Genomic DNA, 115,343 nt, shown 5'->3' on the forward strand with positions numbered 1-115,343 from the left:
ATAAAACGCGCTGTGATCATGGCGGATGGCAAATATGTGACGCGCGAAGATTTAGGTTTGGCTGAGGCAGGAGAACTCTCACTCAACTTGCGCCATGTCCGCCAGGAAGCCGAGCGCGGCGCGATTCTGCGCGCCCTGAGCATGACCGATAACAACATCTCTGCCGCCGCCAAATTGCTGGGAATCACCCGCCCTACTTTCTACGACCTGATTAAGAAATACGACATGAATGTGGTGGCAGCAGTACACCTTGATGACACAGACCCGAGCAGCGAATAGGGTTGCCCCCAGCACCGATATAATCAAAAGATATATAAATTACCGTTATACACAGAACCAATTATCTCAATATGGATCGACCATTTCGCTTTATGAAAAAAAACTCCCCATCAAGGTCATGGCACCCCCGTGATCCTGCTAAATGTGACACCTCGCCGTAAAGCCGCGCGATACAAGCCTTTACCCGCTGCATCCAATCGATGATTCCACTAAGCACACACGCTTTTTCAGGTAGTTAGAATGATTTTTAGCTTCAAGAAATATTGTACTTTTGAGTTTGCTATCACCGGCTTACTAACAATCATCCTAACCGGTTGCGGCGGAGGTGGCTCCGAGGGTAGTAATACACAGGGAAACAGCAATAGCAGCATCCCGACAGCTCTACCCAGCTCTACCCCAGTGGTAGTGGCTTCCTCTGTGCCGATAAGTAGTTCAGCACCCTCAAGCAGTAGTTTGGCGATAAGCGTAACAACCAGCAGCAGCGCACCAAGCAGCACCCCGATACAGGCTACCAAGTCGTCATCACCACAATCGAGCTTTTCAAGTTCATCAATAGATAACAATCAGCCAATTGATGATGAGCCACCCCCACTGCAAGATGATGAGCACTATGAGGACTTACCCCCCAGCGCCCCCAGAGCGCTACGAGCCGATATAATTTCAGCCGACGGTGCAGTTCTCAGCTGGAATAAATCTACAGACGACACAGGGCTCGCTCGCTACGAGATTCGTCGAAACGACGCTTTAATTGGTACCAGCGTCGCCAATAATCTCCGTTTTGAAGATACGGGCCTGAAAGCAAATACCTATTACACTTATACTCTGAGAGCCGTTGATGTAGCTGGAAATAGATCAAGTCTCTCAGAGGCACTGATAGTAAGGACTAACGAAAAAGTTGCCAGCACCAGCTCGAAGTCAATGAACACAAGCTCTTCCAGCACCCAACCAACTAGTTCAAGCTCGGTAAGTAGCAGTTCATCACATCACACGAGCAGCAGTAGCAGTAGCAGTAAAGCTCCAGACTCAAGCTCTGCCAGCTCAAATACGAGCAGTTCCTTTGGTTACTCTAGCAGTGCATTGCAAAGCTCAAGCTATGCAAGTAGTAGCGTAGGTGTACGTGTTAGCTGGGTCACTCCGACCCAAAGGGAGAATGGAGAGTATCTTGAATTTAATGAAATTGGAGGCTACGAAATTCTCTATCGGCCATCAAATAGCAACGCTTACGTAAAAGAAATTATCACAGATACGGATACCACACATTACGAAAGGAGTGATATTGGTGCGGATACTATTTTTCAGATAGCAGTATTCGACAAAAATGGACTTTACAGCAGATATTTGCAATTAATCCCTGAATAAAACACATAAACCTAGTCGAATTGATAATTCATACTTGATAATCAGCGCCCGAAATCTCTCTTAAGGAAGTCACATGAGGTTACAGGCGCTCGATTTACTCCGATTTATTGCCGCACTGGCAGTAGTGCTCTATCACTACACAGCACAACCAAACCCTACATTCCCTCAAATAGCCCAATTCACGCAATTTGGTTATTTGGGTGTGCCACTGTTTTTCATGATAAGCGGCTTTGTAATTGCAGCATCAGCAGAGCGTCGCTCACCCCTGATATTCATGATTTCGCGCGCCGCACGACTGTATCCCGCTTTTTGGATAGGCGTATTATTTACCACGACGATAATGTTCGCGCTGGGAGCATCGACACCAAGTACTACAGATATTCTTCTTAACTTGACCATGCTCAATGATTACGTAGGCGTTAACAATATCGATGGCGTCTATTGGACGCTGCAAGTAGAACTTAAATTCTACGGCTGCATATTTTTATTGATGATATTTAGGTTATTTACCCGCTATTCGTTGTGGTTACCGATTTGGCTGGCTATCACCTTAAGCTATTTGCTATTCGGCCAACCATCCAAAATGGGTTGGGTTATTAACCCAGGTTATTCCTGTTACTTCATCTCGGGTATCTGTCTGTATCTGCTCTGGAATCAGAAGCACACCCCGGTTACCAATGCTACATTGATCATTTCAAGCTTACTCTGCAGCTACCAAAGCTATCATCAAGCAGCGGGGTTCATGCACTCCAGCGAACCTTATGAGTGGGTAATCGCCGCGATTATTGCCGGGATTTTTCATGGTTTTTTTCTATTGATCGCCCTAAGCAAATTTACATTGTCATCACTTAATATCTACACCATTCTGGGCGGGCTAACCTACCCCCTCTACTTACTCCACAATCACGCCGGAAAATTATTAATTGATTGGTTGAAACCTCAACTCAACGAGCCAGTGACAATCCTTGTCACTACCGCAATTATGCTCATTCTGTCGTACCTGATTTATCGATTTATAGAACCCAAGGGCGCCAAGTGGGTTAAAACACGCCTCGAGCAGCTTTTTGCTATTACTCGCGACACCCCATCAAAAGCTCTAGACAGAAATGCCTAACCTGCATCAATCAACCTGCAAACCAGTCGAAAAAATTTACATCCGCTGTCGTCATAAAACGCATATTTATGTATATATGTTTGATTTTATTGAATTTAATAGTGTAGGCACGATTTCTGCTTTAACCGCATGCAGCTTAGGCTACTTTAAAATCACTCATTGGTAACACATTAAAGGATGACCCTCATGAAACTTATTAAATTTGCAGCGGCAGCGCTTTTAGCTCTGAGCTCATTGAGCGCGAGCGCAAGCTTGATTTCAGTTGTTGATAGCGGTAGCAGTGCATATGCTCCTGATATCGATGCATACACCAACAACAACTTCACTACCCCAGGTTATGTCACACCAGATACCTACACTATCGCTGGTAGCCTTAAAGCTAACGCCAAACTGGCAGTGACCTACTACTACTTGGGTCAAGAGTCTAGCTGGAACAATGTTTTCTCTGTTCCTGGAGACGCCGAAGCACCATTGAAGCTGTCTAATAAAGGCACTATTACTACTTATGTAGAAAAAGATGCTCTGTTCGACTTCCTTTTCACCACTTATGTACCACCAACTTCTGTGCTGCCAGCTCATAACTTGAGCGTAAGCAATGCTCAAGGTGCCACTCTCGGTACCAACAACAGAGTGTATTCTTTTGCAGTTGCTCTAAACGCCATGTTTACCGGTCAGGGTCCTAATGCTAAGGCAGCTCATGCTGGCAGCTACGACGCAATTCTGTTCCTTGATGATACAGGTCCTTATGTTGGTGATGACGACAACCACGATGACCTGTTGATTGGTGTTCGCGTCACAGCAGTTCCAGAACCAACTACTCTGCTCTTGATGAGCATGGGCTTGCTTGGTTTGTTTGGTGCGCGTCGCCTGAAAGCTTAATTAGCCTTCAAAGCATAAAAAAACCCAGTGTTAAGCTGGGTTTTTTTATGGGTGCAATCTTTACGACACAACTATTTTCGCAAAAGACCGCCACACACCTAATGAAAAAGGGTTAATACCCAAGGCTATGCGAATAGCTTTATAGGCTTCTTTTTTATCGCTAGCCGCATAATGGCGAGCTTTGCGAGTATAAAATGCGGTCAACCCTGCTTTTTTCTCATATTCGCTAACTGCATCAGGAAAAGCGGCGAGAAAATCCAGAATAATTTTTTCGTTGGTTTCAAACCGTAGCTTTTTGTTGCTGGAGATCTGATTCTCCATAACACGGTAATAAGCCAAAAACTCCGGAATATATTGAAAGCGATAACGCGCAGAAAATTTAAGCCACAAATCATAGTCATCCGCTACACGACGCTTACCGCTCATTCCCCCCATTTCATTGAAGCACCTACGGCGAGTCATGGTGGTATTCATGCTGACAAAGTTATCTTTTAACAAAAGAGCAGCTATGCTCCCGGAATAACGGCGCATATTGTTGCGATGTAACTCATTGCCATGCTCATCGATAGTAATACAATCCCCATAAACAATATCCGCCTCGGGATGTTGCTCAAAGGCTTTGAGTGACTTTTCAAGTTTATCGTGTGGCCAATAATTATCTGAATCCAAAAAACAAATAAAATCGCCTTTAGCAACAGACAGAGCATAATTACGCGCAACACTTTGCCGCTGGTTTTCCTGATATAAATATTTAATCCTGGAATCTTTCTCAGCATAAGATTCAATCAGTTTACGGCTGTTATCTTCTGAACCATCATCAACAATAATAAATTCAAAATTTTTATATGTTTGTGCAAGTACGCTTTCTATTGCAGCAGGGAGGAAGGCTTCGCGATTATAGGTAGGCGTAATAATAGTAACCAGCATAATATCATCCGTAAGCAAGTGTGCCGCCAAAAACGCAGCGATTAAAGTTTTTGTATGGCAGAAGCCAAACTGGAATAGAAATCTTGTTTTAAAATATTTGGCCGCAGCATGGCATTATCTACAATTTTTTGTGTTTCTTCTCCGCTCATTTGCAAGGCCTTATTTACAGCAGCCTCAAGCTCAGCAGGCAGGACAGAAAATCTCGGTGAAAACCATTTCTGCCCTTTATAAAAGGAGCCAACCATCAGCGCACAAGTTGAATTCGCAATTTCATTCATTGGCGGTGCATCAGTTACCAGCACTACGGCACCACTCCCCATCGCCTCGACAATAGAATGCCCGAACCCTTCGGTTTCGGTAGCGTATATGTGAAAAAGCGCCGCACTGGAACAAGCAATATAATCTTCATAATTCAAAAAAATGTCGAGATATTCAACATTGTGAGGAGGATTCAATGGCCGGCATGAGTTATCGATAACAAGTTTTAATAAAGGCCACTCAGGATGAGAACGCCAAAGATTTACCAGCACCTCGGCACCACGAAATCTACTCATCCCCACTCTGGAAAAAAAATAGTCCCTGGTTTTTGCTGATGTAGAAATCGGTTCAACACTTGAACTAAAGCCGATCCTACAAATATTGGGCTTAAATTCAGCAAATATACCTACAGCAAAAGAAGTTTTGGCCCATATGCCATCGACAAAGGATAGCAAGGAAAACTGCTTTGGATTAAACCACTCCTGATTTGGTATCAATACATGATGTCGATGCAAAAATAACTTCCAGTAAAATATTTTTTCCAAGTGAATCGCAACAACTGTAGGCTTTCCTAGAAATATTCGCTGTAGCTTTCTATAAAAAAACAACATGCTGAAAAGCATACATAGCGTTTGTAGCTTCTCATTAAATTTCCCGCCAAAGCCCTCACCGGCTTTAGGAAGCTCCTTCACCACCACGTCATGGCCCAAAAAAGCCAGCGCTTCACTTAAAATCCTGGCATCTTTTGAAAGTCCAAAGCCAGCGCGCGAATAATAGATTTCAAAGTTCACGATGCCCTCCAATAAACTGCCTCAATTTAACAATCAGTTTTCTGAGTCTGGATTTCATAACAAAATATGAAATATGAGCAGCTGCAACTATGCCGGATGAAAAATATTGTCGCGTGAAAAAATCAACCGCAGTTCCGCGATAGTGTCGTTTATAGTCCTCTGCACGACCAAAACCGGCTAAAAAATCAAAATAATTAACATTAGGGCTTCCAAAAGCCGACTCAATTATCCACCCCATGTGCAAAGTGCCTAGCGAGATCTTTTTATCAAACTCTTCCAGATATCCTGACTGAATATTGTAGATAACATCCGCGACTTGAATATTATAGGACGCCGATACTATGCGGTTATTCACTGTCAGATAAGAAAGCAAGCCTTTGATATTTTTCGAAGATAATAATTGCTTGTGAAACTCGACAGCACGCGGAGAAAAGCAAGGCTTACCCCAGCGTAAAAGATGAAAAGAATTTAAGTTAGTAAAAAATTCTTCTAATTGTTTGGCCGATTGATCCAACGCAACAAACTCTACCGCAGAGTAATGCTCCAAAAGATAGGCGCGCCGATTGAACGCTTTTAGCCGTGTCATTCGCCCAAGTGAGTCCACATAATTATTAAAACTACCAGTAACATCGACTTTGTAACCGGCATCAATACGATGCTGCCAGAATTTGACACCCGCTATAGGATTACCTGTGGTATCTGGAAACAGAAACGTGGAATTTGGTGCGCGCGTTAGAATAAAACAGGCCAAACTTTTATAAAGTAATGCCGCCTTTTGTCGATCAAAGATTGGCGTTATATATTCTGATCGCACCGTAGGGGCAAGCGCCCAAGCATTACCAATAAACTGATACTGCATCATAAGATTTTTTTTAACACGGTATAACGGAAGTATTCCAACTAAAGAATCCTTATCAAAAATCAGGATCAGATTCAGCTCTAACTTCAAGTGGCACCCCCATTGACTCCACCAAGCCATCATCCACTGCCAGCCCATAAACAAAGGGTTTGCATCAGATTTATTAACGAGTAGTGTCCACGTTGGTTCCAGGCTTTGAAACTCCTGCTCGGAAAGCTGCCGATAAATAAATCCTTCCGGACAAGAATAAACAGGCCTGCCAACTAGATTAATCGCCAGAATTGCGGTTGAGCCCGGCTGCTGTAAACCAGCCACAGAAGAGTTAGATGTGAACGCCTCTTTAGCGACACGCAGAAAATCACCATCGGAGTCACCCGCCACCAAACCCCATTGCTGTTGGGTATAAGGTGACAAAGTAGCAAAACGAGAGCCGTAGCTTTTTTTTACAAATCCGTTGGCGATCAACCCTGAGCGTAAAGATGCAATAGATGTATTCCAATGCACAGCCGAAATAACAGGATAATTTTTCAGCAAATAGCTACACACCGCTGATACCGAAGAGGTATTTTTGACCCCGATAAAATCAATTATTTCAAGCGAGTTACCGGGTGTAATGCGAAACACAACCAGCGCCAAGGCACCTTGGACTGCAGAACCAATGTGTAAAAAGCGATACACATTAAACGGACACTCAGTATATCGCCATTTTAAATATGCATAATCCCGCCGTATCTCGACATCAATAGATTGAGCACGATGCAGCTTCCACAAATGTTCAACAACGGTTTGCTGTGGTAAAAACCCAAGCTCATTAACAATATATTTTTGCTTGGATAGTTTCGTTGTAGCTGAGAGATAAAGCCGGCAGACTTTTGCCCAAAAAAATAAAACAAATTGTTTTAGAGTTTTAGGCTGGATAATCAGATCCCAAACATCAAGCTTTGCGGGTGAATGCCATCCTTTTTTTAGCAATAATGGAAAGGCACTATCGCTAATGCCAAGTGACATGATCGGCATGGAAAATGATCGAGCCATTTCATCCTTGATTGCTTGACCAACGCCTTGGCCACGATAATCCGGCGCGACAATAAAATCACAGCTCCATATTGCATCGAGACTTTTCCCTGAGCCATCCATGAGGGAGATTGGCATAGTTGCATTAAAGCCAACTACTCTTTCACCATCTCTTGCCACTATACATTGTGAGTCACGACCAAAGCGCGAACAAAACTGCCATTTCCACAGAGCTTGCTTGTACTTTTCTGCAGCATACAAATCCGCTATTTCAGCAAGTAGCTGATCAGTAATAACTTCTGTGGAAACCTGAATAGCCATAGTTACATATACTTCCTGTACCAGCTCTGGAACATAAGTACCGACCACAGGTGAAATGAATAATCGTGACTGGCATTCAGATGAGCCAACCATTTCTCACGAATCAATGGGCTATTAAAAATACCACTTTGATTCAATGCGTTTTCCGATAACAAGTCTTCCGCCCACTCACGCAATTCATTTTTAAGCCAATGACCAACAGGCACGGCAAAACCTTGTTTTGGCCGATCAACCAATTCGCGCGGAACATACTGATACAAAATATTACGTAAGGGTTGTTTGGTAACTCCGTTGACTACATTAATCGCTGTTGGCACAGTTAAAGAGAGTTCTACCAATCGATGATCCAATAAAGGCACACGAGTTTCCAAACTGTTCGCCATAGCAGCACGGTCTACTTTTACAAGAATGTCATCCGGCAGATAAGAATTAATATCGCACCATTGGAAAGTTGAAGTTGAGTCTTCACGCAGTGGCATATCATCCAATGCATAGTGTAGACGTTCAGCAGATTTCAATTCTGTTTCGGGGTTGAGCCAATAACCAACCTGATTCTGATAATAATGACGGGCATCAACTGCATTAAAACCCAGGTTATAACGCTGCACTTTTTCCAACACCAGTGCTGGCAATAACTCCCGTTGATTGGACTTAAGTAAACGGGTTAATCGAGCAATGACAGGAGCGGGCAAACCATTCATTATTCTATTTGCCAGGCCCTCTTTTCGGGAGGCAAAATTGCGCGCATAACTCGCATAGCGACTATAACCAGCAAAGAGCTCATCGCCACCATCTCCCGATAAGGCGACAGTCACTTGTCGGCGTGTCATCTGGCTTACGATATAAGTAGGAATTTGTGACGAATCAGCAAAAGGTTCATCATAAATATCCGGCAACAGGCTAATAATATTAAGTGCATCCTTAGGCTCAACATAAAACTCGTTATGTTCAGTGCCTAAATGCCTGGCTACTGCTTTTGCATGTTCGGCTTCATTAAAACCGGGGACATTGAAACCAACCGAGAAGGTTTTTACTGGTCTTGACGACTGCCTTTGCATTAAGGACACAATCGTCGACGAATCTATACCTCCCGATAAAAATGCTCCCAAGGGAGCGTCAGAAATCATTTGATCTGCAATTATCTCGCTCAATAACGGCTCAAGTTGTTGATGCAGTGCTTGCGCATCGAGGCTTTTATTCCACTCAAGCGAAGGTGCCCAGTATCTTACTTTTACAGGTGCCGCACTTATATCCGCTAAATTAAAACGTAAATAATGTGCTGGCTCCAATTTGAACGTCTTTTTAAAAATACTCCAGGGTGCAGGAATATAATTGTGTCGCATCAACAAACCCACTGCACCCGGTTCAATTTCTTTTTTAAAGAAAGGGCATAACATTAAGGGTTTAAGCTCGGATGCAAAAAGTAGATTACCGTCTGCATGGTAGTAATACAGGGGCTTTTCACCCATCCGATCACGGATTAGCCATAATTCTTTTTGGTGATGATCAACCAAGGCTATTGAAAACATCCCAACAAAATCATTGAGGGCAGGTTCAATTCCCCAAGCCTCAAATGCTGCCAGAATAACTTCAGTATCCGACCCACCTTTAAACTGGAATCCCGCCGCAATTAAACGCGTTTTGAGTTGTTTAAAATTGTATATTTCACCATTAAAAGCAATCGTAAAGCGGCCTGATACCGAATGCATGGGTTGTGCACCCAGTGGCGATAAATCCTGTATGGCAAGACGCTGATGCACCAGGCCCACACCGATTTTTTCATCCAGCCAAATTCCTTGATCATCAGGCCCACGCAATCGAATACTATTTCCCATAGCCTGGAGCAACTCTGGCGCCAGCAAGTTTATCGATGCTGAATTTAAAACCATTCCGGCGTAACCGCACATATTTCCTTACCCTTAATTTTTTTTGCGCTTCACAATAGCCATTAATTGGGAACGCTCATGCTGATTCAATGCAAATAATGCTCCTACCACGATGAATACCATAGAGGCCACACTTGCTATCGCCAGTAAAATTCCGTAGTTAGTTATAACAAAAAATTGCTTGGCAGCCACCAAGGTCGCAGCCATGGCGACACAAGGTATTAGCCAGGGCAATAATGCGAAGCGAAGATACACAAAAGGCGAAAACCCCAGATGCTTACAACACACACCAAGCACTATTGGCTGAAAAACCAAAGCGGGTATTAACGAGCCTAGTGCGACACCTAAAATACCCAAGGGATAAATTAGCAACAGGCTCAAACCGAGATTGGATAAAGCAACTATTGGTTGCCACTTGGCAAAAAAGCCGTGTTTATCGATAGCGGTGAGATAACGGCTAGCCATAGGGTTAACCAGTGGGAGTACCAAAAAGGCAATCAGTACACCCAGGAATTCTTGGGCAGAGCGTGCAATTTCATCACCAACCCAAAGTGATAAAAATTCTGGTCCTAATGTATAAGCACCAATCGCCAAAATTAAACAGGGTGCGACAGTGAATTTACTTCCCGTTAGATAAACTTCCTGAATTTTTTGTTGATCATTCAATGCCCCGAGGGAACTAAAATAAGGCATAAACACATGAGTAAAATTATAGGAAATAAGGCGAATGTAGCTAACGAGGTTAGCCGGAATACTGTAGAGCGGAACAGCAGCTGGCCCCATCACAAAACCGATTACCAAACTGTCCGTGGCATTTTCCATTTTAGTCGCCACACCTTGCACCAAGGTTTTCACACTAAAGCGCAACAGTTCTTTTAATTTAAGCAACGAAAAATAAGCTCGACGCAAACTCAGGAATGGTCGGCGGTACTGCATAAGCCATACTAAAAAAAGATACTTTGAGCAGATTCCTATTGCGTTGGTTGCTGCAAGTAGTACCAGAGCATTTTCAGGAGTGATAAATATAAATAAGATGGTGCTGCCCAGTATTGAATTAACAATAGTGACATTGTTTTTTAAATAATATTCCTGATAAGCCTCCAAATAACTCTCTGCAGTATAGGAGGGAAAGGTAATCAATAATTGCGCCGCCAATATCAGCAGAAACCAGGTATAACGAACATTGTCTGTGCTTTCTTCGGGGGCAACTAGCTCAGCAAAAAACATCCCTCCAAGGCCGAGAATAAGCGCAATCAGCAACCCGACACCGAGCAAGAAATACCATGCTGTTGCATACAGCGTGGTTAAAGCTGATTCATCTTTTTGAGCAATAAAGCGGGCAGCAAAACGGCTTACCGCCGGACGAATCCCCATATCCAACATGCCCATATAGCCAATAACAGCACCCACCATTTCCCACAGGCCATAATCATAGTTACCCATATTTTTAATCAGGATAGGCGTCATCACAAAAGTGATACCCAACTTGAGAAACAGGGTTCCGAGATTGGAGGCGGTATTAAAGGCAAGACGCTTATACATTGGCCGGGATTCCGGATATATCACAATATAGATTGTGCAATTCCTGCGCGTGTTTGTCAGCGGAGAATCTCTTGAGTGCCGCTGGCTGATATTCAATAAATTGCGCATTACCTTCTTGTAACTGCGCTGTTATAGCAGCGGCTAATTGTCCAGCATCGCCGACAGCAATAACTTTGGCAGGCGTACCCGCGAGCACCTCACGCAAACCGACACAATCTGTTCCAATAATAGGCACACCACAACTTAATACTTCCATAGGAAGCAATGGGCAAGCCTCCCAGCGCGAAGGCATTACCACTAGATCAACACCACGAATTGCCGCCGGCATATCATTTGTGCCGGGCAGCTGCATGAAATAATCTTTTAAACCCTTGGATTCAATTAAAGCGAAGTCCTCCCGAATAAAACCACCCCAACCGAAAGTCAGCACCAAGGGCTGCTCAGCCGCAGGCGACCGCTTCACTAAAATTTCAATTGCTTGAACAATTTGGCGAAACCCCTTCTGCGCCATGAACCGACCAAAAAAACCAATAATTGGCCGATCTCCTATCTCTAGCTCTGCGCGCAAGTTACGTGCGACTCCTTTAGAGAAAAAATCTGTATCTATGCCATTGGTAATATTCTTCACTTGTTGTGCAGGCAAATGGGGAAAATACTCAAAAATATTATTCCGTGCATCTTCCGATACTGATAGCACTTTGGAAACCGACCCCAGCAACCAACGCATGGCCAGTTTTTTTAAGAAACCACTAAAACCTGTAAACGTATTAGGCAAAAAAACATCATGGGCAGTCATTAAATGAGGGGTTTTCTTAAACCACATAACTTGTTGTACAAAAAAAGACGCTGAAAAACCATGCGAGTGCACCAGATCATAATTACCCTTGGCCAATTCTGTTTTTAATCTGGCTTTAATTGAGGCTCCATCGCCTGCTACCGGCAGCAAAGTTATGCGCCCTTGTGGAAGTTGCGTATTAAGGAAATCAGCCAAGCCGTCTTCGGGTGCAATCAAAGAAATTTCAGCGTTTTTAAACACCTCACAACCATAGATGTAACGAAAGTAGGTTTTTATTCCGCCTACTGGCCAGCGCGCCACCAATAATATTTTCACGCGTTTAATTCCTTGATTTTATTCATATTCATCAATATGGACGCCGCTATTACGATGCCGGCCAGGTTGTACCAGTAATATTGGCTTAACCCCCAGTAGTTAATGCTGTAAACCACAAACATCCAAAAGACCACATTACAAATTTTAAATAACGTCTTGTAAAAATCACTGCAGGTTTCTGCACTCACTATGCCCTCTTTTAATTGCCGCCGAATCGCAATAATAAAACGCATAAAAAAGTACATACCAACAATTCCAACCTCAATTAATAGCTCGCCATACATGGTATGACTTGCTTGTCTGCGGCCAAAAGTATTGAATTTTGCCTCCGCAGTAGTGCCCAAACCAAAACCAAAAATCGGCCGCTTTAAACCAAGTTCAAACTCTTTGATTATGCCGTTTATGCGCCCTTCCGCACTTGCAGATTGTTTAGTATCGGAAGAAAAGAGGGATAAATATCGTTCGCGCTGGGTATCGTTCATTACACTCAGTGCCGCCATAACACCGACAACTCCAAAACAAATCAGCAGTATCTTCCGCTTACTTTCCTTAAATACAAACCAGCCAACAACAATCAGCGCCAGAAACGCACCGCGAGACATGGTTAGGATCAGGGCATAGAGCAATAACGCCAGTAAGCCAAAATAAAACAACTTGCTAATCCAGCCGCGCGGCAGTAAAAAATAATGTAAAAAAGGAATGGCTGTAACAATTACAAACCCCAATTCATTGGGGTTAATGACATCCGCTGGCGCGCCGGATAATCGATTGGCAAATTCGCCACCGCTCATATAAGTAGAGCTTCCCCAATAACCAGTAGTGATATTTAAAAAGAGCGGCTCCAGTACACGAAAGACCTGGCAGGCAACAAAAATAAAAAGCGATATTTTTAAGCGTTGTTCTGTGTCCAAAATCAGCGCACAGAAGTAGAGGAAGACAATCGCTTTAATAAATATTTGCAGATTGGTTCTGAGTACACTACCGGGGTAAGTCACAAATGGTAAGGTAACAACTAACACAATCAAAAAAGCACTAAACGCCTTGAAGATTGGTTGATTAAATTTATGAGCTATCTTATCGCGCTGAGCAAGCAGCAATACAGCAAGGATAAGAAACAACAATACAGTTGGTCGGACTATACCTAGACCCGGAATTCTTGACGGTATATTTAAAAAAAAGAACAACTGATAAATAATAAAAAGAAAAAAAGTAAACCCAGACACTATTACTATTTTTTTGCTTGCGCTAGCCCCACCATGAACACCTACAAAATGATTCATAAAATAGCCTATATAGTGTCAGCTTTTTTGGTCAGCCAATCTACAGAAAGTAGCGGGTACTCCTCCAGGTTAGCTAAATAACCACCTTCCGTGTTGATACTTTGAAAGCCAACATCTTCATAAAAGGACATGGCAGGTGAATTTCTATCTGTGGGAATAAATTGACCCGTCAGTGTTTTAACGCCTTTCGCTTTGAGAAACTTGATAATTTCATACATAAAGGCTTTCTCAAGAGCAAAGCCCATTGCTCTGCAACTCATCACAAAAGTATCGACGTAGGCAGTTTCCTGCCCTTCATACATAATAATGCAAACAGCAACCAACCCGAGACTACCGAACTTGTCACCAAGAGACGCCGATAAAACAAGATATTTTGGATCATTCAGAAATTTTGCCACTTCTGCTTTTGGGTAGCGCTTTGTAGTGAGGTTAAATTGATTAGTTCTGTTAACCAGCTCCAGGATGCGATCTAAATCGGATACGTTTGCGGAGCTGAAGCCATACCACAACTCCAAAAGTTTTAAGTTTTCTAATGTTGCCCCCGCATCTCCTAATGCATTAGCGCGCGCTGATTGCTCTTGATACAGAGCGGTTCGCCTTTTCGCTTCGTCAGTAGCTTGTGTATTGGGATAATCTTTTAACCTCGCAAGAGACTCCCAAGTTTGGGGTAACTCTGCATCAAGAATCGTTACCTCAGGGTGGACAGCTGCAACTAACGCTCGCTCGTGCCGATTATCATCAATGAAAACAAAACTATCTTTTCCTAAATTTAATACTTTTTTTACATTATTAATTGAATCAGCTTTAGGATTCCAATTTATCTGCAAGAACGCGAAATCTTCTTTCTTTAAAGCCATTTCATTCCAGCGAATATTTTCTTCGGAATTTTTACTAACAGCTACAAGAATTATGCCTTGATCTTTTAAACTCTTTAATAGTTCCTGTCTTTCGACATAATGACGCACTTCGCCATCGGCCATCACACCTGACCAAAGCGTATTATCAAAGTCTAGCAACAACACTTTACATTTTTTTAGCGTCAGAAAAGTTTCACATTCTTTTATATAAACATCTGCAAGATACTTACCGAAATAAGATGTGTGGAATAAGCCTTTATATATTCGCTGCGGAGCAATCTGCTTAGCACAATGCTTTATTCCAAAATTGTCTACTATAGCCTGCTCATCGATCAGGATCACATTCTCCACGTTCACAACAAGATCTTTCAGTTTTTTATTGAGATAATCGACTGCTAATTTCTTTTTTGGCGGCAATGCTGGCAGCAATGGAAGCCACTTTTCCCAACGACCTAAAGGCAAGCCTGATACTGAGTGTATGAGGCATGTTTTATCCGTTTGCTTTCTTAACGCAAAAATAAAATCGGTGACCTTGCTAATCATGCCATCGCAAAAATTTATTATTTGGGCTGATGACATTCTTTCAGAATGCGATACGATTCTTGAATACTCTGGCATTACTTCAAAGCTGAAAAAACTAAAAGCAATAATATCTATAGAATTATCGTTTACGTAATTAATTATATTGGAGGTATCTAATTCGCCGCCCGACCCAGCACTTAAATATATACACCGAAAATCTATAGAAAAATCTTTACCCTGTTCCACAGGATCTGAAAAGACTCTAATTTCATTCATAAGGCAATCACCGACTGCCAAAACTTTTATCACCTTTTCATTTACATTTAAAAGAGATTTATGCAAAGAAAACCAATACTCTTTTGATAGGGAGTTGCCTCCAACTATCTTCTCAAGCATTTCATGATCTTTGGCAATTACGTACTGATGGTAACTCAGCTGAACATCCAACCCAGATAAATGTGGGCTGTACCGCTTTCGCTCATCCAAATAGATAGATAGAAACTCCTTCTTTCCAGTATTTAGAAATGCACACAACAGCTTCAACAAAGGAACTAAAAAACTAACACGCAACTCCTCCTTGGATTCAACTTTCTTTACTCCAAAATTTTGGAATACATAATCTGAAAAATGATTTTTCATTAACAGAAATGATATCTCATCAATATTTTTTAATAATTTTTTTGCCAGCTTAGTATTCATTAGATGACTTACGCCTCCATTTGACATCAATTTATATTGACGCTCTCTCGTATTTTCTTAACAAGTTCCCAATATGTTCAACTCCAAACAAAGATTTGGAAAATTGAAAGTTATCATCGGACCCAGTGAATCGGCGCCAACTATTATCTAAATTAATATTATGTCTATCCGAGAAGGCAGTAACTGCAGCAAGGTATCCTGCACGCTTTACACTCTCTTTAACCTCAAGCGTGTAATCCTGCGGCTGCCCGTTTGGATAACAAAATGTTCTTGGCTCCTCCCCAAGAGCTTGGTCTAAATGCAACTTGGATTTTTCTATTTCCTGAATTGCCTCATCCAAACGAGTCATTCCTAACGATGGGTGCGTAACTGTATGGCCGCCTATTTCTATCCCATTAAGCTGCATTTCTTTTAGCTGTTGCCAATTAACTGCCTTGTAATCATCTGGTGCAATCTTGGGGATCTCGAGATTACAAGCTGTCGCTAATTGTGCAATTCCATTCAAACGGTCAGTATTATCAATATTTAGAAAATGATTTACGATTAAAGACCATATTTTTTCTTTATCACCACTCAGATCTACGCTCAAACCTGATAAAAAAATTTCTTTATAATTGTCAGTCTTGTTTTCTAGCAACCACTTAACTTGGTCATACCACAACCAGAGATCACCATTTACAAACCCGGTAGTCACAAAAAAAGTGGCAGGCACTTGATAGCGCTTTAATAGCGGATAGGCCACTTCGTAAAAATCCCTATAGCCATCATCCACCGTGATCACCACTGCATTTGCAGGTGCAGTACCATTTTTTTGAATAGCAAGCGCCAGATTTACAAGGGTCATGGGTTGAAAATATTTTTTTATCAAGCGCAGTTGTTGCTCGAAAGTAGCAGCGGTAACTTCATGGCCTTTTTTTTCTGCTGAAAAACGGTGATACATCAAAATTTTTGGTTGCTTGCGCGTGAGCAAACGCGCCAACTGATAGCCGCCTAATTTGCCCGCCAATTCAATTACGGCAGATTTCATTGCACTGCTCCTGTTAGTTCACGATAAAGCGCAAGATGCTGATTCAACATGGCGCTGATGGTATAACGCGACTCAGCTTGTTGTTTGGCTGCAGCTCCCATAGCGGCGGCGCGCTCTGGTTCCTGTAATACACTGGCCATTGCTGCACTTAATGCAGGCACATCACCCACTTCATACAACCACCCTGTTTCGCCATGGCTGACAGCCTCCGGGTTGCCACCAGTGCGACTGCAAATGACGGGTAACCCGGCAAACTGGTATTCGACAATCGCATTGGAAAAACCTTCGGATTCGGAACACAAAAGTCCTGCGCATAGGTACTGCAAACACTCAGGAATATCACTGCGTGAACCTAAAAAATGCACTCGCTCAACTACACCCAGTTGGCTGGCAAGCGACGTCAACTCAGTGGCATCACCAGCACCAATTATCACCAGGTGTGGATTGTGATTAAGGTCCAACCGGGCCAATGCACTAATCGCGTCTTGCATACGCTTTATAGGGCGAATATTGGCAACCAGACCAAAAATCTGTGCACCTGTCGCCCGCAAGGACTCCAATTCAGGAATGCTGGCTGATGAATTAAAACTTCTGTTAAAACCGTTATAAATGACTCTGAGTTTTGCTGCGGGAATACGCTCTACAGCGCCGGTAACTTCAGCAACAGCACGGCTGTTACTCAGCGCACAAGCAACGTATTTGCCAGTCAAGGGGAGCAGCTTGCGATACATGGGTGTATACCAAAAACCCATATCACGACGGGAAATAATGGATTTGATGCCTGCCAAAGCAAACATAGGCGGGCATATCACCGAAGCGTCGTTAAAGAAAATATGCGCCAGATCGAAACCATCTGCCTTTGCCTGACGCGCCACCCGATAGATTCGCCACCAGGTTTTTAAGGATTTCACCGAAGATGAGCCAACAATACTTGTTGCGCATGGCAAAGGATTGGCGCGCAGCCATTCGCTGTCAGCCAATATCAAAACCCGTAGCTCACACCCTGCCTGTTGCAACAATTTGATTAACAGTAAAAATTGACCTTCGGTTCCGGCATGGGGATTGGTAAGCCTGTCTATGACTAACAAAATCTTCATCTGACTTTTTCCTTCCGTGTAACAACAGCAATTGCTCGCGCTGGATCCAACAAGCCCGCGTACAAAAAGCGCCACCCGGCTTCCCAATAGGATTTTTTGCTCTGCAACAGCGCTTGCGCCAAACGGAAATTGATAACTGCGCGACGCTTACGAATAGTGCTCTTACTGTAGGGATAACGATTTATTGCTTTGTTCAGAATAATCAGCGCGTTGCGCCAGCGGCGCTCCAACCCCTGGTGGCTAATGGATTCTCCATGACGGCGATAGCAGTAAACTCGCACCGGCAAAAAACCAAAGCGGGTCACTTCTGCCATGCGCACTTGCATGTCGTGATCCTGACCAGCACGAAGTGACTCATCAAACCCACCCACCTGATCGTAAACAGACTTGCGCACCAGGGAGCCAACGGGCAAGTGAAAATAGCAATCTAACAGTATGCGATTCGGGTCGTTAGTTTCGGTGTGTTTTTCAGAGAGAATGTTGTAAATCTGTTTGCCCGCCGCATCAACACCAAACCCCATGCCATAGACCAATCCCACATCAGGGTTGGCCTGCAGGAAGCCAACCTGGTCTTTTAATTTGTTAGGGAGAAATATGTCATCACTATCAAGCACAGCGATGTACTCACCACGCGCTTTGGACAGTGCCACATTGAGTGAAATGGATTGGCCGCGATTAGCCCCGCCAGCATGACGAAACAATTGCACTCGCCCTGTGTCGAAAAAGGCTTCTACCAACTTATCACCACCGTCAGTAGAACCATCATCCACCACGATGATTTCAAGGTTGTCATATTCCTGCGACAACGCAGAATTAATCGCTTCCTGAATATATTTGGCGCGATTAAAAAGAGGAATTAATACCGATACCAGACCGGGAGTGTAACTCATGCTGCCTAATCCTTTCCGAACTCGAGAATAGGCGCGCATCTTAGCAAAATAGGTGGTTGCTTACATTACATAGAAGGGAAATGGGGCTTGGTACAGACAATAAAAAAGCCCCCGGATCAGGGGGCTTTTTTTATTAATCCATTTTTGGAGGGCTTTCAAAGGCAATACCCTCAGAGTTGGGTACGTCGTCCTCTGAAAAAATGTATATGTATGCGGGAAGCTTTCTATCCAATGATCCGTAGTAGGGCGAAAACTTGATTTCGGTATCCGTCCAACTGGTAAAAAATTGGACTTCTTCATGGGTTACATCCGCATACTTAGGTGCATTGCCCAGCACGACTCGCTTAAATGAACCATCCACATAGATATCATCCATCCAAATTTCCTGATGCATTTCAGTTTGAGTTATATCCTGACCGATTAAGCCAATTGTTGGTGAATGGCCTGCAATATCAGAGGCAAGAGTATAATAGCCCTCAGCATCAACAACACCGTTCACTTTAGTTTTAATGTATTTTTTACTTTGATCAGCAAAGTATTCCATATGATTCCATTCACGAGGGAGAACATTGGAACGCTGAACGCTGCGGAAATCAGCCTGATAGACTTCAGTATTGGTCCAAGACGACCTGAAGGTACCATCAGTACCATCACTCTCCCAAACACGTATGTATTTGTTAGAGCCCGGCCCACGCGTATTTACCGCCAAGGTTGCAGACTTGTTACTCGTATTTAGCGTTAAACGATTCCCTGTTAACCGATTAGTGTTGTACTGCCCGTAATAGTTAGCATGAAGAATTTTGGTGGCAGGATAATAGGCAATAACACGTCCATAGATGGTAGTCACACCAGACCAGTGTTCTCCGGCATCAACTGTAAATTCATCACCTTCTTTAGGGTTGAATTCAACATCAATATTACTCAGCTCAAACTGGAAATAATTGCGGGTTTCATTTTGTTGACGGAACCACCAACTTATGTAGACTTTTTTTGACTCTTGCGGAGTACCTGCACGGGGATGCACACGAGGATTCTGAAGATTAACTTTAACTCCTAAGCCATTGTAATACTTACCGGTCGCTGGCCCTCGTACTATTGCAGGGTCATTACGAATATATAGTGAGCCATAGGAGTTGCTCCAAGGAGAACTGGCATTTCCCATAGTGTCTTGCTGTGTAATCATGCGGTCAGGCAAAAAACTATTGAAATAAGAGTTCGGAATGCCTTTTTCATAAGCAGTACCGGCCTGATCATAGAAAATTGGAACAGATTTAGCACCGAAACCACTCCCTTTGATATAAACATTAGTTATCTGGCCACTATCTGACTTATCTACAGACACCTGGCTAACCGCCTGAGCCAGACTCAAACATGGAACCAACAGCAGAACCAACAATAGGGCTCTCATTTTTTGCTTCCCCTCATTAACAAATATTTTGAAGCGAAATAAACCTTCTTAAGCATAGTATCTATTTTCGGCGAATACATACCGATTTATTTTTAATAGTGCTGCTTCTTATCAGAAAACACCTTAAGTTCTACCAGCAAACTTTTGAGCAATCCCGCAGATCTGCCCACAAGATAACAAAAATCTAAAAAATAGATTTTTAAATAACTATCAAATCTAAGAGATCGATAGCGGGAAGAGATAATTCTTTTAAGTGAAAGAATCATCGGAAGAATCAAAAGGAGAACTAGGGAAATCAGACCCAGCATAGGAAATATGAAAAAGAACAAGGGAGTAACAAGAGCGGAAGCTAAAAAAAGCGCTACGATGTAAAACACTATGTCTAGTGTATTTTTTTTTCGACTTTTTAAATAAGAAGAAGCCTGCCAGTACTGACGAGTGATAAAAGTTTTTAAATCTTGTGGATACCCCAGATGAATAACAGCGCATGATTTCGCGAAATGAACTACTTTTCCATTCTCAATCAAATCTGAAGCCAATAATGTATCTTCCCCGGCATTAATAACTTCGTTAAAGCCACCCACTTCAAGAAAAGCACATTTCTTCATAATTATCGCCGCGCCAGCCAAAATCCTTGAAGGCTTATCAAGAGGCACTTGATTTAAAATCCAGCTACTTTCAATCCATGATGGATCATCTCTAACAAGACCAAGTCCGCCCACCGCATCACAACCATTGTCCCTCATGTATACCAAAGTATCCTTAATCCAATTTTTGGGCGGGATACAATCTGAGTCCAAAAAAGCAACTATATCACCCTTTGATTTTCGTACACCATAATTTCTTACAGCACCAACGCGAACATTAGGGACAACATAGACATGCTCTGTATATTTTCTTGCTATCGAGACAGTAGCATCCTTCGAACCATTATCAACAACAATTATTTCATACCTATCTTTTGGGTAATCTAATTCTAGTACGGCCTCCAAAGCCTCTGATATATACTTTTCTTCATTAAAAGCTGGCATTACTATTGAAACGAACTGATAGTCATCATTGATAGACATTAGTAAACCTCACTTCTCAAGAAAAACTTCTCTTTATTACACGCAACTTTCCAGATGCCTCTCGTGCAATAGAAGGAACCTGATTAAAAATAAGCTCAATAGAGCTATCAAAATTTTCAAGAATTCGACGCATCAAAAAATTTTGAATTTGTAGATAAATAGAATCATCAACCACTAGATTGATAATCATTTTATTGTAGGAAATCTGCTCTATTTGATAACCACGCACAGGCATATTTTCTTTTTTTGCATCCTCAATCATGTAAAGAAAGAACTCTCCATGAAATTTTTCTCCCTTAGAGTTTATTAAAATGTCATATTCGCGACCATGCACTTCCTTTAAAACAGGCAATCCTCTCCCACATCTACAAGCCTCAGGATCTATAACACCGAAATCGCGCATTTTGTATCGAATCAACGGCATCGAATAATTTGTCAGATCTGTTACCACTATCTCACCCGGAACTCCTGGTGGAACAACGCTGCCATTAGCATCAACTATTTCAACGATCATATTCTCGGCAGTTATGTGCATTTTTCCATATTCACACTCATGCGCAATGGTACCTATCTCGCCACAACCATATTCATTAAAAACCTTACATTTAAACACATACTCAAAATACTCCCTGTCCGAGCCAGATAAAACCTCTGAGGTGGTAATTACAGCCTTCAAGTTGAAATTGAGTGAAATATTGTTTTTATCCAAATAATCAGCAAACTGCTTAATCATTGAAACATAGCCGTAAAAATAAATCGGTTTTTTCTTATTAAGTAGTGCCACATAATTCGCGATGTCTGAATCAGAAAATGAGAACGCTGATAGCCTTATTCTATTAGTAACCCAATCTATTAATTGTGCACGTAAACGGCTTTTTTTATCAAAAGGAACACCCCAAAAGCGAGCTTGTAAATCTCCTATTTCAATTCCAGCCCAAGAGTAACCTCGCCAAGTTGCAGCAAGCTCTTCTGCCATAGCACAGTTATTTTTATAAATAGTTACAGCTGCGCCAGTAGAACCACCTGTAGTTTTTGAACGTATACTGCCTTTAGGGTTTATAGATAGCAGATCCTTTGGTCTCGCTCGTAATATATCTTTCTCAAGAAATGTGAATTTACTCAAATCATCCAGATCTGAAATATCTCCTGAAAACATTTGCTTATAATAGGGCACACTAGTTTTGGCATAAGAATGCAATTCAATTAATTTTTTTAATTGAATTGCTTCAATATTCGACTTTGAATAAAACTGACTTTTCATAAGTCGCTTATAATGTGGATATATCCACTCCCCCCTGATAATGACAACAGGGTAATAGACAAAATATTTGAAGAATATCTTTTTTAAATTAAACATTTATTCCCTGACATCAACACTTAATGTTTTTATATAATGAAAAATAATTTTCGGCCATTTTTTCAGCAGAAAATCCTTCGGTGAAACGGCGATAATTATCATCGACAAGCTGTTGCTTGTGTGTCTCCTCTTTAGAAAACCAGACGCGAACTTTATTCACAACCTCGCTAACACTTGCTGGCTTGATTAGAAATTCGCTGTTGGCACCCAGCACCTCAGGAATGCCACCTACCGCCGATGCAATAATCGGTGTTCTATTTCTCATGGCTTCCAATAAAGTGACTGGAATACCTTCGGTTAATGACGGCATTACAATCAACTGGTATTTGTGAAAATATTGTTGCGCGTCTGCAACGAAACCGGCGAGTGTTATGTTGTTTTGCTGTCCAAGTTCATTAACCAATACACTCAAAGAATCGCGCAGCATTCCGTCACCAAAAATAGTGAGCTGGCACACAACTGCATTCTTATTCAGCTCAGCAATGGCGCGAATCAGATAATCAAACCCCTTTTCCGGTGACAACCTGCCGATGGCCAGTAATTGATAGGGATCAGCCTCTAGTGAGGAGTCAAGCAAAGGAGCATTTGCGCTAATGCCATTTTTTATCACGTATATTTTTTTACCGTTGCGAAATGCGGATATGTCCTGCATTTTTTCACTGACCAGTACAATGGCATCAAACCGCTTGAGAAAAATCCGATCCAGCAATTCATAAACCCACATCTTTTTAGGAAATTTGGCTTTCACATAGCCGTGCACGGTGGACACTAAAGGCAAGCCAATTTCTTTTTTTCCGAGAATACCGAGCAGGATATTGAATTTATAACCATGCGAATGAAGCAAAACTACATTTTGACTTTTTAACTGCGCGATCAAGTCCCTAGTACTGCGTAGATTTATACCTGCAGGCATTCGCCAAACAAACAAATCAATACCCTGTTTGCGCGCAGCCTCCTCGATAGGCTTTTGAACTTCGCCCGGTAAGCCACAGCTTACAATAAGAGGATGCAAGCCTTGTTTCTGCTGCTCCTTGCACAACATTAATAAAACTTGCTCAGCACCATACAGGCCGCCGCTGTCGATAAGATGGGCTACTTTCATCATCCTACCCGCGGCTTCCACATGACAATTTTTTCGCGTTTTATGAATTTGATGAATGCCATGGCTGCTGCAATGTTGATGAGGCAAAAATAATTAACCAGCGCGAGCCAACGGTTTTTAGTGCCATCGTTGAGCGATACGAATGCCGCAACAGAATAAAAAATAATTTGCGCGAGGAATGTCAGCTGATATAACCAGCCCTCACCGGTAATAAGGCCATTACTAACCAACGCAAGGAACAATGGAATAAAAGCGAGGTAGCGGAGTAATTTATGCGAGGTAATTTGCAAGGAAAACAAACCGTACTTAAACGGATTAAATAAGTGTTTCATATCCCACATCGCCCAATACGCTCTTAGTGAAACACGTACCCGCATGCGAAATTCCGATTGTGAACTGCTAAGTGACTCTTCATTTAATAACGCCTTTTCACAATAGATAACACGCTTGCCTTGGGTAATCACTTTTAATGGCAAAACAAAATCGGGCAATTGATCAGCATTCATTGGTTGATACAACGATTTACGAATCGCGTCTATACCACCATCCACACCAACTACGGAAGACACATTGGCCTCTAGGCTGCGCAGATGATTTTCATATTTCATGTAGGCACTGCAACCATCGCCAATTACGTTACCTTCTTCATTTACGTAAACCATTTTTCCAGTTACGTAACCTACTTCCGGGTCGTTAAAACAGTTGACCAATTGACGCACGGCATCGGACTGATAGTGGCTATTGGCGTCGGAAAAAATAACTATCTCACCGTTTGCGTGAGGCATTGCCAAATTTAAACCGGAGGTTTTTCCTTGACGCGGCACTTGTCTAACCAGGCGAACACGTGAATCTTGTGCGGCGATTTCTTTCACTATGTCGTCGGTGGCGTCTTCGGATTCATCGGAGATTACAATAATCTCCAAACGATCGCTGGGGTAATCCTGGCTTAACTTATTTTGAATAGTCTGACCAATTACGGCGGCTTCGTTAAACGCCGGAATCAGTAGTGTCACAGTAGGAAGCTCATTTAACCCTGCCGATTGCACAGGTGGACGCTTGGGTAAATACCGCAATAAAATCGGATAGCCGATGTAGATATAAACTATCAACAATGCTGACAACCAAAAAAGCAGTTCCATAAATTACCTTTCTATTGAATTGATTCGCTAAAATGCAGCAGGGATTGGAGGGTTTTATCACAATCAAGTTGCATGCATTCTGCTTGTAACGTAAATACCGAAAAATATTGCTTTCCACTCAGTACAGCCGGAATTTGGAGCAGCTTGGCCTGCGCCACTGTTGCTGTTGTATATCCACCCACATCAAACCACTGTGCCTGTATAACCCGCTTTAATCCGGACTTTTGTCGCAGCTGTTCAACGCGAACTTTTTTACCACCAACGACAATAACCTTTACGCTTTCCTGTAACCAAAATTGGCTGTCATATTGGCGCGCGATATAGGGCACCAAACGATCCCGTGGCGTTTGAGGAATATATTGATTAATTTGTAGATAAATATTATTCGGAGCAATAAATTTTCGTGTAAGCCTTGCTGCAGGCAGCGAAGGAGGCAAAGGTAAACTCGATGTATGTGATACAAACCCTATATCGCCCAAACTGTAAGTGGGCGCTGTAGTGTCATTAGTAGCAGCGACCAATTTCCCCATTAAAAAACCGGGCATTAATAACAAAGTTAATAGCAAAACTCTTTTGAACCCAAGAGACTCACCTGCAACGCCTGTGGTTGCTTGCACTCTCTTTATAACGGGGGCGAAATAAATTGCGGGAAAACAAATCAGCGCAAAGACAATCCAACCAAAGGTTTCATGATCTTCCATTAACGAGCTTTGCATTTCGGTGTAGTAGCCCACCAGAATCAGGACAAATATTCTTATCCAGTTTGCCAACAACCCCAATGCACCCGCAATTAACAGAGAAAGCATCAGGCCTTTTTCACGATAACCATTGAGGTAACTAATAGTGTAACCCAGCGCCAGCGATATAATTAAATACCGCAGCCCGGAGCAACCATCGGCAATCATAATGTGACCGGAAGGAATAAAAATACTACTGCCATCGATCAATGCCGGGATGCGAATCATGCGCACCATTTCACCTACAACAGCACTGGCAAGTTCAACCAAAGCATTGTTTAGGTAATCCCAAATAGGAAGAGCGAACACAGGCATTAATAACAGGAATCGTAATTGCCATAATGTTTTAACGCCAAAAGCGAAAGCTAAAGCCAGAAAGAGTAGCGGCAAAAGAATTAACTGTTCCAGAATTTTTATCTGGATGGTGTTAAACAAAAACCAACAAATAGATACGACGACTAATCCAATCGCCAACAATAAATCTATCCATAAATTCTGCCGTGCATGACATAGAGGCCCAACCTTATACAGCAACACCAAAAACCAAAGTAATAACGGATAGGCATGCGAAAGCGACTCATCCCATTGAGTCCATTGTGCTGAAAGACCGACGAATGTTGGCAAGTAAATAGCAACTATAATAGCAATAACCATAAACGGTGCTACGCGCTGCCATACGTCCTGCTTCTGCAATTTAACCTCCATCACATTTATCCTTCAATGTCCATAATGTAATACCTATATCTGTTCGGAGAGCGGAAATTTGATTTTTGTTATAAACAAAACTGGGCCAAAACTGGCCCAGTGTTTTATACAACTTAATATAAAAATACCTACTGGTTTTTAAGCCTTTCACGCGCTTGTGTAAGATGCTCTTGGATCTCGGCATTATCTGCAGCGAGATTGGCAGCGCGCTCCAAATAACTAATTCCTTCACTTACCTTGCCATTCTCTACCAAAATCCATCCGTAGGTATCTAATACCGCTGCGGAATTTGGAGCCAGCTCATAAGCCTTTTTTGCCGTTTCTTCTGCGCGCGAATCCTTTTCAAGGTAATAACTCCACGCGAGGTTATTTAATATAACGGGGGAATTGGGTGCTTTTTGTAAGGCACTCTCATAGCCTTCAATAGCGGCGGGAACGTCATTATTTTCCTGGGCATCCAAAGCTTTCAATAAACTGGCCCGGTAACTTTGTGGGAACTTTTCCAACCATTCCCCAACAAATTTTTCGGCCTGCTCTTTTTGATCCTGTGCCAGATAGTGTTTATAAATAGAATCAGCCGCTAATTCAGTTGGCTTGGATTGCCAGGACTGCTGATAAAATGTAAAGGCTTCATCTGCTTTACCTTCTGCACTACGGATCATCCCTTGTAAATAAAACAATCCTGACTCTGTTTGTTTATTTTTTTCAAATTGATCGAGCAGTTTTTGTGCCTCTGCATAATTACCCGCTGCAATTTCTGTCTCGACTAATCCGGCAAGATAGGTGATGTTGTCGGGAAATAATGCACTTGCCTTGAGCAGATAATTTCTCGCTTCCCCAACATTATCAGCCGCAAGCAATTCACCAGCATAGGTGGTGTACAGATTGGCTGCTATTTGCTGCACATTTTGTGCGTTATTACTTTTTTCCAGAGCACGCTCCAAATGAACCAGCGCCGCTTTATTTTGTTTCTGCGAGGATAACAACTGAGCCAGCACAGCGGACGGTTGCCAGTCGCTGCTGTTTTGTTCCAGGTTTTCCAGGAAGCTGACCGCCTCTTTAATACGATCCAAACGCACCATTTGAACTAACCACAAACGGTATGAATTTAAGTTTTTAGGATCTAACTCAACGATAGATTGCCAGGCAACAACTGCTTTGTGCGGCAATTTTTGCTCATTGTAAACTTGGGCAAGACCAGCAAAGGACAACTGCTTTTCGTTATTCCCTTTAATAGATAACGCCTGCTCAAAGAATTTTTCTGCTTCTTTGTAATCTTTTTTATACAGAGAAAACCAGCCCTGCAAAAATGCACCGCGCGGGCTACCCGGGTTTTGACGCTGAAACTCCTTTAAAACTTCTTCTGCGCGATCATCAAAGCCATTTGCGAGCAGAGTTTTAAAATAGGTTTGTTGCACCATCAAATCCATTGGTTGCTCTTCAAAGGCTTTTTGCAGTTGTGCAATTGCCTGTTCGGGCTGCTCTATCGCCATATATCGCTTAGCTAGGGCAATGCGAATGCGCTGCTGTTTTGGCTCCAATGCGAGGCTCTTTTCCAGCGCGATAGCGCCATCAGCACTGGCAGGGTCGCGATCCAACAGCGCTAAGCCATAGGTTGCTAAAATAGTAGGGTTGTTTGGTTGACGCTCGGCCGCATTTTTTAATAGGGTAATCGCCTCATCCATTTGATTACTGCGGAATTTTGCCAATGCGGCGGCCTGGATAACTGACGGCGCTGCAGTTTCTGGGTCAATAAACTGATCAAACAAATCTATCGCGTTTTGATCTGCGCCCTGTTGAAATTCAACCATTCCCAACAGCGTCGCTGTATTTCTGTCATCTGGATAGTCTTTACGTAATTCTTTCAACAGTTTTTCAGCATCGCTGAATTTTCCCTGCTGATACAATTCCATTGCATCGTTAAATTTTTGCTGGGCAACATTACGCTCAGGGTTGGCGTCCGCTAACAGTTTTTGATAGGTGTAAGCTTCGCTGGTGCGACCCTGCTGGATAAGCACTTCTGTTAATTGCGTTAATACTTTTGCGCGATCGACTGTGATGACGTCGGTGTTTGGAACCAGCGCCAACGCTTTTGTTAAGTATTCTTCTGCAGCGGTTAATTTATTTTCATAAAGCGATAGATTACCCAGCAAAACCAGCGCTTCAAAATGTGTTTCATCTTGCGCTACAACTTCTTGCAATAATAGAAGTGCAGCTTCGGATTGACCTTGTGCGAGCAGAATACTGGCTTCCAGATATTTTGCATCCTGCGCGCTATTCGGCAGCGACTTGAATGACTCCAGTGCTTTGGCGTAAGCATCCTTCTCACCCAGGGCAATATTAGCTTTGACAGTTAAATAAGATTGTTGATAGTGAAGTGCAGCATCGCTGACTGCGGCCGGATGCGTTTGCATTACATCAAGCGCTGTACGATACTTTTTCATCTCAATATGGGCGCTGGCAAGCTCTGCTGAAACGCCCGGCAACTCTGCCACCACATTGTCGAGCATGGTTACAACGGATGAATAAGCGCCTGTGGCATTGAGTATGCGCGCGAGTGAAATGTACGCATCCGCCGAATCTGGAGCCAACTGGATCGCGTTACGCGCTTCAAGCATCGCCGCACGCAACTGCCCTTGCTGTTGATAGACTTTGGCAGAATTTTGATGGCGCAATGCCGTTTCTGCATTTTCGCTTTTGTCTTCACCACATCCTATCAATGCAACACTCAGTGTAATGGCTGCAATCTGTGCAATTTTTTTCATGGAATTTACCATTCCTATTGTTAATGAAGGTTGGTGAAGCGATTAAAACCTGTAGCCAATTGTGGCTCCAGCTCTTAACTCCTGATATTCGTTGCTGGCATCTACAGAGCTACGCTCGTATTCGGCGGCAAATAACCGCAGGTTAAAGCCACCCGCAAATGCATAGTTGTAGTACACCGTTATTTGATCAAGAGTGAACTCGCTGTCGTTCACCGTGGCTGCAAATTTGTTCTCGACCCTACTGGCATTAAACCCCAGTGTTGCGCTGCGCGATAATTGGTATCCCAAACCCAAGGCACCACCTAAACGCTCTTCATCGCGCTCCAGGGATTGGAATTGGTGCTCATCGCGATACACGCTGAGGTAAAAATCGCAGCGTCCACACAGCACCGAAGTAGACCAACGCAACTCTGCATGGCGCAACAACACCTGATCCAATTGATCAGCAGTTACATCGCTGCCACCGGGGATTTCACCCGGCGCCGCATTGGCATCAAAACCACGCGATGAATCAGTAATTTGTTGATTAAACGCTAGCCCGAGCTGATGATGACCGGCGTCATAATTCATCTGCACGGCGTAATAGGGATCATCACTTTTACCGAGACGAGATGAGTCTGTACGACTCTGCCCTAACTCAATCCGATAATTTATTTTGCGCAGACGCGTTTCCAAAGCCACGACAGCCATGGTTTGGCTGTAATCAACATCAGGGTTAAATTCAAATTCAACATCGCTTTGGGTGAGATATACCGAGAGCGAATCGACCGCCGAGAATGCGTGAATTACACCAGTGCTAACGCCTGTACGCGATGAGTTTTTTTGCTCTTCAAAACGGTATTCAACTTCGGTGGCATTGGCGTTAATAAAAAAATTATCGGCGCCAGTAATACGTGTACGAAAGCCCGGCTGAACACTTAATATTTGTTTTTCATCTGTATTGGATTCCAGCTCAAGTGCGGCGGATGACTTGGGCAGCTTTTGCAAACTGTGTGAAATTTTTAGATCAAACGGATTGTGTGGTTTACCCAAAACAAAATCGGTTTTACCAATAGTTGTGGTTCGCTCTTCCTGACTGTCTTTTTCATAGCGCATTTGACTTACGGCGTAGTCCGAGTTGAGCGCAATATACTCGTTGTTATAGAGCGCAAACGCACTTGCCATCAGCTGGTTTTGTTGCTCTGACAGCTCATCAGTTTGGGTTTTGAGCGCGTTATCCGTTTGCTGCGCACTCAGGGATATAGTTGCACCAAAATCACTGCCCGCAACCTCAGTTGGTGCCGCAAGTGCAGATGCACTGGCATAGGCGGCAACCAGAAAAGCAATTGGCGATTTGTTCATTTGAGCATCCCTCACACAATTACTGCATTAGTTATTGAACACCAGCCCTGCAAAACGTTCTTTCCCTACTGCATCTACTGCAGCGAGAACCTCATCCGTCACAGCAGAACCGTAAGGCACTACCAGAAGCGCATGATCACAGTATTTGGCGAGAATTCGCGCCTCTGTAGATTGCTGTACCGAAGGAGCATCCAGCACGATGAAACGATCGGGATAGCGCGATTTAATTTCTGCCACAAATACTTCCATGCGTTTTGAGTTAAAAAACTCAGCGGCTGATTCACTGGAACCCCCGGAAGGAATTACCCGCAACCGCTCAATACCACTGGGATAAATAATGTTTTTTAACGGCACAGTGTAATCAGTGAGATATTGGGTTAAGCCCTCATTTACTTCTTGAGTGACATATTTGTCTGCCGCCGATGAGTAGGGATTGCAATCGACATAAAGCGCGGTCTTGTGTTGATCCAGTGCGAAAGTAGCAGCGAGATTAAAACCAACAAAACTTGAACCGCCATGGGTAGACACAGAGCTGACCAGCACCACCATGTTGTCGCTTTTGCTGCGCTCCAACAAACGAATGCGGACTTCACGAAATGCATTTAACAGTTCGCGTTGGCGCATACCGGTGAAGATAACTTTCTTTTCATAAAGCTCGTCTTGCGTCCATAAACAAGGCAGCTCCATGTTTTTAATTTTTTCACGCTTGCGATGTTCAAGTACGGCGGTTTTGACTAATTGATCACTCGTCTCCACCAACGCGTCGACGCCTGCCATCAACTGTTTAAGACTGCGCTCTTTTGCCTGTTCCATGTTACCTACCCGGTATTAACCTGTGGTTATTTGCCAATAGACAGCGATTGCAACATACAAGGTCATTGCGAGTACGCTGGCGGCCAATATCAACAACATATCCTTCTTCAACAAACGATCACCCAGTGGTGAACGATAATGGGGAATAACACCAATCAACTGGATATCGTCCGGCAATTGTTTTTGCAAGGTGCGCGCCGAACGTAAATGCGGATCAAACATAACGTAGGCAACCAACAAACCTATAGGCAATAACAATCCAAGCAGCGGGCCGAGAAGTGCGAAGTGAATAAAATGTAATCCTGAAGGTTTGAGCGGAAAAGTGGCCGGTTCCTGAATACGATAGCTAACGCCCTGCCCTTCTATATCGAGCGTCATAGACAGACGTGCAGCTTCTTTTTTCTGCAACATATCGTCATAGGTTTTGCGAATAACATCGTAGTCGCGCGTTAATTCAGAAAGTTGTGCCTGATTGGCGGCTACGCGCTGTTGACGAGCGAACTCTTGCTCTTGCAACGCCATCAGCGATTGCATTCGGCGTTTTTGCGAGCGCAACTCCACATCGGCGTTGGCGAGCTGTTTGCGCAATTCTTCATACAGCGGATTTTCGGCTTTTTGCGTGTCGGCATACATATCGCCAGAACCTTGCAGGCGAGCGATAGTTGTATCCAACTCAGCGATCTGAGTGCGGATGGAAATAATATCCGGATAACCTTCTTCGTAGCTGAGCAGTAGCTGCTCCAACTGAAGTGCGAGGGTTTGGCGGCGCTGACGCAAATCATCTACCTGACCCTTGGCCTGTAAATATTGCCCTTCTGAACCCAATTGCTGCTGGATAGTCTTGTAACGCGCCTGGGATTCTTCAATGGTGATATTTAACATTTCAATTTCTTGTCGCAGCCCCGCAATACGCGACGCAACCTCAGCCTCGGTACCATCGGTATTTTGCGAATTGAAATCTTTCAGGCGCGATTCCGCTTGCTCCAACTGCTTTTTATAGGACTGCACCTGGGCATCGATAAAGTTATAGGCACCCAAACTTTCTGCCCGCTTTTTCTTCACCGTATCTTCCATAAACACATTAACGACGGTATTCAGGACTTCAAAGGAACGATCCGGATCATTGGCAATGTAGCTGATTCTGAAATAGGAGCGATTGCCTTCCGCTTTCACGCTGAGGCCACTGCGAATCCGGCGAATTGCCTGTTCTTCCTGCTCCTGGGTTGCATTTTTATCGACCATCCCGACTTCTCTGGCCACTGCCAGCATAATGCCGCGCGTCCAGATAATTTCACGCGCCTGTTCAGAGCGATCAATTTTGGTCATTTCAGCAGAGCCCTTCAGCAGCGGCTCAATAATGGTTGTCTGGTCGGCAAACAACACCGCTGAAGTGGTGAACTTTTTAGGCCAGGTAATCCCCAGCAGTAACACCAGAGCACTGACAGCGATAAACAGCACCACGCAGATGTAGCGAAACCTGACCAACTCCGCCCGCAGTGAATTCAATAAGTCTTTGAGATAGGCTTTATCCATGAAACATCTCTTGATATGCAAGCACCGGAGCGCTCACCAATTTAGTTATCTGACTCACACAGTAGAAAACCAGGAAAATTAAAAGGCGCGCTCCGGGATGCTAACAATATCCGAGGGCTGCAAATCGTAATTTGTTGCCACCTCGCCATCGGCCATCAGGTCATCCAGACGAATGCGGTAAACCTTTACCTCACCGTTGATACGGCGGTAGAGCTTGGCATTGTTGGCCGACGCAAACTCGTTCGGGCCGCCCGCCATAAGTACCAGATCCAGCACCGTCATACCCTCGCGATAGGGGATAGACTGGGGCGCCCGGACCGCACCGGTAATACGCACGCGACGCTGGAAATCAGAACTGCTGGGATTGGCCACAATCACCGTCACTTGCGGATTGCGTACATAAGAAGACAAACCCGTGGTAATCGCTGCCGAAAGTTCGGTGGCGGTTTGGTTGGCTGCCAAAATATCACCAATTAGTGGCATAGAGACCTTGCCATCCGGGCGCACCGGAACTGCCAGCGATAACTCGGGGTTGCGCCAGACGTTAATCTGAATGGAATCGCCTACACCAATGCGGTACTCGCTAAGTAAACCCGTCTCCGAGAGGGGTGGCATATCTGAAGGCTTGCTGCTACTGCAGCCCGCAAGAACTACCAGACTTATTAACTGAACAAACCAGACGATTTTTCTCACGAGACATCTCCTTCGCAGTGGTTGCGATAATAATGGCGGTGCAGATCGATCAATGCACACCCTTGCCTAACAAAACTATTTCCACCGTCTGGATCATGATCAACATATCCATGAGAAAACTGTGGTTTTTGGTGTAGTAGAGATCGTACTGAAGCTTGTTCTTGGCATCTTCGACGGAGGCGCCATAGGGATACTTAAGCTGCGCCCACCCCATTAACCCAGGCTTCACTTTGTGACGAGTTTCATAGAAAGGGATCTGCTTTGCAAGATCTACCACAAACTCAGGGCGCTCAGGGCGCGGGCCTACGAAAGACATCTCCCCCACCAACACATTATAAAGCTGGGGCAACTCATCCAAACGGGTATTGCGGATAAAAGCACCGACGCGGGTAACACGCGCATCGTTTTTCTTCGCCCATACCGCCCCGTTCTTTTCAGCGTCCTGGCGCATACTGCGAAACTTGTAAATGCGAAAGCTTTTCCCGTTAAGCCCGACGCGGGTCTGGAAATAGAGCACTGAGCCCGGGCTTTCCAAACGCACGGCAATAGCGGTAAGCAACATGAAAGGCCACAGCACCAGAAAAAATAATGACGCCAGCGTCAGGTCAAAAATCCGCTTGGCAATCGAGCGTCGCTTGGAGTATTTGAAACCGTCGGAGAACAGCATCCAACTGGGCTGCAACAGCGTGATATCAATCTTACCCAGCTCACGCTCACAAAAACTCAGCGCATCGCTGGAAGGTACGCCAGCCAATTTGCAATCGAGAAATTCACTCAGCGGGAATGCATTACCACCGCTGCGGCGACGCTCATCAGGAGCGATAACAATTTCGGAAATCTGTGCGGCTTTTACATAGGCCAACCAATCAGAGGGCTCGGCGATAATCAATTCAGAGTTCACTGCCAGCACTTCACTGGCACTAGGCACACAGCCCACAATTTTCACGCCTAAGGCATTGACCTCTGGCGCCAGGTCTTCGAGCAACTTTTGCGCGCGGGCGCCTGCACCGTAAATGATAACCCGACGCTTGAGTTGGTTAGCATCAACCATTTTTACAAAGATAAAGCGGGTGACTATGACAACCGCGGTTGAAATCAATACCCCCCAAAAAATCAATGCCTGCGGGATCAATCCCCCCAATAGCGCACTGATAACAAATAAACCCAAACTACCCAAAAGGAAAAAACTAACCAGTGTGCGCAATACCATGCTCGAGAATCCCTCTCGCACCAATGCGGTATAGACCCCCATCGATAAAGTACAACAGCTCAACAGCGCTGCGAAAATCACCAGCGCCAAGGGCGAATATTCCAACTCACGAGCCGGATCGGCAGACGCTATTAATTGGCTTGCCGCCCAAAAGGACAAACCCAATAAAATAGCTTCAGCAATACCGAGGAAGAGATAAGGCAGATGAATATAATGTTTATTAAGTCTGATGTAAGACAAATGCGATTCCTTCAGGCGAATTGTGTGGGTAAATCTTTTGAAGCCGCGCATTATAGCGACATTGTGTTACAAAAGCTCGACCAATAGTGACGGCATTTTGTCACATCAATCAAACACCTCACGGCAAATGCAACAAGTGTCAGGATACATGTAGAGTGATGCAAAAATTCACCTCAAATGTGGTAACTTAGCGCACCTCTGGATTCACCCTTCGCTAAGGAATTTTCCCATGCTCGCAAGCAACCCTTCGCTTTGCATTATTGGTTTAGGTTATGTCGGTCTGCCGCTCGCCGTAGAGTTTGGCAAAAAAATTAACACTGTCGGCTTTGATATTAACCCTGCGCGGGTAGATGCCCTGCTTCAAGGTGTGGATAGCACCCTGGAACTGACCGCCGCCGAACTGGCCGAAGCAGCACACATCAGTTACACCACCCGTGAAGAAGATATTAGAGGGCGTGACGTATATATAGTCACAGTCCCCACCCCCATCAACGACAGCAAACAACCAGACCTGACCCCACTGGAAAAAGCTTCCGCACTGCTGGGTCGAGTCATCAGCAAAAATGCCGTGGTGGTGTTTGAATCCACCGTTTACCCCGGATGCACCGAAGAAATTTGCGTACCGATCATTGAGAAAGTATCCGGACTAAAATTCAATGTGGATTTTTTTGCCGGCTACAGCCCCGAACGCATCAACCCGGGCGACAAACAACACCGCGTACACAACATCACCAAAATCACCTCGGGCTCAACGCCGGAAGTAGCAGAGTTCGTCGATCAGCTATACCGCAAAATTGTAGTAGTCGGCACCCACAAAGCCAGCAGCATTAAGGTTGCCGAAGCCGCCAAGGTGATCGAAAACACCCAGCGCGACATTAATATTGCCCTGATTAACGAGCTGTCGCTGATTTTCAAGCGTCTCGATATCGACACTATTGAAGTGCTGGAAGCCGCAGGGACCAAATGGAACTTTCTACCCTTTCGTCCCGGCTTGGTCGGCGGCCACTGTATCAGTGTTGACCCTTATTATCTGACCCACAAAGCACAACAAGTGGGCTATAACCCCGAAGTGATCCTCGCTGGCCGCCGTATTAACGATGGCATGGGCACCTTTGTGGCTGAGTCAGTCGTGAAAATGATGACCCAACGCAAATGCCACGTGGTGGACTCCAACATCCTGATCATGGGTCTGACCTTTAAAGAAAACTGCCCCGACCTGCGCAACACTCGCGTAATCGACATTATTAATGAGCTCAAAAACTACAACGCCAATGTCCATGTATTCGACCCTTGGGCCGACGCTGCCGAAGCGCAACATGAATATGGCCTGGACTTGATTGAGTCACCCAAAGCCAACAGCTATGACGCCATTATTTTGTGTGTTGGCCACGACAAATTCCGCGCGATGGGCGCCGCTGAAATACGCGCTCTCGGCAAAGACAATCATGTGCTGTTTGATGTAAAACATATTCTCCCCAAAGACGCGGTAGATGCCCGTCTCTAAGCTCAAGGAAAACTCATGAAAGTATTGGTCACAGGCACCGCCGGTTTTATCGGCTCCACGCTTGCCAAACGTTTACTCGCTCGCGGCGACGAGGTTATCGGAATCGATAACCTCAACAACTACTATGATGTACAAATCAAAAAAGACCGCTTGGCGCACCTGACCGGCAATAGCGCATTTACCGATATTCGTTGCAATCTGGAAGATAAAGCCGCTATCGATAACGTGTTTAAAACCCACAAGCCGGATCGCGTAGTTAACCTCGCCGCTCAAGCAGGTGTGCGCTACTCACTGGAAAACCCCCAAGCCTATATTGATGCCAACATCACCGGCTTTTTGAATATTCTGGAAGGTTGCCGCCATTTTGGCACTGACAACCTGGTCTATGCCTCCAGCAGCTCGGTCTACGGCATGAATACCTCCATGCCATTTGATGTGCACAACAACGTCGACCACCCCGTTAGCCTCTACGCGACCAGTAAAAAAGCCAATGAGCTGATGGCCCATACCTACAGCCATCTGTTTAAGATCCCCACCACCGGCCTACGCTTCTTTACCGTTTACGGCCCTTGGGGCCGCCCGGACATGGCACTGTTTATCTTTACCAAAAAGATTCTTGCCGGTGAACCGATTGATGTATTCAACTACGGCAATCATCGCCGCGACTTCACTTACATTGATGACATAGTGGAAGGCGTAGTGCGCACCCTGGATAACGTTGCCACACCCAACAGCAACTGGAGCGGCAACCAACCCGACCCCGCCACCTCCAGCGCGCCGTACCGTATTTACAACATCGGCTCTAACAACCCGGTTGAATTGTTGCGCTACATTGAAGTGCTGGAAAATTGCCTGGGCAAAAAAGCGATCAAGAACTTGCTGCCACTGCAAGCGGGCGATGTGCCGGACACCTACGCCAATGTGGATGCACTGATTGAAGATGTGGGCTACAAACCAACTACGCCGGTAGAAGTGGGCATTGAAAACTTTGTGAAGTGGTATAGAGATTATTACAAGGTCTAAATAAAGAGCCACAAGGTTTAAATGAAGAACTACGAGGCTTAAAAAATCAAAACGGCATCGCAAGATGCCGTTTTGCTGACCGGATACCACTGCAACCCAAGAGCAGCCAACGATGAACAAAAACACCATCACCCATGCAATGACCGTTGATGTAGAGGATTACTATCACGTCGCCGCGTTTGCCAAGGTGATAAAGCCCAGTGACTGGGATAACTGGCCATCCCGGGTTGAACAGAACACTGAGCGGTTATTGCAGCTTTTTGCAAATCACAATATAAAAATTACATTTTTTATTCTTGGCTGGGTGGCGGAAAAATACCCACAGCTGGTAAAAACCATCAAACAACAGGGTCATGAAATAGCATCCCACGGTTTCAGCCATCAACTTATCTATAACCAATCACCGGAAGTGTTTCGCGCTGAAACCGCAAAATCCAAACAAATTCTGGAAGACTTGGCGCAAACCCCAATTACCGGTTATCGCGCTGCCAGCTACTCCATCACACGCAAATCACTATGGGCATTGGATATATTGGCCGAGCTGGGGTTCACCTGGGACTCCAGCATTTTCCCAACGCGTCATGACAACTACGGCATTCCCGGGAGCCCCGAAGAGCCCTACCGGATTATCACCACCAACGGCGCCAGCATGCTTGAATTCCCACTTACTACCGCCAAAGTAATGGGCCAAGCCATTCCAGCTGCAGGTGGCGGTTATTTTCGTCAGTACCCTTACGCACTATCCAAATGGTTATTTGAGCGCGCCAGTTTGAATCAGACCAAACCACAAATTTTTTATCTGCACCCCTGGGAAATAGACCCGGAACAACCACGCGTGCCTAACGCCAGCTGGTTCAGCAACTTTCGCCACTACACCAACCTTAAACGCTGCCTGCCACGCTTGGAACAAATGATTAGCGATTTCCAATTTGGCACTATGAGCGAGAGCTTGGGCACTGCCAAAGTGCACAAAATACTTACTATTCATGAGCTCGCCGCCAACACCGGTAATAAACAATCGCCAGCGTCGACCTAGACGACGTTGATCAACAACAGTAGAATCGCGCCCCTCATGGTAGGGTTGGACGATTATTTGCAGGTAATATCGCGCAGAGGTCGTCGCTAACAGGTCGAAAACTGCAAGAAAAGAGTTATTTCATTAAGCATCCGTAGCTCAGCTGGATAGAGTAGCGGCTTCCGAAGCCGTTGGTCACAGGTTCGAATCCTGTCGGGTGCACCACTTTTTATTCTTCGTTTACACTCTAGGCACCGTTCGGCTTTGTCTGCTCAAACACAACACGTATTAGGGCACACACAACCCCCCAAGGAGGCAGTGATGATATTACCCGTAATAATGGCTGGTGGTTCAGGGAGTCGCCTATGGCCACTATCCCGCGATTTAATGCCCAAGCAATTTTTAAATTTGGATGGCAAATCCACTATGTTACAGGCAACAGTTAAACGCCTGACTGGCTTGGATACCCTCCCCCCTCTGGTAATTTGCAACGAAGAGCACCGATTTATCGCTGCCGAGCAATTGCGCCAAATTAACCAACTCAACAACAATATTATCCTTGAACCCGCCGGTAGAAATACCGCCCCTGCCATCGCCCTGGCGGCTATGGCTGCGCTGAAAAAAGGCTTGGATCCACTGCTGCTGGTTCTGGCTGCCGATCATATTATTGTGGATGAGCAGGAGTTCAGGCGTATTGTTTCAGCCGCCATTCCCTGCGCACAGCAAAACAAACTGGTTACCTTTGGCATAGTGCCGACCGCCCCCGAAACCGGTTATGGCTACATCCAAGCGTCAAGCTCCATGGCAATTGCCGGTGAAGAGACCGCTTATGCGGTTAAACAATTTGTCGAAAAACCTAACTTGCAGACCGCCGAGCAATACCTTGCCAGTGGCGATTACTACTGGAATAGTGGCATGTTTTTATTTAAAGCCAGCGTGTATCTGGACAACCTCAAACAATACCGTCCGGATATTTTTACGGCGTGCGACCTGGCGATGGCCGATGTCGATCCGGATTTGGACTTTATCCGCGTTAACAAAGAAGCATTCTTACAGTGCCCCGCTGACTCCATCGACTACGCGGTGATGGAAAAAACCGACAGCGCAGTTGTTATCCCCCTGAATGCAGGTTGGAGTGATGTCGGTTCCTGGTCTTCGTTGTGGGAGGTATCGGAAAAAAATACCGACGGCAATTCACACAAGGGCGATGTACTGTCGTTTGAGAGCCACAACAATTATGTATTTGCCGAGACAGGGCTGGTCGCTACGGTCGGCCTTGAAAATACCATTGTGGTGCAAACCAAAGATGCAGTACTGGTGGCCTCAAAAGACCACGTCCAGGATGTAAAAGCCATCGTAAATAGCCTGAAAAAAAGTAGTCGCCCAGAGCATCGAGTGCATCGTGAAGTTTATCGTCGCTGGGGCAAGCAGGACTCTATCGATACCGGCTATCGCTATCAGGTAAAACGCATCACCGTGATGCCGGAACAAAAAGTTTCCATGCAAATGCACCATCATCGCTCCGAGCATTGGATTGTGGTATCCGGCACCGCCAAGGTGAGCATTGATGGACAAGAGGCGTTGCTGTCTGAAAATCAGTCGGTGTACATCCCCTTGGGTACTGCGCATGCACTGGAAAATCCCGGCAAGATTCCCCTTGAACTGATTGAAGTTCAATCCGGCGCCTATTTAGGCGAAGACGACATTGTGCGTTTCTCTGAACGTTGAGGCGGGCTTGATTATGAAAAAATCACTAGAACAGATTATTGGCGAGAGCGGCATCAGCTTTGGCACTTCCGGTGCACGCGGTCTGGTGAGCGACTTTAGCGACGATGTTGTCGCAAGCTTTGCACAAAGTTTCCTGAGAGTCATGCAGGGCGAATTTCACGTTAGCCGTGTCGCGATTGGTATTGATAATCGCCCCAGCAGTCCGGCCATGGCCGCCGCCTGCGCGGGTGCTGCCCAGGCATTAGGTATCGCCGTGGATTACTACGGTATTCTGCCCACGCCAGCACTGGCCTATCAGGCAATGCAAGACAGTGTGCCGGCAATTATGGTAACCGGCAGCCATATCCCTTTTGATCGCAACGGCCTGAAGTTTTATCGACCCACCGGTGAAATTACCAAGGCCGATGAGCTGGCAATTGTTAGCACTGATAGCGAATTGACGAGCTATACAGCCGCATTACCCGCAATCAACCCGCTGGCTGCCGCGAACTATATCCAGCGTTACCGCGATGTTTTTGCCCCCGGCATTATGCAGGGTTTGCATATCGGCCTCTATGAACACTCAAGCGCCGGGCGCGATCTCTACGCCGACCTGTTCCGCAGCTTGGGCGCGCAAGTCACCAGCCTGGAGCGCACCGATACTTTTGTGCCCATCGACACCGAAGCTGTAGCCGAGGCCGATGTACAAAAAGGCCGCCGCTGGTCAAAGGAATATCGGTTTGATGCGCTTTTTTCCACCGATGGTGACGGCGATAGACCACTGATCGCCGATGAAAATGGCCAGTGGCTGCGCGGGGACATTGTCGGATTGCTCTGCGCGCGCCAACTGGGGATCAGCGCCCTGGCGGTTCCCGTTAGCTGCAATACCGCCATCGAGAAATGTGGCGCCTTTGCCAAGGTGACTCGCACCAAAATTGGCTCGCCCTATGTGATTGCAGCGCTGGAAGAACTCGCGCCGCACTTCTCAGCCATTGCCGGCTTTGAAGCGAACGGCGGCTTTTTATTAGGCTCGGATGTGCAACTCAATGGCAAACTACTGAAAGCCCTGCCCACCCGCGATGCCCTGTTGCCGGGCATCGCCTTGATTGCGGCAGCGGCCAACACCAAACTCTCAGCTCAAGTTGCCACCCTGCCAGCGCGCTTCACCGCCAGCGATAGAATCCAAAACATCCCCACCAGCAATAGCAAAGCTTTTCTGGCTGAAGCCAGTGAGGATCAGTCAGCCCTGTTAAACCTGCTGGAGATGAGCAGTAAAACTGTCGATTCCATCAATACTACCGACGGCCTGCGCATCAGCTTTCACGAAGGTGAGATTATCCACCTGCGCCCATCGGGTAACGCCCCGGAGCTGCGTTGTTATGCCGAAGCGGACAACCAAAAAACCGCTGCCACATTGGTGAAAAACGTACTTGATAAACTTCAGGTTAGATTGACCCAAACATCGACCTGAATATGAACCGTTTTTTCTTTTTGTCTTATAAAGCATCTTATTTACAAGGAATAAACTCACCATGAAAGTTACCGTATTTGGAATTGGTTATGTTGGCTTGGTACAAGCCGCAATTCTCGCCGAAGTAGGCCACGATGTTGTCTGCGTCGATGTGGATGCTGACAAAGTGGAAGCCTTGAAGAAAGGCCAGATCCCTATTTACGAGCCAGGCCTGGAACCCTTGGTAAAAGAAAACTTCGCCGCAGGCCGACTGAGCTTCACTATCGACGCCGCGTTGGGTGTTAAACACGGTGAAGTACAATTTATCGCTGTTGGTACACCGCCCGATGAAGACGGCTCCGCCGATTTGAAATATGTACTCGCGGTTGCCAGCACCATTGCCGAGCACATGGAGTCGCACAAGATTGTGGTGGATAAATCCACCGTTCCGGTAGGTACTGGTGACAGAGTCAAAGCCAAAATAGCCGAGGTGCTTGAAAGCAAGGGCAAATCGCAACTGACCTTTGATGTGATTTCCAACCCGGAATTCCTGAAAGAAGGTTCGGCAGTTGCCGACTGCATGAAGCCAGATCGCATCGTTATCGGCACTGACAACAAAGATGCCGAAGATGTGATGCGTGAACTCTATGCCCCCTTCAACCGCAACCACGAAAAAATTATCGTGATGGATGTGCGCAGCGCCGAGTTGACCAAATACGCCGCCAACTGCATGCTGGCCACCAAAATCAGCTTTATGAATGAAATGGCCAACCTCGCCGAAATTCTGGGTGCCGATATTGAAGCAGTACGTCACGGCATAGGCAGTGACCCCCGCATCGGCTACCACTTTATTTACCCCGGTGTTGGCTACGGTGGCTCCTGTTTCCCCAAAGATGTTCAGGCGCTGATCCAGACTGCCGATCAAATCAAGTTCGATGCCAAAGTCTTAAAAGCGGTTGAAGCACGTAACAACGAACAAAAAACCACCTTGTTTGCCAAAATTAACAAGCACTTTAATGGTGACCTCAAAGGCAAAACCTTTGCATTGTGGGGCTTGAGCTTCAAACCCAATACTGACGACATGCGCGAAGCACCCGCACGCGTACTGATGGAAGCGCTCTGGGAAGCTGGCGCCAAAGTGCAGGCATTCGACCCGGAAGCCATGAACGAAACCCAACGTATCTACGGCAATCGCGATGATCTGTTGCTCTGCGGCACTAAAGAAAGCGCCCTGAAACATGCCGATAGCCTGATAATTGTCACCGAATGGCAGGCCTTCCGCGCCCCGGATTTTGACCTAATCAAAAACATGCTCAGCCAAGCAACCATTTTTGATGGTCGCAATATGTACGACCCCAAACGCTTGGCAAAACGTGGTTTTACCTACTACTCTGTCGGCCGACAGTAATTGCACTTCCTATAGGATTTTATTATGAAAATTTTGGTTACCGGCGGCGCCGGATTTATCGGCTCTGCCGTCGTACGCCATATCATCAATAACACCCAGTCCCGGGTAGTTAACTTGGATAAACTCACCTATGCTGGCAACTTGGAATCCTTGACCAGTATTGCTAGCAGTGAGCGGTACGCGTTTGAACAAGTTGATATTTGCGACCGCGCTGAACTGGATAGAGTGTTTGCCCAACACCAACCAGATGCAGTAATGCACTTGGCCGCCGAAAGCCATGTAGACCGCTCTATTGATGGCCCCGCCGACTTTATTGAAACGAATATTGTTGGCACTTATCAGCTGCTGGAAGCTAGCCGTAGCTATTGGAAAGACTTGCCAGAGGCACGCAAAGCCGCGTTTCGCTTCCACCATATTTCAACCGATGAAGTCTATGGCGATTTGGAAGGGCCGGAGGATCTATTCACCGAAACCACCCCCTATGCACCCAGCTCACCCTACTCTGCCAGCAAGGCCAGCTCGGATCATTTGGTGCGCGCTTGGCGCCGCACCTACGGCTTACCTACCGTTGTTACCAATTGCTCCAATAACTATGGCCCATATCACTTCCCCGAGAAACTAATCCCATTGGTTATTCTCAATGCGCTGGAAGGAAAACCTCTACCGGTTTATGGCAAAGGCAATCAAATCCGCGATTGGCTATTTGTAGAGGATCACGCTCGTGCACTGTACAAAGTTGTTACAGAAGGCAAAATTGGCGAGACTTATAATATTGGCGGCCACAATGAGAAACAAAATATTGAGGTCGTGCATACTATCTGTGCACTGCTAGACGAATTGCGTCCGCTCAGCCAAACCGCATTAGGCATCAAAGCACACAAGGATTTAATTACTTTTGTACAAGATCGCCCCGGTCATGACATTCGCTATGCAATAGATGCAAGCAAAATCCAGCGCGAACTCGGCTGGTCACCCGAGGAAACCTTTGAATCAGGTATCCGCAAAACGGTAATCTGGTATCTTGAAAACCTCAACTGGGCACAACGTGTCCAGGACGGCAGCTATCAACGCGAGCGTCTCGGCACCCAATAATCGATAATTACTCATCGGTAAATCTACCTACCGATGAGCCATTTACAGAGCTTCAGGATTTTCTATGAAAGGTATTATTCTTGCGGGGGGCAGCGGCACCCGCTTGCACCCTATTACCAAAGGTGTGTCAAAGCAGCTATTACCCATTTACGATAAGCCCATGATTTATTACCCGCTCTCAGTGCTGATGTTGGCGGGTATTCAGGACATACTCATCATTACTACCCCGGAAGATTCCGCTAGTTTTATGCGCCTATTGGGCGATGGATCCCAATACGGTATTCGCCTCAACTACGCGGTGCAACCGAGCCCGGATGGCCTTGCCCAAGCCTTTATTATTGGCGAAGGGTTTATCGGTCAAGACAATGTCTGCCTGGTGCTGGGCGACAATATTTATTACGGCCACGGGCTCACCCAAAGCCTGCAAAGTGCAGTAGCACGCAAAACTGGTGCCACCGTATTCGGCTATCACGTGAACGATCCCGAGCGTTTTGGTGTAGTTGAGTTTGACCAGCAGATGCGCGCAATCTCCATCGAAGAAAAACCCAAACAACCTAAATCCAACTATGCCGTGACCGGTTTGTATTTTTACGACAACGACGTGATTGAAATCGCCAAAACCATCAAACCCTCCCATCGCGGTGAACTGGAAATCACCAGTGTGAATAATGCGTATTTGGAGCGCGGCGATTTAAACGTTGAACTACTGGGCCGCGGTTATGCCTGGTTGGACACTGGCACCCACGACAGCTTGCTCGAAGCGGGTCATTTTGTGCAAACCATCGAACATCGCCAAGGCTTAAAAGTGGCATGTCTGGAAGAGATAGGCTTTGTAAATAAGTGGATCAGCAAAGAGCAATTAATCGCCGAAGGCAAAGCACTTTCAAAAACAGGATACGGCCAATATCTGCTGAAAATTGCGGAGCAGTCCAAAGTATGAAAATTTTAGTGACTGGTGCCAATGGTCAAGTGGGGCATTGTTTACAACAGCAATTGCACAAAAATGGTTGGGATTTTGTCGCACTCACACGCGCCGAACTGGATATTAGCAATGCCCCAGCCGTTGATGCCGCCATCGCCCACATTCAGCCTGATGTGATCATCAATGCCGCCGCTTACACCGCGGTAGATAAAGCTGAGCAAGAACAAGAGCTCGCTTATGCAATTAATCGCGATGGTCCCGCCAACCTCGCCCGCGCGGCAAAAAATAGCGGCGCCGCAATATTGCATATTTCAACCGACTACGTGTTTGCAGGTGATGCAGCAGACACCTACAGCGAAGACGATGCCACCTCCCCACAAGGGGTGTACGGCAAAAGTAAATTGGAAGGCGAGCAGGCGGTTGCTGCAGCCAACGATAAACATATTATTTTGCGCACCGCCTGGGTATTTGGCGAACATGGCAACAACTTTGTTAAAACCATGATTCGCTTGGGCAGTAGCCGAGATACGCTCGGTATAGTAGCCGATCAAGAAGGTGGCCCCACCTATGCGGGCGACATTGCCGGTGCGCTGTTAAGTATCGTTAAACATTACGTAGCAGGCAACCCAACCTCGTGGGGCATTTATCATTACTCAGGCGCACCGCACATCAGCTGGTTTGGTTTTGCGCAGCAGATTTTTACCGAGGTAGCACAGGCGGAGCTTTATAATAAAGCCGTTCCGCAACTCAACGCCATCACCACTGCAGACTACCCCACTCCCGCAAAACGCCCAGCCAATTCCAAACTCAATTGCGACAAAATCGCGCAAGCATTCGGTATAAGCCCGAGCGATTGGCAATCCGCATTAAAAAACATTGGCGCCTATTCCGCCTAAGGTCAGAGCATGAACTTTATTAAAACTGATATTCCCGACGTTATTATTTTTGAACCTAAAGTATTTGGCGATGAACGCGGGTTTTTTCTGGAAAGCTTCAATCAAAAAAAATTTGAAGAAGCCACTGGTTTAAAACGCGAATTCGTACAAGACAATCATTCCAAATCCAGCAAAGGTGTACTGCGCGGTCTGCATTATCAATTACCGCCTATGGCACAAGGCAAATTAGTACGTGTGGTGCAAGGTGAAGTGTTTGATGTAGCAGTGGATATTCGTAAATCCTCCCCCACTTTTGGGCAATGGGTTGGTGTAATTCTCTCAGCAGAAAACAAACGTCAGCTATGGGTTCCTGAAGGTTTTGCGCATGGCTTTTTGACCTTAAGTGAAAGCGCCGAATTCTTATACAAGACAACCAATTACTACTCCCCACAACATGAAGCCTGCTTGCTATGGAATGATCCACAATTAAACATTTCATGGCCCACTACTCTGCCACCTATTCTTGCCGCAAAAGATGCGCAAGGAAAACTTTTCGATGAAGGAACTTTATTTGCATGAACCCAAATATGGAAAGCCCTACATCGATTAAATCCTTAATCGGCTCCTTAATATCAAACCGGGGATTAGTTTCACAAATTGTTAGACAGCAAATTGTGGGGAAATACCGCGGCTCCTATATTGGGATTTTATGGCCGCTGCTAAATCCAATATTCATGTTGGTTGTCTACACATTTGTATTTTCGATTGTCCTCAAAGTTCGCTGGAGTGGTGACATATCAGAAAGCAAACTGCAATTTGCATTCATCCTATTTACAGGAATGCTTATCCACGGCTTGTTTGCAGAAGTTATTAACAAGGCTCCTTCGCTTATACTGCTCAACGCGAATTACGTTAAAAAAGTCATTTTTCCTCTAGAGATACTCGCGCTCACTAACTTCCTAGAGGGTCTATTTAATTTTTCGGTAGGGATGCTCGTCCTACTCATTGGCATGATTGTTTTTCACGATCAAATTACTTGGACAATTATCTTCTTACCCATCATTTTAATTCCATATTTCATGCTGTTACTGGGCTTGATCTGGTTCATCGCCTCGCTCGGGGTATTTGTTCGCGATATTGCACAGGGAATCAATGTATTAACAACTGTTTTGCTTTTCCTCAGCCCAATCTTTTACTCAAAAAATGCTTTGCCGCCTGAATTTCAATGGTTAATGAATATCAATCCCTTAACATTTATCATTGAACAATCACGCGATGTGCTCATTTGGGGGAAATTACCAAACTGGCAAGGGCTAGGTGTCTATTCACTTCTGTCAGGATTAACCATGTGGATTGGATATTACTGGTTTCAGAAAACCAGAAAAGGATTTGCTGATGTCATCTAATACCCATTCCATTACCGTCTCTAATCTCAGTAAATGTTATCTTATATACGAGACCCCCACGGACAGGTTGAAACAGTTTTTATTACCGCGCTACGATTCTCTTGTAAAAAAGAACGCGCGTAAATTCTATAAAGAATTTTGGGCATTAAAAAACGTCTCTTTCAATATTAGAAAAGGAGAAACCGTAGGTATTATAGGTAAAAATGGATCAGGGAAATCCACCTTGCTGCAAATGATCTGCGGAACATTATCTCCAACCGCCGGGCAAATAGAAATCCAGGGTAGAATTGCTGCACTACTCGAATTAGGTTCGGGTTTTAATCCTGAGTTTACCGGCAGGGAAAACATTTACATGAATGCCGCTATTCTGGGCATAGGCAAAGATGAGATTGAAGCGAAATTTGAACAAATAGTGGCATTTGCTGATATCGGCGACTTTATCGAGAGGCCAGTCAAAACTTATTCCAGCGGCATGTATGTGCGACTGGCATTTTCCGTCGCCGTCCATGTTGAGCCTGACATTTTGGTCATTGACGAAGCTTTGTCAGTAGGTGACGAGCTTTTTCAACGGAAATGCTTTTCCAAAATTGAAAGCATACGTGCATCGGGAGCAACTATATTATTTGTCTCCCACTCAGCATCATCAATAGTTGAATTATGCGATAGAGCTATTCTAATCGACAATGGAGATTTTTTAATAGATGGTGCACCAAAGGATGTTGTAAATCGATACCAAAAACTTCTTTATGCCCCTGCACACGAAAAGACAGCAATAATTAGTGAGATCAAACAACAAGCTCAGATTCAAGCCCTTGAACCACATTCTGAAATTCGCGAAAGTGCCCATGAAGAACTGGTCGAAACATATGATCCAAGCCTGATTCCTGCCAGTGCATTTGAATATGTAGCTCGCGGTGCATTAATACAATCACCATGTATTACGACGCTCGACGGAATTCAGGTTAATGGTTTAGTGACGGGTAGGAAATATCGGTATAGCTATAAAGTTGTGTTCGACGAAGCAGCATTTGATGTGCGGTTTGGTATGTTGATAAAAAGCACATCTGGTTTGGAACTTGGGGGAAGTATTAGCGCCTCCACACGCGATCAATCTATTCGCTTTATCGAAGCGGGAGCAACCCTCGCGGTAGAGTTTACGTTCGACTGTCATTTGAACCCGGGCGTATATTTCCTAAATGCTGGTGTACTGGGCTCTATCGATCAGGAAGAAACATTTCTGCACAGAAAAATAGATGTTATCGCGTTCAGGGTTCTGCCACAAAAGCTGTCCACCTCTACAGAATTTATTGATTTCAATTGTTGTCCCTCGGTAAGAATAGATGACTAATTTATTTAATGATTTACTTATTTCCGCCCCCAATCATAATGGCGGCCTTTTTTTTATATCAGAGCGTAAATTCGTCAGAATAGATACGTTAGGTACCTGCGGTATTCTTTTTGAAAAAGGAAAACTTGTACGAGGCGTGCAACCTGACAAAGCGGTTATTTATGCAACTCAACAGGACGAACAGAACAAAGAAATAAGTGACTTACAAGATATTCATGACATTTTTTATTTAAGTGGAAGTTACTATATTGTTTGCACGATGACCAATGAAATAATTCAGGCCGACAGCAACCTGAATGAAGTTAGACGCTGGCGCTTCCCGGGAGAAGCAGACTCAATGCATATCAATTGCGTTGGCACATGGAATGAAAGAATTATTTTTTCCGCTTTTGGTGATTTTCACCTTCATCGCGGTTACAAAGAAGATTCCACCAGAAAAGGATTTGTTCGTGACCTGCTTACCGGTGAGACGTTAATTTCGGGACTATCACAACCACATAGCCTGGCACAGCATGGCAACAATTTAATTCTGGCTAATTCCCAACAACATGAAATTGCAGAATATCTTCCCAACGGCGAGTTATTGCGAATGAAGAAAATGCCCGGATATACCCGTGGCTTGACTATCATCGATAACATTTTGTACGTTGGCCTTAGCAAAAGCCGTAATAGCCAAGAGAATACCCAATCAACTGCCAGCTTGGTAGCAGTTGACCTTGCTAATTTCGAAATTCTAGAATCTATTGAGGCTCCATGTGACGAAATTTATTCCATAATTTTATTAGAAAAAAATACTCTAAGAGACAATATAGAAGGCCTATTTACCTATGCACTGGAAAAAGCAACGGAAAAAGTATCAATTACACTGAAAAATGCTGAAGCAGTTGTATTAGCAGATCAAAAAAATGAATTTGATATAGAAATCCGCGAAATTACAAAAAAATGGGAAATGGCCCAAGAACAGTGGAACGCCCACCGCACTCAATTGGAAATAGCCATCCATAGCATCAGGAACGAGCGAGATGCATCAATTGCAAAAAGCCTAGAGAATGCTCAGACAGAATTCGAAAAGCAAAAGCAATTTATTATAGAAGCCCATGACAAACAGATGGCCTGTACCATGGAATACAATAAGAAAATACTGGACGAAGCGAAAGAAGAGAAAGAGCAACTACTTATCGATTACCAAAAGCTGATTGCGCACGCACATGCGATTCAACTTGAAAAAGATCGAGAAACAATAGACTTAAACAAAAAACTGGTCGAACAAGAAATCATTGCAACAGAAAAGCTTTCAGCCAATCAAAAATACTACGACACCAAAATTAGTAACGCAGAAGCTCTGATCGCAGAAAAAAACGAAACGATAAAATTGCTACAGGAACAATTACAAGAAAGTAAGAACTACAATCAGGAAATATACGCCGCTAATTTTTTACAGTCAGAGCAATTTACGGACGCTTTAGCGCAGACCGAAGTCGAGATAGCTCAGCTTCGGATTAAACTCCAAGAAAATGAAACAGCCATCCAAGAAAGATATCAAAATACTTTTTTACAATCCGAAAAAGATAATATGACAATTGATGATTTGAAAACAAAAAATGAATGCTTACAAGCAGAGAACAATAAGTTATCTGTCGAAATATCCCAACACTCAAGCAAAGAACACGCACAGCGCTGCCATATCACAGAGCTGGAAAATACAATTGATCAAAGAGCCTATGCTTGGCAACGTGAGCTACAAGCAATAAAAGCTCAACACCAATCCGAGCTAGACTCCATATTGAAATCACGCTCATGGAAAATAACTGCACCTTTGCGACTAGGTCGCACCGCGATTGGAGCGACAAAAAACAACATTAAAAACTCTATAGCCAATACTTATCGCAAACTTCCACTATCGATTTCTCGTCGAAAAAAAATTAAGGACTTTTTATTCACTAGTGTTCCATGGCTCTTTAAAGACTTAGCCACCTATAAAAACTGGAAGGCGTATAAAGATTTACAAGCTATGAGCGTGGAAGCAGTTATTGAGGACAACGCCACAAATACTACCGATGTGCAAATCGTGGCAAATACTCAAAATTTGGTTTACGTCGCGTCAAGCCATTTGGCAGCAGCAGATGGACATTGGGAATGGGCAAATTATGCCAGCACAAAAGCAACCATTAAAAAGCTACAACAAAAACAGCGAATGATTGATCCTGGTGATGTAGATATTATTGATTTACATAACAAGCCCTTTGACGAAGTTGTTAAATCGATAGCGTTACCGACACTAACTGATCATCCATTGGTTTCAATCATATTACCGGTCTACAATAATATAAAACTCACGCTTGAGTGCATTTTATCAATTCAAAAATACACTGATTCAAGCACGTCTTATGAAATTATTGTTACTGATGACGCTTCAACCGATGAAACAAATCATCTGTTGGAAAAACTGGCCAATATAAAATATATCCGAAATGAAAATAATCTGGGTTTTTTACGCAATTGCAACAAGGCACTAGAGCATGCCCAAGGCGAATATATTGTCTATCTCAATAACGATATTCAAGTCAGTAAAGACTGGCTGAAGAATTTGCATGCCACTTTTAATGTACATCCAAGAGTCGGCGCTGTAGGCCCAAAATTTATATACCCTTCAGGCCACCTTCAAGAAGCCGGTGCTTCATTTAACTTTGATGGCACCTCAACCATGATTGGCCTTAATGAAAATCCTGATCAAGATAGGTTTTCCTATACTCGCCGGGTTGACTACGTTTCTGGTGCATGCTTGATGCTTCGCACTGATCTCGCCAAAAAGCTAGGCGGATTTTCGGAAGAATTTTTACCATGTTACTGCGAAGACAGTGATTTGTGCCTGCGCATTGAACGAGAAGGTTATTTTATCTATTTCAATCCATCCGCAGTTCTAATTCATCATTTGTCAAAGACAACAGCAGCTGTTGATAACAGCTTTAAAATGAAATGTATTAATAATAATGTTCAGAAAATTAATGAGCTTTGGAAGGATAGATTACAAAAAAATATTAACCCTCGAATAATTACGTTCTATTTGCCACAATTTCATCCATTTCCTGAAAATGACAAATGGTGGGGCTCAGGCTTTACAGAATGGACAAACGTTACCAAAGCCAAGCCCAATTTCATAAATCACTACCAACCTCGATTCCCTGCTGATTTGGGATATTACGACTTACGCCTTCCGGAGGTTATGGCCGCCCAAGCAGAATTAGCAAAAAAATATGGTGTCGGCGCCTTTTGCTTTTACTATTACTGGTTTGATGGAAAACGCTTACTAGAAAGACCGATTGAACAGCTCCTTCAAAATAAAGATATCGAGATGCCATTCTGTGTATGCTGGGCCAATGAAAATTGGACTCGCCGCTGGGATGGGCAAGACCATGAAGTATTGATGGCTCAGGCTCACTCACCATCTGATGACAGAGCAGTTATTCTCGATTTGATTCGTTATTTTAAAGATCATAGATACATAACTATTGATGGGCGGCCTTTAATTGTTATTTACAGGGTAACTCTCTTTCCCGACTTTAAAGCAACCGCTGCGCTCTGGCGTGAAGTTTGTCGTGAAGAAGGTATTGGTGAAATCTATATTGCAATGGTTGAATCTTTTGATTTGGTTCATGCCAAAACAAATCCCAAACAATTCGGCTGTGATGCAGCGGTTGAATTCCCACCTCAGGGACTTGCCGAACAAAAGCCGCCATCAGGAGAAATTATTAATCCAGATTTTGCCGGTCATGTAGCAGACTACCGAGAGCTAGCCATTCGCTACGCGACTCGCGAACAGCCCCCTTACACGCGATTTATGAGCGCAATGCCAGGCTGGGACAATAGTGCCAGACGTCAAAACAATAGCTTTTGTTTTGAAAATGCTACGCCAGGTGTTTTTCAAGCATGGCTTGAATCTATTTTGGAACAGACTAGATTGCAATATTCCGGCGATGAAAGAATTGTGTTCGTTAACGCATGGAACGAGTGGGCAGAAGGCGCTTATTTAGAGCCAGACAAGCGCTTTGGGCATACCTATTTGGAAGCGGTGAGAAATGCCGTGGATGCATATAAATTTTTACGAAACGATTCGGAATCTTGAGGTCGCCAATGCAAAATTACAACATACGATTGGTAGGTCATCCCTTTGCCCCTATTGGCATGGGTGAGCATTTAAGAAGCACATTTAGATCTCTGCGGGCAGCTAGTCTAATGCCCTCTATTACAGATATTTATAAACTAAACACACCAACACACGAAGAACAAAATGAGCTTTTCCCAGCCTGCTCGGATACTCCAGCTTCTATAAATATTTATTGTATTAATGGCAATGAAGTAGAACAGGCAGTAAAACATCTTTCCTATCAGGAAACATGGAGTGGCTATAACATCATTTATCCAGCTTGGGAGTTATCTCGTTACCCTGAAACATGGGCAGCCCAATTAGATAAATTTGATGAAATTTGGGCATCATCAACTTTCACTTATGAAGCACTACGTAATGCCTGTAAAAAAGAAGTTGTGAAGTTACCGCTCGCATGCGGAGTATCTCTTAGCTCTTTTCTTGGCCGGCGCTACTTTCAAATTCCAGAATCAAGCTATGCATTTCTATTCTTCTTTGATCTGAAATCCTATACGAGCAGAAAAAATCCCTATGCTGTAATAAATGCATTTAAACAATTACTCAAGTTGCGCCCCTATTCAAAAGCGCACTTGGTAATTAAAATTAATGGGGCTGAAAGCAACCCAGAAGAATTTAAAAAAGTCACTGAAGCGCTTGGCATACTTGGTGATAATGCCACCTGCATAAGCCATACGATGACAAGCAATGAAGTTAAAAATTTGCAACGTAACTGCGACTGTTTTATTTCTTTGCACCGTTCAGAAGGCTTTGGCTTTGGCATTGCAGAAGCAATGGCATTTGGAAAACCTGTTATCGCTACCGCTTATTCAGGCAACCTAGAGTTTATGGATGCCAACGTTTCATATGGTGTGAACTATCAGCTTATTCCATTAGGTGAGAGTGACTATCCATTCGCTGATGGACAAGTTTGGGCTGATGCGGATTCGAATGAAGCAGCTCAGCATATGGCTTACCTTATCGACTCTCCTCAAACCGGCAGAGAAAAAGGTAAACAAGCACAAGCGCATATGGAAAAGAAATTTAGTCACCGGGCAATCGGGCTAAATTATTTGAACCGAATAGAGCGCATCCAAAACACCTATAAGTAACAACCCAGGTGCTTAACTCTCACTCTATTCCTGCTCAGGTATGCAATTGTGACAACTCCAGTAACTACAAACACCCAGCAAGGTGTTAGCACAATATTTTGGGTTTTACTTTTTGGGATATTCTTTGCTTATCTTCTACTCGGGATAGCCCTTGGATACCCCATACTTGCGTCTGATGAGTACTTATATTATATCAGCGGAAAGTATCTGAATGACTTAACCAGCATTCAAATGCTGGATCCCTATCTACAAAAAACCGCAAACCTATTCTACTTTAAAATGGTGAATGCGGCTTTTTACATTTTTCACGATCAATCTATTTTGGGATTACGATTGATACATGTTCTGGAATATTTTTTATGCATGATAATTCTTTATAAGACATTTGAAAAACATATTCCAAAAGCAGCTCTACTAAAGGGATGCATAGCTTTTTCCATCTTGCCATCGTCGCTTTATCTTTTTACTTCAATGCCTGAAATAGAACTAATGCTTCTGGGCTGTTGCCTTATGTATTCAGTATTAGCGGTGCTTCCTTCTTCACCAATTCGAGGATCTTTATTAGCTGGTGTAACCATGGGGTTGGCAATTTTGGTAAAGCCCCATGCTGTCGCCATGATAGCCTGCGCCATACTGGTAATCAGCATGCAGCCTTTTATTACTCAACAACCAAGTAAAAAAAGCATAATGCAAGCCAGTATCAATCTAGTAGTGTTTTTGATTTCGACCTATATTTCTTTTTTACTGATCTGGCGACTTTGTTCATCTGAGTGGCTGATTGACCCCAGAGCTCCTTTAGGCCTGAATTTTTATGGGCGCTATCTAAATACTGAAACTGTTAGTACCGCTGAAAAATTGCTTGGCATATCGCAATACATAGGTATTCACTTGCTTGTGCTATATGTCGTCTTCTCTCCCGTGATGGTTTATTTATGCCGCACAATCATTGAATTTCTAAAAAGAGACACCAAGCAAACAACTAGCTTCGAAATATTACTTTCACTATTTACCTTATCTTTCATTTTTATCCATGTTGTCATGGTTGCGTACTTTACATTCAATGCAGGGCAATTAAATGAAGGAGAAAATCTACGAATTCACGGGCGCTATTTAGGTGCCGCAATAGGGCTCCTTGCTTTTATCTATTTCTTCTCTGTAGAAAAAATTCACAAAACTAAAGCGACCTTGTTTTGGGTGATGCACCTTTTTAGCTTTTTTGTTTTTATCTTATGGATTAAAAACTTCAAAATTTTCCCATGGGATTACCCATTACTTTTTGCATTTTTTACTGAAAAAAACTCCTACAGCTGGAGTTTTTCCCAACAAAAAATTGAAATAAAAACAATTTTGTTATTGTTTATTTTAATGGCAGGAATTCTCGCACTCGTTAAAGAAAAATGGCGTAAGCCAATTCTTAACCTGCAGTTGTTTATCATTATCTTTGCTGGATCTACCCAAACTTACAATTGGTTATATCATCATCTAGCTGCTAACAAAAATAATGCCGCCATTGGACAGATGGTTGCAAAAACCTTTTCTAGCGAAACACCAGGAAAGGGTTTAATTGTTACCAGTGAACGATATGGCAAGGCGTCTTATATTCTATTTAATATGGCCGATGCGCCTAGAGTGCTTGTCAAGCCAGCAGGAGAGAAGATTTCCGAAAGTGATGCCGCGGGTGCCGATTGGATTATCACAACCGACCCTTATATCGCCGATTTCAGCTATCAAAATAAGCTTGAGATAAAAGGAATAGATTTCTACAACATAAGCTCTTCAGTCACAATCTCAAAACCTCAGCTGCACTCACTAAAAATAGGAGATCTATTGCAACTAAGGCTTGGTACCGCAGGTGAATCAAGAGCAACCACCTCTGGATTTAATGATCCAGAGGAATGGGGAAGCTGGTCATCAGAGGAAAACGCGGAAATTCACCTGCCAGCGACCATTGATGGAAAAATTAGCATCGAAATATTTGGCTGGATGCTTGCCGAAACAGCGAACAAAATAGTTCACGTACAAATTGGAAACGAAATGCATCAGCTTAATTTTTCCGAAAAACCGGAACTGCACAGTTTTGAAGTTAAAATAGCAACTCCAATTGATACGCTGCGCCTACATTCAGCGACAATAACACCAAACAACTCTCATCGTGCGATGGGAATTGCAATCAGCTACATCAATATTAAAAAAATCGACTCAGTTACACCCTCGGAGAAATGATGCAAAACACAATTGAAACAGCATCTGTTATAGCGGTTGTACTTCCATGCTTTCGCGTAAAAAAACATATTCTGGACGTAATTTCCTCTATCGGGACAGAGGTACATTATATCTATGTGGTAGATGATAAATGCCCGGAACAGTCGGGGCAGTTTGTTGCAGAAAATTGCACAGATACTCGTGTAAAAATCATATACCACGAAGTGAATCAAGGAGTAGGCGGAGCCGTCATGAGCGGTTACGCATCCGCAATCAAGGACGGTGCAGATGTAATTGTAAAAATTGATGGTGACGGACAAATGGATCCCAACCTATTAATTGATTTTGTCGCGCCAATATTGTCGGGTGAGGCTGATTACACCAAAGGAAATCGATTCTACGATCTAGAAGAAATTAGCTCCATGCCCAAGATTCGGATCTTTGGTAATGCAATGCTATCGTTGATGTGTAAATTCTCATCGGGGTACTGGGATTTATTTGATCCTACAAATGGCTACACAGCGATTCATAGGGATGTTGCAAAACTTCTACCATATAGCAAAATCAGCAAGCGTTATTTTTTTGAAACCGACATACTATTTAGACTCAATACGTTACGAGCAGTTGTTATAGATATTCCCATGATTGCCAAATATGGCGATGAAGTTAGCGGCTTAAAAGTATCGAAGATCGTCGGCGAATTCTTTTTAAAACATCTCCGTAATACTGCAAAACGTATTTTTTATAACTACTATCTACGCGATATGACCGTTGCATCCATAGAGCTACCGTTAGGATTATTGCTTTTAACATTTGGTTTACTTTTCGGCATTTACCACTGGATTGAAGCCACCACTCAAGAGTTACTTACTCCCATAGGTACGGTTATGATCTCATCACTCTCTATCCTTGTGGGCATACAGTTTATATTGGCGTTTATCTCTTTTGACGTGTTCAGTGTACCTAGACGACCAATTCAGATTCGTAATAGAATAAGAAACATGTATGTGTTTTCAACCGAAAAGCAGCAATGATATCTGCTTTCACAAATTTGAATATGGAGCAGCCAATGTCGTTGTGGATTGATGATCAAAATGCACTAGAAAAAATCAGTAAATTAGATGCTGAAGACTATATTAAGCAGGCGTTGCTTGACCTACATAATGATGGAATTGCAGTTTTGAGAGGTATTCACTCTGCTGACGAGTGCACGGCAGTAGTAGATGATTACTTAAAGTGGTCAGCTCAAAAGGCCGATTATGTATCTCAGAATCTTGATGAGCTAGGACGCCCCAAGCGTCTGGTGAATTTTCAAATGGTCTCTGCTAATGCAATGAAAATTGGCGCGTCAGAAAAGATACACAAAATATTAGATATTTTATTTGATAAGAAATCATCTTTTTACACATCCCTTACATTCAAATATGGAACTCAACAGCCAGTACATAGAGACACTCCTCATTTCGCGACCTGGCCAGGCTCTCAATTTGTTGGCGTTTGGACTGCATTAGAAGACGTTGATAAGAACGCTGGCCCACTCTTTTATCACAAAGGCGGACATAGGTTAGTTATAGACTCAGAAAAGAAATTTTTGTCTGAAGCTATCGCTAGAGAACCTAATGCAACGCAAAAAGATCAATTAAGGTTAGCGTTAGACTTGTACAACGGAGAAGTAATCAGAAAAGCGACAGCTTTTGTAGAACCTACAACCTTGATGCTCAATAAGGGCGATGTCGTGATATGGCATCCTCAAATGCCTCACGGTGGAACGGTAGCGGGAGATCCTATGCGGAGTCGCTGGAGTATAGTTTGCCACTGCGCGCCGGAGTCCGTCCAAGTATTTCAGCATGATATGTTTTTCTTACACGAGGGCCCTAATCCCCCAGCAAATCGCTATGGATTTATAAACCATGAGAATAGGAAAGTTGCCCTATCAGGTGATGTAAGCTTCATGTGATCTATTTTCTACATACGGCGGCCGACACCCGCCATATGTAGTTACGAATGAAAGCAAACATCAACAATCGAAAATTTCAACATTGCTTAACCCTCTTCAGCTTACGGAATCTTCAGACCTGATTTATTGGCCGGAGTAAGCGATCATATATTCAGCTTTTCCGAGCACCAGAATTACTTGATGTTCCACTTACGAAAAAAATCACTACTTATATCAAGCACACACAGCAAGCGATTAGGCGCATCTGCGTCATATAGTAGTACAAAAATGCTATTACTCCTCATTAGAGATCATATGCCACTACAAATCCGACCATCCTATGAATGACATCCGCTCTCACTTAAAGTACAGACCAGACATTGATGGTCTCCGCGCAATTGCCATTTTGGCTGTTGTGATATTTCATGCCTTCCCCAGCTTGATCCCTGGCGGTTTTATTGGGGTTGATGTTTTTTTTGTTATTTCAGGGTTTTTAATATCAAGTATTATTTTTTCTAACTTTAAGAATGATAAATTTTCGTTTCTTGATTTTTACAAAAAGCGTATCAAGCGCATTTTTCCAGCATTATTATTAGTTCTTCTAACATCCTTTACAATTGGATACTTTGTCTTACTGCCTGATGAATTTAAGCAATTAGGAAAACATATAGCAGCTGGTGCATTTTTTTCTCAAAATTTTATTTTGTGGCAAGAAGCGGGTTATTTTGATACAGCTTCAGAAACTAAACCCTTGATGCATTTATGGTCACTGGCGATAGAGGAGCAATACTATTTGCTTTACCCAGTACTGATTGCGTTTTTATGGAAAGCCAAAAAAAATATACCGCTCACCTTAGTCGTACTCTCTATAGCTTCGTTTATATCATGCGTGTTCTTCACATATAAGAACTCATCTATGGCATTCTTTATTCCTATAACACGCATATGGGAACTTTTAGCCGGCTCTCTTTTAGCCTACGGTAATATTTTTTATTCAAACAAAGCAAATGATTGGCCATATAAAAACACCTACTATAAAAATGCAGTTTCTATAGCAGGTCTTGTTCTGATAATTATTGCTGCCTTCACAATAGACAAAAGTTTGCCTTTCCCAGGTTGGCTATCACTTTTACCAGTGCTTGGTGCAGTTCTCTTGATCCACGCAGGAAATGATGCGGTTATTAACAGAGCAGTATTATCTAATCGGCTAATGATTTTTATCGGGCTAATTAGCTACCCACTTTATTTATGGCATTGGCCGTTATTATCATTCCTTCAAATTGTAAAGTCCGGAAATGAGCCTGTATCTTATCGAGTGATTGCAGTTTTGGTTTCTGTTTTTTTAGCTTGGGGGACTTATCGTATATTTGAGAACCCAATCAGGTTTAGATTCAAATCCAAGTTGGTAGCTCCTTATCTTGCAATTTCCTTAACAGCTATCGCCGGAGCGGGGCTATATATATTCATGCAAAATGGACTTCAATCAAGAGAAGCTGTCAAAGCAAACACCATTATTACCACAGGCCAAATAAGTGGCGATCTCGGATTTTTAACAAAAGGCTGTGGTGTGGCTCCTGAGGATGAGGGCAAATTTGGGGACTGCATGAGAGATAGCAGAAGCACTCCTAGTTTTTTGTTGTTAGGAGATAGTAAAGCCTCCGCTCTATCAGCCGGAATATTCCTAAAATCATCAAAAGAAAAATCGTGGAAATTTATAGGAGGTAATGGACCAAATGGCGCCCCTATAATGGTTTTAAGTAACAATCAATTATACGAGCAATATCAAACACTATCGAAAATAGCACTTGAAGTTGTTACAAATGATAATGATATTAAAGTTGTCGTACTTACTGTCGCAACACGCGCCTTATTTCAGCTTAAAACTGATTATACGATTGAAGATCTACCGGAAAATCCAAATTTTGATGTTGCATACGCAGGACTAAAGAATGCAATAAGTAAAATGATTGACGCAGGAAAGAAAGTTGTACTCGTGGTTGACAACCCTAGCTTAAAAGATCCTAAACAATGCATAACTCGAAAAACAGCTTTCATATTGCTTGATAATTTTCTATCGCTGGATAACACATATCAATGCCACATATCATATGAAAGCCACTTGAAAACCTCTGAAAAATACAGAAAATTGCTTGAAAGTATCAGAGAGCTTAATCCAGAAATGATCTATATTTATGATCCTCTTCATTTACTCTGTGACATTCAACAAAATAAATGTACAACGGTACTGAATGGAAAACTGCTATATGGCTACTCTGATCATATATCTCCGTACACGAGCATGCTTATTGCCGAAGAGTTAGTTCCATTTGTTGAAAAAATAGCTAAATAGCTGCCGAAAAAACAAGAAAAATTATTTTTCCACCAAAAGAAAGGATTTCGATTGGTGGAAAAAATAACATTTATAGACTTGACCTTAGGCAACAATATCTTTCGTCTCGCCTTAATTTTGATGTGAAAGCAGAATTTAGTATTGAATATGCGTTGTTATATCTGAATGTAATTTTTCGCCAAGATACAATCTAACCAGCTCACGAAGATAACGCTTAAGATATTGATATTCCATATTCAACCTCAAGAATTTATAGGCTACAGTGTCTAATAAAAGTTTGGAAAACCTCTGTCTAAAAACATGTGTAAAAAATCCTATTTCAGGTAAATAAGCTCAATCTCTTTTTAGTATTACGAAAATATTTATTACTCTTCAATAATCATACTAATAGATTGGTTAAGACTTAGATTATTTGTATCTATGACAAAATCAGGACTGAGAGGGACCTCGTAAGGAGATGATACGCCTGTAAAGTGTGGGAGTTGTCCAGAGCGTGCCTTCTGATAAAGACCTTTTGGATCCCTACTTTCGCAAACCGCCAGCGAGGTACTCAAGTATATTTCACAGTAATTACTCTCTCCAATTATCTGTTTAGCCATATGGCGATCAGCATTAAAGGGGGTAATAAATGCGGTGATGACAATTAGTCCTGCATCATTCATTAATCGACTAACTTCTGCAATACGACGTATATTTTCAGACCGATCTTCAGATGAAAAACCTAAGTTTTTATTTAATCCATAACGAATGTTATCGCCGTCAAGCACGTAACAAAGCTTACCTTGATTAAACAAGGTTTCTTCCAAGCCATAAGCTAATGTGCTCTTCCCTGAACCGCTTAATCCTGTTATCCAATATGTGATCGCTTTTTGCTTGAGCAGACCTTCCCTTAGTTCCTTATCAATAGAACCTGATGTTTTCGTTAGATTTGATATAGTATTCATAACAGGTCATTTTTTAATATTAATTGACGATAAAAGCTTAATTGATGAAACTCTTCTTTCGCTTTGAATTTTTTTGCGTTGCTTTAATATTTCACCTAGTTTGCTTAAAGCATCAAACTTCGCTTTAAGGATTATCTTCCCCCGTCCTTTTAATAAAAAAAATAATATGGCGAAAAAATTTGCCGCCAAATGGAGTGGAAGAGAAAGCAAAAGCAATAAAAAAGGCATATTGCGTAGGTAAACCCAGATTAGATTTCGATGCCCATGGTAAATCGCAAAGTCACTATCTTGCCCACCCGAGGTCATAGAGCCTATATGACTCACTCTAGCCGAGGGTGCATACCAGCTTGTATAGCCCCGTGCTCTGAGACGAAAACCGAGATCAACATCCTCACAATAACAAAAGAATGACTCTTCGAATCCACCCACTTCAACCAATGCATCAAGTCGATACAGTGCTGCAGCAGCACAAGGAGAGAAAATTTCTCTCTCGAGTAGATCGTTATCAGTAATCAATTCACCATGCTTTTTTCGCCACATATAGCCACTGATGTGATAACAATCACCTATACCATCCACTATGCCGGGGAAACCGTGCATCAACTGTAGAGAACCGATTGATGCCGCGCTAGGATGTGAGGTCATCGCTGCCAATAAACTTTCGAGCCATTGTGGCTCGGGAAAAGCATCTGGATTTAACAACGCAACATAAGGAGTAGTAATTTTTTTTAACGCGATGTTATTCCCTCTCGCAAAACCCTCATTTTTATTTAATGCAATTATCTCTATGCGATCCATACCTATTACGGAGGCCAAACTATTATCCGTGCTTGCATTATCTACTACATAGATAACCTCCGGCGTTAAGGTTTGCTTTAGAAGGTGCTGAACACATTTTTTCAGTACCGTTCCTGCGTTCCAGTTAACGATTATCACGCTAATTGGTATTGTCGTATTTTGCATTTTTAACCTTATAGCGGCGGACTTATTTGACTTGAAGATATATCAAAAATGGGATTTACATTTATATTTAAAAAATGAACCGGAAAAATACTTTATATGTTTTATCCCCTTTTTAAATGCGCCACCACCAAAATGAACGATACGCAATTCAGGGTGGTGTACTACCCGACTGATTGTCGCTATACGACGGCTTAGATTAAAATCCTCAAAGTACATAAAAAAATCGGGATCAAAGCCGCCAATTTGTTGCGCAATAGATGTTCGCAGGAACATGTAGCAACCACTGGCCAACTCTATTTCAACAGGTACTTGCGTGGGAATAATGTCACGATATTCGTAGCGATAAAGTTTTTGTGCCATGAGTTTGCGCATAAATTCCAAGGAAAAAGCGCGCGCCAATAACACCAATAGTGAGGGTTTGCGCTTGGCAAGGTACTGCCGCTCACCGAACTCATCTACCGCATCCGGTGCCAGCAAACCCACCTGCGGATGTTGATTCATATAATCCAGTGCAAGGCTGATATTATTTTCAGCCAAGAGCACATCCGGATTAAGTACTAAATGATAGTGACTGGTGGTTTGCAGCAATGCGAGGTTGTTGCCGCTGCCATAACCAAGGTTTCCATGCCCCGTTAACAACGTGATTTTTTCAAAGTGAGCATAAAATGCAGACTGAATAGCACAGAGCGCGCGATAGTTTTTTTCATCGGGCCCGTTGTCTATTAAGTACAAATGGCTGACAGCCAAACGGCCTTGTGCCCTTGCATAGGCGCAAGCACAGGCAAGTGATTCTATTGTTGCGTTAAATGTACTGTTGTGAAGATTGTAGGTCACGCAAGAAATACTGAGTGATGCGGGCTCAGTTGCAGTGGAATCAGAAAGCGCCACAATTTACTCCGAAATGGCTTTTTTGTCGGCCAACCCAGAAATTAGCAATAGCTTTGCATTTTCTTTGCGGGTTCTATGCATAAAATCGCTAATTTCATAGAGCGGATCAAAATCAGCTTCAGAGTCCACGATCAAACTGAACAATTCCTGATAGCGATAATTTTCACAAAACCCTTTGGCTTGGTTAACTAAAGCTTCCAAGTCAGCGGCTGCCATTTTCTTTTCCTGGGCACGCATGATCCTCGGGTGAATAGTGCCTTCACAGTTGTCGCCACAAAGCAATTCTTCATACAACTTTTCCCCAGCGCGCAGACCAGTGAATTGGATTTCAATATCACCATTGGGGTTGTTTTCATCTCTGATGCTATAACCAGAGAGCAATGCCATTTCACGGGCGAGATCCAGAATTTTTACCGGTTCGCCCATATCCAACACAAATACATCGCCACCCTGTGCGATGGAGGCTGATTGAATAACCAACTGCGCTGCTTCACTGATAGTCATGAAGTAGCGCACTATGTCTTTATGGGTAACGGTGATGGGGCCACCCTTATTGATTTGCTCGCGAAAACGCGGCACTACGGAGCCGGAAGAGTCCAGTACATTGCCAAAGCGCACCATACTGAAAATAGTTTTGGACGGCCGAGAGGCGAGATCCTGCAGCACCAATTCAGCAAGACGCTTTGAGGCCCCCATGATGTTGGTGGGGCGTACCGCTTTATCGGTAGAGATTAATACGAAATTTTTAACATTGTTGCGCAGAGCGGCTTCGGCGGTGTTTTTTGTACCAAACAGGTTATTTTTAACACCTTCAATAATATTCTGCTCAACCATGGGGACATGTTTATAAGCAGCGGCGTGGTAAACACTGTGCACGTCAAATTGACGCATCACCATATCCAGCAGCGGAAAGTTTTGCACGGATCCCAATAAAGAAACCAGTTCCACTTGCGGTAATACACCGGCCTGCAGTGCGTTCAATTCTTTTTCAATGCGGTAGAGGTTGAACTCATTTTGTTCAAACAACACAATTTTGAGTGGCTTGAGTTTGATCAGTTGTCTACAGAGTTCGGAGCCAATCGAACCACCGGCACCAGTCACCATCACCGTTTTACCCGTGGTATTTTTGCTCATCAATACAGGGTTTGGTTCAACTGGGTCACGACCCAGCAGATCTTCAATCTGAATATTGCGCAACTCATTAATGCGCGCCACACCTTTGACTATGTCTGTCACCGGCGGAATAGTCTGCACCTGCACCAACAGCGGTTCGAGGTAGCGAATGATTCGTACTCGCTCCTGACGGTTGATATTACCCAAGGCCAGCAAAATACGGGTTACCGAGTACTGCTCAATCAGGGCAGCCAACTTGTGCGGGGGGTATACCGCCAACCCGCTGAGCACACTGCCATGTAGCCTTTTTTCATCATCTACAAATGCAACCGGATTAAACTCACCACTCAAGCGCAATTGGTTGGCCAGGTTATTGCCCGTTTCACCGGCACCGTAAATAACCACATTGATATTACCTCTCGGGGTAACCATTTTAACCACATTGCGAAATACCAACCGCGGTAATCCAATCAAAATCAGCGTGGTAAATACATAAATGATGGGAACAGAGCGCGGCAAAAATGCCTGGAAAAAGAAGGCACTGAGCGTCATTGCAAGGCTTGAAATAAGAATTCCGGTAAAAATGGTCACCATAGCGTGCTGGGTCATGTAGCGCAGAATGGCGCGGTACAACCCCATGCGAACAAAGGTGAAAATAGAAATAGCCAAAGTGAAAGCAAGACACAACAAAAGTGGTTGGTCGATGTTAATCCCTAAACTACCCAAGCGCAGGGCATAGGCAAGATAAAACGATCCAATTATAGCCAGCGCGTCATAAGCGATTGAAATTAATCGTTTTATTGGGCGGGGTGCACTAAGAAATTTGAGAATCAGCGAAGTTTTCATTAGTTCCTTCAGGCCTAAATCTATCCGGCTTGGATGGTATCAAGTGCATGCGCGCTTTAACAGTTTTAACCAGTAACAATTTGTTAGCGCTTCAGCAGTTTTTAACCCATTTTCAGGGTTTTGGTCGCCAGCCAAGTCGAGCGCACGTAGGTTGAATGTCCACTTCCAGATCGCCCGATAATTTATCCAGCTTTGCCCCTAGGCCAGGGCAGAGTGCGAGTACCGCAAGCAGCCACCTTGGGCAGTGAATCAATCTGGGCCGCGACTCCAGGCCAGAGGTGATCAGGCGGATAATATCGGCAGTACTGCGTGCCTGACCATCGCTCACCAACAAGGTCTGCCCTGCAGCCTCAGGATGAACAAGCGCGAGCGCAATAAGGCTGCACAAATTATCCAGTGACACCAGATCGCGGCGATTATTCAATCCGGCAAACGGCAGAGGCACCCCCATAGTCACCAAGCGCTGCAATAAAGCGAGATTACCCTTCATGACCCCACCCCATATAAGTGGCGGCCGGATGATTACGAGTTCAGTTGTGGTGCCATCCAACAGTTGATGTAATGCCTGCTCTGCCGCCCACTTGGAGCGACCGTAGATATCTTGTGGCGCAGCTGGGGAGTCAAAGCGATAAGGCGTGCCAAACGTAGCCTCACCGTTAACCTTGATACTGCTGATATAGATAAACCGTCGCACCCCGCGTGCTAAAGCAAGAGTGGCAAGTCTTCGCGTCTGCTCAAAGTTCACGGTCATATAAAGCGCTTCGGTTGCCGCATCGCTACGACCAGCTTGATGGGCCAGCGCCGCCAAATGGATTATGCCCTCCTGCCCCTGCAAACATGCGCGCACTTGCTCCTCCTGCTGCCAGTGTAGTATCTGATTAGAGGTGCCCTCCAGTTCAAACGGTGCGCGAGTCAACGTGGTAACTGCATGACCTTGGGCCACTAACAAAGGGCATAGAGCACGCCCCAGATAACCATTAGCGCCAGTCACAACCAACCGCATAGAAAAACATCCACAAATGTTTACAAGATTGAGAATTAAAGACGCACTAATAACGACCAACCGCGCCAATACTGCTAACCTTAGAGCGGCGATAAAAACAAAAGCAGCGCCAATAGGCAAGGTAATTCTCTACTCTAAATGATTATGCCAATCCATGAATGACAAGCGTTTCAATTCCATATTGCTGCTCGCCATAGCCGCCACGCTTATCGCGCTGTTATTACAGCAATATCTACCGCAAAAGCGCCTGACCCTTTTACCTAGCAACACCCCCAGTTATTTTTTTCATGCAGGCCCAGGTGAGGATGGATCCCCAGCGGCATTTTGGGTGGATGAACGCAAGCTTCACTGGCGCTGTACGCCTCCCCGCGATAACACCACTCCCTATTTCCCTTGCAGCTTCAACTTACTGCTGACCAATGACGGGCTGCGGGGAACCGATTTATCAGGCTATTCATACCTGAATGTCAAACTGAGGGTGATCGGCAAATCGCGCAAAATTCGCTTTGCAATGCGCAATTTCAACCCCGCCTATTCCACACCGGAGGATGCCAACAGTGGCAAGTTTATCTCCGTCAATATCCCTGTCGGCGACCTGCAAGGTGAGACGCGTATTGAGCTGAGTGAGTTCAAGGTGGCCGACTGGTGGTTGGATCAACTCAACATTCCCCGCATCCATGCACAACCCGAGCGCAGCAATATTACTACCCTGGGTATTGATTACGCCGAGGGTATGGAACCGGGTAACTACGACATGATCATGGAGAAAATTGAATTTGTGGGTGAGTGGGTGAGTGCGGAGACCTGGTATTTAGCGATTCTCACCGCCTGGCTGCTGGGTATTTTTAGCTACGCCATCATCCATTTAATCCGCCTGCGCGAACAGTCACGCCATGACGTACAGGTGATCAATACCCTTAACCAATACACTACTGAACTGCGCCGCGAAACCGACAAGTTCCGCCGTTTGTCTACCGTCGACCCACTGACCCAAGCCTACAACCGCTTTGGTATTGACCAGATTGTCAGCACTATGATCGCGCTGAATGAACGCGAAAGCGGTGCCGGCACGAATCCGGATTTTGCCTTGATCCTGATCGATATAGATCACTTCAAGCGCATCAATGATCGGCGCGGCCACGACACTGGCGACCGGGTTTTACAAGCGGTGGCCACCATTATCGCCAAGGCCATCGGCCGCAAGGATTATCTTGGGCGCTGGGGCGGTGAAGAATTTATTGTGCTGCTACCCAATAAACGCAAGGAATTTGCTATCGCCATGGCGGAGAAAATCCGCCTGTCAATTGATGGAACCCTATTTGAACCGGACAACCCACTCGCGGTAACTGCCAGTTTTGGGGTGAGCGACCGCTTGCCGGGAGAAGAGTTTAATGACACTTTCAAACGCGCCGATATAGCGCTCTATCAAGCCAAAGCCCAAGGGCGCAACTGTTCAGTGATGGCGAGCGATCGCCTTGATGACCACTGAGTTTGCAGTACCCGCCCATTAAAAAACCCGCCGTAGCGGGTTTTAATGCTTGCCAATACCATTTGTCCTAGAGCTTGTCGAAGGAGTCGGTAATCAGGCAATCGAAACGGCGCGCATCATAATCCACCACTCGCGCCACATCTTGCGGTTGAATGATGTTTTTAGCAGCCGCATCTTTGGCAAGCTCTTCGATAGAAGAGCCACTGATCTTGCCGGTATTTTTCGCCTTGAGGAATGACTGCCACACAGGACCAAGTGACAAAAGCATTTGATAGGTACCCTCCACGCGACCAAACGCATCCTCCGGGTCGTGGCTGACATAGAGGTACTGGCCGAGCATAGTGCGCACCGGATTCTCCTCCATGATTAAATCTCCCAGTTCGCGAATCAGATGATCATTGGGTTTCTTCACAATACTGCCAAACGGCATAGCAACAAAACTGATCACTTTGGCGAGGAATTTCACCGGGAAATTATCGGCAAAGTCACGCAGCGCCTCCTGTGCAATATAAAGTGCCCGGGTTAAGGCGTACTCTGCGTGCGCATCTTCTGCGCGGGTGCGTGCATGAGCAGAGTGGAATTTCAAAATCGCACAGGCGATAAACAACTGGCTGTGCACATCACCCAAGCGCGCTGACAGCAACTCGCGGCGCTTGAGATTGCCACCCAAAACCCCGAGGGCAATATCCGACATGGACGCTAAGGCCGCACTCAGCAGATTAATGCGCTGATACCAGCGCTTGCTGAAATCATCGGCATTGGCAGGCAGGCTGCTGAACCGACCACCCACTATGCCCAGCAATTTGGTGCGCAGCATGTTGTTGGCGATATGGCCAAGGTGCGAAGTAAACAACTTATCGAACTTTTTCAGGCCCTCGCTGCCGTTTTCCAACTGCATGGCCTGCATCTCTTCAAATAGGAAAGGATGGCAACGCATAGCGCCCTGCCCAAAGATCATCAGCGAGCGAGTAAGAATATTGGCACCCTCAACGGTAATCGCCACCGGTACCGAGTGGTAAGAAGCGACTAAAAAGTTGCGCGGGCCTTTTTGAATGGCGCGACCACCCACCACATCCATCGAGTGCTCAACCGATTTACGCATCAGTTCAGTGGCGTGATATTTAGCCATAGCGGTCATTACCGACGGTGCGCCGGTTTCCAAGCCCTTGGTAACGAACTGACGCATCGCCTCCAGGGTATAACCGGTCGCCGCGATTTCGGCAGTAGCTTCTTGCACCCCTTCAAACTTGCCGACTTCGGTATTGAACTGGCGACGAATACGCGCATAGGCGCCAACCATGCGGTAGTTCATTTCACCGCTGGCGGTAGACAGTGCCGGTAGCGAAACCCCGCGACCTGCACCGAGACATTCAATCAGCATGCGCCAACCCTTACCGGCCATGGCGGCGCCGCCGATGATCCAATCCACGGGGATAAATACATCCGTCCCATAAATAGGGCCATTCATAAAGGGTGAGCCGGGGTTGTGGCGCTTGCCAATCTCTACACCGGGGTGGTTGGCGGGGATCAATGCACAGGTAATACCGTAGTCAGTTTTGCTGGCATCCCCCAACAAACCTTCAGGGTCGTACACTTTAAAGGCCAAACCCACTACCGTTGCCACCGGGGCGAGGGTGATCCAGCGCTTGCTAAAGGTGAGCTTCAGGCCGATGACTTCCTGCCCTTCAAACATACCTTTGCAGACAATACCGGTATCGGGAATTGAACCCGCATCGGAGCCCGCTTCGGGGCCAGTCAGGCCAAAACAGGGAATCTCGGTACCGTTCGCCAAACCGGGCAACCAGCGCTGGCGCTGCTCTTCGGTGCCGTATTTGACCAGCAGCTCACCTGGGCCGAGGGAGTTGGGAACCATCGCCGTAACCGCCGCCGTGCCGGAACGGCTGGCGATTTTGCTCATAATGCGGCTTTGTGCGTAGGGGCTAAAATCGCGCCCGCCGTACTCTTTGGGGATAATCAACCCAAAGAAATTTTTGTCTTTGAGGAACTGCCATGCCTCTGGCGGCAGGTCTTTAAGGTCATTCTGGATCTTCCATTCGTCCAACAAAGCACAGAGTTCACTGACTTCGTTATCAATAAAGGACTGCTCTTCGGCGGTGAGTTGCGGCAGGCTGATTTCGGCAAACTCATTCCAATCGGGACGGCCGCTAAACAGCTGCTTTTCCCACCAGGTAGTACCGGCTTCCAGAGCATCGCGCTCAGTGGCGCTAATGGGCGGCATGGATTTTTTGAGCATGGCAAACACCGGTTTGGTGAGCAATGCGCGGCGCACGGAACCTACATTGAGCACAACCAGAATCAATGCCAAGGGCACCACTAACCAAGGGGAGAGCATAGCCGGGGTGATAGCACCGAGCACCAGCCAGGCGATAATCACAATCGATGACGCAGCAGCCAAAGCCACCTGACGGTAAGTCAGCACGGCGACCAATATCCATATCGCGAGTAAAGAAAGCAGTAACATCATTTTATTGACCTCTGATCCGTCTATCTGTGTTGGTTTTTATTGCTGATTTATTCTAATCATGGTTTTGCGGCGCAAACCCTACCACTAACCTTAGCCCAATACCGTTAAGTCGGTGATATTTCCATTGCAACACCCAAAACCTTGCCTTGCTTGCGGGCTGGCACAATTTACAACCGGCGTGCACCCAACAGCTGTTGCTCCAACTCATCTACCGCGAGCAATCGATCATCTATTAACTCAATACGACTATCGAGCAGATCCAGCTCAGCGTCTGCGTCCAGTGGTTTCACACTCAGCACACCCTGCTCGGCATTAAACATGTAGACACCCTGATCAGTATTCATCACCGCTTTGGCGCGCACCAGCGCCAACCCGGTCATCCAGCCGAAGAGTTGATTGAAGTCAAACACGATTGCGGGTTGGAACATCCAGCCACAGGAGTAAAACCCCTGCCCGCTATTTTCGCGGCGCAGATACTCCTTACCCTCCGGCAACTTAATTGCCGCATTGTAAAGCTCGCGCTGGGGACTGAGGCGGTTGGGTTTGGCGGCCGCGTGCAGGCCAGGGTGAACGAGTGTGTGAGCCTGGCGCGGATAATCCAGCCAGGGCAATTGTAGAGCCCCCTGCTCCACCGCAAACGACGCTTGTTTAGGCGGTGTAAAACTGGCGACAAGATCGTCGAAATTGGCGCGATCCAGCGGCGAACACTGGTCGATCTTGTTGGCAACCAGCACATCGGCCACGGCGAGTTGATCGTTAAATGTCGCATTGCCTATATAGCGCTCGTCACTCAGTTTGCGCGGATCAACGAGAGTCAGGGTCGCGCGCAAATCCAGCACTGTGTCGTAATATTCGCCGGTCAGGGTATTGATGATTTCTTCCGGGTGACCAAGGCCGGTGGGCTCAATCAAAATGCGGTCGGGTTTGGTGCGGGCGATAAGCATGTTCAGCGCCATTTTCATCGGTAGCCCCGCCACACAGCAAATGCAACCGCCCGGCACCTCACGCACATGGGCGTTACTCTCTTTGAGCAGCGCGCCATCGATACCAATTTCACCAAACTCATTCACCAGCACCGACCAAACCTCGCCCGCCGGTTTAGTCGCAAGCAAGTGTTTAATCGCCGTGGTTTTACCCACTCCTAAAAAGCCGGTGATGATATTGGTTGGAATCATGAAACATCCTTAACACGTTAAATGCCAAACAGGGCTGATGCAGGCAAGCTGCGCGGCCGCCAGTCTAGTGATAATCCACCCCCACTGAAACAGAGCGCGATAAATACTCCCCCCAAGACCATGACTATTTTTTATCAATACTGTGTAAAAATGTAACTAAATGTAATCGGTTGCAAATTTTTGTATGGATGACATAGGTCATAGTTTTAACTATTAAGCCCAAAGCCGCCCTCAAATAAAACTAACAAGTTGTTATTTTTCATATAGATAAATAAAAAACGTTAGAAGCCAATATTTTTATCTATCAAAAGACCCGCTTTTTTATAATTTTTTTTACGCACAAATCATTTGAAAATGTAAACGATTACAAATAGGATTCCGCCTTCTCGAGCATGGGACGGCAATTCATATTCAAGCCTCACCCGACCGAGCGCCTGGTCTTGAGCAACCTCACGGGCAATAGACGACATAACAAATCAAAAACTAGAGGACGTACGCATGAAGAGTTCTGCAAGTTTTAACCGGAAATTACTTTCCACCCTGATCGCCGCCAGTCTTGCCACGGGTGCCTACGCACAAGACCAAGGCTTGGAGGAAGTAGTAGTCACCGGTATTCGCGCGTCACTGACCAACTCTGTCAGTGTTAAACGCAATTCTGCCTCGGTAGTGGACGCCATCAGCGCTGAAGACATTGGCAAGCTGCCGGATACCACCATCGCCGACTCGCTGCAGCGTGTACCCGGCATTCAAATTCGCCGCAACGCCGGTGAAGGTTCAACCGTGAACGTGCGCGGTATGCCGCAGGTGAGCACCCTGTTGAATGGTGAACAATTCCTGAGCGCGGGCTCTATCACCACCGCCCAACCCGAATTTACCGATATTCCCGCCGAACTGCTGTCGCGCGTGGATGTCATTAAATCTGCTCAGGCCTCAACCCTGGCGGCCGGTGTTGCAGGTACTATCGACCTGAAAACCCGTCGCCCCTTTGACCTGGATTCAGGCTGGACTTTTGCGGGTTCTGCCGAAGCCTCACAAGGCCAGTACACCGATGACGATACCGGCCATAAAGTGAATGGTTTTGCCGGTTTTAATAACGGTGACAACTTTGGCGCTCTGGTCAGTGTTTCCAATTCCGAAGCCACACTGGCCAACTACCGCTACGGTATGTACAGCGACTGGTGGTTCCGCGGTTATAACGAAAATGGCGATTGGCCAGGCCGTGGCACACCTGCTGACCTGACTGGTGATGGCGATACCAACGACCAGGTTTTTGGCACCATCGACTACGGCGTTACCAACCGTATGGCGGAGCGCGAGCGTACCGGTGTCTCGGCAACGACCCAATTCCAGGTGAATGATCGCGTTGAATTATTGGCCGATGTTTTTTACACCAAGATGGACCAAGGCGATTACGTGAACGGCTTGATCGCCGATAACTCCTGGGCCCAGTACGACTGGGTTAGACCTGATGCTTCCACTCTGATCAATCGCGGCCCGGCGGTCGGTGGCAACGGTAAGGATTTTTACACCTCGTCCATTACCAACCTGGATGCCTTGCGGGTTATCGCCAAAGGCGAAACCCAAATAGATGAGCGCGAATCGCTGAACTTTAACCTGCAGGCCAATGTAGAGCTGACCGACAAGCTGAGCGGCTCGGTGCGCTACGCTCACGGCAATGCGACCAACGATCACACCGGCAGTTTTGCCGACGCACTACTGACCAGCGGCATGCAATCCGGCCTGCAAACCAGTTACGGCGGTGTAAAGGCGCCGGTTAACCCGGGTGGTTACGGCCCCAATGGCGAGCGCGTACCAGTGGTGGCCGACTTCTCCGGCAAACACCCCAGCATTCAATACCCCGCCGGTTTTGGTCAGGATATTAATAGCTACGGCTTGGTCTCCTCTTTCGCGCATCAAAACCGCGAAGAAGAATCGACGCTGGACGTGTTCCGCGTTGACGGTACTTACGACTTCCAGGACGGGGTAAAACTGGACTTCGGCTATCGCTTTGCCGACCGCGAAATCGAACGCTACCAATATGATCTGATCGCTCCCTTTACCGTGAAAGATGCCAATGGCGCGGATGTCACTGTCTACTCCAAATGGAAAGACTCAGGTATCGCCGGTGTGAAAGATGGCGACACCATTGCCCGCACCTTCAAGTTCACCGAGCTGCAAGAGCTGGGCTATATCCATCAGGTGAGCGATTTTGGCCCGGTTAGCGATGGCAATAGCTACTACTTCATCAACCCCAAAGCGATGAAAAATACGGCGGCGTTCCACGAGGCGCTCTACCCCGGCAACGTGCGACAAAAAGATGGCTCACAAAGTTTTGTAGTGGGCGACCAAACCCAAACCTTCTACATTCAAGGTTCATTTGAAGGTGAAGCTGGCCTGCCATATCAAGCCAACTTCGGTATGCAGTACGTAGAAACCAGCCTCGACATCACCCAATTTATCCCTTCGGTCGATACGACCAAGGTGACAGTGGATGGCGTGGTGTATCCGGCACTGGATGGTGTTGCACCGACTATCGCCGGTACCGAGGTAGTTGAACGCAAATTCAATGACTTCCTGCCACGTTTCAATATCGCCTTTGATACCAGCGAAGACACCAAGTTGCGCTTGGCCTACTCCAAAACCATGACCCAGTTGGATGCCAACGATCTGGGCTTGGGCCGCACCTATACCACCAATAACAACCCCGAATTGGGTGTGTTCCAGGTGGTTAGCGCGTCGCAAAACGGCAACCCCTACATGGAGCCATGGCGCGCCGATAACCTGGATTTGAGCTACGAGTGGTATTTCACCGAGAGCGGCATCCTGAGCCTGGGCATGTTCCGTGTGGATGTAGAAACCTCTATCGCCACTACCACGGTTCGAATTCCAACTGTCGCCGACTCGGACGGCGTCAACCGCAGACCGGGTGAAACCATGGATTTGACTACCCGTGGCAATACCGACGGCGGCGTGGTGAAGGGAATGGAATTGGGCTATCAGCAAGCGTTTGATTTCTTGCCTGGCGCCTGGGGTGGTTTGGGTGCAACGGTAAACTATACCTTTACTGATGGCACCGGCGGCGAAAAAGACTTCTATGGCGCAACTATGCCGATGGCCGATAACTCGGAAGATCAAGTCAACGCCGTGCTCTGGTACGAATACGACCGGTGGCAAGCGCGTGTTGCCTACAACTACCGCAGCGAGCGTTTTATTGGTCGCGCCTGGAACGACGGCAGCCCGGCCGCTTGGTGGCAAGCGCCGACCTCATACGTGGATGTTTCGGTTAGTTATGACATCAACGACAACCTGACGGTCTATGCGCAAGGCACCAATGTCACCGAAGAGTATGAAGAGACTTACATGCAATGGAGCGACGTAGTCGTTAACCAAAATGTGTATGAAGCTCGTTATACCCTGGGTGTCCGCGCCAAGTTCTAGGTAGAACGGGAGCCAGCCTCCCGTTCAAATAATCCGGAAGCCCATAAAAAAACTCTGCCTGGTGCAGAGTTTTTTTATGGGTATAAGAATCAGGCCGAAAAGCACCTCAACCCGATAATTGCCAGCGCATCAACAGCGCGCGATGGTCGTTAAAGTTCAAACTGCAGCGACGCAAAAATTCATCGACAGCAGCGATGTCGAAACACGCCTCCTCCGCAGTTGCCCTACGCAGCTGTTCACCTTTGGGCACAATTCCCATGCCGGTAAAAATGCTGTACCAGGAAGGTGCCGGATAATAATTGCCCAGCTGGAGCCGATTAATTTCCGCCGCTAAATCCTTACCGGCATACCAGCTGCGGTACAACTCCAACATAACTGGCGATACATCCTGCTGATTGGCAGTGTTAGCGCACCAATAGTCAGTGTCGCGCCGCGAACTGGTTTTGTAGTGGGTAACAATATAATCGCGCACGCCATCAAAATGATTATTCATACGTTGATTAAATTCAGCCTGTAGCCGATTGGTAAATTCCCCACGCGCAAAATATTCCGCAAAAATCGCGACCGTCTGCTGCACCAAAAATAACGCGGTCGCTTCCAACGGTTCGATAAAACCCTGCGCTAATCCCACCGCCAAACAATTGTGCGCCCAGTGCTGCTCCACCCGCCCAATTTTCATTTTCAAATGACGTACCGGTACGTCAGCATCCAATAACCCCAAGTGCGCACGCAATTCTGTTTCGGCTTGATCTGCCGAGCAAAAATCAGCGCTATACACATAACCATTGCCATAGCGATTGGTGAGTGGAATTTGCCAGGCCCAACCGCACGACATTGCAGTCGCAAGTGTTTGCGATGGAATTTTTTCACCAATAGTGGAAGGCATAGCCACAGCCGCATTGTTCAACAAATTATTGGCGTAACTTATAAAGGGAACCTGCAAGGTTTGTTGCAGCAACAAGCTGGAAAAACCGGTGCAGTCGACAAAAAAATCAGCAGCGATAATGCGCTGGTCCGCCGACTGCACGCTGGCAATATCACCATTTTCCCGTTGCTGTACCGCAACGACATGCGCAGACTCATGAATAACCCCCAGAGCCAGCGCTTTTTTCCGCAAAAATTGCCCGAGCAATGTGGAGTCAAAGTGATAGCCGTAATGCACGTCAAACGGAAAATGCTCCGGCGCTACAGGTGCAAGGCATTGTTGTGCCAGACGCGCAGCAATAAAAAAGCGATCGGGTTGAGCGTAAACATCCGCACCACGCAAACGCATTTGCGCGTTGTGCATAAACATCGGCAAGGTCTGGCGATCCAAGGCCGCCGAAAAAGGATGGAAATAGGATTCAAAACCAGCGTGGGTTGACCAGCCATCAAAGCGAATACCGCACTTGTAGGTGGCGTTGCATGCGGGCATCCACTCACTTTCCGCGATATTCAAACGATCAAAAAATAATTTAAGTGCAGGTGTTGAACCTTCCCCCACGCCAATAATGCCAATGTCGGGAGATTCAATTACACGGATACTGACCCCCTGCTGAATCCACTCGCGCGCCATAACCAACGCACTCATCCAGCCAGCGGTACCACCACCGACAATCACGATATTTTTCATAATAATTCTTTAGCAAACTTGCGAAGGATTCATCTTAACCTTACCGATGCAAGATGTAACCGTTATCATAAATTTTTGCACAGGAATTTTTCGCAAAGCGTCGTATAGTTAAGCCATGCTCGTTTAAATTCTGTGGTGCAACACTATGGCTTCTGTTCAAGTACAGGTGACCCGTTTTCTAAGGCTAATGGGCATAGTTGCGCTCTTTTCTGCCGCCTCCGCCACTGGTGATGTATTGCAGGTTAAATACATAGGCAATAACCATCAGGTCAGCGAACAATATTATCTTGCGCTGATTGCCGCTGCGCTTGAAACCACGCGCGCCAGCCATGGCCCTTATCACATCAATTTTTCTGAACAGACACTCACGTCCGAACGCAAACACGAGTTGTTGATTGCGGGTGACGCGTTGAATATTGATCGCCTGGTTGGCTTTCCGGTTGCGCAGGGGCCGCGGTTGAAATTACTCCGCATTGACCAACCTATATTGCAAGGCGCCATGGGCTACCGGGTGCTGTTGATTCACAAGGATAACCAGGCGCTATTTGACAAAATTTATGCACTCAACGAACTGCGCCAATTATCGATGGGTTTTGGACGCGGCTGGGAGGGGCATGTCTACACCCACAATCAATTTGCGGTAACTGAATCGCTGAACATGACCAGCCTGTTAAAAATGTTAGCGGCGCAGCGCTATATGTTTGTGCCCTTGAGCATTATTGAAATAGAAGATAATTATCTGCTGGACGGCGAGCGGGCCAAGAATCTGGCCATTGAAAAAAACCTGCTGCTCTATATGCCGCTGCCGGTTTATTTTTATGTGAGCCCCAATGCCCCCGAACTGGCAGAGCGACTGCAAAGTGGGTTACAGACCTTGAGCAAATCGGGTGCAATGGATGATTTATTTCGACAACACTTTGGCAGCCGATTGCAACGGCTCAACCTGTCCAAGCGCCGCTTGATCAAGTTGCAAAACCCCGACCAAAGTAGCGACTACCCCGAACAACATCATCAATGGTTAGGTAATTATTAACCGCTAGTGGTAGACAACATCTTTATAAGTCGGCGCCAATTTTGCGAGCAACCGGTTTTGCGTTGCAACCGGCACACCACATTGTTCCATGGCCAAAATCAAATCATCCACAATCGCATTAAATTCGGTGTTGGTGTAGTTATACCCGGCGTGAATGGTTTTCATGGAGTCCCCCTGATATTCGCAAGGGCCTTGCACCAGGGCGCAGACATAATTGGTAAACCCGATTTTAAATTTCTGCATATTCACGCCTTTGAAGCGATGTTTTACCCGCTCGTCTTGTGCGAAATTTAAAATCATCTGATGGGTAATATTGGCAATTCCCTCGCGTTGACCCAGCGCATCGTAAAGCGAGGGCTCTCTGGGTGAACTTGTGCAGGCGGATAGCAACAAAAAAATACTCATCATTAACATCGGGCGCAGTAACATTATTAAAAACTCCCCTGCAGCGATAAATACCAACCGGTTTGATCTTTAAAGGTGGCCACTTCACCCAAGTCCACATAAGCAGCAACCAGCGCTACGCGTTTATTAGGAAACCAGCCAACAAATACTGTCTGCCAGTCATCCTCTTTAATAAAGGATAAGTTGTTGGGCTTTTGGCGATATTCGGTGCCCAGAAGCCAATGGCGATTCACTAAGACACCCGCGGATATCTCTGGCAGCAATTCATAGTCATCATTTTTATCGCCGCCAAAACCCACCAATCCGGTTTGATTGGCCTTGGTATAACGCAAGTTCGCATTGAGTAATAAATTGCGGTGCAACAATCCACCCAGAATTAATTTGGTGGCAGTGAAATTGATATCGGTGCCCGAATCGTCCTTTGCACCAACCGCTGCAGGCACCAAAAAATCCAGATTCTTTTTATGCTGAACGCCAATACTCAGCTGCGGTAGCCGTGTATAAATTAAATCGCCGGCCACACGCACCTTGGCAGAAATAATTCGCTGGCTAATGGAATCGCTCGGCAGGGACAAGGCGGCGGTTAAAGAATCGTGAGTCAGTTTTTGCTGCGCGATGGATAGCTCCACGCGATTGCGCCAACTCCAGCTGCCGCCAATCGCTTCCAATTGATAATCGCCGGTATCCACATAACTTGCAAAGGCGGTAGCGCTCTGCTCTTCCTGCGCGCCGTAACCGGAAATAACCGCCATAGGCACTATGCCACCACCGGCACTGCCTTCAATGGTTGTTGCGCCGCCGGTTGCCAATAAGCGGCTGCGCTTGATGGGTTGGTCGGCCGCCAAATCAGTATCGGTAACCGCGTGCACAAACAATGTTGGCAGCAATAACACAATACTCAATAACATTTTGGGGACAGTCATTTTTTTGATAGCCATTATTTTCATGCGCGCAACTCCGCCAGATACCGATTCACCCACTGGATAAAATCTTCCGCTGGTAGCGGCTTGCTATACAAGTAGCCTTGAGCGGTATCGCAGCCGTAATCTTTTAATAAGGTTTTAATCGCCTCGGATTCAACACCTTCCGCCGTAATGCTCAAGCCGAGGGTATGCCCTAAATCAATCGTGGAGCGCACAATCAATTGATCATCAGCGCTGGTGTCCAAATTTAAAATAAAAGATTTATCAATTTTTAATTCCGAAACCGGCAATTTTTTTAATTGCGAGAGCGACGAATAACCAGTGCCAAAATCATCAATCGACAAGGTCAAACCCAGGTCGCGCAAACGGCGCAAATTATTCAGGCATTTATCGGCCTCGCGCATGATGGCGCTCTCGGTAATTTCCAATACCAAATGCTCGGCAGGTACACGTTGTGACTGCAACAACTCCGCGACATAGGCCGGCAGGTCATCCACTAGCAAATCAAGCGCCGAGAGGTTCACCGAGCAGGTGATATTAATCTGCAGATCCAACAAACGACGCAAATGGGTTACTGCCGTTTTTAACGCCCAGCGCGTGAGCAAGGTAATTTGCCCGGAACTTTCTATGACACTGATAAATTCATCCGGGCTAACAAAACCCATCTCCGGATGGTGCCAGCGCACCAGCGCTTCCGAACCCAGGTTATCGGGCTGATCCAAATTTATTTTCGGCTGGTAGTACAAACTGATATGGCCGGCATTTAACGAGGGTTCAAATTCGCGAAACAAATGCAAACGGCGCAAATGTTTTTCATCCCAACCCGGTTGATACCAACAGCTGCGCTGTTCGCTCGCGCGCCCCTCATTTAAGGCGAGATTAGCGCGGCGCAACAACGAATCCGCCGAATCGGCATCCGCCGGATAGGTCGCCAAACCGATATTCATTTCCACACTGACTTGAATACCGCTGACCTGTAGTGGCGTTTTAAACCCGGCATGGATCAATTCAACCAGCTCATTCACCGTCTCTTTATCGGGCGCCATTAAAATAGCTAAAAACTCATCGCTACCAAACCGCAATACTTCACCGTGCGTTAACAACCGGTGAATTTTTTGGCCGACTTCGCGCAACACCGCATCGCCAATTTCCTGGCTGAGTTCATCGTTGATCTGGGTAAAATTTTTAATATCTATCACTAACAAAAATACGGCTTGTTTCAGCGGTCGCGAGCGCGAAATCGCCTCTTCCAAACGCGGAAAAATTACCAGCCGATTAGGCAGGCCGGTCAGCGGATCATGCTCTGATTGATACAACACTTGCTGTTCACGCTCACCAATCGCTTTTTGCATGCTGATAAAAGCGCGTGCCAAATCGCCCAACTCATCATTGGATTTCACCGCAATCGGGGTGGAATAAAAACCACCGGCAATGCGCCGCGCAATTGTGGCTAACAAGGTCACCGGGCGCGTGACGCTGCGCGCTAAAAATAATGCCGCTATACCGGCAAGCACAGAAAACACCAACGCCAGCACAAACAACTGCACATTTAAATGCGAAAAGTGCGCGAGGGATTGGCTTAAAGATACCTGTAATACGGCAATCAACTGCTGGTTTTGACGCGCCGCCGGCACCGCCAGGGAAATAAAATCGTCATAGATAAATACATCGCCCAACTTCTCGCGCTGTGTTAATTGGCGAATTAAATTCTGTGGTTGCTCATGGCTAAGCGTGCCGTTGAGATAATGAAAGCCATCGTCTAACTGACTGACAAACGACACTTCCAGACCGGTCAGTTTGCGCAGTTCTGCGCTGAAATCCTGTTTTATTTCAAAACCCATTCCCGCAAGGCCAATTACCACTGGCGCCTTGACCGTAAACATTACAAATTGGTAGGCGCGACCATCCACAAAAATAATGTCATACGCCTGACCGCGGCGCTGGGCCTGATCTTGCAAGTTGGCAAATTCATCGCCCACCTGCAATGCAAAACTTTCACTGCTGGCCACTAATTTGCCATCGCGACCAATCATCACACCGATATCCGCTTTCACCCGCGCCGAGTGATTCATTAATGCCGAGGCAATGGTTTTTTCATCGTTAGTGGCTACCGCATCCTTAAAGCCAAAATCTTCCGTAAGCACTTTTACCGAGAGCGCCAACTGCTCAACATTTTTTTGCATGATGCGCGTAAACAACTCGCCACCAGCGAGTAATTCAACACGCGCATTTTGTGTCACCGCTTTATTAATGATGACACGTGTCGCGAGGTAGGAAATCGTTTCCAGCACAATCACTAACCCGATTAAAAAAGTTAGCAATTTGAGCAGATAACTAAACTTTGGCATTCCGGGTTCCGGTTAAAACAAGTTGGAGTAATCGTCTGCTGGCGCAGCGTTATCGGGAGGGTTCAGCTTCTCCAGGCGAATAGTCTGCGCTGCTGCACTCTCATTTAACTGCACCGCACTTGCCGGGTAGTCGCCGGGCAAACGGGGATGATAGACCTGTAATTGATAGCTGCCTGCAGGTGCGCTGATGCTCACCTTGCCGGTGTTATCGGTCACTGCAAAATACTCGCTGTCCACCACATAAATATAGGCCACCATGGAATCGTGAATATTACAGCCCAGCACTACAGTGCCTGGTTTATCAAACACTACTGGCTCCGCGGTCATACCGTGATAGAGACGCAACTCAAATTTTTTCGCTGGCGAAAAGGAATAGACGTGGTGGCGAACATCGTCGCCATTGGGAAAACGCACCTGGGTATTGGTGCGAATGGCGAGCACCTTGGGCACAAACATATTCTGCCGCTGGTCCATCAGTGCGGTAGGTACATCGGTGTAATTGGGTTGCTGCGCGGGAATCAGGGCGATAACCCCATCTGCCAGCGGTGCACCGTCGGCGTCTACCAAGGTCGCCGTAAATTGCGCCGCAGCGACATTCATGGAGATAAGAAAAAAGCTGCACCACAAGGGGACTTTGCTAACCCAAAAAAAATATTTCATTGTGCAATATCTCTTATTAATTCGCAGCGATTGCGACCATTGGCTTTGGCGCGGTACAGCGCTTTGTCGGCGCGTTCAAATGCACTGGCTAAATCATCGCCCGCTTTAAATTCGGTTAATCCAATAGAGATGCTGATGGACATAGGTTGGTTTTTGTAATTAAACGCCGCCTTGGCAATTGCCTCACGCAATTTTTCCAACACCACGAGCGCAGATTCGGCATCGGTTTCCGGCATAAATGCCACAAACTCTTCGCCGCCATAGCGACAGAAAAAATCCACTTCACGCAGGCGTTTGGCAATCGAGCGCCCAATTACTTTAATCACTCGGTCGCCCGCCTGATGACCAAAGTTATCGTTTATCTTTTTAAAATAATCGATATCAAAAATCGCAATCGTCAATGGCCGTTGGTAGCGCTGCCAGCGCTGCACTTCTGCTACGGCGCGTTCGTTGTAGGCCTCGCGGTTAGGCAGCTCAGTGAGCGGGTCATGCAATGCTTTGTGCCGATGTTTTTCCAGACTGGAGCGATTTTGCTCCGCCTCACTTTCCATCAGTTTTATTTTTTCGCCCAGCGTCGCTAACTGCTGCGCCAATTGATGTTGGTTGATATCGCTGCTCTGGTACTGATCAATTGCCTGGCGAATATTGCCAATCTGGGATTTCACCCGGTCTTTGAGTTGATTGATGTCGGTGGCACTATTGGCACTGGTTTCCAAATCACTCATCTCGCGCATTACGTCGTCTTGTAACTTGCGCGATGCCGCGAGTTCCTGTTGGTTATTTTTAACCGCGCCGCCCAACAACCCATAAATTTCGGCCAATTCCTGATTGACGTTTTTTAAATAATTGGCAAACGCCTGATTCGCCGCGAGGTAGGCCTCCATCACCAGATCGCGCACAGCCTCCAGTGTTGGGATTAGCGCTGTTTGTGCCAACCCATTCGCCACCTGGCGGCGGATAGCATCAACCTTGTCCTTTATCGCCGCTTCATTTTCAAGGCTGAGTAAAAACTGGTTCAGCACCCGTGCAATTTCCTCAGCATATTCCGGTGCCAGTTCAGGCACCTGACTTTTGGCGCGCGGGGCAATGTTCAGGGAAACGCGCGCCTCCTCGCGATGCTGTTCCAGCGCCGCTTGCGATTCTTCCTGTGCCAATGCATCAGGGTTATCCATATCTGCCAAGAGATCGGCGGCAGTCGTTTGAGGCTCCGCTTTGGCTCCCAGTAAGCGTTCAAAAAAACCGGTCTTTGGCTGTTCGATTTCCTCCAGCGCCAACTGTTGGATTTTGGCCAGCTGCTGCAACAGCGCCGGATAGAGGCGCACTTTCTTACTACGCTGGGGCAGCTGGGAAAGATAATCGCCCAACTCTTTTTTTACACTGCGCGACAATTTGAATTGCTGCAACGGTTTGGTCACGTCCATCAACGCCTGGCGCACATCCTGCGAGCCCTGTTCGCGCTGCTGCTCAAAGCTCAACGCCGCACGCTCCAACTGTTGGAGAATGTCGGACATATCCACCGTGCTCATATCGCCACGCAGCTTTTCACGCAGGCTGGCGAGAATCCGATCCAGTACTTCATCCTGTCCATCGGCGGCAATGCTCACGCGCACCAACGCGCTGCGCAAAATGGCCTGCTGCTCGGCAAACTTTTTTTCCAGCTGATCCTGTTCATCAAGCGCATTCAAATACTTTTCGCGCCAGTTATTTTTATCGCTGTTATTTGCTGTCATACAACCTGTGGGGACCTGCTTAATCGGGGCGTTGAAAAGGGAGTCTGTTGAGTATAGCCAGTGCTGCTTAAATCACATTTTTAGCGTCACAGAAAAACAAAACCCGCGCAGCGTAACGCGGCGCGGGTTTCAGGCAACAGCCTGGAAAAAGTTATTGCGCGGGCGCTGTGGTACCGCGTTCAGCGCGAATCTTGGCAACCAGAAAATCCACCACTTTCAGCATCTCGGCATGACCACCCGCCAAACGCGAGCTGATGCGGTATTTGCCATCAACCACCATTTCCGGTGTGCCGGTGATTTTGTAGCTGCGCGCACGGGCTTCAGCTTGTTTGATCTGGCTGGTAACACCAAAGGAGTTATAGGTGCTCAGTGCCTTGGCCTTGTCAACGCCGTAGGTAGCGAAAAAGTCAGCCCACTGTTCAGCACTATTGATTTGTTTGCGCTCCAAATGCAGGGCGTTAAAAACGGCCATGTGGGTTTTTTCTTTCAGCTTAAGCGCTACAGAGGTGTAGTAACCACGCACCAGCGGCTCCATCTGCGGATTCCACATAGCATGGGTTTGACTCAGGTAAACATCTGACTCCTGCTTTTTTTCCCAGGCTTGCAGCATGGGTTCAAAATCAAAGCAATGCGGGCAGGAATAGGCGAATACTTCCGCTACTTCAATTTTGCTGGGGTCACTGGTGCGTACCGGCTGCTCCAGTACCACGTAGTGTTGACCTTCTTTATAAGTATCAGCTGATTCCTGGGCACAGGCACTCAGCGAAAACACCAGCCCTAACAGGGCAACCAAAATACGCATAAACCGCTCCTCAATACTTATATTGTTGATGTAATAGTTGTGCAAAAACCTGTGGGTTTAGTCCTGCAATAGACTGACTAGTTCCCAACTTGGGCCGGATTCTGCGACCCAAGGTCATATCTGTAAGTTGATGTAATAGTTGTGCAAAAACCTGTGGGTTTAGTCCTGCAATAGACTGACTAGTTCCCAACTTGGGCCGGATTCTGCGACCCAAGGTCATATCTGTAAAGAGCAGATACAAAAAAGGCGACCGGAGTCGCCTTTTTTAACACTTGTTAACTCTCGCAGCGATCAGTGCAAACCGGCGATGTAGTTAGCCAAAGCAACTATCTCGGCATCACTCAATGGGGCAGCAATCGAACGCATGGTCATTTGGTCGCCATCGTTAGTGCGATCGCCCGCGCGGAAAGCGCGCAATTGTTTTTCGATATATTCCGGATGTTGCCCGCTCAAGCGTGGGAAACCAGCAGCAACGTTGCCCTTGGCATCCGGTGCGTGACAACCGGTACAAGCAGGGACACCCGTACTGATATTACCTGCACGAAAGGTGCGTGCACCCAAGGCCAAGGCATCCACTTTCAAACCGGAGTTGACCTGCACTTGCAATGGTTTGGAACCAGACAGTTGCATAGTTTGAGCCGCGTAGTGAGCGGCTATGTCTGCCAGATCCTGCTCATTCAAGTTGGCCAACAAACCCACCATTTCCGGCACTTTACGGCCGGTAGTTTCTTTTTTGGCGGCGTCCTGCTCCAGGTCCCAGGCTTGAATATCCTGCAACTGTTTAACAAGGTATTTCTCGCCCAAACCAGCCAATTTCGGGAAGGTTCCAACCAGGCTATTGCCGTCGGCGCCGTGACAGGCACCACATACGGCTGCCTTGGCAGCACCCGCTGTAGCATCGCCAGCCGCCATAGCGCCCTGGGCAACCGCTACCAGACCCAGTGATAAAAGTGCATTTCGTACGATATGTTTCATTGGCTAATCCGATTTGATCGATGAATCTGATTGTTATGCGTGCGTCTTTGGTGGCAAGTATATACGCAAGAAATTCGGGTTAGGTTCGCTTAATGACAAGTCAACAAGCTACAATCTCACCCCTATTCCGCATGAATCCCGCTTTTGGCGCGCACGGCGGCCCGAAAAGCGCCGGCATTATATTACCAACGCGCTAATAACACACTATTTTGAAGGGTTATTATCTTGACCGAGATCGTATTTACCAAGGCTTATTTCACCAAGAGCGCACCCAGTATCCGCGAGTGTCCTCCAGAGACTGGCTATGAAGTCGCCTTTGCGGGTCGCTCCAACGCCGGTAAATCCAGTGCGATTAATGCGTTGACCAACCAAAAGCTGGCACGCACCAGTAAAACCCCCGGTCGCACCCAGTTAATCAACTTTTTTAACCTGAGCGATACCCAGCGCCTGGTGGACTTGCCCGGTTACGGCTACGCCAAGGTTTCGCGCGATCAAAAAGAAAAATGGCAGCGCGACTTGTCGGAATACCTGCAAAAACGCCAGTGCTTGCAAGGTTTGATCCTGCTGATGGATATTCGTCACCCACTGCAGGACTTTGACACCACCATGCTCAACTGGGCGATCAAGGGCAATATGCCGGTGCACATCCTGCTCACCAAAGCCGACAAACTCAGTCGTATGCAGGCTAACAATTCCCTATTCGCGGTGCAAAAGCAGCTCAAACAAGCGAAACTCGATCAATTGGTCAGTATCCAGTGTTTTTCAGCGTTGAAATATGCTGGCCTCGATGAACTCAAAGCGAAATTGCAATCCTGGCTCGCACCGGAATCGGCACAATTGGATACAGCTGGCACAGCGCCAAGCGCGACATCGCAGCAATAGAACCCCCCAATAAAAAAATCCGATGATTTGTGAAAATCATCGGATAAAAAACTGGCACCCTTGGGGTGGCGCCAGATGGGCTAGAGTAAAACAACCAAAGACGGGAGGAAAATACACACGTTAAATCAATAAGTTGGCTTAACTGGTTACTCTGACCTAAGGGCTGGCAATAAAGTTCAGTGAAATTTTTCAAATACGCTCGGTGCAACATTTTTTGCACAATTTAGTGATCGAGGTCACCTCTCGCGGCATCAAAACCATCCAATCGTCACCTTATCCCCCCTGAATACCGCGCCTGTGATTGCCAAATAACAGGCAAAAAAAACCCCGATAAAATCGGGGTTGGCTTAGCTTAATTGACTTCATGCTCAGCTGGCTTAAACGCCATTAGGGGAGGAGTTAGCTCATGATCGTAAAACACACATAACTGAGACCCACCCCTTTCAAATTAAGTTCAACAAATTTGTAAATAAATTTGCACAATCTTTGGTTAATTCAGTAAACATTAATAAAAACAACGCCTTAGCTTGTTAAAAAAATTTACATAGCGCTTAATGTGCCTCATCCCAGTTATCGCCCACACCCGCTTCCACCAGTAACGGCACCTTCAGCGACGCTGCCGCCGACATGCGTTCAATTAACCCTGCACGTACGCTATCGAGTTGTGACTCAGCGACTTCCAGTACCAATTCATCGTGTACTTGCATGATGATTTTGGCATCCAATCCCGTTTCATCCAGCCAGGCCTGCACCTTAATCATCGCGGTTTTGATGATATCGGCAGCCGTACCCTGCATGGGGGCATTAATAGCGGTGCGCTCGGCGCCCATTTGCAGGTTTTTGTTTTTGGCGTTGATCTCCGGCAGATATAGGCGACGACCAAACAAGGTCTCCACATAACCCTGCTCATGGGCAAGCGCGCGGATATTGTTCATATAGCGCTGCACACCCGGGTAGCGCTCAAAGTAGCGGTCGATATATTGCTGTGCTTCGTTGCGCCCGAGATGTAGTTGTTTGGCGAGACCAAAGGCCGACATGCCGTAGATCAAACCAAAGTTGATCGCCTTGGCACTGCGACGCATTTCCGGGCTGACCGCATCCAACGCCACGCCAAATACTTCGGCGGCGGTGGCACGGTGTACATCCAGCCCTTTTTCAAAGGCGCTGAGCAGGCCGGCGTCATCCGACAAGTGCGCCATAATGCGCAGTTCAATTTGCGAGTAGTCCGCCGCTACCAATTTATAACCTTGGGGGGCGATAAACGCCTGGCGAATACGGCGCCCCTCTTCCGTTTTAATCGGAATATTTTGCAGGTTGGGATCTTGCGAGGATAAACGCCCGGTTGCCGCTACCGCTTGATGATAGCTGGTATGTATGCGGCCAGTGCGCGGGTTAATCACCAGCGGCAATTTATCGGTGTAGGTCGATTTTAATTTTGCGAGGCCGCGATACTCCATCAACACTTTGGGCAGCGGATAATCCAGTGCCAACTCTTGCAACACCTCCTCTGCAGTTGAAGGCGTACCTGTCGGTGTTTTTTTAATAACGGGCAACTTCTGTTGTTCAAATAAAATCGCGCCTAATTGTTTGGGCGAACTTAAATTAAATTCTTGCCCGGCAATCTCAAAGGCTTTGCGCTCAAGTTGTGTTAATCGCTCACCTAATTCAATACTGTGTTTGCCGAGCAACTTGGCATCCACCAACGCGCCGTTGCGCTCAATAAGCGACAACACTGGCACCAGCGGCATTTCAATATTTTCAAATACATTTTTTAGCGATTCAATTTTTTCTAACTGCGGCCAAAAAAATTGATGCAAGCGCAGAGTGATATCGGCGTCTTCCGCCGCGTAGTGTCCGGCGTCCTCAATTTTTAATTGGTTAAAGCTGAGCTGTTTTACACCTTTGCCCGCCAGCTCTTCAAAGGTGACGGTTTTGTAATCCAAATAATTTTGTGCAAGGTCATCCATATTGTGGCGACTGCCTATGGAGTTCCATACATAGGATTCCAGCATGGTATCGAATTTAATACCGCGCAATTCGATGTTGTAATTGAGCAGCACACTGCGATCGTATTTTAAATTCTGGCCAATTTTTATTTTATTGGCATCTTCCAAAATGGGTTTTAATTGTTCCAGCACCCACTCCAGCGGCAGTTGCTCGGGTGCGCCCATGTAGTCGTGACCACAGGGCACATAGGCGGCGATACCGGCTTCAATCGCAAAATTCACCCCGACAATTTTGGCATCCATAATTTCCAGCGCGGTGGTTTCAGTATCAAACGAAAAAGCGCTGGCGTTTTGCAGGCGCAGCAACCACTCGGCAAATAAATTTTTATCAGTAATGATGTCGTAGCGAATTTCCTGCGGAGCAACAGCACTAACGGATTCAATTTTTTCTTCATCATTATTACTGAGAGTAAGATTATTCGCGGCGCCAGGTTGGTCTGTGGCATGTTGCGCGATGGCGCTTTCACCTAAATCTTTTACCCAACTTTTAAATTCCAACTCTTCAAATAATTCGCGCAAGCGCTGATTATCGGGTGCTGAAAGATGAATAGATTCCGGGCTCAGCGGCAATTCCACATCCACTTTAATCGTGGCCAAGCGATAAGACAGATAAGCCATATCGCGATGCTCAAGCAATTTTTCCGGCATGGTTTTGGCGCCGCGAAAGGACAGGCTGCGCACTTTTTCCAAGTCAGCATAAATCGCATCCAAGCCGCCCATACCCTGAATTAACCCCTGCGCGGTTTTTTCACCCACCCCGGGCACACCGGGAATATTGTCAACCTTGTCGCCCATGAGCGCGAGGTAATCAATCATCAACTCCGGACCAAAACCGTACTTGGCATTAACGCCGGGAATATCCAATACCGTTTCAGTCATGGTATTGACCAAAGTGACATGCTCATTCACCAGCTGCGCCATGTCTTTATCGCCGGTGGAAATCACTACATCGCGTTTTTGTTCGGTGGCTTGGCGCGCGAGGGTGCCAATCACATCGTCGGCCTCTACTCCCTCTATTACTAATAGCGGCAACCCCATGGCTTGCACTATGTCGTGAATGGGTTGTACCTGCGGGCGCAAATCGTCGGGCATAGGCGGGCGATTGGCTTTGTATTCGGCAAACATGTCGTCGCGGAAGGTTTTGCCTTTGGCATCAAAGACTACGGCAATAGGACTGCGCGGGTAGTCCTTCACCAACCGACGCATCATATTTACCACCCCTTTGACCGCACCCGTGGGCTGGCCTTTGGAATTGGTGAGTGGTGGCAGGGCGTGATAGGCGCGATAGAGGTAGGAAGAACCATCAACAAGCACCAGAGGCGGCTGATTTTGGAGAGTCTCGGTCATAGAAATATCTGCACTAAAGGGGCTGTAAATAGGCCGCAGGATACACCAAAGGCCCAGCGATCGAGCCAGAGCCATAACGCAATCCCCCCAAAGGTAACAATCAGGGAAGCGATGATTACAAAAGTGTTACCACTACAAAAATGTGTTACCAGACGACAAAGCTCGTGCGATTTATAGGATAACCAGCTAAGTTTCGGTATTTATTCACATTTTATAGATTTCAATAACAAAAAGATTTAACGAAGCACTAGCCAATCAAATTTAATGTGTTACCATGAGTAACATAAGGTAACAAAAGAGCTTAACCCGCTTCTGATGTTACCCAAACGCTAGACCTAAACACTTTACCCAAGACAAATAGGTTGCTCACAAGGCAACTGGAATTGAATGATCCATCGGAGGAACCCACGATGAAAAAGACCACACTGATATTTGCAACTTTGTTACTGACCGCAACCGGCGCTTATGCCGATGATGCCAAGAATCAAGAATTGACCCTGGCCGCTGCCGATTTAGGCGTAAAGGCGACTTGGGTTGAAACTCAGGAAGACGCGGAAGCGCGTATTGCTGATGAATTGACTGCTAAAGAAGATGCCCTGAACGACAAGGCACACGCCAAACTCGAAGAGCAGTTGGAAGCCAAACTGGCCAAGCAGTTCGAACTCTGATTGAAACACTGAAACACCGGTTGTAGCCGGACTGGTCAACTGCTAATCCGGCAAGTATTTTCTCGTTATTGTTTTGTTTGACCCTTTATTTTCTCCTCGTGTATTAGCCCTGCAAAGACTTGATAAGTGTTATCGAGCCGCTGCGGGGCTCTTTTTTTGTACAGAATCACAAATTTGTCATTTGCTTTTTAGGTTGGCGTCAAAACAAACATCAGTAACTGGCAGCTGACCTAGACTGATCAGGAACGCTGCTTTTATAAGCCGTTTTTTGCGTGCAGATGTATCAGCCACAGCAATAAACCATCGCGATGTTTATTCTTTCTGTCGGGTATTAACACCCCTATTTGCACAGGACTGTTTATGGATACTTTAATCTTCTCGCAAACGGCGATTTTTCGCCTGCAACAATTAGCCAGCTGCATTTATCACAAAACAGGAATTCGCCATCGCATGGCGACACAAGAAGGAATGCTGGAACTGCTGCGCGATGGCAGCGCGTCACGCGATGCGGAGGTGCGCGAGTATTACGATTCATTTGTGCTGGAGTTAAACAAACGCCAGCTGGACATGCTGGAAGCGCGCAATGTAAAACTGCGCAAACCCTTTCACAGCTCAGTGATTGGCGGCGCCACTGTCAGCACTATCCGCAAGACAGCGTAAAAAACTCTGCCCTAATTGCTCCATCAACATGCGATAGCTGGATACTTGCTCATTACCCACAGGGTCCAGCATACCGATATTCAAGCCCAACGAATGCGCCATTTCCTCTAGCGAACTGCTGTTATGGTAGGGCTCCAAAAAGACACAACGCCCCTCTTTTGCTAGTACATCGCGCAATTCCTGCAAATGTTTCGCGCCCGGGCGACGCTCCGGCGTAAAGGTTACATAGGCCAATTGATGCAGGCCGTAATGGCTAACAAAGTGGCTGTAGCCCTCGTGATACACCGCAAAACCCAAGGGCTTTACCGGCGCCAACTGCTTGAGCAACTGCGCATCCAACTCCACTAACGACTGACTAAAACGCTCGGCATTGAGGGTAAATTGTGCACCCGACTCAGGCGCAATTTGAGTCAGGCGCTCGGCCAGTGCACGGGCGATAACCGCCGCATTGCGCGGATCCAGCCAGATATGTGGATCGCCGCTGGTGTGCTGATGCTGATTGTCGCGACTGGTATGGGCATGATCGTGATTATCGAGTTCAGGCCAAAATAAATCGCTCAAGCCATAGGTTGTCAGCACTTGTTGCGCCGGCAAACTGGCGAGTGGGCGCGCCAGAAAACTCTCCAATTCCGCTCCCACCCACAGCACCAAATCCGCATCGCGCAGGCGACGGTGATCGGACATTTTGAGCGGATAATCATGGGCTGAGGCTGTTACAGGCAGCAGAGTATCGATATCCGCATGACTGCCAGCCACCTCCTGGGCGATAAGCGCCAGTGGTTTAATGCTGGCCAACACCTTGGGTTTGGCCGCCGCCGTGCTCGCCAATGAACATAGCAACAACGCCATCAAGGTGCGACAAATAAAAGCCAGGGGGAAAACAAAACCCAAGCGGGGTAAACCCATGATTGTGAATCCTGTAACACCGCGCAACGGCGGCAGTGAAATAAATGCCCGAACAAAGGTTATATAGTAACATAGCCAACTCATTCCTCGCCTGCCCCACACAGAGATGGGCGCGCGCCAACCGACAGTGACAACGCTATGGAACACACACCGCTCGCCTGCAGCCATCACGATCACGGCCATTGTATTAGCGATGCATTAGAAGCCGCGCGCCAACTGTGCCTGAGCCGCGGTGTGCGCCTGACCGATTTGCGCTTGCAGGTGCTGGAGCTGATCTGGCAAAACCACAAACCGCTCGGCGCCTATACCCTGATGGAGATGTTGGCCAAAGCCAATACCCGCCGTGTGGCGCCGCCAACGGTATATCGCGCGCTGGATTTCCTGCTGGAGCAGGGGCTGATCCATCGTATTAATGTACTCAATGCCTTTATCGGCTGCCCGTCGCCCGGCACCAAACACCAGAGTCATTTTTTGATCTGCCGCGCCTGTGGCATTGCGGTGGAACTGGATCAACCGCAGTTGAGCGAACAAATTCTGGCGGTCGCGCAAGACGCAGGTTTTACCGTGGAAACCCAGGCGCTGGAAGTATCTGGACTCTGCGCCAACTGTGCCAACCACACACCTGAGCGAGCGACGGCATGAGTGAGTTATTGATTAAAGCCCGCGGCTTGGGTGTGCTGCGCAATGGACGGCAGATTCTGCAAAACGCCGATCTGGATCTCGCGGCAGGCAAAATCGTTACCCTGATTGGCCCCAATGGCGCAGGCAAAACCACGTTGGTGCGTGCCGTACTTGGGCTGATTAAGATCGATCAGGGCAGCATCGAAAAAGCAGCGGATTTACGCATTGGCTATATGCCGCAAAAGCTCCATTTGGATGCCAGCTTGCCGCTCACTGTGGCGCGCTTTCTGGCGCTGGGTGGCAAAGCGCGTGTGGATTTGGGTGAGATACTGCAACTGACCGGTATCGATAAACTGATCAATATGCCGATCCAATCCCTCTCGGGTGGCGAAACCCAGCGGGTATTGCTCGCGCGTGCGCTATTGCGCGACCCCCAACTTCTGGTACTGGACGAACCGGTGCAAGGTGTGGATGTGGGCGGCCAATCGGCGCTCTACGCATTGATTAACGAGATTCGCAACCAGCGCCACTGCGGCGTGTTATTAGTCTCCCACGACCTGCATTTGGTGATGGCAACCACCGACACCGTGATCTGCCTCAACCAGCATGTATGCTGCCACGGCCACCCGGAACAAGTCACCAATCACCCGGCCTACCTTGCGCTCTTTGGCGATGCGCTGGGCGGGGCGGTGGTGACGCCGCAAGTCGCCATTTACACCCATCACCACGATCACCAACACGATGCCCACGGTAACGTCATTAACGCCAAACCCGGCGACCATGTGCATACCAGCAGCTGCGGACACGACCACCATGCCTGATTTTTTACTGCTCGCCCTGCTCGCCGGTATTGCCGTGGCCCTGGTTGCTGGCCCACTGGGTGCCTTTGCCGTCTGGCGGCGCATGGCTTATTTTGGCGATACCCTCGCCCATTCGGCACTGCTGGGTGTGACCTTTGGTTTGCTGCTGGACATCAACCTCAACCTCGCCATAGCGCTGGGGTGCCTGTTATTGGCACTGATTTTGGTCGCCCTGCAAAACAATCGCTTTCTCGCCACCGATACGCTGCTGGGCATTCTCTCCCACTCCACTCTCGCCCTCGGTTTGGTATGTGTCAGTGTGTTTAGCGAGAGCCGCATCGACCTGCTCGCCTATTTATTTGGTGATATTTTGTCAGTCAGCCAAGGCGATGTGATCAGTATCTGGGTGATTTCGCTCGCGGTACTGGCGGCGCTGATCTGGCTCTGGCGACCACTATTGGCGATTACCGTACACGAGGAATTGGCGCAGGTAGAAGGTGTACCGGTGACGCGGGTGCGCACCGCACTGATGTTATTGATGGCACTGGTGATTGCGATTGCGATGAAAGTGGTCGGTGTATTGCTGATTACCGCGCTGCTGATTATCCCCGCCGCCGCCAGCCGCCGCCTGAGCCGCACCCCGGAACAGATGGCCATTATCGCCAGCCTGTTGGGCATGCTGGCCGTAGTTGCCGGTTTGGGCGCGTCCTATTTATGGGACAGCCCCGCCGGGCCCGCGATAGTGCTGTCAGCCACCGTTATGTTCAGCCTGACCCTGCTCAAAAAGCAGCAGAATTGAATCGGCGATGATCGGTTTGTAAGCCAAAGCGCACAAACAATAGCGAAATTTGCGACTGTTTTCACATTGTCGCCTGGTAGATACTGCGATCTGTCGTGCCGTACCCAATGACTGGAGTGGCGGCTAAATCAGCAAGGACAGAACCGATGACTACCCTCAATATTGGCAATCAGGCATACAACAGTCAGGATGTTGCGCACAAAGTGCAAAGCGACATCCAGTTTTTGGAGTCACGTATCGCCCTGCTGCGCGAGCAAACTAACCCCAACCCGCAAGTGCTGCAAATCTATGCACAAATGCTGGAGAGCCGTCAGGCCGTACTCGGCTGGCTCAACCAGAGTGAAATGCAAAAAGCCTTGGATAAATTGGGCTAGCTGTCACCCAAACTTCATCAAAATGTTGCGTTTCCGTCATGTTTTCGCCGCAATATGCTGCGAAACAGCTCAGGAAACGCACTATGAATACTTCTGCCAATCACCTCGCTGCTGCTCTAGCCCTACCTGTTGTCGCTGTGGACAACACCCCCAAACCCACCGCCAGTTTGATTAATGCGCGCACCGTGTGGATCTCCGATATCCACCTGGGTTTTCGCGATTGCAAGGCCGATTACCTGCTCGATTTTCTCAACCGGATTCACTGCGACACGCTTTATCTGGTGGGTGATATTGTCGATTTATGGTCGCTCAAACGCCGCTTCTGCTGGCCCGCCAAACACTATCAAGTAATGCTCAAATTCTACGAACTGGCCGCTAAGGGTATGCGTGTAGTCTATGTGCCAGGCAATCACGACGACCCCATGCGCCACTTCAGCGGCGAACTCTTTGGACCAATCGAAATCGCCCACGAACATGAATATGTCACCGCCGATGGCAAGCGTTTACTGATCATGCACGGTGATGCGATGGACGCCTACATCAATCACAGCTGGTTAAAACGCGTGATTGGCGATCACGGTTACGAGTTATTGCTGTTTATCAACCGCTGGTCAGACCGGCTGCGCAAGCTGGTGGGACGACCTTATTTTTCGCTCGCGGGTCTGATTAAAAGCAATATCAAAGGCGCCAAAGCGGCGATAGCAACTTACGAGAAAGAAGCCTTAGCGGAGGCAAAACGGCGCGGCTACGACGGTGTGGTGTGCGGACACATTCACTACCCGGCGCTGCGTGAAGAAGGGGGTTTGCGCTACGCCAATTGCGGCGATTGGATCGAAAGCTGCACGGCACTGGTGGAGGATCACCAGGGTGTGATGCGCCTGTTGCATCACAGCGACACCATTCAATGGCAGGAGCTGGAGCAGCTGCGCCAGGCTTAAGGCACAAGCTATACAACAAAAGGCGCCGCCACTGGCGCCTTACTCATCGAATTGTCATATTCATCCACTAAGCTGGCGCGCTAGTCCATCGCGAGAGTTGCCGCCATGCTTGACCCTCATCGGCCCGCCTCAGAGTCAGCGCCACTGGATGAACGTCTGACGTCTGCCACTGGGCCACTTAAACGTTATATCCAGCGAATTGCGCCAAACAGCAGCGATGCAGCGGATATCTACCAAGAATCTATCCTGCGGGTGATAGAGCAAGCCCGCACCCAACCACTGCGCAACCCGCTGGCCTATGCGGTGCGTATCGCGCGCAATTTGTTACTGAGTGGCAAACGCCAAACCCTGTCGCTGGAAACCCTGGATGACCTCAGCAGCCCGCTCCCCTGCCCGGAAGAACGCACCAGTCAACGCCAACGTGCCGAACTGCTTACCGGTTTTTTGGCGACCATGCCCGTCCAGCGGCGTGAAGTATTAATTCGTCGTCGCCTGCAGGGCGAATCACGCGAGCAGATAGCGGCGGCAATGGGCCTGAGCGAAGCGGCCGTTAAAAAACACATGACCCGCGCGCTCGCCGATTTGCAGCGTTTTTTAGACAACCATCGCCACTTTTAAGCCTTTTGATTGCAATGAATACGATTCCTGTGAATAGCGACAATGATGATTACCAGACGGCGGCCGAATGGCTGGAACAGCTGAGTGAACAACCGCTGGATGAACTTTCCAAACGCCGCCTGCTACTGTGGCTGGATAGCAATAACGAACGCCGCGCGCTGTTTGAACGCATGCTTAGCACTTGGGCTGACCCGGCGCTAACCCAAGCCGCGCATAGCCTGCTGGCTAGTCAGCAAACGCGCACAGCGGCTAGTGCCAGCGCAGGTTTCAGACGGGGCGCCGCCTGGGCCTTGTGCCTTACGCTCTGCGTTGCACTGCTGGTAAGCAATCGCTTTTTGGGCGAGGCACCTGCGGCCAAAACCCTGCCCTTTGCCACTGCCAACGGTATTCGCCACGACCTGCAACTAAGCGACGGTTCGCTGCTGGAGATCAGCCCGGCCAGCCGTTTGGCCATCACCCTTAGTGCACAGCAGCGCAACATCGAGCTGCAAGCAGGCGCCACCTATTTCCGCGTTGCCAAGGATAAAACCCGCCCCTTTGCAGTGACTATTGGTACTGCCAGTGTGGTGGCGGTGGGCACTGAATTTAATATCGACAAACGCCTGCATGAAACTGAAGTCACCGTTTATGAAGGCGCAATTGAAGTCCGCGCCAACCCCGCCGCCCAACCGCTACTGCTGCGGGCCGGTGAACGCGCGCTCATTAGCGCCAAAGGCGTAGAGACAGTGGCTGTCAATCTGGCCGAACTGGTGGATTGGCGCTCGGGCTGGCTGGAATTGCAAAACGGCAGTTTGGGGCTGGTGGTGGAGCAACTCAACCGCTACAGCCCTACGCCCATTCAATTGGCAGACCCCGCGCTCGCCAAGATTGCTGTCGCAGGCCGCTTTCGCCTCAAAGAGGTAGATACAACCCTGCAATTGATGGCCGAATTACATCAGCTCGAGCAGCGCCAGATCACCCAACAAGGCAAAGCCGTCATCCAACTGTTTGCCCGGCAGTGAAACCTTAACACCACACCATGAAATCCTCCGGCAGATACAGGCATTTACCGGGATTGATCGTCGCGGGTCTGCTGCTGACAAGCATGGGTACTACTCATGCACAGGCGGATGCCAAACTCCCGGCGGCCGCCACTGCACTCAACCTACCCGCGCAACCCCTGAGCGACGCCCTTACCCACGCGGCGCGCCAACTGCAGGTGAGTATTGTGTTCGACCCACGCGCACTGGCAGGTGCCACAGCACCGGCGCTACAAGGATATTTCAGCCCGGAGCAAGCACTGCAGGAATTGCTGGCAAACACCGATTTTATCGCCCTGCAGCGCCCCTCCGGCTGGTTGATTCAAACGCGTCCACCGCTCATCACCCCTGTGCCACCGGCAGTACCAACCAGCACAACGCAAACTGTGGAGCAGCTGTTGGTGCTAGGCAGTTACAGCAAAAACCAGCAGACAGCCATCGATCAGAAACGCCGCAATAATCGCTTCATGGAGAGCATTTTCGCCGAGGATATCGCCAAATTCCCCGCCCACAATATTGCCGAGGCGATTCAGCGCAGCCCCGGTATTTCGGTGGTGCGCGACCGCGGCGAGGCGCTGTTTTTAAGCATTCGCGGCCTACCCACCCAATTCAATCGCGTCAGCCTGAATGGCCACCCGCTCACGGTGAACGAAAATGTACGCAACTCCGAGCAGTACGGGCGCCGCTTCCACTACGACACCTTCCCCGCCGAGTTGGTGGCCGGGGTTGATGTGCGCAAAAGCACAGCGGCGGGCGATGAAGAAGGTGCAATTGGCGGCAGTGTGGATATCCGCTCCTTTGCGCCGCTGAGGATTGGAGAGCCGCGCCTGAGCCTGAGTGCAAGCGCCAACAGCGCCGAGCTAGTGGGCGATTGGCGCCCCAAGTTGGCGGCGCTGGGCAACTGGGTCAACGGCGACCGAACGCTAGGTTTTACTCTCGCAGGCGCTTACAACCAACGCCATTTGCGACAGGATCGCGCACTCAACTTCCGCTGGCAGCACCTATCTGTAAACCAATTGCCAACAGGGGGCGACCGCGACATGTTAGTCACCCCCGCCGGGGTGCGCCCCACCCTGGAACTGGAACGGCGTGAACGCTTGGGGTTGAGCAGCAGCTTGCAGTGGCACCCCAACGAATCCTGGCAGTTGGATGTGCACTGGCTGCAGCTGCACCAGCAGATCGATTATCAGGAATACAGCTACAGCGCCGACTATGACAGCGAGGGATTGCTGAACGATACCCTGCAAACCCGCGGCAATGCCTTGGTCGCGGGCAGCACCGACACCGGCTCAGTGCAAATCGGCCACGAATCTGCCGGCTTGGAAGATAACAATCGCATGCTGGATATCGCCCTCGGCTGGCAGGGCGACGACTGGCAACTCAGCACCAGTTGGGTGAACAGCCGCGCCAGCAGCGGCAACCCAGAGGCGGTGAAACGCACCCGCCTGCGCCGCACCCGGGATGTCAGTTTCAGTTTTGATTACACCGCCACCAACGCACTACCGCAGATTGATTACCAGAATATAAACCTGCTCGACCCCGGCAATTTCCCCGGCCGCCGCCTGGAATGGCGCAGCACCCGCAGCACAGACAGCGACAATGCGCTCAAGCTGGATAGCACCCGCACACTCGATCACCCGCTCTGGCACAGCCTGGACCTAGGCCTGCACTGGCGCCGCCACAGCCGCGACTACTGGCGCAAGGATCGCCTCGTGAGCGAAGGCATAACCGGCGTTTATTTCCCCAGCGACTATTTTGTCGCCCTGCCGGTCGCTGACTTTTTGGGCAATACCCGCCGCCTGCCCCACAACTGGTTGGTGCCCAAGGCGGAAAAATTTTGGCAAGGTGTTGATGAACAAGCGTTTTATCAATCCTCCTTAAGCAACGAGGACTTACAAAATAGCTACCGCATTAGAGAGGACAGCCACGCGCTTTATCTCCAGCTGAATTTGGATGCCAGCCAAGGCCGCTGGCCGCTACGCGGCGATATAGGATTGCGCTTGGTGGCAACCGACCAACAGGCACAGAGCGGCGTACAAACCGCGACCAACGAGCAGCGCTATCAGCAGACCTATAGGCAACTGCTGCCAGCTGCAAATCTGGTGGTAGAGTTGGATGAACAATTACTCTGGCGCTCCGCACTGGCAAAGGTGATGGCGCGCCCCGAGTTTCAGGATCTGGCGCCAAGGCTCACCCTCAACTCCGGCGACATAGCCACCGCCACCGGCGGCAACCCGGAATTAAAACCCGTCACCGGCTGGCAATGGGACAGCGCACTGGAATACTACCCTGCCGAAAAAATGCTGTTATCGGCAGGGATATTTGCCAAAAACCTGGATAATTTCTTCCAAACCAGCACCCGCACACAAGTGATTAACGGCACTGCCTACGAACTCACCCGCCCCGACAATGGCGCCCGCGCCGACATCGCCGGCATCGAACTCGCGTGGCAACAAACCCTGCCCGAACCACTGCAACACTGGGGTGTAAACGCCAATTACACCCACACCTGGACGCGCGCCAGCTATCGCACCGCTACAGGCACTAGCGACAACTCAAGCACTAACATCACCCGCGACCGGCTCGCCGATGTGGCGCGCAACAGCGTTAACCTGGGAATTTACCGCGAAACCGACCACTGGCATTGGCGCGCCCACTACAGCTGGCGCGATCAAGTACTCAATCAGGTCGCCAGCAGTAACCTCGCGGCACAAAACATAGAAGCTTTCGGCACCCTGGACATGCACCTGAGCTGGCAGCTGAATTCCAATCTCAGCCTCAGCATGGACGCCACCAACCTCACCAACGCCGCCCAGTGGGAAAGTGTGTTGGATGGCGAATTCGCTGGTTACACCCATTACGGGCGCAGTTTTTGGGTGGGTGTTAGCTTTAAACTCTGAACCTGATATCAAAGGGAATTAGCCCAACTTATCAATCCCCTTGGCGCGGCTGCGCAGGTTGCCCCAGGGGCCGGTGATGGCGAGGGTGAAGCCGGGGCGTTGGATGTTGACGAACAGCGTAGTGCCGTCGGGGGAGAAACAGGCGCCACAGAATTCACCTTTGTCGGGGTGGGCGTTCATCGCGAGGGTGTAGATGCGCCCGTCCGGAGTGAGGCCGCGCAGGTAGTTCACCGTATCCGGGTTTTCCGAGTAGCTGTCTTCGCAGATGATCAGGTCGCCCCAGGGTGCCACGGCGATGTTGTCGCAGGATTCCAAAATGGCACGGTTGTGGGTTTCATAGACTAATTCCATCACCCCCGGCTGCTCTGTTTCGCGCGCCGTGCCTTCAAACGCGCTGGGCTGATAGCGCCACACCTGGCCGATTTTGAGCGGGCCGCCACCAGTCGCCGCAAAGAGTACTTCGCGGGTTTTGTCGTCGCGCAGGGCAAAAGCCAGACCTTCGCCGCGTGCAAAAATCGCCGCGCCTTTGGCTTCACCGCGAGTATTCAAATCACCCTCGGGGGAGGTGACATTCTCCAGGTCGATCCACTCGCATTCAAAGCGCTGGCGCATAGCAACGGGTTGCGCATTCTTGTCCTGCGCGTCTTCCGGCCAGTTGCGGGTATTGGCACTCGGCCAGCCGCGAATGACCAAGGCTTGCAGCTGTCCGCCCTCCGCCAGTTTGCCCGGGGTTTTGGGGATAAAGCGGTAAAACAGGCTGCGATCCGTATCTTCCGAGAGGTACACAATGCCGTTGGTGCTATCGACCGCCGCCGCTTCGTGTACAAAACGCCCCATATCCTTGAGCGGCACCGGGTCGACCAAGCCCTTGCCGAGTGACGGCACTTCAAAGATATAGCCGTGTTCGCGGCCGTAGCCCTGGGCTTTGCCGACCAGCGTCTCCTCACAGCTGAGCCAACTGCCCCAAGGCGTGGCGCCACCGGCACAGTTGCGTGCGGTGCCCACCAAACTCAGGTGACTGCGCTCCACCCGCTGGCTGCGATGGCTGTAAACCAGGGTGCTGGTGCCGCCATTGACGGGCAGACCGCCGAAGCTGTCGTAACCTTTGCGGCCGACATGTTTGCGCGCCAAATCCTTATCGCCGCCGAAGGCATCAATTTCCTCGCCCACGGAATCCAGTTCGTGGTTGCGCACCAGAATGCATTTGCTCAGATCACCCGGCAGCGGGAAGGCGGCCATACCGTCCATCGCGCTGGGGGTAATCAACCCATCGCTCATGCGGTCGCCGGTGCGGGCGATAATTTTGTAACTGAAATCGCGCGGCAAATTGAGAATGCCCGCCGGGTCGGCCAGCAGCTGGCCGACTTTATCGATCCCGTAAACCGGGTCTTGGGCGTAGACCTGTGCCTGCAGTTGCAAACTGCGCAGGCCGCCCAGTGCGATGGCGGTAGCGCTGGCATTTTTAAGAAAGTGACGACGGGTTAAACGCATAAAAAAACATCCACAAAAGTAAATAACAGACATTGGAAAACCAGCGCTGTTTTTGACGCAAAAATATGACTATTAGATGACAACCAAGCACAGCACCAAAAAAAGGCCGAGCTGAAATGACTGCCAAGCCTGAAATTGGGAAATGCAAACTTCGTCATACCCGCGAACGCGGGTATCCATAAAATGCCTCTGGACTCCTGCGTTCGCAGGAGTGACGAATGGCTTAGAAACTGGCGCGCACCCCCAAGGAATAGGTGCTGCCGTAGTCGGTATAACTGCGGAATTCATCGCCCTGCACAAAATCCTGCTGGGCTTGGTCGGTGATGTTGATACCTTCCACAAATACCGTGACATTGTCCGACAGGTCATAAGACGCGCTTAAATCCAGGGTGCCGAACTCCGCTTTGTTTTCCGAGGCGAGGCTGTTGGTGCCAATCTGGTTCAACACACCATCGCGCCAGCTGTAGCTCAGGCGCAGACCGAAGCCGTCCTTTTCATAAAAGGCGGTGATGTTGTAGCTGTTTTTGGCGACATCTTCCAACTCGCCTTTGACCGATTTGTCGTTGTCCACATAGACGGCGCTAGAGTCGGTCCAGGTGTAGTTGGCCTGCAGACCCAAGCCGTCAAACGGCGCGGGCAGTTGGTCAAATACCTGTTGATAAGCCACTTCCATCCCGGTCACTTCGGCGTTGGAGCCGTTGACCTTGGAGCTGAGTTCATAGACCACGCCGTTGAACAGCAAATCCGACTTTTGGGTTTGGATAAAGGTGTCAATATCCTTGTAGAAAATACCGGCCGAGAGCGCGGTTACCTTGTCCAGATACCATTCCAGCGTCAGGTCGTACTGCCAGGCTTCAAAGGGGTTGAGCAGCGGGTTGCCGCCACTGGCGGTGTTGACGTCACCGGAGTTAAAGGTCAGGCGCGGCGCCATGTCTTGCAGATCCGGGCGGGTAATTACCTTGGCCACGGCAGCGCGGGTGAGCAAATCGTCCGTCCAGTTGAGGGTGAAGTTGGCCGAGGGCAGCACATCGGTATAGTCCTCGTCAAAGCTCACCGGCGTAGTCACACCGCCTACAGACGCATGACCGGAAGAGGTCTGTTCAGTTTGGGCGACGCGCACACCGACATTACCCTTGAGCGGCAAACCGCCCAGCTGGTGCTCCATATCCACCATCCCATAGGCCGAGGTGATGGTCTCTTCGATGCGGTAGGAGTTGCGCAAATCGCCCGAGGACAGGGGCGCTGCCAAGTCGGTCGCGCTGGGGTAGTTGCTCCAGAATTTACTTTCGTCCGGCACCAGCCACAGGGTGGGGAATTCGCCTTTGGCATCGCCGAGGAAAACGCTCACCGGGAAGGGTTCAAAGTAGCTCTCGTCAAACACTTCACCTTCAATGCCATTGATCAACACCAAGTCGCGGCGGTCATAGTTGCGCGAACGCTCACGCAGTTTGATGCCAGTGGTGAATTTGGTGAGGCCGGCGACATTCAGCTCGCGCTCGGCATCAAACTTAAGCGCCTGCTCTTCGTCTTCCGCGCGAATTGTGCGCCATTCCAAACGGCGCCCCAACCACTGCTCGGGGTCGGTCAAGTCGGCGTTTTGATAGGTGATGCTGGGTACCGAGTCGCCATCCACTTTGGGGAAGTAGAAATCAAAGGCCACGCCGCTGGTGCGACGGAAACGGGTGCGGATAATCGGGTCGGCGTCTTCACTGTCGGCGGTGGAGTGGAACAGGTCGCCGGAGAGTTTCCAGTTGCCCAGATAGAGCGCGCCGTTTAAGCCCAACGCCAGATTTTCATCGTTGATGCCCGAACTTTCGCGGCCGATTTGCACTGCGCCATCGGTGGTGGAGCCGCCAATCAAGGCGCCATTGCGGATCACCGCCGAACCGGGGGTAAGTTTGTTGAGGTTGTAATCCGCGCTGTAGGTGAACTCGTCGTAGTTCACTGTTTGGTCAACGTAGAAAATATCGAAGTTAACTTCGGCTATGTCACTCGGGCGCCATTGCAAGGCGGAGGCTATACCCACGCGCTCGCGGTCTTCCAATTCCAGGGTGGGGCGAATGCCGCCGGGGGTGATGATGGGGCCGGAATCCACTGTGCCATCGCCGTCAGTATCTATGCCAGCGGATTGGGTCCAGCCAAAGTTGAGCGAGCGATCCTGACGCACACTGCGCTCGGCGTAAGCGGCGGAAACCAGCGCGCCAAAGGTGCTGTCGCTGTTGCTCCAACTCGCCAAACCGGACAGACGCGGGTCAGTTTTATCGGCTAATTCAGAGTGGCTGGCTTGCAGCGAGCCGGTGTATTTGCTGCCGTCCAAATCCAGCGGCTTGAAGGTTTTGATATTGACCGTGCCGCCGATGGCGCCTTCATCCAAATCGGCGGTGGGGCTTTTGATCACTTCCACGCTGGAGACCAGCTCGGCAGGTAAAGTGTCAAAACGGAACTGGCGACCGAACTGCCCGGAGGTGCGCACGTTTTCGTTGACCGCCATGGCGCGACTATTGAGGCTGGTCACTTGGAAGTTGGAACCCAGACCACGCACCCGCACATACACACCTTCGCCACGGTCGCGCACCACTGCCACACCGGTCACGCGCTGCAAAGCTTCCGCGATATTTTGTGCGGGGAATTTGCCTATATCTTCCGAGGCGATGGCATCCACCACGCCGGTTGCATTGCGTTTGGTGTCCAACGCCGATTGCAAACTTCTGCTGTAACTACCCTGCACGACCACTTCTTCGAGCAGATCATTTTGTACGGCGCTAGTTTGGGCAACAGTGTTTTGGGAAAAAACAGAAAGGCTGGTCAAGGCAATACTGCCGATGGCAGCGGCCAATAAATTGCTAGGAAAAAATGGGGTTTTCATGAGTCTCTCTCTGGTTGGTTGTATTGGCCGCAAGGCCTCTGGCAACTACCAAGAGAGAGCTGGAACGAAAAAGGGGACACATTTTTTTATATTTTTAACGGCGCGTTCAATTCACCGTTTTTGTCATGCAACTGCAACTTGCCACTGGTTGAATAGCGCGTTTTTTACGCCTCCAGCGCTTGTAACGCCACTGCCACCACAAAGCCCAGCGCCGCAATCAACCCCGACATCTCATGGGTTTCGGCAAAGGCTTCAGGGATCATGGTTTCCACCACCATCGCAAAAATACCGCCAGCGGCCACACAGGTGATCAGCGCTTTTACCTGCAGCGGAGCAGCGCCAAAAAACACCGCGCCCAGAATCGCAAATACACCCGAGCAAAACGCGATGCCGCCCCACAGACGCAACATAAACCAGCCGCTGCGCCCGGCACGACGCATACCGGCAGTGCTGGATAGCGCCTCGGGAATATTGGAGATAAAAATCGCGGCGATGGTGGCCAAACTGAGTTTGCCTCCGCTCGCCACTAGCAACCCTATGGCGATGGATTCCGGGATGCCGTCCAGCAGGGTGCCAGCGGCTATGGCAACACCGGTATTTTCCGCCGCCGGTTGCTGGGTGTGGGAGCGTTTGCGGTGTTTTACACCGGGGCTATTCAACCGATGATTCACCAGCGAGAACACCAGTGCGCCACCCATAAAACCACCGGCAATCCACAGCACACTGGCCTGCGCCAGCGCCTCGCCCACCAATTCAAAACTGAGCGCTGCAACCAGAATACCGCTGCCAAACGCCATGACATAGGCGACAGCTTTGGGCGGGAAGCGGATAAACCACCCCAAAAGCGCGCCGATCAACAGCGCACTGGAGGCGACAAAGCCCCAAAATCCCGCCTCCAGCCATGCCGGTATCACTGGGGGTCAAACCAGCAGCGCACATTGTCCGGCAGAGGCACGGATTTTCCGTCCACTGCACTCACCCACACCACTTTGGAATAGCCTTCAGCGGCGGGTGTATCCGGGTGGGACTGGGTGTAAACCAGGTACTTGACCATAAAGCTGGAGCGCCCCGGCTCACTCAAAAACACATCGATACGCAGCAGTTCCGGGTGGAAAATCGGACGCAAAAAAGTGCAGCCAATAGTGACCACCACCGGATGGGTGTCACTTTTGAGTGGCAGGCCTTTTTCCAGCATCCACTGGAAACGCGCCTCTTCAAAATAGCGAAAATAGAGGGTGTTATTCACATGGCCGTAAGCGTCCATATCGCCCCAGCGCACGGGAATCTGGCAGGAATAAAAGGGTTTAACAGCGGTTTCGTTACTCATAATGGCTCCTTAGTTTGCCTTCCTTGGGGTAAAACTGACTTCCATACTGCCCAGACCAGCATAGTCGATCTTGATCGCACTATTCACCGGTACTTCAATCACGCCGGCATAGGAACCGGTAATCACCGCCTGCCCGGCCACTATGCCCTCGCCGCGGCTGCGCAGAAATTCCGCCAGCCAGTAGAGCGGCGCACGCGGATGGGTATTGGGGTGCTGGCCCTGGCGCTCAATTATTTCGCCGTTAGCGCAGGTCATGGTCACGGTAAAACTGCTGGCGCTACGCGCGTTGCGGGAATCCACTTCCGGGCCGATAAACAGGCCCTGATTCACCAAACCGTCGGCGAGCATTTCGGGGAATTCACAGCTGGACGGGTCGGTGTAGCGGCTGTTGATCAGCTCCAGCGCCATGTGGGTGCGGGCGATGGCGGCATCCACCTCCTCCGGGGTATAGGGTTCAGGGCGCGGGGGCAGATCCCGCCCAAAGAAAAACGCCAGTTCCGGTTCGATGCGCGCACGCTCGCCCTCTGCTGTCGTTTTAGTCCACAGGCTCACCGGCGGAACCGAATCGATAGTGCGGGTATAAATAGGGCCGACGATCAGTTTGTCCTCCGGCGGCAACAGGCATTTCCAACCGCCAATGCTGTCGTCCATTTGCTCGCACCACTGCTCGCTCACGGCAGCCTGGATCGCCAGCGCCTGTTCAATGTTTTGCGGGCGACAGGAGGGCGCCAAACGCTCCCCCTGGGTTCCGGCAATACGCCGTACAACTAGTACTTTTGCTGCCTCGGCGGCAGGGAATAATTCGGTCATGGGCTCTCTCGCTGGTTGATGGGGTGTGGCTCTTATCGCCGGCCACTAAAAACAGTTTCACTATAAACAAAAAACCCCTCGCAAAAGGGGTTTTGATCACGCAGTTTTAGACTGGCGCCGCACTAGTGGTGGGGCGCCAGTTCGTTCGCGATGTGCTTTAAATCGTCGCTGCTCTCAATAATATTGGCCACCGTGGTGTAGGCCTTTTCCGGATCCAAATGCAGGTCTTCAAACACTTGTGGTGGAATCGCTAACTTGGGGCCACGGCCGATGTTGTGTTGGTGCAACAATCGCTGGGCGACAAAAATCAACTTGGCGTATGCAGCATATTCACCCTGGTAATGCGGGTTGGCCTGATAGCGCAACCCAACCACGACTTCCTCCGGCATTGACCAGAGCGACATCAGTGAAGCCGCCAATTGCTCGCGGGTAATACCCAGTAAATGGCGTTCAATAACCTGATGCTCAACATGGGGGTTGGCATCGGCCAATTCACAGTAGTTGTGGAAGTAAGGCGGAAACACTTCCGCCAGAATCAGATAACCGAAGTTGTGCAACAGGCCACAAAGGTAGGCCATGCCAAAACTGGGGCGGTGATCACGCGGGATTGCCGTCACCAAACCTTCAATAGTGGCCGCCATGTATACCGCTTGTTGCCAGTAAGGCAGTGCACCATGCGGGCCTTCTTTGGGGATGGTCATGGCCTTGCCAAGGGACAAACCCAGTGCGAGGTTGAGTACCATGTCAAACCCCAGCACACGCACTATGGCATCGTGGATGGATTTGATTTTTCCCGGCGCAGAATAATAGGGAGATGCCGCCCAGCTGACGACCTGCGCTGCGAGGCTCGGGTCAGTCTCCACGATTTGCGCCAAATCGCTGATATCCGCATTGGGGTTTACTCGCAATTTGATGATGCGCTGGGCGGTATCGGATAAGGGCGGTAATTCCAGGGTTTCTTCCAACCGCTGTTTGATACGCAATTGGGTGAAGTTGCGCACCGCACCCAGAATCTGGTCGCTATCGCTACTGCGGGTATCGTCAATTTCCAGCGGCTCCAGCGGTACGGCGAAATCGCAAATAGTCGCGTCATCCATAATCTGTTGGAATTCTTCGCGGCTGAAACGCAGTAATTGCTGCTCATCGCCCGAGTCGGCCAACAGCTCACTGCGCTCGACCAGGCTGCGGTCAATCAGGGTCAACAGCCCCGCCAACTTGGGCAGCGCGGGTATGGATTGTAAATTGTGGGACAGGCAAAACTTGTGAATATCCTCCGGCTTGGCGGCGTGAAGTTCGCGCCCCAGCTGCCGGTTCACGGCCTTGAGATCCAACAGGCGGTCGGCGGCAAAAATCACCTGCACACGGCCTTTGGTGTCTTGCAGTATTACGGATTTGGCTGCGCTCATAGTGCGTAGATGCTGGTCATGCCAGAGCGCTCGTTCATTCTCATCGAACGGCACCTCAGACACCTGATAATGCACATTCTGTTTGCTGAGCAATGATTGAACACTGGAAGGGACTGGCACGGCCTACTCCTCTTATTGACGATAACTGATTGATATACATAGGGTTAGGCGACTCCTGAGCTAGTCGTGAACGGGAGTGTAATGCAGTAAAAACATTTCTCATATAGCGCACGAAAAGAATTGTTAGCACCCGCTGGCCCTTGCACACGTGTTTTCAAGCATAGCCGAGATTTTGGAGGCAAGAATGACAAACAAGGGGCAATGGCGAATAAATGCGCCAAAAATACGACAATCATTCCTGCTTATGCAGAAAAATACGCCAAACCGTCAAAAGCAATCAATACCCCTGTGTTAAAACCAGCCCTATTAAGCAAACCCTAGACCTGAAGATAGCGCTGGTTTTGCCCCAACCAACGCAATACTAATTGTTCGCAAAGTTGCGGGTAATCGCTCATTAGTAACAGCGCGGCATCTTTTACTACCGGCAGTAAATGGCCATCGCGCTGCAGGTCGGCGATTTTGAATTGCATCTCACCCGTCTGGCGCGTACCCAGCACCTCGCCGGGGCCGCGCAACTGTAGATCCTGTTCGGCGATATAAAAACCGTCGCTGCTTTCGCGCATCACCCGCAAGCGCTCGCGCCCGTTGTGCGATAGCGGCGAGCCGTATAAAAGTACACAGTGGCTGGCCGCCGAACCGCGCCCCACTCGCCCGCGCAGCTGGTGCAACTGGGCAAGGCCGAGGCGCTCGGGGTTTTCGATAATCATCAAACTGGCATTGGGTACATCCACCCCTACTTCAATCACCGTCGTCGCCACCAGTAAATCCAATTCATTGGCTTTAAAGGCCGCCATCACCGCCTCTTTTTCCGCGGGTTTCAAGCGCCCGTGGATTAGCCCAATACGCAGCTGTGGCAGGGATTCCGTGAGGTTCGCCGCAGTGGCCTCCGCCGCTTGCGCCTCCAGTGCCTCGGACTCTTCGATCAGCGTACACACCCAATAGGCCTGCCGCCCCTGTTCACAGCCCAGGCGCACCCGCTCGATCACCTCCTCGCGGCGGTTGTCGCTAATCACCACCGTAGTAACCGGCGTGCGACCGGGCGGTAGCTCATCGATCACCGAGCAGTCCAAATCCGCATAGGCGCTCATCGCCAAGGTACGCGGAATGGGGGTAGCAGTCATAATTAGCTGATGGGGGCGCAGCAACCCGGAGCGGTGCTGTTCGTCGCTGTTAGTACCTTTTTCGGAGAGTGTTAGCCGCTGATGCACGCCAAATCGATGCTGTTCATCAATCACAATCAAACCCAAGTTGGCAAAACTCACCGCCTCCTGAAACAGCGCATGGGTGCCAACCACCACCTGTGCTGCGCCGCTGGCAATCGCCGCCAATTGGCGGCGGCGCTCCGCCACTTTGAGTTTGCCAGTGAGCCAGCCGAGCTGGATACCCAGCGGCTCCAGCCATTTGCCAAAGTTGAGGCGATGTTGTTCGGCAAGGATTTCGGTGGGCGCCATAATCGCCGCCTGCTTGCCCGCCGATACCGCTGCCAGCGCTGCCAGTGCCGCCACCACCGTTTTACCCGAGCCCACATCGCCCTGCACCAAGCGCAACATGGGAATCGGTTTAGCCAAGTCAGCGGCGATTTCAGCCACCACCCGGCGCTGGGCGCGGGTCAGGTCAAACCCCAAACCGGCAACAAACCGCTGCTGCAAGGCGGCATCCAGCTTCAAACGGGCGGCGCCATCAGCCTGGGTTTCGCGGCGCAGCAATAACAAACTCAGGTGATGAGCAAGCAGTTCCTCAAACGCCAACCGCTCTTGGTAAGGGTGTTCGCCATCCATTAACTGCTGGATATTGGCGCTGGTGGGCGGCTGATGTAAGTAGCGCAGCGCCTCGGCCAGCGGCACCTGATTGAGCTGGCGGCGCACCACCTCGGGCAGCAATTCTTTCAGCGCGTGTTTGTCCAGCCAGGTCAATGCCTGCACTGCCAGCGAGCGCAGGCGCGGTTGGGTCAAGCCTTCGGTGGCGGGGTAAATCGGGGTGAGCGACTGTTCCAGCGGCAGCGGCGCGGCGCTATCCAGCTCGTCGTATTCGGGGTGGTACATCTCCAAACCCGCGGCGCCGCGGCGTGTCTCACCAAAAATACGCAGGCGTGTGCCCTGCACCAACCGCTGTTTTTGCGCATTGTTGAAGTGATAAAAACGCAGGGTAATAGTGCCAGTGCCGTCCTGCACCTTGCATACCAGACTGCGGCGCTTGCCAAATACCACGTCGCAGGCGCGCACCTCCGCCTCCAACACCGCATTGATATTGGGCTGTAGCGCGCCAATCGGCGTAATACGGGTGCGATCCATATAGCGCAGGGGCAGATGGAGCAGAATGTCTTGCACGCTAAACAGGCCGATCTTTGCCAATTTAGCCGCTAAAATGGCACCAACCCCCTTAATCGCGGTGACCGGGATCTGGTCGAGAGTTTTACTGGTATTGATGGCTATGCTCACATTGGACATCAAAGATCATGCCTAATGGCGACAGGCCTTGATCGCCGTGCGCAGCGCGTCAATCGCTTTGTGACGGGGGAAACTCGCGCGCCAGGCCAGAGCCACAGTGCGGCTGGGTGAAGGTTCGGTAAAGGGGCGAGTGACCAGTACTTCGGCGCTGTAGAGTGAACTTTCAGCGGCAGACGCGGGCAGAATGGTCAGGCCGAGACCCGAGGCCACCATGTGGCGCAGGGTTTCAAGGGAACTGCCCTCGGCGGCGGTGCGCACGTTGCTGCTATTGGCGCTGGCTTCGGCGCTGTGTTGCAGGCTAGGGCAGGTGGTGAGCACCTGATCGCGGAAGCAATGGCCTTCGCCGAGCAATAACAGCTGCTCACTATTGAGATCGAGCGGGTCGATGGCGGTTTTGGCGGCGAGAGGGTGATCCTTGGGCATCAATACCACAAAGGGTTCGTCGTACAGCGCCTGGGTGACTACGTCCGGTTCCACAAATGGCAGGGCGACAATAATCACATCCAGCTCGCCGTTGCGCAGTTTTTTGCGCAGGTTGTGGGTATAACCCTCTTCCACATAGAGCGGCATTTTGCTCGCCAACTGTTGCAGGTGGGGAATAAACTTGGGCAACAAGTAAGGCCCAATGGTGAAAATCGCGCCCACCGACAGCGGGCTGCTGAGCTGGTCTTTACCGGCGTCGGCCAGGTCTTTAATCGCCGCGGTCTGCTCCAACACTAAATTGGCCTGGGCGACAATTTGTTCGCCGAGTGGCGTGGGCTGCACCCGCGACTTGGTGCGTTCAAACAGGGCTACCCCCAGCTCGTCCTCCAGCTTTTTCACCGCAATACTCAAGGTGGGCTGGCTAACGTAACAGCGGTCGGCGGCACGGCCAAAATGTTGTTCCTGGGCAAGGGTGACTATGTAGCGCAGTTCGGTCAGGGTCATAATACAGCTCCGCAGGATGGGCTTTTTTAAAAAGCGAGGGCGTTTCTTGGAATAGCCTAAAACTATCAGATAAGCAACATTTATCAAATACTAATTAACGCAACTTCACACCATCGCACCATCACACTATCACCCAAATGAAACCGAACCTATGAATGAACCTGTGTTGAGTGAAAAGTTATTAATTATCGGCTGCGGCGATATAGGCCAGCGCCTCGCACAGCAACTGGCGCCGCGCGGCTATGACATAACCGGCCTGCGCCGCCGCGCTTGCAGCGACCTGCCCTACCTCCGCTATCGCCAGTGTGATGTCACCCAGGCCGGGCAACTGGCGCCGATCCTGGCTGAGGGTTTTGACGTGATTGTGATCAGCATGACGCCCGCCGAGCGCAGCGATGCGGGCTATCAACAAGCCTATGTGCAGAGCTGCCAGCAGTTGGTTGTAGGGCTAAAACAACAGACACACACACCGCGCCTGATCCTCTTTGTGTCCAGCACGGCGGTTTACGGCCAAAACGATGGCAGCTGGGTGGATGAAACATCGCCCACCCAGCCCGAGGGCTTTAGCGGTCAACGATTACTGGAAGCGGAGCAAACCCTGCTTAATAGCGGATATAACAGCAGTATCCTGCGTTTTAGCGGCATTTACGGTCCCGGCAGGAATCGCTTGATTGAGCAGGTGATCAACCACCGCGCCTCCGCCAGCCCTCATTACACCAATCGCATCCACGTTGAGGATTGCGCCGGGGTGCTCGCCCACCTGATCGAATTGGCCAAAGTTCAAGCGCTGGAGCCAGTTTATCTGGCCACGGATTCCAGCCCCACCCCCATGCGGGAGGTGGTGAGTTGGATTGCGCAGCAACTGGATCTTAGCGACTTTTTGGCCGCCGATGCCGTCAACGAACGCGGCAATAAACGTATTAGCAACCAGCGCTTACTCAGCACTGGCTACGTACTGCGCTACCCGGATTTCAGGCTGGGCTATCGCGAGTTAATCGCCGACTATCGCCACTAATGGGCGGGTTGGAGGAACGGAATCAATCCATCCACTACCAGTTTGGCGGTGACGGCAGCGCCCTCGGGCTGGAAGTGGGTATTGTCCTTGAGGCCGTCGGGATAGGCCGGATACTTGCCGGCGGGCAAGTTCATAAAATAATGGCTGCTGACGTAGGCTTCGCCCTTGGCGCTAAAAAATTCAGCCGATAACAAACCCAAATCCAGCAGCGGTACCGCTAACTCCTGCGCCACGTCCCGGGCGGCGGCGGGATAGTCGCCGTGCGCATTGCCCAATTTACCCTCCATCCAAGGGTAGTTGCGGCTCACCGGGGTGAGCACTACCGGCCGTGCTTGTCGCTCCCGAGCCTGCTGCACAAACAAGCGCAAATACTGTTTATAGGCGGCGATGTTGGTGTAGCGCTCGGTTTTGTCGACGGCGGCATCGTTGTGGCCAAACTGTATCAATACCCAATCACCCGGCTGCAGGTTGCGATAAATTTCATCCCACCGCCCCTCTTCAAAAAAAGTCCGTGTGCTGCGCCCACCGCGCGCTTTATTCGCCACAAGCAGTTGTTTTGCACCAAAGAGCTGCTGGCGCTGCGCCACTGGCAGCACATCAAGTTGCGCCTGCAACGCCTGGCCCCAGCCGGTGACCGGGTGGCGTTTGGCTTGATAGTCTTCATTCAAGGTGTGGTCAGCGGCGGTGGAATCCGAGGCGATATAAATAGTGCTACTACTGGTCTTGGGCAATTGACTGCAACCGCCCAAGACTAAACACAGGCTCATCAACACAACATAGATTTTCACAGACTACTCCTGGTTGTTAAAAAAACCGGAGCACAGGGCTCCGGAAAGGGTCATTGGCATCATGACAACAGCGGGGAAACTGCCGGCTTACACCGGCAGGTGGTACTTTCAATTACCTAAACACAATCACCTGAGCGGGCTTAGAACTTGTAGCGCGCACCCAGGTAGTACTGACGGCCCGTATGCGAGTATCTGAGCGGGGTCATTAGCTCGGAGTTATCGTAACGGTCATCAAACTCATCGGTCAGGTTGATGGCTTCAAAGGTCATGGTCAGCTGGTCGCTCAACTTGTACGACATATTAAAATCGTAGTTAGTGGTCGCTTGCTTACCCTGCACATCAGCGGTGTAGACATCATTACCATCCAAATCAAAACCCAGCTCGGGCACCAGAATGCCGGTCAGGTAGCGGTCGCGATAGGAAGTGGAGATACGCGCGCTGAAGGTGCCATCATCGTAGTAGAAGGTGGCGTTATAGGATTTGGGCGACATATTCACCAGATCATTGGTCTTATACACCGTGGTCACTTCACGGGTAGTGTTGTTCACAGAACTGCTTTCCACATAATCCAGTTCCGACTCCACCTGGGTGTAGTTTGCCTGGAAACCAAAGTTCTGCCACAGGCCGGGCAGGAAGGTGAACGGCTGCTGATAAGTCAACTCAAAACCCTGCAGCGGACCGCCGGGGGTGTTGTAGTAGCTCTGAACACTGAAGGATTCATTGCCATCAAACCCTTCCGGCAGTAGTTCCACTGGCCAGCCGGTCTGGTCCCAGGTTTGCACCTGACGCACGCGCTGGATATAGCTCTTGATGTCCTTGTAAAACACCGCTGCCGACAGCAATGCACCCTCGGAGAAATACCATTCCGCACCCAAGTCGTAGGTATCAGCGCGGTAGGGGTTTACCTGGGGGTTGCCCGCATTGATGCTGTAGAGCGCATCGTCATTGCTATAAGTGCTGGGGTTGCCGCTGATGGTGGGCGACAAGTGGTTGAGGTTAGGGCGCGCCATGGTTTTAGCCGCGCCAAACCGCAATACCACATCCTCGGCCAGATCCCAGGCGAGGTTGATGGAGGGCAGCCAATCGTCGTAGTCATGGGTCGCCTCAATCGGTAAGTAATAACGCATACCCGGGGTCGCCGTTGCACTGGCGATACCGTAAAACTCCTCACTGCCCTCACAATTATTGTCGCCCGCCGGGATGGCCGGAATGGCAGGTGTAGTGTCTGTGGCCGGTACCGCGCGCACGCCGGGACAGGTCACATAACCGGAGGAGGTAATATTAGTTTTGCTGTAGCGTGTGCCCAGGTTGCCGCGCAGGTCGCGATCCCAAAGATTGGCGGTAAAATCGATTTGGAAATAGGCGCCGTAGGTTTCTTCGTTCACGTCATAATTATTGCCCGAAGCACCAAAGTGACCAACGCTGGCCAGGGTGTAGTTACCGCCGGGTTGCCCGTTATCCTCATTGTTGTAGATGCCGAGCAGATCGGCGACCTGACCAAAGTCGGGTACCAGCCAGCTGTCCACTGCACCATCCAACCCTTTGCCATAACCATCCAATACTTCACTGATATCGGCAACTGTCACCCCGCTGGGCAGGGCTTGGGGCAAGAGGCCATAACTCAGATGGCGGAACTCCTGCGAGCGCATGGTGTAATCCTTGTAATTGACACCCGCGGTAAATTTCACCGCGTCATTCAGGTCGTAACTTAAATCGACCTTAGCCGTATCAAAGGTGTTATCCACATACATTGGGTTCAGACGCACTTCGCTGATATTGGAACCACGCGCCGAACCGTTGGAGTTTACGGGTACTTCGCCGTAACCCAGCCAGTCCCAGTTGTTGCTGTCCGTCAAGTCAAAGGGGAATACCATCGTGGGTTCTTTGAAACTCTGGCGCGCATCCCATACAAAACCGTCAAGGTCGGTATTGTCGAGGGTAATCAGCGAGTTGACCGGGCGCTCGTAATTGGACTCGGAAGTACCCACAATCGCATCCAGACGCAACTGGTCGTTAAACTCATGCTCCATGCTCAGGCTGTACTGCGCAAACTCGGTAGTTTCTTCAAACATCGCCGATTCGGTGCGGAAATCCACGTTATCCATCACCGCGTAAGTCAGGCGATTCAGTGAATCCTTCTCTGCTTCACGCACGACAATCTGGGTTTTACCCCCCAAATTTACCGCGCGATGCAGGTTGACCCCCAGGGTATCCTCGCGCTGGTTTTTTTCGTAATTGGAGTAAAGGATATCCAGGTTAAACAGCGTGGAATCACTCGGCTGGAATTGGAAAGCCGCGGTCACACCCAAGCGGCTCAAGTCATGCTCCTGACGGCGCCAGCCAGGGTAGCGCGGGTGCCAGGATTCCGTTGCGGTTTCATAGGCGGCGATATTTTCCGGCGTATTGGCCGGGCGCGGCAGGCCTGTGGCACAGTTGTTCTCATCGATACCAAAAGTGCCG

At 48.1% G+C, this 115,343-nt stretch carries 87 protein-coding genes and 1 tRNA gene (2 of these 88 only partly in view); 38 read left to right on the forward strand and 50 right to left on the reverse strand.

Annotation, left to right across the window (positions count from 1 at the left end):
- From prsR to D0B88_RS02795, 4 genes are all read left to right on the forward strand, one after another.
- Positions 1 to 279, forward strand: partial view of a PEP-CTERM-box response regulator transcription factor gene (prsR, locus tag D0B88_RS02780; protein WP_007639510.1) — the final stretch only. Its footprint begins 1,119 nt before the window's first position; only the last 279 of its 1,398 coding nucleotides appear in the window; the start codon falls outside the window, past its left edge; it ends in the stop codon at positions 277 to 279.
- Positions 280 to 519: 240 nt separating this feature from the next.
- On the forward strand, positions 520 to 1,638 hold the full coding sequence (locus D0B88_RS02785; protein WP_151054848.1) for a fibronectin type III domain-containing protein: 1,119 nt from the start codon (positions 520 to 522) through the stop codon (positions 1,636 to 1,638).
- Positions 1,639 to 1,711: 73 nt separating this feature from the next.
- Positions 1,712 to 2,752 (forward strand): acyltransferase, encoded by a 1,041-nt coding sequence (locus tag D0B88_RS02790; RefSeq protein WP_151054850.1) that lies wholly within the window; start codon positions 1,712 to 1,714, stop codon positions 2,750 to 2,752.
- A 186-nt stretch (positions 2,753 to 2,938) separates the two neighbouring features.
- Positions 2,939 to 3,631, forward strand: coding sequence for a PEP-CTERM sorting domain-containing protein (locus D0B88_RS02795; protein WP_191966501.1), 693 nt, complete (start codon positions 2,939 to 2,941; stop codon positions 3,629 to 3,631).
- A 60-nt stretch (positions 3,632 to 3,691) separates the two neighbouring features.
- Here D0B88_RS02795 and D0B88_RS02800 read toward each other — a convergent pair whose 3' ends face one another.
- The 23 genes from D0B88_RS02800 to D0B88_RS02910 form a co-directional block, all read right to left on the reverse strand.
- Positions 3,692 to 4,558: a glycosyltransferase gene (locus tag D0B88_RS02800; RefSeq protein WP_151054854.1), complete on the reverse strand. Its 867-nt coding sequence runs from the start codon at positions 4,556 to 4,558 to the stop codon at positions 3,692 to 3,694.
- A 41-nt stretch (positions 4,559 to 4,599) separates the two neighbouring features.
- Positions 4,600 to 5,607: a glycosyltransferase gene (locus tag D0B88_RS02805; protein WP_151054857.1), complete on the reverse strand. Its 1,008-nt coding sequence runs from the start codon at positions 5,605 to 5,607 to the stop codon at positions 4,600 to 4,602.
- Positions 5,597 to 7,801 (reverse strand): GNAT family N-acetyltransferase, encoded by a 2,205-nt coding sequence (locus D0B88_RS02810; protein WP_191966503.1) that lies wholly within the window; start codon positions 7,799 to 7,801, stop codon positions 5,597 to 5,599. The genes D0B88_RS02805 and D0B88_RS02810 overlap by 11 nt, the downstream gene beginning before the upstream one ends.
- 2 nt (positions 7,802 to 7,803) lie before the next feature.
- Complete coding sequence (gene asnB, locus D0B88_RS02815; protein WP_151054861.1) at positions 7,804 to 9,708, reverse strand: asparagine synthase (glutamine-hydrolyzing); 1,905 nt, start codon at positions 9,706 to 9,708, stop codon at positions 7,804 to 7,806.
- Between the two features lie 12 nt (positions 9,709 to 9,720).
- The gene (locus D0B88_RS02820; RefSeq protein ID WP_151054863.1) at positions 9,721 to 11,337 is read right to left on the reverse strand and encodes a lipopolysaccharide biosynthesis protein; all 1,617 of its coding nucleotides are present in this window, start codon (positions 11,335 to 11,337) and stop codon (positions 9,721 to 9,723) included.
- Positions 11,222 to 12,340 (reverse strand): glycosyltransferase family 4 protein, encoded by a 1,119-nt coding sequence (locus D0B88_RS02825; RefSeq protein ID WP_151054865.1) that lies wholly within the window; start codon positions 12,338 to 12,340, stop codon positions 11,222 to 11,224. Before D0B88_RS02825 ends, D0B88_RS02820 begins: the two co-directional genes overlap by 116 nt.
- Positions 12,337 to 13,620: an O-antigen ligase gene (locus tag D0B88_RS02830; protein ID WP_151054867.1), complete on the reverse strand. Its 1,284-nt coding sequence runs from the start codon at positions 13,618 to 13,620 to the stop codon at positions 12,337 to 12,339. The genes D0B88_RS02825 and D0B88_RS02830 overlap by 4 nt, the downstream gene beginning before the upstream one ends.
- 8 nt (positions 13,621 to 13,628) lie before the next feature.
- On the reverse strand, positions 13,629 to 15,698 hold the full coding sequence (locus tag D0B88_RS02835) for an HAD family hydrolase (RefSeq protein ID WP_191966505.1): 2,070 nt from the start codon (positions 15,696 to 15,698) through the stop codon (positions 13,629 to 13,631).
- Positions 15,699 to 15,729: 31 nt separating this feature from the next.
- Positions 15,730 to 16,725, reverse strand: a complete 996-nt coding sequence (locus tag D0B88_RS02840) for a polysaccharide deacetylase family protein (protein ID WP_151054871.1) — start codon at positions 16,723 to 16,725, stop codon at positions 15,730 to 15,732.
- Positions 16,722 to 17,822, reverse strand: coding sequence for a glycosyltransferase (locus D0B88_RS02845; protein ID WP_151054873.1), 1,101 nt, complete (start codon positions 17,820 to 17,822; stop codon positions 16,722 to 16,724). The genes D0B88_RS02840 and D0B88_RS02845 overlap by 4 nt, the downstream gene beginning before the upstream one ends.
- On the reverse strand, positions 17,819 to 18,712 hold the full coding sequence (locus D0B88_RS02850) for a glycosyltransferase (protein ID WP_191966506.1): 894 nt from the start codon (positions 18,710 to 18,712) through the stop codon (positions 17,819 to 17,821). Before D0B88_RS02850 ends, D0B88_RS02845 begins: the two co-directional genes overlap by 4 nt.
- A gap of 133 nt (positions 18,713 to 18,845) precedes the next feature.
- Positions 18,846 to 20,120: a hypothetical protein gene (locus D0B88_RS02855; protein ID WP_151054877.1), complete on the reverse strand. Its 1,275-nt coding sequence runs from the start codon at positions 20,118 to 20,120 to the stop codon at positions 18,846 to 18,848.
- 92 nt (positions 20,121 to 20,212) lie between these two features.
- On the reverse strand, positions 20,213 to 21,190 hold the full coding sequence (locus D0B88_RS02860) for a glycosyltransferase family 2 protein (protein ID WP_151054878.1): 978 nt from the start codon (positions 21,188 to 21,190) through the stop codon (positions 20,213 to 20,215).
- 16 nt (positions 21,191 to 21,206) lie between these two features.
- Positions 21,207 to 22,547 (reverse strand): phenylacetate--CoA ligase family protein, encoded by a 1,341-nt coding sequence (locus D0B88_RS02865; protein WP_151054880.1) that lies wholly within the window; start codon positions 22,545 to 22,547, stop codon positions 21,207 to 21,209.
- A gap of 13 nt (positions 22,548 to 22,560) precedes the next feature.
- The gene (locus tag D0B88_RS02870; RefSeq protein ID WP_151054882.1) at positions 22,561 to 23,652 is read right to left on the reverse strand and encodes a glycosyltransferase; all 1,092 of its coding nucleotides are present in this window, start codon (positions 23,650 to 23,652) and stop codon (positions 22,561 to 22,563) included.
- Positions 23,649 to 24,788, reverse strand: coding sequence for a glycosyltransferase family 2 protein (locus D0B88_RS02875; protein WP_151054884.1), 1,140 nt, complete (start codon positions 24,786 to 24,788; stop codon positions 23,649 to 23,651). Before D0B88_RS02875 ends, D0B88_RS02870 begins: the two co-directional genes overlap by 4 nt.
- Before the next feature lie 11 nt (positions 24,789 to 24,799).
- Complete coding sequence (locus D0B88_RS02880; protein ID WP_151054887.1) at positions 24,800 to 26,230, reverse strand: archaeosortase/exosortase family protein; 1,431 nt, start codon at positions 26,228 to 26,230, stop codon at positions 24,800 to 24,802.
- A gap of 128 nt (positions 26,231 to 26,358) precedes the next feature.
- On the reverse strand, positions 26,359 to 28,995 hold the full coding sequence (locus tag D0B88_RS02885) for a tetratricopeptide repeat protein (protein WP_225318509.1): 2,637 nt from the start codon (positions 28,993 to 28,995) through the stop codon (positions 26,359 to 26,361).
- A 42-nt stretch (positions 28,996 to 29,037) separates the two neighbouring features.
- The gene (locus D0B88_RS02890; protein ID WP_151054891.1) at positions 29,038 to 30,336 is read right to left on the reverse strand and encodes a hypothetical protein; all 1,299 of its coding nucleotides are present in this window, start codon (positions 30,334 to 30,336) and stop codon (positions 29,038 to 29,040) included.
- A gap of 27 nt (positions 30,337 to 30,363) precedes the next feature.
- Positions 30,364 to 31,149, reverse strand: a complete 786-nt coding sequence (locus tag D0B88_RS02895) for a CpsD/CapB family tyrosine-protein kinase (protein WP_007639472.1) — start codon at positions 31,147 to 31,149, stop codon at positions 30,364 to 30,366.
- Positions 31,150 to 31,164: 15 nt separating this feature from the next.
- Complete coding sequence (locus D0B88_RS02900; RefSeq protein WP_151054893.1) at positions 31,165 to 32,682, reverse strand: XrtA system polysaccharide chain length determinant; 1,518 nt, start codon at positions 32,680 to 32,682, stop codon at positions 31,165 to 31,167.
- A gap of 78 nt (positions 32,683 to 32,760) precedes the next feature.
- Positions 32,761 to 33,297: an XrtA/PEP-CTERM system exopolysaccharide export protein gene (locus tag D0B88_RS02905; RefSeq protein WP_007639470.1), complete on the reverse strand. Its 537-nt coding sequence runs from the start codon at positions 33,295 to 33,297 to the stop codon at positions 32,761 to 32,763.
- A gap of 127 nt (positions 33,298 to 33,424) precedes the next feature.
- Positions 33,425 to 34,825, reverse strand: coding sequence for a TIGR03013 family XrtA/PEP-CTERM system glycosyltransferase (locus tag D0B88_RS02910; RefSeq protein WP_040391100.1), 1,401 nt, complete (start codon positions 34,823 to 34,825; stop codon positions 33,425 to 33,427).
- Positions 34,826 to 35,054: 229 nt separating this feature from the next.
- Between D0B88_RS02910 and tviB the strand changes: the two genes are divergently transcribed.
- The 19 genes from tviB (at position 35,055) to D0B88_RS03005 (ending at position 60,316) form a co-directional block, all read left to right on the forward strand.
- On the forward strand, positions 35,055 to 36,329 hold the full coding sequence (gene tviB / locus D0B88_RS02915; RefSeq protein WP_151054895.1) for a Vi polysaccharide biosynthesis UDP-N-acetylglucosamine C-6 dehydrogenase TviB: 1,275 nt from the start codon (positions 35,055 to 35,057) through the stop codon (positions 36,327 to 36,329).
- A gap of 15 nt (positions 36,330 to 36,344) precedes the next feature.
- Positions 36,345 to 37,352, forward strand: a complete 1,008-nt coding sequence (locus tag D0B88_RS02920; protein ID WP_007639465.1) for an NAD-dependent epimerase — start codon at positions 36,345 to 36,347, stop codon at positions 37,350 to 37,352.
- A 112-nt stretch (positions 37,353 to 37,464) separates the two neighbouring features.
- A complete protein-coding gene (locus D0B88_RS02925) occupies positions 37,465 to 38,388 on the forward strand; it encodes an XrtA system polysaccharide deacetylase (protein ID WP_151054897.1) in 924 nt (307 codons plus the stop codon).
- A 127-nt stretch (positions 38,389 to 38,515) separates the two neighbouring features.
- A tRNA-Arg gene (locus tag D0B88_RS02930) sits at positions 38,516 to 38,592 on the forward strand.
- A gap of 96 nt (positions 38,593 to 38,688) precedes the next feature.
- A complete protein-coding gene (locus D0B88_RS02935) occupies positions 38,689 to 40,095 on the forward strand; it encodes a mannose-1-phosphate guanylyltransferase/mannose-6-phosphate isomerase (RefSeq protein WP_151054899.1) in 1,407 nt (468 codons plus the stop codon).
- A gap of 13 nt (positions 40,096 to 40,108) precedes the next feature.
- Positions 40,109 to 41,545, forward strand: a complete 1,437-nt coding sequence (locus tag D0B88_RS02940; protein ID WP_151054901.1) for a phosphomannomutase — start codon at positions 40,109 to 40,111, stop codon at positions 41,543 to 41,545.
- A 61-nt stretch (positions 41,546 to 41,606) separates the two neighbouring features.
- A complete protein-coding gene (locus D0B88_RS02945; RefSeq protein ID WP_151054903.1) occupies positions 41,607 to 42,932 on the forward strand; it encodes a UDP-glucose/GDP-mannose dehydrogenase family protein in 1,326 nt (441 codons plus the stop codon).
- A 24-nt stretch (positions 42,933 to 42,956) separates the two neighbouring features.
- A complete protein-coding gene (rfbB, locus tag D0B88_RS02950) occupies positions 42,957 to 44,024 on the forward strand; it encodes a dTDP-glucose 4,6-dehydratase (protein WP_151054905.1) in 1,068 nt (355 codons plus the stop codon).
- 64 nt (positions 44,025 to 44,088) lie between these two features.
- On the forward strand, positions 44,089 to 44,964 hold the full coding sequence (rfbA, locus tag D0B88_RS02955; protein ID WP_151054907.1) for a glucose-1-phosphate thymidylyltransferase RfbA: 876 nt from the start codon (positions 44,089 to 44,091) through the stop codon (positions 44,962 to 44,964).
- Positions 44,961 to 45,842 carry a dTDP-4-dehydrorhamnose reductase gene (rfbD, locus tag D0B88_RS02960; protein WP_151054909.1) on the forward strand — a complete coding sequence of 294 codons (882 nt, stop codon included), beginning with the start codon at positions 44,961 to 44,963 and terminating at the stop codon, positions 45,840 to 45,842. The genes rfbA and rfbD overlap by 4 nt, the downstream gene beginning before the upstream one ends.
- A 9-nt stretch (positions 45,843 to 45,851) precedes the next feature.
- Positions 45,852 to 46,400: a dTDP-4-dehydrorhamnose 3,5-epimerase gene (gene rfbC / locus D0B88_RS02965; RefSeq protein WP_151054911.1), complete on the forward strand. Its 549-nt coding sequence runs from the start codon at positions 45,852 to 45,854 to the stop codon at positions 46,398 to 46,400.
- Complete coding sequence (locus D0B88_RS02970; RefSeq protein WP_151054913.1) at positions 46,397 to 47,227, forward strand: ABC transporter permease; 831 nt, start codon at positions 46,397 to 46,399, stop codon at positions 47,225 to 47,227. The genes rfbC and D0B88_RS02970 overlap by 4 nt, the downstream gene beginning before the upstream one ends.
- A complete protein-coding gene (locus tag D0B88_RS02975; protein WP_151054915.1) occupies positions 47,217 to 48,575 on the forward strand; it encodes an ABC transporter ATP-binding protein in 1,359 nt (452 codons plus the stop codon). The genes D0B88_RS02970 and D0B88_RS02975 overlap by 11 nt, the downstream gene beginning before the upstream one ends.
- On the forward strand, positions 48,568 to 52,698 hold the full coding sequence (locus tag D0B88_RS02980; protein WP_151054917.1) for a glycoside hydrolase family 99-like domain-containing protein: 4,131 nt from the start codon (positions 48,568 to 48,570) through the stop codon (positions 52,696 to 52,698). Before D0B88_RS02975 ends, D0B88_RS02980 begins: the two co-directional genes overlap by 8 nt.
- 8 nt (positions 52,699 to 52,706) lie before the next feature.
- The gene (locus D0B88_RS02985; protein ID WP_225318510.1) at positions 52,707 to 53,828 is read left to right on the forward strand and encodes a glycosyltransferase family 4 protein; all 1,122 of its coding nucleotides are present in this window, start codon (positions 52,707 to 52,709) and stop codon (positions 53,826 to 53,828) included.
- Positions 53,829 to 53,876: 48 nt separating this feature from the next.
- Positions 53,877 to 56,051 (forward strand): glycosyltransferase family 39 protein, encoded by a 2,175-nt coding sequence (locus D0B88_RS02990; protein ID WP_151054919.1) that lies wholly within the window; start codon positions 53,877 to 53,879, stop codon positions 56,049 to 56,051.
- Positions 56,051 to 57,064, forward strand: coding sequence for a glycosyltransferase family 2 protein (locus D0B88_RS02995; protein ID WP_151054921.1), 1,014 nt, complete (start codon positions 56,051 to 56,053; stop codon positions 57,062 to 57,064). Before D0B88_RS02990 ends, D0B88_RS02995 begins: the two co-directional genes overlap by 1 nt.
- 35 nt (positions 57,065 to 57,099) lie before the next feature.
- Entirely contained in the window at positions 57,100 to 57,987 is an 888-nt protein-coding gene (locus tag D0B88_RS03000) for a phytanoyl-CoA dioxygenase family protein (protein ID WP_191966507.1), read from the forward strand.
- A 319-nt stretch (positions 57,988 to 58,306) separates the two neighbouring features.
- Positions 58,307 to 60,316 carry an acyltransferase family protein gene (locus tag D0B88_RS03005; RefSeq protein ID WP_151054925.1) on the forward strand — a complete coding sequence of 670 codons (2,010 nt, stop codon included), beginning with the start codon at positions 58,307 to 58,309 and terminating at the stop codon, positions 60,314 to 60,316.
- A 365-nt stretch (positions 60,317 to 60,681) separates the two neighbouring features.
- Here D0B88_RS03005 and cysC read toward each other — a convergent pair whose 3' ends face one another.
- From cysC to D0B88_RS03030, 5 genes are all read right to left on the reverse strand, one after another.
- On the reverse strand, positions 60,682 to 61,260 hold the full coding sequence (cysC, locus tag D0B88_RS03010; RefSeq protein WP_151054927.1) for an adenylyl-sulfate kinase: 579 nt from the start codon (positions 61,258 to 61,260) through the stop codon (positions 60,682 to 60,684).
- Positions 61,261 to 61,266: 6 nt separating this feature from the next.
- On the reverse strand, positions 61,267 to 62,223 hold the full coding sequence (locus tag D0B88_RS03015) for a glycosyltransferase family 2 protein (protein ID WP_151054929.1): 957 nt from the start codon (positions 62,221 to 62,223) through the stop codon (positions 61,267 to 61,269).
- Positions 62,224 to 62,265: 42 nt separating this feature from the next.
- Positions 62,266 to 63,111, reverse strand: a complete 846-nt coding sequence (locus tag D0B88_RS03020; protein ID WP_191966508.1) for a glycosyltransferase — start codon at positions 63,109 to 63,111, stop codon at positions 62,266 to 62,268.
- Positions 63,112 to 63,114: 3 nt separating this feature from the next.
- Positions 63,115 to 65,070 (reverse strand): nucleoside-diphosphate sugar epimerase/dehydratase, encoded by a 1,956-nt coding sequence (locus D0B88_RS03025; protein ID WP_151054933.1) that lies wholly within the window; start codon positions 65,068 to 65,070, stop codon positions 63,115 to 63,117.
- Between the two features lie 112 nt (positions 65,071 to 65,182).
- A complete protein-coding gene (locus D0B88_RS03030; protein WP_151054935.1) occupies positions 65,183 to 66,073 on the reverse strand; it encodes an NAD-dependent epimerase/dehydratase family protein in 891 nt (296 codons plus the stop codon).
- 154 nt (positions 66,074 to 66,227) lie between these two features.
- Here D0B88_RS03030 and D0B88_RS03035 point away from each other — a divergent pair, with 154 nt between their 5' ends.
- On the forward strand, positions 66,228 to 67,562 hold the full coding sequence (locus D0B88_RS03035) for a GGDEF domain-containing protein (protein WP_151054937.1): 1,335 nt from the start codon (positions 66,228 to 66,230) through the stop codon (positions 67,560 to 67,562).
- A 67-nt stretch (positions 67,563 to 67,629) separates the two neighbouring features.
- Here D0B88_RS03035 and D0B88_RS03040 read toward each other — a convergent pair whose 3' ends face one another.
- Positions 67,630 to 70,047: an acyl-CoA dehydrogenase gene (locus D0B88_RS03040; RefSeq protein ID WP_225318511.1), complete on the reverse strand. Its 2,418-nt coding sequence runs from the start codon at positions 70,045 to 70,047 to the stop codon at positions 67,630 to 67,632.
- A gap of 167 nt (positions 70,048 to 70,214) precedes the next feature.
- The gene (locus tag D0B88_RS03045; protein ID WP_151054939.1) at positions 70,215 to 71,222 is read right to left on the reverse strand and encodes a GTP-binding protein; all 1,008 of its coding nucleotides are present in this window, start codon (positions 71,220 to 71,222) and stop codon (positions 70,215 to 70,217) included.
- Positions 71,223 to 71,720: 498 nt separating this feature from the next.
- On the opposite strand from D0B88_RS03045, the gene D0B88_RS03050 reads away from it, so the two are divergent.
- On the forward strand, positions 71,721 to 74,660 hold the full coding sequence (locus D0B88_RS03050) for a TonB-dependent receptor (protein WP_151054941.1): 2,940 nt from the start codon (positions 71,721 to 71,723) through the stop codon (positions 74,658 to 74,660).
- 106 nt (positions 74,661 to 74,766) lie between these two features.
- Here D0B88_RS03050 and D0B88_RS03055 read toward each other — a convergent pair whose 3' ends face one another.
- Positions 74,767 to 76,272 (reverse strand): tryptophan halogenase family protein, encoded by a 1,506-nt coding sequence (locus tag D0B88_RS03055; protein ID WP_151054943.1) that lies wholly within the window; start codon positions 76,270 to 76,272, stop codon positions 74,767 to 74,769.
- Positions 76,273 to 76,417: 145 nt separating this feature from the next.
- Between D0B88_RS03055 and D0B88_RS03060 the strand changes: the two genes are divergently transcribed.
- A complete protein-coding gene (locus tag D0B88_RS03060; protein WP_151054945.1) occupies positions 76,418 to 77,305 on the forward strand; it encodes an amino acid ABC transporter substrate-binding protein in 888 nt (295 codons plus the stop codon).
- Between the two features lie 3 nt (positions 77,306 to 77,308).
- On the opposite strand, the gene D0B88_RS03065 is transcribed toward D0B88_RS03060, so the two are convergent.
- The 7 genes from D0B88_RS03065 to D0B88_RS03095 all read right to left on the reverse strand — a co-directional run bounded on the left by D0B88_RS03065 (position 77,309) and on the right by D0B88_RS03095 (position 85,148).
- Entirely contained in the window at positions 77,309 to 77,734 is a 426-nt protein-coding gene (locus tag D0B88_RS03065; RefSeq protein ID WP_151054947.1) for a group 1 truncated hemoglobin, read from the reverse strand.
- 2 nt (positions 77,735 to 77,736) lie between these two features.
- On the reverse strand, positions 77,737 to 78,657 hold the full coding sequence (locus D0B88_RS03070; RefSeq protein ID WP_225318512.1) for a DUF3034 family protein: 921 nt from the start codon (positions 78,655 to 78,657) through the stop codon (positions 77,737 to 77,739).
- The gene (locus D0B88_RS03075; protein ID WP_151054949.1) at positions 78,654 to 80,981 is read right to left on the reverse strand and encodes a bifunctional diguanylate cyclase/phosphodiesterase; all 2,328 of its coding nucleotides are present in this window, start codon (positions 80,979 to 80,981) and stop codon (positions 78,654 to 78,656) included. The genes D0B88_RS03070 and D0B88_RS03075 overlap by 4 nt, the downstream gene beginning before the upstream one ends.
- A gap of 12 nt (positions 80,982 to 80,993) precedes the next feature.
- A complete protein-coding gene (locus D0B88_RS03080) occupies positions 80,994 to 81,641 on the reverse strand; it encodes a methylamine utilization protein (RefSeq protein WP_007639412.1) in 648 nt (215 codons plus the stop codon).
- On the reverse strand, positions 81,638 to 83,371 hold the full coding sequence (locus D0B88_RS03085; protein WP_151054951.1) for a GGDEF domain-containing protein: 1,734 nt from the start codon (positions 83,369 to 83,371) through the stop codon (positions 81,638 to 81,640). The genes D0B88_RS03080 and D0B88_RS03085 overlap by 4 nt, the downstream gene beginning before the upstream one ends.
- A 151-nt stretch (positions 83,372 to 83,522) precedes the next feature.
- Positions 83,523 to 84,173: a thiol:disulfide interchange protein DsbA/DsbL gene (locus tag D0B88_RS03090; protein ID WP_191966509.1), complete on the reverse strand. Its 651-nt coding sequence runs from the start codon at positions 84,171 to 84,173 to the stop codon at positions 83,523 to 83,525.
- A 291-nt stretch (positions 84,174 to 84,464) separates the two neighbouring features.
- The gene (locus D0B88_RS03095; RefSeq protein ID WP_007639404.1) at positions 84,465 to 85,148 is read right to left on the reverse strand and encodes a c-type cytochrome; all 684 of its coding nucleotides are present in this window, start codon (positions 85,146 to 85,148) and stop codon (positions 84,465 to 84,467) included.
- A gap of 225 nt (positions 85,149 to 85,373) precedes the next feature.
- On the opposite strand from D0B88_RS03095, the gene yihA reads away from it, so the two are divergent.
- Positions 85,374 to 86,030: a ribosome biogenesis GTP-binding protein YihA/YsxC gene (gene yihA, locus D0B88_RS03100; RefSeq protein ID WP_151054955.1), complete on the forward strand. Its 657-nt coding sequence runs from the start codon at positions 85,374 to 85,376 to the stop codon at positions 86,028 to 86,030.
- A gap of 551 nt (positions 86,031 to 86,581) precedes the next feature.
- Here yihA and polA read toward each other — a convergent pair.
- Positions 86,582 to 89,383, reverse strand: coding sequence for a DNA polymerase I (gene polA / locus D0B88_RS03105; protein ID WP_151054957.1), 2,802 nt, complete (start codon positions 89,381 to 89,383; stop codon positions 86,582 to 86,584).
- Between the two features lie 410 nt (positions 89,384 to 89,793).
- Between polA and D0B88_RS03110 the strand changes: the two genes are divergently transcribed.
- Both D0B88_RS03110 and D0B88_RS03115 read left to right on the forward strand, forming a co-directional pair.
- Positions 89,794 to 90,051, forward strand: a complete 258-nt coding sequence (locus D0B88_RS03110) for a hypothetical protein (protein WP_007639391.1) — start codon at positions 89,794 to 89,796, stop codon at positions 90,049 to 90,051.
- A gap of 360 nt (positions 90,052 to 90,411) precedes the next feature.
- The gene (locus D0B88_RS03115; RefSeq protein ID WP_007639390.1) at positions 90,412 to 90,711 is read left to right on the forward strand and encodes a hypothetical protein; all 300 of its coding nucleotides are present in this window, start codon (positions 90,412 to 90,414) and stop codon (positions 90,709 to 90,711) included.
- Here the strand turns inward: D0B88_RS03115 and D0B88_RS03120 are convergent.
- Positions 90,664 to 91,617 carry a zinc ABC transporter substrate-binding protein gene (locus D0B88_RS03120; protein WP_151054959.1) on the reverse strand — a complete coding sequence of 318 codons (954 nt, stop codon included), beginning with the start codon at positions 91,615 to 91,617 and terminating at the stop codon, positions 90,664 to 90,666. The two genes, D0B88_RS03115 and D0B88_RS03120, sit on opposite strands and share 48 nt — an antisense overlap.
- A 138-nt stretch (positions 91,618 to 91,755) precedes the next feature.
- Here D0B88_RS03120 and D0B88_RS03125 point away from each other — a divergent pair, with 138 nt between their 5' ends.
- From D0B88_RS03125 to D0B88_RS03160, 8 genes are all read left to right on the forward strand, one after another.
- Positions 91,756 to 92,259 carry a Fur family transcriptional regulator gene (locus D0B88_RS03125; RefSeq protein ID WP_151054961.1) on the forward strand — a complete coding sequence of 168 codons (504 nt, stop codon included), beginning with the start codon at positions 91,756 to 91,758 and terminating at the stop codon, positions 92,257 to 92,259.
- Positions 92,256 to 93,059 carry a zinc ABC transporter ATP-binding protein ZnuC gene (gene znuC / locus D0B88_RS03130; protein WP_151054963.1) on the forward strand — a complete coding sequence of 268 codons (804 nt, stop codon included), beginning with the start codon at positions 92,256 to 92,258 and terminating at the stop codon, positions 93,057 to 93,059. Before D0B88_RS03125 ends, znuC begins: the two co-directional genes overlap by 4 nt.
- Positions 93,052 to 93,837 carry a zinc ABC transporter permease subunit ZnuB gene (znuB, locus tag D0B88_RS03135; RefSeq protein WP_007639377.1) on the forward strand — a complete coding sequence of 262 codons (786 nt, stop codon included), beginning with the start codon at positions 93,052 to 93,054 and terminating at the stop codon, positions 93,835 to 93,837. The genes znuC and znuB overlap by 8 nt, the downstream gene beginning before the upstream one ends.
- Positions 93,838 to 93,983: 146 nt before the next feature.
- Entirely contained in the window at positions 93,984 to 94,211 is a 228-nt protein-coding gene (locus D0B88_RS03140) for a hypothetical protein (RefSeq protein WP_007639376.1), read from the forward strand.
- An 83-nt stretch (positions 94,212 to 94,294) separates the two neighbouring features.
- The gene (locus tag D0B88_RS03145) at positions 94,295 to 95,149 is read left to right on the forward strand and encodes a UDP-2,3-diacylglucosamine diphosphatase (protein ID WP_151054967.1); all 855 of its coding nucleotides are present in this window, start codon (positions 94,295 to 94,297) and stop codon (positions 95,147 to 95,149) included.
- A 105-nt stretch (positions 95,150 to 95,254) separates the two neighbouring features.
- Positions 95,255 to 95,767: an RNA polymerase sigma factor gene (locus D0B88_RS03150; RefSeq protein WP_151054969.1), complete on the forward strand. Its 513-nt coding sequence runs from the start codon at positions 95,255 to 95,257 to the stop codon at positions 95,765 to 95,767.
- A 14-nt stretch (positions 95,768 to 95,781) separates the two neighbouring features.
- Positions 95,782 to 96,768, forward strand: a complete 987-nt coding sequence (locus tag D0B88_RS03155) for a FecR family protein (protein WP_151054971.1) — start codon at positions 95,782 to 95,784, stop codon at positions 96,766 to 96,768.
- Positions 96,769 to 96,851: 83 nt separating this feature from the next.
- On the forward strand, positions 96,852 to 99,686 hold the full coding sequence (locus D0B88_RS03160; protein WP_191966510.1) for a TonB-dependent receptor: 2,835 nt from the start codon (positions 96,852 to 96,854) through the stop codon (positions 99,684 to 99,686).
- Between the two features lie 18 nt (positions 99,687 to 99,704).
- Here D0B88_RS03160 and D0B88_RS03165 read toward each other — a convergent pair whose 3' ends face one another.
- The 8 genes from D0B88_RS03165 to D0B88_RS03200 form a co-directional block, all read right to left on the reverse strand.
- On the reverse strand, positions 99,705 to 101,177 hold the full coding sequence (locus tag D0B88_RS03165) for an alkaline phosphatase PhoX (RefSeq protein ID WP_151054974.1): 1,473 nt from the start codon (positions 101,175 to 101,177) through the stop codon (positions 99,705 to 99,707).
- 223 nt (positions 101,178 to 101,400) lie between these two features.
- Entirely contained in the window at positions 101,401 to 104,043 is a 2,643-nt protein-coding gene (locus D0B88_RS03170; protein ID WP_151054976.1) for a TonB-dependent receptor, read from the reverse strand.
- A gap of 164 nt (positions 104,044 to 104,207) precedes the next feature.
- Positions 104,208 to 104,957, reverse strand: coding sequence for a ZIP family metal transporter (locus D0B88_RS03175; protein ID WP_007639357.1), 750 nt, complete (start codon positions 104,955 to 104,957; stop codon positions 104,208 to 104,210).
- Positions 104,954 to 105,370, reverse strand: a complete 417-nt coding sequence (locus D0B88_RS03180; RefSeq protein ID WP_151054978.1) for a thioesterase family protein — start codon at positions 105,368 to 105,370, stop codon at positions 104,954 to 104,956. The genes D0B88_RS03175 and D0B88_RS03180 overlap by 4 nt, the downstream gene beginning before the upstream one ends.
- 9 nt (positions 105,371 to 105,379) lie before the next feature.
- Positions 105,380 to 106,180 carry a hydratase gene (locus tag D0B88_RS03185; protein ID WP_151054980.1) on the reverse strand — a complete coding sequence of 267 codons (801 nt, stop codon included), beginning with the start codon at positions 106,178 to 106,180 and terminating at the stop codon, positions 105,380 to 105,382.
- A 122-nt stretch (positions 106,181 to 106,302) separates the two neighbouring features.
- A complete protein-coding gene (locus D0B88_RS03190; RefSeq protein ID WP_151054983.1) occupies positions 106,303 to 107,706 on the reverse strand; it encodes an HDOD domain-containing protein in 1,404 nt (467 codons plus the stop codon).
- A gap of 317 nt (positions 107,707 to 108,023) precedes the next feature.
- Positions 108,024 to 110,153, reverse strand: coding sequence for an ATP-dependent DNA helicase RecG (gene recG, locus D0B88_RS03195; RefSeq protein WP_151054985.1), 2,130 nt, complete (start codon positions 110,151 to 110,153; stop codon positions 108,024 to 108,026).
- Between the two features lie 12 nt (positions 110,154 to 110,165).
- A complete protein-coding gene (locus D0B88_RS03200; RefSeq protein WP_007639348.1) occupies positions 110,166 to 111,080 on the reverse strand; it encodes a hydrogen peroxide-inducible genes activator in 915 nt (304 codons plus the stop codon).
- A 151-nt stretch (positions 111,081 to 111,231) separates the two neighbouring features.
- Here D0B88_RS03200 and D0B88_RS03205 point away from each other — a divergent pair, with 151 nt between their 5' ends.
- Positions 111,232 to 112,095: an SDR family oxidoreductase gene (locus D0B88_RS03205; RefSeq protein ID WP_151054988.1), complete on the forward strand. Its 864-nt coding sequence runs from the start codon at positions 111,232 to 111,234 to the stop codon at positions 112,093 to 112,095.
- Here the strand turns inward: D0B88_RS03205 and D0B88_RS03210 are convergent.
- Together D0B88_RS03210 and D0B88_RS03215 are read right to left on the reverse strand one after the other, a co-directional pair.
- Entirely contained in the window at positions 112,092 to 112,883 is a 792-nt protein-coding gene (locus D0B88_RS03210; protein WP_151054991.1) for a rhamnogalacturonan acetylesterase, read from the reverse strand. The two genes, D0B88_RS03205 and D0B88_RS03210, sit on opposite strands and share 4 nt — an antisense overlap.
- A gap of 140 nt (positions 112,884 to 113,023) precedes the next feature.
- Positions 113,024 to 115,343 carry the 3' portion of a TonB-dependent receptor gene (locus D0B88_RS03215; protein ID WP_151054994.1) on the reverse strand. It continues 917 nt past the right edge of the window, so 2,320 of the gene's 3,237 nt are visible here — the last part of the coding sequence; its start codon lies off the right edge, out of view; it ends in the stop codon at positions 113,024 to 113,026.

This window comes from Cellvibrio sp. KY-YJ-3, from assembly GCF_008806955.1.
Taxonomy (GTDB): Bacteria; Pseudomonadota; Gammaproteobacteria; order Pseudomonadales; family Cellvibrionaceae; genus Cellvibrio.

Excerpts from the sequence above, each read along its gene's own strand:
- D0B88_RS02785 (WP_151054848.1), top strand. The coding sequence starts at position 520 with ATGATTTTTAGCTTCAAGAAATATTGTACTTTTGAGTTTGCTATCACC.
- D0B88_RS02790 (WP_151054850.1), top strand. The coding sequence starts at position 1,712 with ATGAGGTTACAGGCGCTCGATTTACTCCGATTTATTGCCGCACTGGCA.
- D0B88_RS02795 (WP_191966501.1), top strand. The coding sequence starts at position 2,939 with ATGAAACTTATTAAATTTGCAGCGGCAGCGCTTTTAGCTCTGAGCTCA.
- D0B88_RS02800 (WP_151054854.1), bottom strand. The coding sequence starts at position 4,558 with ATGCTGGTTACTATTATTACGCCTACCTATAATCGCGAAGCCTTCCTC.
- D0B88_RS02810 (WP_191966503.1), bottom strand. The coding sequence starts at position 7,801 with ATGGCTATTCAGGTTTCCACAGAAGTTATTACTGATCAGCTACTTGCT.
- asnB (WP_151054861.1), bottom strand. The coding sequence starts at position 9,708 with ATGTGCGGTTACGCCGGAATGGTTTTAAATTCAGCATCGATAAACTTG.
- D0B88_RS02820 (WP_151054863.1), bottom strand. The coding sequence starts at position 11,337 with ATGCGCAATTTATTGAATATCAGCCAGCGGCACTCAAGAGATTCTCCG.
- D0B88_RS02830 (WP_151054867.1), bottom strand. The coding sequence starts at position 13,620 with ATGAATCATTTTGTAGGTGTTCATGGTGGGGCTAGCGCAAGCAAAAAA.
- D0B88_RS02835 (WP_191966505.1), bottom strand. The coding sequence starts at position 15,698 with ATGAATACTAAGCTGGCAAAAAAATTATTAAAAAATATTGATGAGATA.
- D0B88_RS02840 (WP_151054871.1), bottom strand. The coding sequence starts at position 16,725 with ATGAAATCTGCCGTAATTGAATTGGCGGGCAAATTAGGCGGCTATCAG.
- D0B88_RS02845 (WP_151054873.1), bottom strand. The coding sequence starts at position 17,822 with ATGAAGATTTTGTTAGTCATAGACAGGCTTACCAATCCCCATGCCGGA.
- D0B88_RS02850 (WP_191966506.1), bottom strand. The coding sequence starts at position 18,712 with ATGAGTTACACTCCCGGTCTGGTATCGGTATTAATTCCTCTTTTTAAT.
- D0B88_RS02855 (WP_151054877.1), bottom strand. The coding sequence starts at position 20,120 with ATGAGAGCCCTATTGTTGGTTCTGCTGTTGGTTCCATGTTTGAGTCTG.
- D0B88_RS02860 (WP_151054878.1), bottom strand. The coding sequence starts at position 21,190 with ATGTCTATCAATGATGACTATCAGTTCGTTTCAATAGTAATGCCAGCT.
- D0B88_RS02865 (WP_151054880.1), bottom strand. The coding sequence starts at position 22,547 with ATGTTTAATTTAAAAAAGATATTCTTCAAATATTTTGTCTATTACCCT.
- D0B88_RS02870 (WP_151054882.1), bottom strand. The coding sequence starts at position 23,652 with ATGATGAAAGTAGCCCATCTTATCGACAGCGGCGGCCTGTATGGTGCT.
- D0B88_RS02875 (WP_151054884.1), bottom strand. The coding sequence starts at position 24,788 with ATGGAACTGCTTTTTTGGTTGTCAGCATTGTTGATAGTTTATATCTAC.
- D0B88_RS02880 (WP_151054887.1), bottom strand. The coding sequence starts at position 26,230 with ATGGAGGTTAAATTGCAGAAGCAGGACGTATGGCAGCGCGTAGCACCG.
- D0B88_RS02885 (WP_225318509.1), bottom strand. The coding sequence starts at position 28,995 with ATGAAAAAAATTGCACAGATTGCAGCCATTACACTGAGTGTTGCATTG.
- D0B88_RS02890 (WP_151054891.1), bottom strand. The coding sequence starts at position 30,336 with ATGAACAAATCGCCAATTGCTTTTCTGGTTGCCGCCTATGCCAGTGCA.
- D0B88_RS02895 (WP_007639472.1), bottom strand. The coding sequence starts at position 31,149 with ATGGAACAGGCAAAAGAGCGCAGTCTTAAACAGTTGATGGCAGGCGTC.
- D0B88_RS02900 (WP_151054893.1), bottom strand. The coding sequence starts at position 32,682 with ATGGATAAAGCCTATCTCAAAGACTTATTGAATTCACTGCGGGCGGAG.
- D0B88_RS02905 (WP_007639470.1), bottom strand. The coding sequence starts at position 33,297 with ATGCCACCCCTCTCGGAGACGGGTTTACTTAGCGAGTACCGCATTGGT.
- tviB (WP_151054895.1), top strand. The coding sequence starts at position 35,055 with ATGCTCGCAAGCAACCCTTCGCTTTGCATTATTGGTTTAGGTTATGTC.
- D0B88_RS02920 (WP_007639465.1), top strand. The coding sequence starts at position 36,345 with ATGAAAGTATTGGTCACAGGCACCGCCGGTTTTATCGGCTCCACGCTT.
- D0B88_RS02925 (WP_151054897.1), top strand. The coding sequence starts at position 37,465 with ATGAACAAAAACACCATCACCCATGCAATGACCGTTGATGTAGAGGAT.
- D0B88_RS02935 (WP_151054899.1), top strand. The coding sequence starts at position 38,689 with ATGATATTACCCGTAATAATGGCTGGTGGTTCAGGGAGTCGCCTATGG.
- D0B88_RS02940 (WP_151054901.1), top strand. The coding sequence starts at position 40,109 with ATGAAAAAATCACTAGAACAGATTATTGGCGAGAGCGGCATCAGCTTT.
- D0B88_RS02945 (WP_151054903.1), top strand. The coding sequence starts at position 41,607 with ATGAAAGTTACCGTATTTGGAATTGGTTATGTTGGCTTGGTACAAGCC.
- rfbB (WP_151054905.1), top strand. The coding sequence starts at position 42,957 with ATGAAAATTTTGGTTACCGGCGGCGCCGGATTTATCGGCTCTGCCGTC.
- rfbA (WP_151054907.1), top strand. The coding sequence starts at position 44,089 with ATGAAAGGTATTATTCTTGCGGGGGGCAGCGGCACCCGCTTGCACCCT.
- rfbD (WP_151054909.1), top strand. The coding sequence starts at position 44,961 with ATGAAAATTTTAGTGACTGGTGCCAATGGTCAAGTGGGGCATTGTTTA.
- rfbC (WP_151054911.1), top strand. The coding sequence starts at position 45,852 with ATGAACTTTATTAAAACTGATATTCCCGACGTTATTATTTTTGAACCT.
- D0B88_RS02970 (WP_151054913.1), top strand. The coding sequence starts at position 46,397 with ATGAACCCAAATATGGAAAGCCCTACATCGATTAAATCCTTAATCGGC.
- D0B88_RS02975 (WP_151054915.1), top strand. The coding sequence starts at position 47,217 with ATGTCATCTAATACCCATTCCATTACCGTCTCTAATCTCAGTAAATGT.
- D0B88_RS02980 (WP_151054917.1), top strand. The coding sequence starts at position 48,568 with ATGACTAATTTATTTAATGATTTACTTATTTCCGCCCCCAATCATAAT.
- D0B88_RS02985 (WP_225318510.1), top strand. The coding sequence starts at position 52,707 with ATGCAAAATTACAACATACGATTGGTAGGTCATCCCTTTGCCCCTATT.
- D0B88_RS02995 (WP_151054921.1), top strand. The coding sequence starts at position 56,051 with ATGCAAAACACAATTGAAACAGCATCTGTTATAGCGGTTGTACTTCCA.
- D0B88_RS03000 (WP_191966507.1), top strand. The coding sequence starts at position 57,100 with ATGTCGTTGTGGATTGATGATCAAAATGCACTAGAAAAAATCAGTAAA.
- D0B88_RS03005 (WP_151054925.1), top strand. The coding sequence starts at position 58,307 with ATGAATGACATCCGCTCTCACTTAAAGTACAGACCAGACATTGATGGT.
- cysC (WP_151054927.1), bottom strand. The coding sequence starts at position 61,260 with ATGAATACTATATCAAATCTAACGAAAACATCAGGTTCTATTGATAAG.
- D0B88_RS03015 (WP_151054929.1), bottom strand. The coding sequence starts at position 62,223 with ATGCAAAATACGACAATACCAATTAGCGTGATAATCGTTAACTGGAAC.
- D0B88_RS03025 (WP_151054933.1), bottom strand. The coding sequence starts at position 65,070 with ATGAAAACTTCGCTGATTCTCAAATTTCTTAGTGCACCCCGCCCAATA.
- D0B88_RS03030 (WP_151054935.1), bottom strand. The coding sequence starts at position 66,073 with ATGCGGTTGGTTGTGACTGGCGCTAATGGTTATCTGGGGCGTGCTCTA.
- D0B88_RS03035 (WP_151054937.1), top strand. The coding sequence starts at position 66,228 with ATGAATGACAAGCGTTTCAATTCCATATTGCTGCTCGCCATAGCCGCC.
- D0B88_RS03040 (WP_225318511.1), bottom strand. The coding sequence starts at position 70,047 with ATGATGTTACTGCTTTCTTTACTCGCGATATGGATATTGGTCGCCGTG.
- D0B88_RS03045 (WP_151054939.1), bottom strand. The coding sequence starts at position 71,222 with ATGATTCCAACCAATATCATCACCGGCTTTTTAGGAGTGGGTAAAACC.
- D0B88_RS03050 (WP_151054941.1), top strand. The coding sequence starts at position 71,721 with ATGAAGAGTTCTGCAAGTTTTAACCGGAAATTACTTTCCACCCTGATC.
- D0B88_RS03055 (WP_151054943.1), bottom strand. The coding sequence starts at position 76,272 with ATGAAAAATATCGTGATTGTCGGTGGTGGTACCGCTGGCTGGATGAGT.
- D0B88_RS03060 (WP_151054945.1), top strand. The coding sequence starts at position 76,418 with ATGGCTTCTGTTCAAGTACAGGTGACCCGTTTTCTAAGGCTAATGGGC.
- D0B88_RS03065 (WP_151054947.1), bottom strand. The coding sequence starts at position 77,734 with ATGTTACTGCGCCCGATGTTAATGATGAGTATTTTTTTGTTGCTATCC.
- D0B88_RS03070 (WP_225318512.1), bottom strand. The coding sequence starts at position 78,657 with ATGAAAATAATGGCTATCAAAAAAATGACTGTCCCCAAAATGTTATTG.
- D0B88_RS03075 (WP_151054949.1), bottom strand. The coding sequence starts at position 80,981 with ATGCCAAAGTTTAGTTATCTGCTCAAATTGCTAACTTTTTTAATCGGG.
- D0B88_RS03080 (WP_007639412.1), bottom strand. The coding sequence starts at position 81,641 with ATGAAATATTTTTTTTGGGTTAGCAAAGTCCCCTTGTGGTGCAGCTTT.
- D0B88_RS03085 (WP_151054951.1), bottom strand. The coding sequence starts at position 83,371 with ATGACAGCAAATAACAGCGATAAAAATAACTGGCGCGAAAAGTATTTG.
- D0B88_RS03090 (WP_191966509.1), bottom strand. The coding sequence starts at position 84,173 with ATGCGTATTTTGGTTGCCCTGTTAGGGCTGGTGTTTTCGCTGAGTGCC.
- D0B88_RS03095 (WP_007639404.1), bottom strand. The coding sequence starts at position 85,148 with ATGAAACATATCGTACGAAATGCACTTTTATCACTGGGTCTGGTAGCG.
- polA (WP_151054957.1), bottom strand. The coding sequence starts at position 89,383 with ATGACCGAGACTCTCCAAAATCAGCCGCCTCTGGTGCTTGTTGATGGT.
- D0B88_RS03110 (WP_007639391.1), top strand. The coding sequence starts at position 89,794 with ATGAAAAAGACCACACTGATATTTGCAACTTTGTTACTGACCGCAACC.
- D0B88_RS03115 (WP_007639390.1), top strand. The coding sequence starts at position 90,412 with ATGGATACTTTAATCTTCTCGCAAACGGCGATTTTTCGCCTGCAACAA.
- D0B88_RS03120 (WP_151054959.1), bottom strand. The coding sequence starts at position 91,617 with ATGGGTTTACCCCGCTTGGGTTTTGTTTTCCCCCTGGCTTTTATTTGT.
- D0B88_RS03125 (WP_151054961.1), top strand. The coding sequence starts at position 91,756 with ATGGAACACACACCGCTCGCCTGCAGCCATCACGATCACGGCCATTGT.
- znuC (WP_151054963.1), top strand. The coding sequence starts at position 92,256 with ATGAGTGAGTTATTGATTAAAGCCCGCGGCTTGGGTGTGCTGCGCAAT.
- znuB (WP_007639377.1), top strand. The coding sequence starts at position 93,052 with ATGCCTGATTTTTTACTGCTCGCCCTGCTCGCCGGTATTGCCGTGGCC.
- D0B88_RS03140 (WP_007639376.1), top strand. The coding sequence starts at position 93,984 with ATGACTACCCTCAATATTGGCAATCAGGCATACAACAGTCAGGATGTT.
- D0B88_RS03145 (WP_151054967.1), top strand. The coding sequence starts at position 94,295 with ATGAATACTTCTGCCAATCACCTCGCTGCTGCTCTAGCCCTACCTGTT.
- D0B88_RS03150 (WP_151054969.1), top strand. The coding sequence starts at position 95,255 with ATGCTTGACCCTCATCGGCCCGCCTCAGAGTCAGCGCCACTGGATGAA.
- D0B88_RS03155 (WP_151054971.1), top strand. The coding sequence starts at position 95,782 with ATGAATACGATTCCTGTGAATAGCGACAATGATGATTACCAGACGGCG.
- D0B88_RS03160 (WP_191966510.1), top strand. The coding sequence starts at position 96,852 with ATGGGTACTACTCATGCACAGGCGGATGCCAAACTCCCGGCGGCCGCC.
- D0B88_RS03165 (WP_151054974.1), bottom strand. The coding sequence starts at position 101,177 with ATGCGTTTAACCCGTCGTCACTTTCTTAAAAATGCCAGCGCTACCGCC.
- D0B88_RS03170 (WP_151054976.1), bottom strand. The coding sequence starts at position 104,043 with ATGAAAACCCCATTTTTTCCTAGCAATTTATTGGCCGCTGCCATCGGC.
- D0B88_RS03180 (WP_151054978.1), bottom strand. The coding sequence starts at position 105,370 with ATGAGTAACGAAACCGCTGTTAAACCCTTTTATTCCTGCCAGATTCCC.
- D0B88_RS03185 (WP_151054980.1), bottom strand. The coding sequence starts at position 106,180 with ATGACCGAATTATTCCCTGCCGCCGAGGCAGCAAAAGTACTAGTTGTA.
- recG (WP_151054985.1), bottom strand. The coding sequence starts at position 110,153 with ATGTCCAATGTGAGCATAGCCATCAATACCAGTAAAACTCTCGACCAG.
- D0B88_RS03200 (WP_007639348.1), bottom strand. The coding sequence starts at position 111,080 with ATGACCCTGACCGAACTGCGCTACATAGTCACCCTTGCCCAGGAACAA.
- D0B88_RS03205 (WP_151054988.1), top strand. The coding sequence starts at position 111,232 with ATGAATGAACCTGTGTTGAGTGAAAAGTTATTAATTATCGGCTGCGGC.